Raw genomic sequence first — 115,343 nt, 5'->3', positions numbered from 1 at the left:
TCGGGTTGCGCACGATGGCGCGGCCGATGGCCACGCGTTGACGCTGGCCGCCCGACAGTTGCTTCGGCTTGCGCTCCAGCATCGGCCCGAGCTCAAGGATGCGCGCCGCCTCGCCGACTTTCTTCTCGACTTCGGCTTTCGGTACGCCGGCCAGATCGAGGGCAAACGACATGTTTTTGCGCACGCTCATGTGCGGGTACAGGGCGTAGGTCTGGAACACCATCGCCAGGTCACGCTTGGCCGGGCTGACTTCGGTGATATCGCGGCCGTCGAGTTCGATGCTGCCGCCGCTGACTTCTTCCAGGCCTGCGATCAGGCGCAGCAGGGTGGACTTGCCGCAGCCGGACGGACCGACGAAGACCACGAATTCCTTGTCGTTCACTTCCAGGTCGATGCCTTTGATGATGGAAAAGCCTTCGAAGCCTTTTTGCAGATTCTTGATTTTCAGGTTGGCCATGGTGATGGGCCTCCGCTTGTTTTTATTCGGGTTAAACCGGACAGGCTTTTCGTAGGAGCCAGGCTTGCCGGCGAAAGCGATCTCACGGACGCCTTCGCCGGCAAGCCGTGCTCCTACAGGGATCGGTTACCGGATTATTTCACCGCGCCAAACGACAGGCCGCGGACCAGTTGTTTCTGGCTGATCCAGCCGAAGATCAGGATCGGCGCGCAGGCCAGGGTCGACACCGCCGACAACTTGGCCCAGAACAACCCTTCGGGGCTTGAGTACGAAGCGATCAGCGCGGTCAGTGGCGCGGCTTTCGACGAGGTCAGGTTCAGCGACCAGAAGGCTTCGTTCCAGCACAGGATCAGCGACAGCAACACTGTGGAAGCCAAACCGCCCTTGGCAATCGGCAACAACACGCGAACCATTTCCTGCCACAGCGTGGCGCCGTCCAGACGCGCGGCTTCGAGGATGTCCTTGGGGATGTCCTTGAAGTAGGTGTAAATCATCCAGACCACGATGGGCAGGTTGATCAGCGTGTAGATCACGATCAGCGCGATGCGCGTGTCGAGCAGGCCAAAGCTCTTGGCCAGCAGGTAGATCGGCATCAGCACGCCCACCGGCGGCAGCATCTTGGTCGAGAGCATCCACAGCAGCGTGCCTTTGGTGCGCTGGGTTTCGTAGAACGCCATCGAGTAGGCCGCCGGCACCGCGATCAGCAGGCACAACGCCGTGGCGCTGAAGGAAATCACCACCGAGTTCCAGGCAAAACTGAAGTAATCGCTGCGCTCGTTGATGTGCAGGTAGTTCTCCAGCGTCGGTGTGAAGATGAATTGCGGCGGCGTGGCGAACGCGTCGATTTCGGTTTTGAAACTGGTCAGCACCATCCAGAAAATCGGGAAGAAGATCAGGATCGCGATGGCCCAGGCCAGTGTGCCGAGCAGCACACTTTGCAGACGACGGGATTGTTGAAGGGTCATGGCGCGGGCCTCAGGCTTTGTCTGTCAGGTTTTTGCCGATCATGCGCACCAGCACAATGGCCGCGATGTTGGCGATCACCACCGCAATCAAACCGCCGGCGGACGCCATGCCGACGTCGAACTGCACCAGCGCCTGGTTGTAGATCAGGTAGGCGAGGTTGGTCGAGGCGTAGCCGGGGCCGCCGTTGGTGGTGGTGAAGATTTCGGCGAACACCGAGAGCAGGAAGATCGTTTCGATCATCACCACGACGGCAATCGGTCGTGCCAGGTGCGGCAGGGTCAGGTGCCAGAAGATCGCAATCGGCCCGGCACCGTCGAGGCGCGCGGCTTCTTTCTGTTCCTGGTCGAGGGACTGCATGGCGGTCATCAGGATCAGGATCGCGAAGGGCAGCCATTGCCAGGACACAATGATGATGATCGACAGCAGCGGGTAGTGCGCCAGCCAGTCCACCGGTTGCGCGCCGAACAGTTTCCAGACGTAGGCGAGAATCCCCGACACCGGGTGGAAAATCAGGTTCTTCCAGATCAGCGCACCGACGGTGGGCATGATGAAAAACGGCGAGATCAACATCACCCGCACGACGCCGCGACCGAGAAAATCACTGGCCTCCAGCAACGCACTGATCAACACCCCGAGCACCACACTGATCAGCAATACGCTGCCGACCAGCAACAACGTGTTGGTGGCGCCGGGCATGAACCCGGAGTCCGTCAGGAAGTAGGTGAAGTTCTCAAGCCCCACGAACTCGTTCTCGCCCGGGTTGAGCAGGTTGTAGCGGATCATCGAGAAGTAAACAGTCATGCCCAGCGGCACGATCATCCACAGCAGCAGCAAGGCCACCGAGGGGCTGACCAGAAACCAGCCGGGGTTGGCCAACCGGCTTTTACGCACCGGCTGGGGAATGTCCATGTGAGCTTTGGCAGTTGAAATATTCATGGCGTTAAAACCGATTAGCGATAGGCGAACGAAGATCAACTGTAGGAGCGAGCGGTGCGGCGATCCGACTTGCCCGCGAAAGCGATGGTTCTGGCGAAAGATATTTGTCGGATGTACCGACGCTTTCGCGGGCAAGCCTCGCTCCTACAGGGGGCTTTGCGGGGTTACTTGGGGTAACCCGCGCGCTTCATCTCACGCTCTGTGGTTTGCTGGGCGGCGGTCAGGGCCTGGTCGACCGTGGTCTGACCGATCAGCGCCGCCGAGAACGATTTGCCTACCTGAGTGCCAATGCCCTGGAACTCGGGGATGGTCACCAACTGAATGCCGATGTAAGGCACAGGCTTGAGCGTCGGCTTGCTTGGGTCCGCCGTTTTCAGCGACTCGAGCGTGACCTTGGCAAATGGCGCGGCGCTCATGTACGCCTCGCTGTAAGTCGAGGCACGCGTGCCTGGCGGTACGTTGGCAATGCCGTCCTTTTCCGCGACCAGTACGCCGTATTCCTTGGAGGTTGCCCAGGCACTGAAGGTCTTCGCCGCGTCCTTGGCTTTGGAGCTGGTCGGAATCGCCAGCGCCCAGGAATAGAGCCAGGCCGAGCCTTTGTCGGTGGTCTGGTGCGGCGCGTAGGTGAAGCCGACGTGCTCGCTGACCTTGCTCTGGGTTTTGTCGGTGACGAACGAGCCGGCGACGCTGGCATCGACCCAGATCGCGCATTTACCGCTGTTGAACAGCGCCAGGTTTTCGTTGAAACCGTTGCTCGACGCGCCCGGTGGGCCTGACTTCTTCATGGTGTCGACGTAGAAATTCAGGGCGTTTTTCCACTCGGGGCCGGTGAATTCCGGTTGCCACTTCTCATCGAACCAGCGCGCGCCATAAGCATTGGCGACGGTGGTGATCAGCGCCATGTTCTCGCCCCAGCCGGCCTTGCCGCGCAGGCAGATGCCGTACTGCTCTTTATCCTTGTTGGTGAGTTTGCTGGCGAATTCGCCGATCTGTTCCCAGGTCGGATGTTCCGGCATGGTCAGCCCGGCGTCCTTGAACAGGTCGGTGCGGTAATAGGTGATGGAGCTTTCGGCGTAGAACGGCAAGGCATACAGCGAACCCTTGACTGACAGGCCTTCACGCACCGAAGGGAACACGTCGTCGAGGTCATAAGTGGCCGGCAAATCCTTCATCGGTTCCAGCCAGCCCTTGGCGCCCCAGAGTGCAGCTTCGTACATGCCGATGGTCAGCACGTCGAACTGCCCGCCTTGGGTGGCGATGTCAGTGGTCAGGCGCTGACGCAGGACGTTTTCTTCGAGCACCACCCAATTGAGCTTGATGTCCGGGTGCTCGGCTTCGAAGGTTTTCGAGAGCTTTTGCATGCGGATCATGTCGCTGTTGTTGACGGTGGCGATGGTCAGGGTCTGAGCGCCGAGGCTGACGCTGCTGAGGGTCATGCAGGTGAGGGCTAGCAGAGCTTTTACAGAAGGTTGCATCGTGCACTCCTTTTCTGCACCCGGTGGGGACAGAAGGACAGTTATTGTTTTTGTGTCTTCCGGGGCAGGAAGAATGTGCGCTGATTACAGCCTTCAATTGAGGATGAGACAAATCATCCATCGCACTTGAATTGATACTATTTTGCACTGCTGTCAGGGGTGGGGGATGCAGGGACAGGCGTCACAGCGGTGTGCGGGGATAGAATTTGTACAGGTTTTAGGGTGCCTTCGCGGGCAAGCCTCGCTCCTACAGGGGGTGCGCAATTCCTGTAGGAGCGAGGCTTGCCCGCGAAGGCGATCTGGAAATCAACACATTACCGCGACTTCAACCCAGATTCTGTTCGGTCAACCGCTGCACCGCCAACCGCCGATAATGCGATGGCGTCATGCCTTTCAACTGCTGAAAACGCCGATTGAAATTGGAGATATTGTTGAAGCCCGACTCGAAGCACACATCGGTCACCGGCTTGTCACCGTCGGCCAGCAGTTCACAGGATTTGCTGATGCGCAGCCGGTTGACGAACTCGATGAAGCAGCGCCCGGTGGCTTGCTTGAACACTCGACTGAAATAGGTCGGCTTCATGCCCAGGTGCTCGGCGACTTCCTCCAGCGGCAGTTCACGGGCGTAGTGGGCAAAGATGTAATCCACCGCGCGGTTGGTGCGATCGATATTGTGTTCATCCGCCAGTTGCGGCGTTGTGGCACCGGACAGCAGTTGGTAGTCGTCGGTGGCTGCGAGCAGCTCCAGCAAAATGAAAAAGTGCCCGAGGCGGGTCATGCCTTTGGTGTCGGCGATTCGCTGCATCAAGGTCATCGCCTGGCGGATGGTGTGCTTGCAGCGAAACTCGATGCCGTACTGCGCGCGCTCCAGCAAGGGCGCCAGTGTCTTGAGTTCGGCAAACACCTGGTGGCCGCTCTCGAACAGCTCGTCGGTGAAGTTGACCAGCATGTCCCGCTTGGGCACCACTTCGTCCTCGGCGACCTGGCTGATCCAGTTGTGGGGCAGGTTGGGGCCGGTGAGGAAGAGTGTTTCCGGATAGAAGTTGCCGATGTAGTCGCCAATGAACACCTTGCCGGAGCTGGCGACGATCAGGTGCAGTTCGTATTCCTTGTGAAAATGCCAGCGCACCAAGGGGCAGGGGAAACCGTGCTGGCGATAGATGATCGACAACCCGTTATGGTCGTCCATCAGTTCGTAGGAAGGATCGGTGACTCTTGCAGTCCGGGTCATATCAGGGCGCTTTTATTGTTATTGCGCCCTGATCATGCCTCTTTACCGGCCGACATTGCCAGCCTAGGGCATGTCGACCGACGTCATGCGCCCGGTTACGGATGCAGGGCGCTGCCATAAACCGCCTTCATGCTCGACGCGCTCCAGCAGTAACGCACGATGTCTGACTCATCGAAAAAGTCGGTGCTGACAATGCTGCATCGCGTCACCCAGTCCCGGGTCGGGTTGAACCAGGCGTTGATCTGGTTCTTGATGTCCTGAGGCCCGCCCAGAAAACCGTAGCTGGTGGCCGACAACGACCAGAGAAAGCTCTCGAACGGTGCGTCTTGCAGCTCGTTGGCAATGTGGCGCTCCAGTTCCGCCGTGTCGGTGAAGGTTTCGCCGCTCCATTTGTGCGGGATGCGCGGCCAGAAGTAATCATCGTCCAGCCCCCGCACAACGTGCGCTGCCAGCACCAGCCTGCGGCGGGTGCTCATGCGTTTGAGTTGACCCACCGTTTTCGACGCGTCATAGGACGGTATGACTCGGTGCCCGAGTCGACTCACCAGCAGGTCATTGAGTTTCTTGTGGTCAAAACGCTTGGCACCGTCGCCCATTTGGTGGAAGTCGAAGACGATGAACTCGTCCGGGTTTTGATCAAGGAACGCGGTTGTCGCGTCGATCAGCTCATCAAGGACACGATGAGACTGAAAGCCATTGTGATGAAAGTAGAAGATCGATTGATCGTGCCCCTCGGTGTAACCGAGACGGATATCAAATGCCCGTGCACCATTGGCCAGTTGCCACGCAAATGAATCGTTCTGACACGTGGTCCAGTTACCAATGACAACATCATAGTTGGGGGCTTTTTTGTCCATGCCGCTGTTGTGAGTGCCTGGCCAGATCAACTCGGTCAACTTCAGTCGGTCGATGTCGGGCACATTACTCATCCATTTATTTTTGTCGAGCGTACCTTGTAAAGATTGGGTCATTGTCATTCCTGATAGTGGCTTCAGCCCATCCGTGGGATGAAGTGGATATATGTGATTTCAAGCATAGAGGTGCGCTCCGACATTGCCAGTGACAGAAACATCTGCACAAATTAATGGTGTCAGGCGTTGGCTTTGATCAGATTGGCCATCCGGCAATGGCTGACCAGATTCGACGTTTCAAAAAAGTCCGCATTGATAATGCTGCACTTCAGAATCCACTCGCTGACGGCCGGGTCAAACCATTGATCAAGCTGCTCGCCGATGTTCACCGGGCCGCCCACGGCATGGTAACTGGTGGCGGAGAGCGACCATGGCATGTCGCTGGTTGGCGGGTATCGCATGACCTGCGTGATATGCGCGTTCAGCTCACTGATGCTGGTCGTCCCGATTCCGCTCCATTCGTGCGGGATGAAGCGACAAAACAAGGTGGCATCGAAGCTCGGGTGATATTCGGCGGCAACCAGCACACGCCGGGCATGACTGGCCCGTTTCAATTGACCGAGTGTCAGGCCCGCATTCCTGTAGGGAATTATCCGGTCACCCAAATGAGTCATCAGCAGGCGGTTGAACTCCCGATGGTCAAAGGCCTGGTTGCCTGCATTCAACTGATGAAAATCCAGCACGATGAACTCATCGGGGTTTTCCTGCAGAAACCGGATCACGCTCGTGATCAGGTCTTCCAGGGAGCGGGAGGAGCGAAACCCGTTGTGCTGGCACCAGAAGGTTCCGACGCCATTGCGACCGATTTCATACTCCAGCCTGACATCGAGCGCGCGGGCGCCTTGGGTCAATTGATAGTAGAACGTATGGGTCTGGCAAGCGGCCCAGTGACTGATGCCCGGCGCCGCATACGAGGCCTTTTTGTCCACGCCGGCATTATGCGCGCCAGGTAAAACAAGTTCCGCAAGCGAGAGTGAATCAATGACTGGAAGTTGGGTCATCCAGCGATGGGTTGTAAATGATTGGTTGTTGTAGAGGAAATCAAGATTAGTTGCTGTTAGATCGTTATTCATTGTGCGTCCTTGCACAGTAGGTTAATCGTCAGAGGAGACGATTCTAACGATCAAGTGTCATCTTTAGTTCGGTTTTTCGCTTCAATCCATTGCGCCATGTATTGAGTGCTTTTATGTTGGTGGTGGCGCAACATACTACCGGTAAAGTTGTCCCGTCTTAGTGTCGACAGGTGCTGTTGGCAATACTCGAGTTTTGCAATCAACGCCGGGCCGTGGGTGTGCAGCTGATAACGTTCGGCCAGCAGTTCCAGGCCAACAGCCTGGGCGTTCGACCATTGGGCCTGGTCTTTATAGAGTTGCACTGCGCTATCGGCAAACTCGCGTGCCGTGCGGGTCACGGCGCCCGGCCAGGGGCCTTGGCCATACATCGCTTCGGCACCGATCGGCGTGGTGACATTCGGCGTACCGCAAATCATCGCATCGACGATTTTGCCCTTGATGCCCGCACCGAAACGCAACGGCGCCAGGCACACGCGAGCGGCCGACATCACTTGCAACGCGTCTTCTGCCCAGTTCATTACATGGAAACCTTGCGCCGCATTGTGCAGCGCGGTCGCCTTGGGTGGCGTGTAGGCCCCGTAGATGAGCAAACGAGCGGTGGGCAATTGCTCGCGAATCAGTGGCCAAATGGTGGTTTTCATCCAGAGCACCGCATCCCAGTTGGGCGCGTGACGGAAGTTGCCGATACTGAGAAAGTCCGCGCGCTCCTCAAAACCCGACGGCGGCGCGCTCGGTAGGTCGACCATCAACGGACACCAGTGCAGCAGGCTGCGCGGCACCTTGAACTGCTCGACCAGCAACTCGATTTCCGTTTCGGAAATCATCAGGTTCAAGTCGCAGCGATACAACGCAGCGATTTCCCGTTTTGCGAGGTCGGTGTCGGCCATCAGTTCGAACTCTTCACGCAAGGCCGGTGCGAACAGCCCGCTGAAGTCATTGTCGTCGTCGCTGGCCTTCAACCGGTCCTTGAGCCGTTGATGCCGGGCATGGCGCAGGCTTTGCAAATCTTGCGTTCCGAGCACGCGCAAGGCATCGGGGCAGTGCTTTTCGACACGCCAGCCGAACTGTTCTTCCATCATGAATTGCTCGAACAACACGATGTCCGGCGCCAGTTCGCGGACAAACACATCGAAACTGCTGTTGTTCAGTTCGATCGGCACTTCACGAATGCCCAGCGCCGTCAGGTCTTCCTGATGTTCGCCAGCACCGGCCGGGCTGCTGAAGGTCACGTCCCAGCCTTGTTGCAGAAACGTCCCGAGCAGTTGCATCACATACCCACCGGCCGCGGAAGAGCGTGGCTCGGGCCAGACGTAGCCGATAACCAGGACTTTGGTGGCGCGGGGCAGACTCATGCGGGGAGATTCCTTGAAGCGGGCAGGGGAATAAAAGCGGGGCGCAATTAAACCACAGCGAGGACGATTCCTCAGCCCGCTCAACGAAGGCTAGGCATTGTCGAGAATGCCTTTGACCTTGTCGCGCAATTGATCAATGGAAAACGGTTTGCCGATCACATGCATTCCGGCGGGCACCTCAATATTTTCTGCGTAGCCGCTGGCAAACAGGACGGGCAGTTCCGGGCGTACCATGCGCGCCTGCGTGGCCAGTTCGCGGCCATCCATGACCGGCAAACCGACGTCGGTCATCATCAGATCGATGTATTGATCTTCATCATTGAGAAATGCCAGCGCCTGCTCGCATCCGTCAGCTTCCAGTACCTTGAATTCCAGCTCCTCCAGCACATCGACGATCAGCATGCGCACAATGTCGTCGTCTTCAACGACCAGGATGATGGATTGTTCAGCGGACATAATGGGGCTCTCGACAGTTGAGTTCGCAGTGACCGGTCCGATCAAAAACGCCGGGCGTTAGCATGAGTAAGTAACGGAACCCGACAAGTTCCCGACCCCGCTGGAAAAAGAATAGCCGTACCAGGGTGGACAAGGATAACCGCTCCTTTGCGCTGGGGCAGTTGAATGTAGGATTTCGCGCACAATCACGTCAGAAAATTGGATCAATGCGGCGGATTTGAGGCAGACTCCCTGGATTCCAACAGTTCGACAAGGCCCTCCCATGACCACTGCGTCTTCGGTTGACGAGCAACGATTTCGTAAACTCCTGAGCCGCAACGTCAGCCTGCCGTTGGGTGTCGGTGTGCTCAGCGCGGTGTTCTTTGTCTCGCTGATCACCTATCTGCTGTCGGTGATCCAGTGGGTCCAGCACACCGACCGGGTGATCAATAACGCCAATGAAGCGGTCAAGCTGACCGTCGATCTGGAGACCGGCATGCGCGGTTTCCTGCTCAGTGGCGACGAGAGATTTCTTGAACCCTACGAAACCGCCAAGCCGAGAGTCGCGGTAGCGGTCAAGACCTTGCTCGAACTGACGGCGGACAACCCGGTGCAAACCGACCGCCTGCAACGGCTCCAGGCCCTGCAGGATGAATGGGCGACTTACGCGCAGAACATGATCGACTTGCAGCATGCGGGCGGTGACTACCGCAGCGCCATCAAGGCCGGGCGCGGCAAACGCCTGACTGATGAAATCCGCAAGCAATTCGAAGACGTGATCGACATGGAGCAGCAGTTACGCGCCACGCGTAACGAAGAAGTGCGCCGCAGCACGATCTGGAGCATCAGCCTTTATCTGCTGTTCATTGTCGGCATCAGCGGGTTGCTCGCCTACATTGGCCGTCGGGATCTGCTCAACCTTTCGCAAAGCTACAGCGCCAACCTGGCCGCGCAGCAGGCCAGTGCCCATCGACTGGAACAGCAAGCCTGGCTGCGCAACGGCCAGACCGAGCTGGCCGAGCAAGTGTTGGGGCAACTGTCGCTCAATCTGCTAGGGCGCAACATTCTGCAGTTTTGCGCGCAATACCTCGGCACGGCGGTGGCGGCTATTTATGTACGTGAGGAGCATGGCGGCCTCAAGCGCATTGCCTCTTACGGTTTTTCCCGTGAGCAGGAAGCCCTTGAACAACAGATTTACAGCGACGAAGGGATTGTCGGGCAAGTGGCGCAACAGGCGAAGCTGATACGCCTCGACAACGTGCCAAGCAACTATTTCAAGGTCAGTTCCGGCCTTGGTGAAGGCTTGCCGCACAGCGTGCTGGTGGTGCCGACCAGCGATGACGATCGGGTCAACGGGGTCATCGAACTCGGCTTCCTGCGCCCGTTGAACGACCGCGACATCGAACTGCTCGAACTGATTGCCGGCAACATCGGCACTTCCATCGAGGCCGCGCGCTATCGTCAACGCTTGCAGGAAGTGCTGGCCGAAACCCAGCAACTCAACGAAGAACTGCAAGTTCAGCAAGAAGAGCTCAAGACCGCCAATGAAGAGCTTGAAGAGCAATCGAGGGTTCTCAAGGAATCCCAGGCGCACCTGGAAACCCAGCAGGTCGAACTGGAGCAGACCAACGAACAGCTTGCCGAACAGGCCCAGACTCTGGCCGAGCAACGCGATGCCATGGACCTGAAGAACACCGAACTCAATCAGGCCCAGGCCCAGCTCGAAGAGCGCGCAGAAGAGTTGCAGCGCTCTAGCAAGTACAAGTCCGAATTCCTCGCCAACATGTCCCACGAATTGCGCACGCCGCTGAACAGTTCGTTGATCCTGGCCAAGTTACTGGCGGAAAACCCGCAGGAAAACCTCAGCGCCGAACAGGTCAAATTCGCCGAGTCGATCTATTCAGCCGGTAACGATTTGCTGAACTTGATCAACGACATTCTCGACATCTCCAAGGTCGAGGCCGGCAAGCTGGATATGCGTCCGGAAAACACCAGCGTCGCCCGCCTGGTGGACGGTTTGCGCGGGATGTTCCAGCCACTGGCGACGGACAAGCAGCTGGATTTCCAGGTCGATGTGCAGCCCGGCGCACCGATGATGATTTTCACCGACCGCCAGCGTCTGGAGCAGGTGGTGAAGAATCTGCTGTCCAACGCGGTGAAATTCACCGAGAAAGGCACGGTCAGCCTGACCGTCGCCAGCCAGCCCGGCGACGGCATTGCCTTTATCGTCCGCGATTCCGGGATCGGTATCGCACAAGAGCAGCAGGAAAGCATTTTCGAAGCGTTCCGCCAGGCCGACGGCACGACCAATCGCCGTTACGGCGGCACCGGGCTGGGCCTGTCGATTTCCCGCGATCTGGCGGCACTGCTTGGCGGTTCCATCAGCGTCACCAGCGAACCGGGGCAGGGCAGTGTGTTCACCCTGGTCTTGCCGCAGCAATACGTTGAACCGGGCGAGACGCCGGTCGAGCCGATGCAGGCCTCACCGGTTGCGCTGGCGCCGAGAGCACCGGCGCCTGCCCTGGTGCCGCTGATCGCCGAAGTCGATATCCCGCGTTTCGACGATGATCGAGGCAAGGCACCTTTCACCACTCGCTGCATTCTGGTGGTGGAAGATGAGCCGAACTTCGCGCACATCCTCTACGATCTGGCCCACGAACTGGGTTATCAGTGCCTGGTGGCCCACGGCGCCGACGAAGGTTATGACCTGGCGAAGGAATACATTCCCGACGCCATCCTGCTGGACATGCGCCTGCCGGACCACTCTGGCCTGACCGTGTTGCAGCGCCTGAAGGAACACGCGGAAACCCGACACATCCCGGTGCATGTGATCTCGGTCGAAGACCGGGTCGAAGCGGCGATGCACATGGGCGCCATCGGTTACGCGGTCAAGCCGACCACCCGTGAAGAGCTCAAGGACGTGTTTGCCCGCCTCGAAGCCAAGCTGACCCAGAAGGTCAAGCGCGTGCTGTTGGTGGAAGACGACGACTTGCAGCGCGACAGCATTGCCCGGTTGATCGGCGACGATGACATTGAGATCACTGCGGTCGGCCTCGCGCAGGATGCACTGGACCTGCTGCGCACCACCGTTTTCGACTGCATGATCATCGACCTGAAACTGCCGGACATGTTGGGCAATGATCTGCTCAAGCGCATGTCCACCGAGGACATCTGTTCGTTCCCGCCGGTGATCGTCTACACCGGGCGCAACCTCACACGCGACGAAGAGACCGAACTGCGCAAGTATTCGCGCTCGATCATCATCAAGGGTGCACGCTCGCCGGAGCGTCTGCTGGATGAGGTCACACTCTTTTTGCACAAAGTCGAATCGCGGTTGTCCCATGAACGGCAAACGATGCTCAAGACCGCGCGCAGCCGCGACAAGGTCTTCGAGGGTCGCAAAGTGCTGTTGGTGGACGACGATGTGCGCAACATCTTCGCCCTCACCAGCGCGCTGGAGCAAAAGGGCGCAATCGTGGTCATCGGCCGGAACGGTCGTGAGGCGATTGAAAGACTGAATGAAGTGGAGGACATCGATCTGGTGTTGATGGACGTGATGATGCCGGAGATGGACGGTTTCGAGGCGACGAGCCTGATCCGTCAGGACCCGCGCTGGCGCAAGCTGCCGATCATTGCGGTGACGGCCAAGGCCATGAAGGACGATCAGGAGCGCTGCCTGCAGGCCGGCTCCAACGATTACCTGGCCAAGCCCATCGACCTGGATCGCCTGTTCTCGCTGATTCGCGTGTGGTTACCGAAGATGGAACGCATTTAGTGGAACGCAATTATTCAGTGGAGCGAAGTAGCGAAATCGAATTGCGGTTGTTGATCGAGGCGATTTACCTCAAATACAGCTACGACTTTCGTGATTATTCCGGCGCATCGATCAAACGCCGCGTCCAGCATGCGTTGAGCCAGTTCGAGTGCGCGACCATCTCGGCGTTGCAGGAAAAGGTGCTGCACGATCCAACCGCGTTCATGCAGTTGCTGCAATTGCTGACGATCCCGGTCAGCGAGATGTTCCGCGACCCTTCGCACTTCCTCGCCATTCGCCAGGAAGTGGTGCCGCTGCTCAAGACCTACCCCTCGATCAAGATCTGGATCGCCGGTTGCAGCACCGGAGAAGAGGTGTACTCGATGGCGATTCTGCTGCGCGAGGAAGGTTTGCTCGATCGCACCATCATCTATGCCACCGACATCAATCCGCGCTCGCTGGACAAGGCCAAGCAGGGGATTTTCTCCATGGAGAATGTCCGGGCCTACACTCATAACTACCAGCAGGCAGGTGGCCAGCGTTCATTCGCCGACTACTACACGGCGGCGTATGGCTACGCGATTTTCGACAAGAGTTTGTGTGAGAACGTGACCTTCGCCGACCACAGCCTGGCGACCGACAGTGTCTTTTCAGAAACTCAGTTAATTTCGTGCCGTAATGTTTTGATTTATTTCAATAAAAAACTTCAGGACAGGGCGTTCGGGTTGTTCCACGAATCCCTTTGTCATCGCGGTTTTCTGGTGCTGGGCAGCAAGGAAACCCCGGATTTTTCGGCCTTCGGCAACCAGTTCGAGCCGTTGGTCAAACAAGAACGGATTTACCGTAAATCATGAACAGTGCAGCGAAATTGCCTTCTGTGGAGGCTATCGTGATCGGGGCTTCGGCCGGTGGCGTGGAGGCGTTGCTGAGCATCCTCAGCCCTCTGCGCGAAGGCTTCGTGCTGCCGATCATCGTGGTGCTGCACCTGCCGGACGAGCGTCGCAGCCATCTCGCCGACGTGTTTTCCCGAAGAGTCGCCATGCGCGTTGTCGAGGCGCATGACAAGACGCTGATTGAAGCGGGCACGCTGTATTTCGCCACGCCGGGCTATCACTTGTCGGTGGAGCAGGACCGCAGCTTTTCCCTGAGCCTGGAGGACCGCGTGCATTATTCGCGGCCCGCCATCGACTTTCTGTTCTCGTCGGCGGCGGATGCCTACGGTCCCGCCCTGGCCGCCGTGCTGTTGACCGGCGCCAACCGCGATGGCGCCAGCGGTCTGGCCGAAGTCAAACAGCGAGGTGGTCTGACGATCGTCCAGGATCCGAAAGAAGCCCAAGTCGCGACCATGCCCCTGGCGGCGCTGGATGTTCACCAGCCAGACCATGTTCTCCCTATCAACGACATCGGCCGTCTGCTTGTCGAGCTGGAACGAATAGCATGCTAAGTAACATCCAGGCCAAACTGCTGATTGTCGACGATCTGCCGGAGAACCTGTTGGCGCTCGAAGCGCTGATCAAACGCGAAGACCGCATCGTCTACAAAGCCTTGTCCGCCGACGAAGCCTTGTCGCTGCTGCTGCAACACGAATTCGCCATGGCCATTCTCGACGTGCAGATGCCTGGCATGAACGGCTTCGAACTGGCCGAGTTGATGCGCGGCACGGAAAAAACCAAGAACATCCCGATTGTGTTCGTCAGCGCCGCCGGCCGTGAGCTGAACTATGCGTTCAAGGGCTACGAAAGCGGCGCCGTGGACTTCCTGCACAAGCCGCTGGATATCCACGCGGTCAAGAGCAAGGTCAACGTGTTCGTCGATCTGTTCCGCCAGAGCAAGGCCATGAAGCAACAGGTCGAAGCGCTGGAGCAGAGCCGCCGCGAGCAGGAAGCGCTGCTTAAACAGTTGCAGAGCACCCAGCTGGAACTGGAGCAGGCGGTGCGCATGCGCGATGACTTCATGTCCATCGTCGCCCACGAAGTGCGTACGCCGCTCAACGGCCTGATCCTCGAAACCCAGCTGCGCAAGATGCACCTGGCGCGCGACAACGCCGCAGCGTTCACCCTGGAAAAGATGCACGCGATGGTCGACCGCGACGAGCGGCAGATCAAAAGCCTGATTCGCCTGATCGAAGACATGCTCGATGTGTCGCGCATTCGCACTGGCAAGCTGTCGATCCGACCGACACGCTTCGATCTGTCGGCGCTGGTGCGCAACTTGTTACAAAATTTCGCCCCGCAGATCGATGCCGCCGAATCCTCGGTCACCCTGGACGCCGAGCATCCGGTGGAGGGCAATTGGGACGAATTTCGCATAGAACAGGTGATTTCCAACCTGCTGACCAACGCCTTGCGATACGGCGCGAAGAGCCCGATCACCGTGAAGGTGTACAGTGAGAGCGGTCAGGCGCGGGTGGACGTACGCGATCAGGGGATCGGCATTGGTGAAGAAAACCAGAAGCGTATTTTCCAGCAGTTCGAACGGGTTTCGGCCAAACACGCCGTCGCCGGGCTGGGCCTGGGGTTGTTTATTTCAGAACAGATTGTGACCGCCCATGGCGGTACCATTACCGTCGAGAGCCGGATTGGCGAAGGCGCCTTGTTTCGCGTTTGTCTGCCGCTGTAGGAAAACAGCCATTTAAACGCAACCTCTGATCGACCTCACGGTCGTATCAGCAGCTATTGACCGAACAAAGGCTACCCATGAGTGAAGATGCACAAGATGTCGTACTGATCGTCGAAGATGACCCCTCCATCCTGATGGTGCTGTCGGCCTACCTGTCGGGTGAGGGTTACCGGGTATTGCAGGCCGAAAACGGCGAGCAGGCCTTCGAGATTCTGGCGAGCAAGCCGCATCTGGACATGATGATCACCGACTTCCGACTGCCGGGCGGGATCTCCGGCGTGCAGATCGCCGAACCCGCCGTGAAACTGCGACCGGAGCTCAAGGTGATTTTCATCAGCGGCTACCCGCAGGAAATCCGCGAGACCGACAGTCCGATCACGCGCACGGCGCCGATTCTGGGTAAGCCGTTTGATCTGGATGTGTTGCAGGAAATAATGCAGGACATGCTGTCCTGAGTATGGCTCGACAGGTTGTCCCAGACCTGTAGGAGCCGGCTTGCTGGCGATGGCGTAAGTTCTGACACTGCGCGTTATCGTTCTTCGCGGGCGAGCCTCGCTCCTACAATGCTGCGTCGTGTTGCCCCGATCCTGTAGGAGCCTGCTTGCTGGCGATGGCGACCGCAAGATCAGCGATGATTTAAAGCCCTTGCTGCAGGGCGGGATCGTCCGGATTGAGCTGTTCGAGTTGCGCCAACAGAATTTGCACGTTTTGCAGTTGCCCGCTTTCTTTCCAGTAGTTGATCAACAACACCCGTGCCTTGCGGTCGGCCGGATGACGCTGGACGATTTCCTGCAACTGTTTCTGCGCCGCTTCCAGCTCTTGTTCGCCATGCAGCGTGGTGGCGAGGTCGTAGCGGTAATCCTTGTTGTCCGGTTCCAGCTCCACGGCTTTGGACAGGCCGAGCAGGGCGAACTCACTCTGCCCGTGATGCAGCAGCCAGAGCCCCAGGGCATGTTGCAGGTAGGCGGAGTCGGGTTGAGCCTTCAATTGTTTGGCCAATAGCAGCCGGGCGGCTTCGCCTTGGCCCTGTTTGTCCAGCACCTCGATCTGCATCACCAGTGCAGGCAGATTGTCAGGTGCAAGGCGCAACGTGTTCTCCAGCGCCTGTTGCGCCGCCTTGAATTCGCCGTTGTGCAGATGCAGCCGGGCCAATTGGTACTGGTTGTCCGCGCTGTCGGGCGCACTCGTGAGCACTTGCTCCCACGCGTCGATCGCCTGCTGCAACGGCCCAAAGTACAAGCCAAGGTCATCCGGCGAGAGCCCAAGCAATGCGTTCACGGCGGTAAACCGCACGCTTTGTTCGCTGTCATCGAGCAACGGGCCCAACAGCAGGCTGCGCTGCCCGCTGGGGACTAAACCGCTGATGCTTTTGATCGCAGCGATGCGCACTTCGGCCGCCGGGTGTTGCAGGTCTGCGTCCGCCAGTTTCAGGGCGAGCGGGCTGGGATAATTGGGCAGTTCGGCATGCAGCCAGACGCGGCGTTTGGGCGAAATGTCAGGGCGCCCCAATTGCTGGTACAAAACCCGCGCTGCGCCCGGTTGCCCGGCCCGCGCCTGGGCCAGCGCTTCGCTGAAGCCGCGCTTGATCGCCTCCGGCACCACGGGCGTTGTGCTGCGCAGCAACAGCCACGCAAGGCCGATGGCAAACAGGACACAGAGGCTGATGATCAGGTAGCGGCGGGACTGGGGCATGCAGGAATCCGGTAGCAGGCAAGCTTTTGCAAGGTTGCCAGCTTCGGTCAGGCCGGGCTGTGAGTCAAACCCTGAGGCCATTGCGCAGCGAATAGTCAGTATTTTTCCTACAAGTGCTGTCGACACTGAAACCCTGTCGAGCCGCCGAAGCAGTGACTACGCTTGCTGGAGATGACCCGATGAGCGTTCCCATGCAGCCGCTGCTCCAATACTTCAAGGCAATACTCAACCCTGGCCCAGGGGTGGTGTTGTTCGCCTTGAGAACCATTGCGGCCGGGCTGTTGACGCTGTACCTGGCGTTCCTGTTCGACCTCGACCAACCCAAGTGGTCGATCATGGCGGTGGTCATCGTCAGTCAACCATTGGGCGGAATGGCCCTGGCCCGCAGTTTCGGTCAGGTCATCGGTACCACACTCGGGGCCGTCGTCGCGGTGGTGATCATGGCGATCTTCCCCCAGGCGCCGTTGCCTTTCATCGTGACCCTGGCCTTGTGGCTGGCGTTGTGTACCGCCGGCGGCACCTTGTTGCGCTACACCAGTTCCCAGGCATTTGTCCTGAGCGGCTACACGGCGGTGGTCGTGGCACTGCTGGCAGTACCTGATCAGGACGGCACGTTCCTGTTGGCCGTGACCCGCGTCACCGAAACCTTGTTGGCGGTGGCCTGCGTGTGTGTGGTCAGCCTGCTCACCGCGCGCCCGGAAACCGTGGCCCGGGACTATTTCGCCAAAATCGATCAAGTCATCAAGCTGCTGGCAACCCATGCCGCGGCGGTCATTCGTACCGAAGAAAGCGAGGCTGACTTTCACCGTCGGCAGATGCAACTGTTGGGGGAAATCAGCGCCCTTGAAGGCGTGCGCCGGCATTTGTATTTCGACGCGCCACGGTTACGCAGCGCCAATGGTCTCGTGCAGTTACTGGGCAATCAGCTCGTGTTGCTGACCTCGCGCCTGACTGCGCTGCGTCACCAGCGAGAACTGCTGACCGAGCGTTGGCAAGGGGCATTACCCGAGGAAATCCAGCGTTTACGCGCCGAAGAGCTGGCCTTCCTCGATCAACTGGCCCTGCAAGGGCGCTCGCTGTCGAGCGAGGCGCGGCACCATTTCGCGGCGCTGCAACAGCGTTTCGATGATCAGGCTTATAAGGCCGAACAACTCACCGAAACAATGCCTGCCACGTTGCGCTCCCTGGCCTGGGCACTGCGCTGGGAACAGGCCCGGATGTTGGAGCAACTGGGGCAGATGCTGGAGCTGAGCGACGCAATCCAGGAAGAGCGGGCGGCCAGTAGCGTATTCCGCGGCCAGGAAAATCCTTTGCATCTGGACTATACGCTGGCGGCAATGAACGCAATCCGTGCCTTTACTGCATTGGTGGTGGCCGGGTTCATCTGGATCGAGACCGGTTGGGACGGGGCTCGGGGCGGGATGATTGTGGTGGGGATTCTCTGTTCGCTGATGGCGACTTTCCCTCGGCCATTACTGGCCAGCCAAAGCTTTGCCAGGGGGTTGGGTCTGTCGTTGGTGGTGTCGGCGCTCTATCTGTTCTTGCTGATTCCGATGATCAATAGCTTCGAGCTGCTGGCCTTGCTGCTCGCTCCGTTGCTGTATGCCGTCGCGGTGGGGCTGTCGAGCCCGCCAACCACGGGCACCGGCATCGGCCTCGGATTGACGACGATGCTGTTGCTGGGCCCGCAAAACGTCGGCGTCGGGCAAAACACCGCGATTCAGTGGTTCGAGTTTGCCGGTGCCTACATTAGTGCCACCGCACTCGCACTCAGTGTCTATGCCCTGATCTTCCCGTTCCGACCCGTTTTGCGGATGCGTCGGCTGTTCAATGAGAACTGCCAGCAGGTCTACGCTTTGCTGAAGACCCCGGCCACCGACGAGCAACAATTTGCGTTTGAAAGCCGCATGGTCGACCGTCTGACCATGATGTTGGGGTTGTTGCCGGCGATCAGTGACAAGCATTCCAGAGATCTGTTTGAAGTCAGCCTCGGGTGCATGGCACTGGGCGTGGCGTTGAATCAGCTCAGGCAACAGGCGCAAGACAACACGCTGCTCAGTACCGATCAATTGAACCGTTTGCTGGCGGCGGTCCGCGAAACAGGGCGATTGATTGCCGGGCGCGTCGGGATCGACCTTGAACGGTTGCTGGAGAACCTGCATGTCCTGGGTGATGAAATGGACGACTTGCATCTGGACGTTCATGAACACCTGTGGTCGGTCTTCAGGATGCGCGTGGCGCTATTGATTGTGGTGTCGTTTCTGGAGCGATACCGCGCCTGGTTTCAACCCGCCGGACAGGAAGGAGACCCCATCCTTGCCCATTGACCTGGAAGTAGGCGGCGTCTATTTGCCGCCGATCGCGCAGGCGCTGTTGCTGGCCTTGCCGATTTTCCTGCTACTGGACTGGACCTTGCGCCGCCTCGGTGTGTTGCGGTTCGTCTGGCACGAAGCCTTGTTCGAAGGTGCGTTGTACGCCTGCGTTTGCGCAACGCTGATTCTGGTGATGGGAGCCTGATGCCTTGAAGAAGATCCTTGCCCGGCTCACAACGGTGGCGGTGGTGCTGCTGGCCTTTGTGCTCGGCTGGTTCGCCTGGGAGCATTACACCCGCGCCCCCTGGACTCGCGATGCACGGGTGCGGGCTGATGTGGTGACCTTGTCCGCCGATGTCTCGGGGCGCATTGTCGCGCTGAGGGTTCAGGACAATCAGCATGTCGACAAGGGCCAGTTACTGCTGGAGATCGACCCGGCTCGCTACGTTCTCGCAGTGGAGCATGCCAAGCGTTCGGTGGAGGTTTCGAAGGCCACTCTCGGCCAATCCGAAGCAACGATTGTCGCCAGCGAAGCGCTGCTGCGCCAGCGTCAGAGTGAAGAGCGCCGACGGCGCACGCTCAAGCAACGCTTCGCGATTTCGGGCGAAGAATGGGAAAAGTCCAGCACAGAGGTGGCGGTAGCACAGGCCGAGTTGCTGCGTAACCAGGCCAACCTGGGGCTGGCGCAGGCCAATGTGCAATTGGCCGTCGCGGCCTTGACCCAGGCGGAACTGGATTTGCAGCGTACCCGTGTCGAAGCGCCCGTCAGCGGTTATGTCACCAATCTGCTTACCCGACAGGGCGACTATGCCGCGGCCGGGGGCGCATTGTTGGCGTTGGTGGACAGCGATTCGTTTTATGTCAGCGGCTATTTCGAAGAAACCAAGCTGCCGAGAATCGGGGAGGGCGATCGGGTCAGGATCGAATTGATGAGCGGCGAAACCTTCGGCGGCACGGTGCAAAGCATTGCCTTTGCCATCGCCGACCGCGAGAACCTGCCCGGCGGCCGCCTGCTGGCCAACATCAACCCCAGTTACACCTGGGTCAAACTGGCGCAACGGGTGCCGGTGCGGATAAAAATCGACGCCGACTATGCCGGCAAGGACAAACTGAGGGCGGGGACAACGGCCACCGTGACCGTGCAGGAAACCCGCACCTCCCAAAATCACCCCTGATCCCCCGTAGGAGCCGGCTTGCTGGCGATGGTCGTTAACGATAATGCGTACGGATTGTTTCACTGCGGCGCACTTGAGACCATCGCCAGCAAGCCGGCTCCTACAATGGACTGTGTTGAGGCTGAAAATGAAGTAATCCTTAAGACCCCCCAAAAAAAGCCCCGCGACCGAATGAGGCGCAGGGCTAAAAAATTGGTTGGTTGCGACCAGCCAAAAGAGCTCTATAACGTGTTACTTGCTGGCGACCGTCTCTGGTTGCCAACCGCCACCCAGGGCCTTGTAGATCGCGACGATACCGCGATACAGATCGACTTCGGCCTGGGCCTGAGTATCTTCCGCCGCCAAACGTTCGCGTTGGGCATCGAGCAGGACAAGGAAGTCCGCCGTGCCTTCGCGGTAGCGAATTTCAGCCAGGTCGGCTGCCGCGCGGCTTGATTCACTCTGACGAATCAGCGAAATCAGGCGTTGCTGGCGTTTGCCGTAATCGCTGAAAGCGTTTTCCGATTCTTCCAGGGCCAGCAGCACTTGTTGCTCGTAGGTCGCCAAGGCGCCTTCGGCATCCGCGTCGGCACCGCGGATACGGGCTCGAACACTGCCCAGGTCAAACGCCGCCCAAGTGATACTTGGGCCCAGTGCCCAGGCGTTGGCCGCCGAGGAACCGATCTGCGAACCACGTCCGGCGGTCCAGCCGAGGAAGCCGCTGAGGCTGACCCGCGGGAACAGATCCGCCTTGGCCACGCCAATACGCGCCGTGGCCGAAGCCAGTTTGCGCTCGGCGCTGAGAACGTCCGGGCGACGTTGCAGCAGTTCGCCCGGATTACCGATCGGCAGCGCCTTGGCAATCGCCGGCAAGTCTTTCGGGCTCAAGTCAACGGTCAGTTTGTCCGGACGCTCACCCAACAAGGTGGCGATACGGTTTTTCTGCCGAACCTGTTCGGCCTGCAATTGCGGCACGCTGGCTTCGACAGACGCCAGGCGTGCATCGGCGCGGACCACATCGAGCTGATCGCCGACGCCGGCATCGCGCAGGCTTTCGGTGATCTTGCGCGACTCCTGCTGGTTGTTCAGGTTGGCCAGGGCGATTTTTTCCCGCAGTTGCGCACCGCGCAGCTGACCGTAGGCGTCCACCAGTTCGGCAATCATCGTGACTTGCAGTTGGTACAGATCCGCTTCGGCCGCTTGCTGTTCGGCGTCGCTGGATTCCAGGTTGCGCTGGATGCGACCAAACAGGTCCAGTTCCCAGGCCATGTCCAGACCCAGGTCATAGCGTTCGCTATTGACCCGTTTGGTGGTCTCGCCCGGAATCTGGCCTTTGCCCAGATCACTGCTGACGCGGCTGGTGATGGTCGGCATGGCGTCATTGCTGACGTCATCGCGGATCGCCCGGGCCGCCTTCCAGCGAGCGAAGGCGACGCGCAAGTCACGGTTGCCTTGCAGCGATTGCGTCACCAACTGGTTGAGGGTCGGGTCTTCAAACTGCTGCCACCAGATGCCTTCGAAACGCGAGCGGTCGAAGTTTTTCTGACCGGCAGCGCCATCGGTGGCGGTGGTGATGTTCGCCGGTTCGGTGGCCGGGGTCTTGTAGTCCGGGCCGACGGCACAGGCACTCAGGGCCAGTACCAGCAGGCTCGGCAGGAAGGCTTTCAGGCTCATTGTTGCGCCTCCAGTTTCAGGGCCTTGGCCGCTTTGCGTTGTTCACCGCGCTCCACAAAGTTACGAATCAACACGTAGAACACTGGCGTCAGCAACAGACCGAAGAAGGTCACCCCGAGCATCCCGGAGAACACCGCCACACCCATGGCGTGACGCATCTCGGCACCGGCACCGCTGGAGAACACCAGTGGCACCACACCCATGATGAACGCGAAGGAGGTCATCAGGATCGGCCGCAGACGCAGGCGGCAAGCTTCAAGCACCGCAGCCAGCGGGTTCATGCCTTCTTCCTGTTTGTCCTTGGCAAACTCGACGATCAGAATCGCGTTCTTGCAGGCAAGCCCCACCAGTACGATCAAGCCGATCTGGGTGAAGATGTTGTTGTCGCCTCCCGAAGCAATCACACCGGTGATGGCCGACAGCAAGGTCATCGGTACGATCAGGATTACCGCCAGTGGCAGGCTCCAGCTTTCGTACTGCGCCGCGAGTACCAGGAACGCCAGCAATACGCAGAGCGGGAACACGAACAGTGCGGTGTTGCCGGACAGAATCTGCTGGTAGGTCAGGTCGGTCCATTCGTAGGTCATGCCGTTCGGAAGTTCTTCCTTGAGCAATTTCTCGATGGCTTTTTCGGCCTGGCCGGAGCTGTAGCCTGGGGCTGCCGCACCGTTGATTTCAGCGGTGATAAAGCCGTTGTAATGCATGACGCGGTCCGGGCCCGAGGTGTCGCTGACCTTGATGAAGGTCGCCAGCGGGATCATCTCGCCTTTGTTGTTACGTACTTTCAGCTGACCGATCTGGTCCGGTTCGAGGCGGAACTGCTGCTCGGCCTGGACGTTGACCTGATAGGTACGGCCGAAGCGGTTGAAGTCGTTGGCATACAGCGAACCCAGGTAGATCTGCAGGGTGTCGAAGATGTCGCTGACGGCCACGCCGTGAGTCTTGGCTTTTTCCCGGTCGATGGCGGCATCGACTTGTGGCACGTTCACCGTGTAGCTGGTGAACAGGCCTGCCAGTTCCGGCACACCGTGGCTCTTGGTGATGATGTTCATGGTTTCTTTGTACAGCTCGTCGTAGCCCAGGTTGCCCCGGTCTTCGATCTGCAGGCGGAAACCACCGATGGTGCCCAGGCCTTGTACCGGCGGCGGCGGGAAGATCGCCATGTAGGCTTCCTGAATCCCGGCGAACTGGCCGTTCAATGCACCGGCAATCGCACCGGCGGACATGCTCGGGTCTTTACGCTCGTCAAACGGTTTCAGGGTCACGAACACGATGCCGGCGTTAGGGCTGTTGGTGAAACCGTTGATGGACAGGCCCGGGAACGCTACCGCACTTTCCACGCCAGGCTGTTTCAGGGCCAGGTCGGACATGCGTTTGATCACGTCTTCGGTACGGTCCAGGCTGGAAGCGTCCGGCAATTGCGCGAAAGCCACTAGGTATTGCTTGTCCTGGCCGGGTACGAAACCGGTCGGGGTGTGGGCGAAACCGAAGAAGGTCAGCACCATCAGGCCTGCGTACAACAGCAGGGCAATACCGCTGCTGCGGATAACCCGGGCTACGGTGCCGACATAGCCATGGCTGGCGCGTTCGAAGAACCGGTTGAACGGACGGAACAGCCAGCCGCCCAATAGTTTATCAAGCACTTTGGTAAAGCGATCTTTCGGCGCACTGTGGCTCTTGAGCAGCACGGCGGCCAGGGCAGGGGACAGTGTCAGCGAGTTGAACGCCGAGATCACGGTCGAGATGGCAATGGTCAGGGCAAACTGTTTGTAGAACTGGCCGGTGAGTCCGGAAATGAACGCCGCCGGGATAAATACCGCACACAGCACCAGCGCCGTCGCGATGATCGGCCCGGTCACCTCTCGCATGGCTTTCTTAGTGGCTTCTACGGGCGTTTCTCCCAGCTCGATGTGCCTTTCCACGTTCTCCACCACCACGATGGCGTCGTCCACCACGATACCGATGGCCAATACCAGGCCGAACAGTGACAAGGCGTTCAGCGAGAAGCCGAACAAGTGCATCACCGCAAACGTACCGATCAACGAAACCGGAACCGCCACCAACGGAATGATCGAGGCACGCCAGGTTTGCAGGAACAGGATCACGACCAGAACCACGAGGATCAGTGCTTCGAAGAGGGTGTGAACCACCGCTTCGATGGAGCCGCGCACGAAGATCGTCGGGTCATAGACGATGCTGAAGTCCATGCCTTCCGGGAAGCTCTTCTTCAGCTCCGCCATCTTGTCGCGCACTTCGTTGGAGATTTCGATCGCGTTGGAACCAGGACGCTGGAAGATCGGGATCGCCACCGCCGGCTGGTTGTTCAGCAAGGAACGCAGGGCGTATTGGCTGGAACCCAGCTCGACGCGCGCGATGTCTTTCAGACGGGTGATTTCACCGTTGTCACCGGAGCGAATGATGATGTTTTCGAACTCTTCTTCGGAAACCAGACGACCCTGAGTGTTGACCGACAGCTGGAACGCGGTGGCATTCGGCGCAGGCGGGGCACCCAAGGCACCGGCAGCGACTTGACGGTTTTGTTCGCGGATCGCGGTTACCACGTCGGTCGCGGTCAGATTGCGCGAAGCGGTTTTGTTCGGATCGAGCCATACCCGCAACGAGTAGTCGCCCATACCAAACAGCTGCACATCACCGACACCGCCCAGGCGCGCCAGCTCATCCTTGATGTTGAGCAAGGCGTAGTTGGACAGGTAGAGCATGTCGTAGCGTTTGTCCGGCGAGGTCAAGTGCACGACCATCGTCAGGTCGGGCGATGCCTTGTCCACGGTGATACCGATGCGCGTCACTTCTTCTGGAAGTTTCGGCTCGGTCCGGGTCACGCGGTTCTGTACCTGCACCTGTGCGTTGTCCAGGTCGGTGCCCAGCGCGAAGGTGATGGTCAGGGTGATCTTGCCGTCAGCGGTGGACTGCGAGGACATGTACAGCATGTTCTCGACGCCGGTGATGGCTTGCTCCAGAGGAGCGGCCACGGTTTCACCGATGACTTTTGGGTTGGCACCCGGGAAGTTGGCACGGACCACAACGGTCGGTGGCACGACTTCCGGGTATTCGCTGATCGGCAACTGGAACAGCGAGATGGCACCGGCGATCAGGATCAGCAGCGATAGCACCGCTGCAAAGATCGGCCGTGAAATGAAGAATTGGGAAAAATTCATCGGAGTCGTTATCCCTTAACCGCGTGGGGTTGCAGCAGCCAGTTTCACAACCGAGCCCGGCGCGACCTTGGCAGGTGCGACTTGGGGCAGGTTGCTGGCTTCCAGCGCTTGTCGTTGTTGTGCGAGTGCCGCGAGGGTTTGCTCGCTGGCCATCGGGATCACTTCAGGGGTGACTGGCGAACCGGGACGTACCCGTTGCAGGCCCTTGACGATGATCGTGTCGTCCTTGTTCAAGCCGTTGCGCACGATGCGCAGCCCTTCGATTTTCGGACCCAGCTCGACCGCGCGGTAGGCGGTTTTGTTGTCGGCATCCATCACCAGCACGAATTTTTTACCGAGGTCGGTACCGACCGCTTCATCGTTGATCAACACGGCGGAGTAGGTGCCGCTGCCGACCAGTTTCAGACGCGCATAAAGGCCCGGGGTGTAAGCGCCGTCGCTGTTGTCGAACACTGCGCGGCCACGGATGGTGCCGGTTTTCGGGTTGACCTGGTTGTCGACGAAGTTCATCACGCCCTGGTGCGGGTTGCCGTCTTCGTTGGACAGGCCGAGGTAAACCGGAGTGGTTGCACCACGTTTGCCCTGGCGAGCGAGTTGGGTGTATTTGAGGAACACACGCTCGTCAGCGTCGAAGTAGGCGTAGACCTTGTCGGTCGACACGACGCTGGTCAGCGCGGTGGTATCGGCGGTCACCAGGTTGCCGGCGGTGATTTCGGCACGGCTGACACGGCCGCTGATCGGTGCGGTGACGCGGGTGAAGCTCAGGTTCAGTTTCGCCAGGTCCAGTTGTGCCTGAAGGGCACCGACTGCAGCGCGGGCTTCTTGTGCAGCACTCGTGCGCGAATCGGCCAGCTCGGCGGAAATCGCGTTGCTGGTACGCAGGCGCTCACCGCGCTGGGCTTCGTTTTCGCTGCGGGTCGCATTGGCGCGCGACTGAGCGACCAGCGCTTCGAGACGGCGGACTTCGGCCTGGAAGGGACGCGGATCGATCTGGAACAGCAAGTCGCCTTTCTTGACCAGCGCGCCTTCGGTGAAGGCAACGTCATCGATCTGACCGGAGACCCGTGGACGAATCTCTACCGTTTCCGGCGCTTCAAGGCGCCCGGTGAATTCGTCCCACTCATTGACCGGTTGTTCCAGCACCTTGGCGACGCTGACTTTCGCCGCAGGCATGGTCGCGGCAGACTCCGGAGCCTTGCCGCAAGCGCTCATCACCACTACGGCCAGCAGGGCCAACGGGAAGCGCAAATGTTTGAGTGACTGTTCCATGGATGCATCCGCCAATGTATTGAGATGGGCGGATGATGCTCGGCGGGTTGGTGTCGCACGAATCGAATGAAGCGAAGGTAACTATCATTCGGAATGATATAAGCGCCGGGCGAGCCCTCTAGCATGCACCTCGGGTTGGAACGCGATCAATGTGTTTGACGGCAATTCTGTGTTGCGGGGAATGCAAGGAATCGGCGTGAGACCGAGTCGCTCCCTTCGCGGGCAAGCCTCGCTCCTACAGTTGATCGCATACTCCTGTAGGAGCGAGGCTTGCCCGCGAAGAGGTCCTAAGCCCTGATACAAGATCAGGATCAGGCCAAACTGTCCGGATCCCCAAAAAACATCTGAATCCGCGACCTCAACCAACGCTCACCCGGGTCATTGTCCTGCGACCCACGCCAGGCCATGTGCAATTCAAAGCTGCGCACCGGCAACGGCGGATCTTCCGCCCGCACACCGCCTGCTGCCGTCAATGCGTCAGCCGTGTAATCCGGCACCGTCGCGACGATATCCGTCCCGCTGAGGAGCGTGCTGAGTCCGTTGAACTGCGGCACCGCGAGTACCACGTGACGTTTGCGCCCGAGTTTTTCCAGTTCTTCATCTATAAAGCCGCTCAAGTCACCGGCGAACGACACCAGCGCATGGGGGCGGGCGCAGAAATCATCCAGGCTCAACGGGCCCGGCACTGTATCGGCACGCAACAGTTTGGGCATGCTGCGGCGCAGCACTTTACGCTTGGCGTTGGCCGGCAGGTCGGCGGTGTAGCTGACGCCGATTGAAATCTCGCCCGAGGCCAGCAGGCTTGGCATCAGGATGTAGTTGGCCCGCCGCACCACCAGCACAATCCCGGGCGATTCGGCGCGCAGGCGCTTGAGCAGCATCGGCAACAAAGCGAACTCGACATCGTCCGACAGGCCGATGCGGAACACCGCCGTACTGGTCGCCGGGTCGAACTCTGCTGCGCGGCTGACAGCCGTGGAAATCGAATCCAGGGCCGGGGAGAGCAGGGCGAAGATCTCCACCGCCCGCGCGGACGGTTCCATGCTGCGCCCGGTTCGCACGAACAATGGATCATCGAACAGCCCGCGCAGGCGCGAGAGCGCCGCACTGATCGCCGGCTGGCCGAGGAACAATTTCTCCGCAGCGCGGGTCACACTGCGTTCGTGCATCAGTGTTTCGAAAACGATCAACAGGTTCAGGTCGACACGACGCAGGTCATTACGATTCATCTGGAGTCCTGGCAGAGTCATCAAGCTTGACGGGAGCAGCCATATGAGAACAATGGCCGGCATGAATATTACGGGGAAAGGCTGCTACTCTGCACCGAGTAATTCAGTTTTCCTACAAAGGCTGCTTCGGTTTCTTACGACATTTGAAGATGTCGCCGGCGCTGCGGAATCAATGACAGGCATGTCGACTATTAATAGCCACTGATAGTCTTGGGTAGAAAGCCCAGATAGAGTTCAGGGCATTAGAGGTTTCTTTGACGAGGTTTGCGATGTCCCGCACGATCCGTTTTCACAAGTTTGGTCCAGCCGAGGTGCTCAAATGCGAAGAGCATGCGGCCGCTCTCCCTGCACCGGGCGAAGTGCAGGTGCGCGTCGAGGCGATTGGCATCAGCTGGTACGACATACTCTGGCGCCAGAATCTGGCGTCCTCCCATGCTCGCTTGCCTTCAGGCCTTGGCCATGAAATGTCCGGCGTCGTGACGGCGGTTGGCGATGGCGTCGATGACCTGGCAGTTGGCGACAAGGTCGCCAGTTTCCCGGCTGAAAGTCCGAACGACTATCCCGTCTATGGCGAGCAAATCGTTCTGCCGCGCTCGGCACTGACCCGTTATCCGGACGTGCTGAGCCCGATTGAAGCGGCGGTGCATTACACGCCGCTGTTGATTGCTTACTTTGGTTATGCCGATCTGGCACGGGTCAAGCCTGGGCAATTTGCCCTGGTGACTGACGCGAGCCACTGCGCCGGGCCTTCATTCGTCCAATTGGGTAAAGCCTTGGGTGTACGGGTGATTGCCGCCACGAAAACGGCCGAAGAGCGTGAATACCTGCTGTCGCTGGGTGCCGAGAAAGTCATCGTCACCGAGGAAGAAGATCTGCTTATGCGGATCAACAAGATCACCGATAACCGCGGTGTCGATGTGGTGTTCGATGGCCTGGGCGGCCCGCAGATGTCGCTGCTCGGCGATGTGCTCGCGCCTCGCGGCAGCCTGGTGCTGTATGGCCTGCAAGGGGGTAACCAGACGCCATTCCCGGCCTGTGCAGCGTTCCAGAAGAACATTCAGTTCTTTGTACACTGCATCGGCAATTTCACCGGCAAGCCGGAGTTGGGCATCATTCAGGACCAGGTCGCACTGCAACGGGCCTTGCGCGACATCAACCAGATGACCGCCGATCGCGTGCTGCTGCCGCTCAAGACTCGGGTCTTCCCGTTTTCCGAGTTTGTCGAAGCACATCGCTACATGGACGAATGCCCATGCCGCGAGCGGGTCGCCCTTCAGGTCGAACCTGCGTAACAGCCCCTGAAAAAGTCCGTGCCTGCACGGACTTTTTTATTGCCCCTCGCAAAACATTGAGACGTCTCATCGATCTGTCGATGGGTCAGTTCAGCAACTGAACTGGTTTTTGCTCTCGATCTGTATCTTCTAATCAGCATCTAAGCCTTGATAATTGAATGATTACTTTCATCTCAAGGAATGAGTCATGTCTGGGTGTCAGGCTGATACTTTTCAACGCACATCGTTAATAGATATCCGACCAACAGTAGTTCTTTGCGCAGCTTTCAAAAAGACATGTGCGGCTTCTATCTTTATTTCTTGTACTACCTATATGTGGGACGTTGTCGGACATTTCCTAGGATGTTCTGTTAAGTCGCCAGATGCCGGTGGTACGGGGCTTTTGTGCCATCCGGCTTCGACGGATACAGCGTCGGCGATCAACTATTTCAAATAATTACCAAAAGTATAAGTGCTAGCCTTTGACAATAATGTCCAGCACTTCATCCGTGTCAGACAATCCGCTGTGCAGTGCATATCGCTGTTTATGCAGTACTGAACTTACGAGCATCAGGTAAATAAAGATGACCCATATCCATGATCAGGCGATGAACTATGTCTATCAGCAAATGCTGCAACGCTTGCTGAGTTTTTTCTCTCGGGCCGAACGCACGGCATTGCAACTGATGATCCAGCGTCTGGTGGTCGCCGCGGGGGGCATGGAGCGCATTGGCGATTACAAGGTGCTGGCCATCCAGTCCGGCTCGCGGGACAGTTGCTACACCCTGGCGCTGCTGCGCGCCGCACAACTGAGCATTGCCGGTCGGGCGCCTGCCACGTTCCAGTTGCGCGTGGCCTCCCTGCGAATGAACGGTGCCAGCTCGATGGCCCAGGAAAACATCCATCGCAGCTACAGTTCGTTGTTTCTCTACGACGATCCGCGGGTCGAAGTGCTGATGGTGGATAACCGCGAAGTGTTGCCGTTCAGCCACCCGGCACCGATCTCCGACGCCGGTCGAGAAGCCAATCGGCTAAATGTGCTGATGGTGGGCCACCGTCGAACCTGGAACGGGCCAATCGATCTGTGGGACGACGGCTATCTGGCGACCGGCGAGTTCTATGGGCAGATCGCGCGTTGGGACGGTGGCGTCGATGCCTTGGTCAGCAGTGACACGTCACGTCAGCAAAAGCAGTTTCTCGAAGGCTTGAAGCGGGCGGCGGCCAAGGCCGGGCTCAAGACCTCAAGTCCTGTTGAAACAGGCTTCGATGAACTGTTCGCCTTGCTCGATGAGATCGGCAGTGACTGCTATAGCGCGTTTTATGCCGAACAGGGGCAGGCGGCATGGCGGCCGGCCGAGCGCTTCGAGGCCTGTCGCCGTACCACGTTCATCGACATTCAAGACATGCTGGTCAGCAACCTCGAAGAGCGCTGGCCGCTGCTCACCGAGTTTCTCGGTTTTCAACCTGACGAACTGGCGGCTCAGATCAGCGACAACGAATTCGTCAGCCTTTCGATATCCGCACACGTGCGGGGGCTGCAAGCGTGCTTTGTGTACGGTCGCAGCTATGAGGCGGGTGTCGCCGAATACTTGCAACGGGCATTAGTGATGATGCGCCGCAAGCGACTCCCGGAGCGTTTGTGCGAGCAGGCAGTGGCGGTCTTCGGTAACCCGGCGAGGCTGTCCGAACAACGTGGGCTGGCTGCGGCCGAGGCGCAAAAAAGCCTCGGTTTGACCGAGGCTCAGCTGGTGTGCCTGCTCTTCGCACCCTTTGTCGAAAACGGTGCTGCCCTTGAGCGCTTTCTGCGTCAGTGTCATCCCGGAATGCTGGTGGCGATGCCTGATCTGCACCGGGCAATGCAGGGCAATCCGGTGTCGGAGCAGATTCTGCAATGGATGGTCGACGTCAGCGGGCTGCCCGTCGGCCTGCTCGGCACACTTTACCGGATGGGGCCTGTGCCAGGGGTCGAGGGCAGGGTGGTTGACCCGGATGCTGATGGTGTGGACCTGCCATCGGAAGGCGCCAACTTTGGCGATGATGCCGCGGTGGCGGGTGAAGGGTCAGCGGGACATTGAAAGGACCACGCGAGACCGACTTTGCTTATCAGGCGGTGTACCGATACCTGACGCACCTGATCAATGAGCCGGTCAGCGACACGCGCGTGCGCCTGCCGTCGTTGCGTCAGTTGGCGGATCGTTTGAGCGTGTCGATCTCGACGATTCAGTACGCGTATTCGTTGCTGGAGAAAGAAGGGCGCGTGTATTCGGTCGCCAAGTCCGGTTATTACGCGTTGCCGGTGTCCGCCATCAATGCGCCCGGCAATGGCAATGACCTGCTCGAAAGCGTTTATTTCAGTGCCAGGTGTCCAGGCATGCTGGTGTTGAGTGCCGATGAGCCGGCATTGTTGCAACCCCTCGACAGTCCGTTATTGCTGCTGGAACGGGAACTGCTGCGCCAGTATCCGCGCCAGCCGCAACCGCCTTCGCAGCCCTGCGGGGAACTGGAACTGCGTACCGCCCTGGCCGCGCGTTACACCACAACGCCGGTACGCTGCTGGCATGCCGATGACGTTTACATTGGCGCCGACTTGCGCGGCGTCCTGGAAATACTGATCGCCGTGTTGAGCCTCAAAGACGCCGCGGTGGTCCTTGAGTCTCCGTGTGACTGGGCGATTCTGCGCTTGCTCCAGGCCGCCGATGTCCAGGTGATCGAATTGCCGCTGCAAACCGATGGCGGGCTAGACGTCGAACAGCTCAAGAAGCTGCTGGAGACCCACCCGGTGCGGTTGGTCGTGCTGTCATCCGCTTTGAACATGCCGCAAGGCAGCCTTGCAGATGACGACAACCGACGAGCCATTGCGCAGCTCCTCGAACGGCATGGCAGCTGGGCGCTGGAAAACGATTGCTACGGCGAACTCGAATTCGAACCGGGCGGCTTGCGGTTTCGCGATCTGCTCGACCCTGAGCGGCTGATCGTGTTTTCCACGTTCGAGAAAATCATCGGCCCGGAAGCGCCCTACGGCTTTCTGTTGTCACGGCATTTCAGCGCCGAATTGCAGCGGCACTTTTTACTGCGTGCCTTTCGCCTGTCGCCGATTCGCCAGAAAGCCATTGCCCGTTTGTACGGTAACGGACGGATCGACCAGCACCTTCATGTGCTGCGCAGGTTGCTCAAGGACCGCAAGGTGCAGATGACGCAGTTGTTGCAGGAGCGCCTGGGCGACGCCTTGCATTTTGTCGAGCCTCAGGGTGGGGCAACGATTTGGGTGCGCTCCCTGCGACAGGTCGATGTTCGGCGGGTGTTTCAGCGCCTGCTCAAGCATCAGGTGGTGATTGCGCCGGGCGAGCTGTTCAGTTTGCAGGGCCTGCACACGCAACACTTTCGCCTCAGTCATAGCTTTGGCGGTGATCATGATCTGGCCGCTGCACTGAGCCTGCTCGGCGATGCCTTGCGCCTGGAATCGGTAGACTGAGCATGTTCGCAAAACATCCTTTGCGTCCGTGGATCGATCCCATCGCGTTGCGGTCAAACTGCCAGTAAACTGCGTCCCTATTCCTGAACCACTCTATTCAGAGGTTTTGCATGACACTCAGTCCTTTTGCGGGCAAACCGGCACCGGCAGAGTTGTTGGTCGACATCCCGCGACTGGTAACGGCTTATTACACCGGCCAGCCCGATGCCGCGATCTCCACCCAGCGTGTCGCGTTCGGCACGTCCGGGCACCGAGGTAGCTCGTTCGACTTGAGTTTCAACGAATGGCACGTTCTGGCGATCAGCCAGGCGATCTGCCTGTACCGCGAAGCCCAGGGCATCGATGGTCCGCTGTTCGTCGGCATCGACACCCACGCGCTGTCCACCCCGGCGGGCGCCAGCGCCCTTGAAGTGCTGGCCGCCAACGGCGTGACGGTGATGATTGCCGAGGGGGACGAGTACACCCCGACACCAGCGATTTCCCACGCGATTCTCTGCTACAACCGTGGCCGCACCTCGGGCCTGGCAGACGGCATCGTCATCACGCCGTCCCATAACCCGCCGCAAAGCGGTGGCTACAAATACAACCCCACCAACGGTGGCCCGGCCGACACCCACATCACCAAGTGGATCGAAGCCAAGGCCAACGAGCTGCTGGGCAACAAGCTCGCCGGCGTCAAGCGCATCAGCTACGAGCAGGCGCTGAAGGCCAGCACCACGCACCGTCACGATTACCTCAACTCCTATGTCGCCGACCTGATCAACGTGATCGACTTTGACGCCATTCGCGACGCCAAACTGCGTCTGGGCGTCGATCCGCTGGGCGGAGCAGGGGTGCGTTACTGGTCGGCGATTGCCGAGCACTACAAGCTGGATCTGGACGTGGTGAACACGCAGGTCGATCCGACCTTCCGCTTCATGACGGTCGACTGGGATGGCCAGATCCGCATGGACCCTTCGTCCAGCCACGCCATGCAAGGCCTGATCGGCCTGAAAGAGCGTTTTGACGTCGCGTTCGCCTGCGACCCGGATCACGATCGCCATGGCATCGTGACGCCGTCCGGTGGTTTGCTCGCGCCGAACAGCTACCTGGCAGTGTCCATCGACTACCTGTTCCAGAACCGCCCGCAATGGCGCGCCGATGCAGCCGTGGGTAAAACCGTGGTCAGCAGTGGTTTGATCGATCGCGTGGCCAAGCGTTTGGGCCGTCGTTTGTACGAAGTGCCGGTCGGTTTCAAATGGTTTGCGGACGGTCTGTTCGACGGCTCGCTGGGTTTTGGCGGCGAAGAAAGCGCCGGCGCCTCGTTCCTGCGCAAGGACGGTGGTGTGTGGAGCACAGACAAGGACGGCTTGATCCCGGCGCTGCTGGCCGCGGAAATGACCGCCCGCACCGGTCGCGACCCGAGCCAGGCGTATCGCGCACTGACCGATGAACTGGGCGAACCGTTCTCGGTGCGGGTCGATGCCAAGGCCAATCCGCAACAGAAAGCCTTGCTGAGCAAGTTGTCACCGGAGCAGGTCACCTCGACCCAGCTTGCGGGCGAAGCGATCCAGAGCATCCTCAGCCACGCGCCGGGTAATGACCAGGCGATCGGCGGTTTGAAAGTCATGACCGAAAACGGCTGGTTCGCGGCGCGTCCGTCGGGTACCGAAGACATCTACAAGATCTACGCCGAGAGTTTCGTCAGTGACGAGCATCTGAAGCAGTTGGTAGCTGAAGCTCAAACATTGGTGGATGGCGCTATTTCTGCGAAATAAATGAAGGGCCCCTTCGCGGGCAAGCCTCGCTCCTACAGGTTCTTGTAGGAGCGAGGCTTGCCCGCGAAGGCGTCAGTAAAGCCATCGGCAAAAAAAGGGGCGACTATGACAGTCGCCCCTTTTTTTGCCCGGCATTTACCCAATCAAGCCAGGTCCACCAAAACAATCTCACTGTCTTCAATGGCCGTCACGCGCAACACCTGCTCATCAGCCACCGCAACACCATCTCGAGCTTGTGCTCGCAAGCCATTGACTTCAATCACGCCCGTCGCCGGAACCAGGTAAGCACGGCGGCCATTGTCCAGACGATACTCCGCAGACTCGCCAGCCTTCAGGTTCGCCGCAACCAGGCGTGCATCCGCACGGATCCGCAGGCTTTGATCGTCGCCGGCCTTGCCGCTGGCCAGGGTCACAAAGCCTTCGCGCTGGCCTTTAGGGAACGGTTTTGCGCCCCAGGACGGTGCCAGGCCTGTTTCGTTCGGGATGATCCAGATCTGGAAGATCCTGGTTTCAGTCGCTTCCAGGTTGTACTCACTGTGAGCGATCCCGGTGCCGGCGCTCATGACTTGCACATCGCCTGCTTCGGTGCGGCCCTTGTTACCGAGGTTGTCCTCGTGGGTAATCGCACCTTCACGGACATACGTGATGATTTCCATGTCCCGGTGCGGGTGTTTCGGGAAACCGGTACCCGAGGCGATCACGTCGTCGTTCCACACCCGAAGGTTGCCCCAGTTCATACGTTTAGGGTCGTAGTATTCGGCGAACGAAAAGTGGTGATGAGCATCCAGCCAGCCATGGTGGGCGCCGCCCAGGGAGTTGAAGGGTCTGAGTTCGAGCATGATCGTCTCCTGAAAGGGGTGGTGAATGGCGAGCATCATCTATCAGGCACTGATCGATAAAAAGCGTAAAAAATGCCTCAATACAATCGAATAAACTGATATCAAGTCACCTCGAAACATTCTCATCCAGCCTTCACTTCATCGCATAAGCCAATGACCTGTAAGCATTTCACTAGAACTGAACGGCAAATGCAGACACCATAGCCCTCAACAGCCTCACACCCTGGAGTCAGCCCGCGTGCCGCAACACACCCCCGATCTTCCTCCTGAACTTCGTCCCCTGGCCGAGATGCCGCTGCTCAAGCGCCTGGCCGCCCGATTCTTTGGCCATGGGCTGACGCGTCTGCGTGCACAACATCGGGCGTCATGGTTGCATGGCCAGGCCGACGGTTTTCGCAGCGGTCACAGCGCCGGGGTGGATTACGGCTATAAGGAAGGCAAGCTCGAAGGGTTGGAGGAAGGTCGGCAGGTGTTGCTGATTCGTGACTCGCGCTCCACCGAACACCGGCCCCCCAACGTCGATGACAACCTGTTCGACGACTGGCGCCTGCCATTGAGCGCCGAGCTGAAGAAGCGCATGAAGGCCGATGTCGCTCGTTTGCTCGCGCCGCACGCGCAACCCAGCGCCGCGCAGTGGAAAATGATCTTCAGTGATACGCCATCGACGTCGGTCATCGCCGGCGCGGGGGCGGGCAAGTCGACCACCCTGGTGCTGCGTATTTTGCTGCTGACCCACTATCTGGGTTTCGAGCTGAGCTCAATGACCGTCGTGACCTTTACACGGGAGTCGCGCAAGGACTTCATCAACAAACTGATCGAGATGTTTGCGCTCTGGGGTCGGCCGCTCGGTTTCAAGGAGGCGCGGGACCTGGTGCGCACCTTCCATTCGCGAATCCTGCCCATGGTGCGCAGCCTGCCGGGCTTCGAGCGGCTGCAAGCGTTCGAAAACCTCAGCAACCGTGTGCAAGGTGCCGATGATGAGGCCGATAGCAATCCTTTCGATTTGCGCATCAACGACGCCCAGCGTCAGCAGCTCAACGCCTGCTATCACAACCTGCACACGCGTGATGAGCGCTTTCGCGAACTGATCAAACCTTTGTCGCGCCATGCCTTGCAGCTCAAGGAGCTGGAGCGCGATCACCCGGACGTGCAAAAGCGCATGGCCGTGACCGAACTGGCCGCCAAGCGTGATGAAGAACTGTGCGACTTGATTGAAGATTTGTGGTTTCGCGCGGGTGCCTGGCCCATCAAAGGCATCGAGCCCAATCGCCAGTCGTTTGATATCAACGGTTCGACCTTTCATTGCCATGGCTATATCCCGAGCCTGGACGCGTGGGTCGTGCTGGGTTTCGATCCTCGGGAAAACCCGCAGGTCAGCCGCCCGAATGCCAAGCTCAGCGTCCGCGCGGAATGGGCGGTAAAGCGAACCCTGTTTCAAGCTTTCTGTCGTAAGCCTTTGATATGGCTGGATAGTTATGAAGCTTCAAAGCGTGTTTTGGCCTCCCTTGCGGGCGATGCCAGCGCCGGGCCGGGGTTCGATTACAAGGTCAAGGGCGAGCTCGGTTCCGCGCCGTTGCTGGACTGTTTTGTCGCGGCGGCCGGGTTTATCGAAAACCTTGGCCTGGATGTTCCGAATGCCGTGGGCCAGATGAGCTTCGCCAAGGACGACCCGGACCGGTTTTTCTTCGAGGCCTTGAGCCTGTTCTGGCGAGCCCTGGAAGATCATCTGCTGGATCAGAAGCCCCCGGTGATGACCTACAACCGCATGTTCGCCTTGTTCAGCGAGCATTCCCCGGAAAACCAGAAGCTGTTGAGCGATGAACTGCTGCGGCCGCTGTCGCACCTGATGATCGACGAGTTTCAGGACGTATCGCCGCAGATTGTTTCCTGGATTCGCGCCAGCCTCGCCGAGATTCGCAGTCGCGGCCCGGCCATGCACGTGGGACGCGGCGCTCAGCGTTCGTCGTTGCTGTGCGTGGGCGATGACTGGCAGTCCATTTATGGATGGCGCGGCAGTTCGCCGACGTATTTCATGGAGTTCAACAAGGAGTTCCCTTCGCCGAGCACGACCAAGGTCATGCTCAGCGACAACTATCGCAGCCATCAACACATCATCGATGCCGCCGAACACATCGTGCGTGCCGCACCGGCCATCGCCGGCAAGAAGGCCAAGGCCAGTGGCGAGTCGAAAGCGCTGCTGCCAGTCAATGTGCTCGATCGGGATGATCAAGGCTTGGCCAAGCGGTTGATGGAACACTACAGACAGGGCGATACAATCTTGATGCTTTATCGAAAAAGCAGCGATAAGTCATTGATAGAAGAACATATTCAGCCTGTAGTTAATGTGGATTCTAGCTTGCCGTACGAGTCGCGACGGCTGAAGCAGTTGACCTATCACAGCGCCAAGGGCCTTCAGGCCGACGCGGTGTTTCTGCTGGGAGACTGCCAGCACCTGACCAGTTCGCCCTACAAGAATCAGGTCTACCGCATGGCGGGTCTGGGCAAGGCTGGCGACAACGAAGCTTACGATAACGCGCAAAAAGACGAGATTCTGCGGTTGGCCTATGTCGGCATCACCCGGGCGGTCAGCCATTGCTACTGGTATGTCGATGGCCAGGACACCCAAGCGGCGAACATGCCCAAGGCTTCCGACCGGATCGGCAAGGGCAAGGCTTTTTTTGCCGATCACCGGGGCAAGACATCGGCGTAAACCCGTACTCACAAAAAAGCCCACAAGATGTGGGCGTTTTTTAGGGCAGCTGCGCTTCAACCTTCAGGCATAACTCTTGAGGGCCACCGGAGGAATGAAAGACTCAAGCTCATCCTCCACCGCTTCGATGATTCGTTCTACGTCCGCTGCGTTCATGACAGTGGCGCATGGAATGCCGGCAATGGCGATCATGGTCTCGCCCGTGGCACGGTCAAAAAGGCGGGCAATCATGCTGCCCGGTGCGTCCATGCTCGCCTCAAAACCCATGGGATGAAAATGCCAGCGCATCAGCTGACAGGCGTTTGGAAAGGTGACTTTACTGAACCCTTTATTCATATGTTGCCCGCCTGATTCATCGAGCGCTTCCATTAGCTCATGTTAGGAGGGAAGAGCCTTCATTGGCTCAACCGTTGACTGTCTTTAAAAGTAGCATCCGCATGTGAAAATAATGTGGATTTTTCAGGCCGATTGGCAATTGGTTGCTTTTTTTTGATTCGGGTCAAAGCGCTGTGACCTTTCAGCAAAAGGCCGGTACTGCATGCTCATTGAAGCCGATGCGGAATTTCGGCAAGCTCGCCTTTTTCTCGTCGAGTCCTTTATGCATGCCGATGATGATGGTCCGCTGCAAACCCAGGCCACGAGCGAGACGGTCATGCGCTATCACCTGCGCTGGAAGCACCGCGACCTGGACGGTGTCATGGCGTTGTATCACCCGGACATCCAGTACAGCGACTTCTTCCAGAACCGCGTGATGGGGCTGGACGAATTGCGCGAGTACGTGCGCAGCAGCATGCCGCGCGATCCGGATGAAGCGCTGGAACACTCGGACCGCATCCGTCTGGACGGCAACACCGCGTTCATTCAGTACCGCATTACCCTGCGCGGCGGTGAAGGGTTGGTGTCATTTCGGGCCAGCGAGGCGATAACCGTGCGCGACGGTCTGATCTGGCGAGTCAACGAATACGCCTCGTTGGTGCATGAGCAACCCGTCAGCAAAACCACAAACAGTGCACGCCCGGCCGTCAGCCGGCTCGGGTTGTCGCCGCGTCAATTGAGTTTCATGGCGCAAGACCTGCAACAGTATTTCCAGCACCAGCAACCCTATCTGGACCCGGAGCTCGACCTGCAACGGGTGGCAAAGGCGTGCGGGTACAGCCGCAATCAGATGTCCTATCTGCTGAACCAGGTGCTGGGCCAGAGTTTCTACCGCTACGTTAACCAGGCGCGCTTGCAACATGTGCTCGCCGCGCTGGAAAACGCCGCGCCGCCACTGCGTATCGACGATCTGGCGTTTGCCGCCGGCTTCAATTCGCTCTCGGCGTTCTATAGCTGTTTCCGCCAGCACACCGGTCTGTCGCCCAAGGCCTACGTCAAACAAATTTCTTTGCGTGCACGCGCGCAAGACAGCCTCTGAGCCCACGCACTAGGATCAACGCCATCGAAGTTTGAGTGGCGGAGTCTTGCATGCCGGCGTGGCGCACTATCAGTTTGTGGATGGATCAACTCGACGAGCCGTTGCTGGCGCGTCCGGCGCTGGAACACGATCTTGACGTCGACGTCGCCATCATCGGCGCGGGGTACACCGGGCTCTGGACTGCGTACTACCTCAAGCGCCTGGCACCGGGCCTGAACATTGCCATCGTTGAAGCGCAAACCGCCGGTTTTGGCGCCTCCGGGCGTAATGGCGGCTGGTTGATGGGCAACCTCCTGGGTGAAGACCGCTTGCTCGCCGATTTACCGGCCGAGCGGCGGCGGGCGTCGTATGACCTGCTGCACAGCATTCCCGATGAAGTTGAAGTTGTCCTCGAACGTGAAGGCATCGACTGCGATTACCGTAAAGGCGGGGCGCTGTATTGCGCGGCGCGGTATCCGGAACAGGAAGCCAGCCTGCGACAGTATCTCGACAAACTGTATCGCCAGGGCCTGACGGAAAGCCATTACCGCTGGCTCAGCCCCGAGCAGTTGGCGCAACAGATCAGAATCGCCAAGCCTTATGGCGGTATCTATGCACCGCACGTGGCGACCCTGCACCCGGCAAAGTTGGTGCGAGGTCTGGCCCGGACGGTCGAACGCATGGGCGTCAGGATTTACGAAAACAGTCCGGTCACCCACTGGCAATCGGGCCGCCTGCGCACGGCGAAGGCCATGGTGCGCAGCCGCTGGATCGTTCCGGCGGTAGAAGGGTACGCGACCACGCTGCCTCCGCTGGGGCGCTATCTGTTGCCGGTGCAAAGCCTGATCGTCGCCACCGAACCGTTGTCCGCCGCCACTTGGGACGAAATCGGCCTGAGCCACGGGCAGGCGTTCGGCGAAAGCAGTCGCCAGGTGACTTACGGTCAGCGTACGGCGGACAACCGCCTGGTGTTCGGCGCGCGGGGCGGCTATCAGTTTGCCGGCAAGCTGCGCCATGACTTCGACCTGACCGCCAGTGAAGTCGAATTGCGGCGTTACCTGTTCGGCGAACTCTTCCCGCAACTCAAGAACGTACGTATTACCCATGGCTGGGGCGGCAACCTCGGCATGTCCCGGCGGTTCAAGCCGCACATGCTGTGCGATCAAGCGAGCGGCATTGCGATTTCCGGCGGTTATGGCGGGGAGGGCGTTGGTGCCAGCAACCTGGGTGGACGGACCTTGGCTGACTTGATCCTGCAACGCGATACCGAGCTGGTTCGCCAGCCATGGGTCATCCCTCAGGGCGGTCTCGATGCACTGAAGCCCTGGGAACCGGAACCCTGCCGCTGGCTCGGCTACAACGCGATCATCCGCAGCTTCGTCCATGAAGACCAGACCCTGGCCAACCCGGCTACCGCGCCTTGGCGACGCAAACTGGCCAGCGGGGTCGCCGGGTTTATGGAAGGTTTCATGCAGTAATCGGCGCTTTCTCCATAGACAGGTACTCCCATGGGCATCACGCAGTTCAAGAACACCGCAACCCTGAAGCTGGACGAATCAAACCCGGTCGCCGTGCCGTTGGGAACTCCCGTGGCGGTGGCGTCCACCACCAGCGTCGAACGCGACGACGGTGTCGAAACCGGCGTCTGGGAATGCACCCCCGGCCGTTGGCGTCGGCAGATCGTGGCCCAGGAATTCTGTCATTTCATCCAGGGACGCTGCACCTTCACTCCAGATGACGGTGAAGCCCTCCACATAGAAGCCGGCGACGCACTGATGTTGCCAGCCAACAGCCTCGGTATCTGGGACATCCAGGAAACCGTACGCAAGACCTACGTTTTGATTTTTTGATCCTCTGATTGCCTGCCAACAAAAACTCACACAGGAATCCACTCATGATCCGAAAGACCCTGGCACTCGCTCCCTTGGCGCTCTTCGTGAGCCTCAGTCACGCCGCCGACACCGTGAAGATCTACAACTGGTCGGACTACATCGCCCCGGACACCACCAAAGACTTCCAGAAAGAAACCGGCATCGGCTTCAGCTATGACGTGTACGACAGCAACGAAACCCTCGACGGCAAGTTGATGACCGGCAAATCCGGTTACGACGTGGTGTTCCCGTCCAACCACTTCATGGCCCGGCAGATCGAGGGTGGGGCGCTGAAGAAGCTCGACAAGAGCCAGTTGCCGAACTGGAAGAACCTCAACCCGGTACTGCTCAAAGCCCTGCAAACCAACGACCCGGGCAACGAGCATGGCTTCCCGTACCTGTGGGGCAGCACTGGCATCGGCTACAACATTGCCAAGGTCAAAGCGGTGCTGGGCGATAACGCGCCGGTGGATTCCTGGGACCTGATCTTCAAACCCGAAAACATGGCAAAACTGCAGAAGTGCGGCGTGGCCATCCTCGACAACGGGCCTGAACTGCTGCCGGCCGCGCTGAACTACCTGGGGTTGCCGCATCACAGCAAGAACCCGGAAGACTACAAGAAGGCTGAAGCGCTGCTGATGAAAGTCCGGCCTTACGTCAGCTATTTCCACTCGTCCAAGTACACCAGCGACCTCGCCAACGGTGACATCTGCGTGGCGGTTGGTTTCTCCGGCGACATCCTGCAGGCCGAAAATCGCGCCAGGGAAGCCAAGAACGGCGTAGACATCGGCTATGCGATTCCCAAGGAAGGTGCGGCCATCTGGTTCGACATGGTTGCCATGCCCGCCGACGCCCCGGACGAAAAAGCCGGCTACGCCTTCATGGACTACCTGTTGCGCCCGGCCGTCATGGCCAGCATCAGCAACTACGTGCACTACGCCAATGGCAACGAACAGGCTGACAGCCTGATCGACCCGGCAATCAAGAACGACACCAAGGTTTATCCGAGCCCGGAAATGATGGGAAAACTGTTCGCGCTGGAAGCGATGCCGCTGAACATCGACCGGATACGGACACGGGTGTGGAACAAGATTCGCACGGGCAGCTGACAGGTTGTACCAAGGCATCGGGACAGGACGTCCCGTTTCGCAATCAGCCGACCGGCTCGACCGTGCAACTCATTTGCCCCGAGCCGGGTATCTGGAACAAGGCATCGCTGCCGTTCTGCAAGAAGCTGTAGCTCCCCCGGTAATCCTTGCCGTTGAATTGGGTTGCGGAATCATTTGGCACCTGGATAAGGGTGGCAGAGGTATTCGCCCATTTCAGGTACACGACACGCGGCTCGACATTGAAGTAAGTGACGGCGATCAGCGCGTTGAGCCCGGTGCAACGAAAGGCTACCGGGCCGTCGGTGAGCCTGCTCGGATCCTTGGTTCGTGCAATCACCGAGCCCTGCCGAAGCTGATGCGCACGCTCGGCATAACTGCGGATCGTGCAGGCCTTGGGATCCGCCTCGGCAGAGCAGCGATTGCGGGCGTCCACCCAGAACCGTTGTTCGATCTCGACTTTGTCAGGCCGCGGCACGGAATGATCGTCTGTGAGCGCGAGGCGATAAAGGCGCGTCAGTTCAATGTCCATCTGCTTCAGTTGTGGGGTGCGGCAGATCAGCTTCTCGATGGCTGCGCTGGCCCTGGCGCAGTCGAAGCTGGTTGCCAGAACCGTAGAAGTCCCGGCATTCGCGCACAGGCTTGTTGCCGCACACGCACCGGCGGTAATGAGCCTGACCCACAAGGGCGTGACCCTTTTCATCTCGACTTCACCCGGATCATTTCATGAGGTCCGCGAAGAAAGTTAACCCGGTATTCAGTGTGGTCTCATTCTTCGAAAAGTCTAATTTTTACCCATGGAAGTGCGCGAATCAAAACGCCAATAGTCGGACGATTTTGATCCCGGCAACTTGCTTTTATTTAATATTTAAATTGTAGATTGTCCGACAATAACGCTGGCTCACTATTTTAAATACGCCGACTTCTAATCGCGCCTATTGTTTTCGGGCATATTCTGAAGTGCGCAAACTTGACGCCAAAAAAGTAGTGGACGATTGATTTCAAATTGTGTCAGTTTTCTTTCGCCTTCATTGGGCGAGTGATAGGACGATCTCGACAGAGATTGTTGCTATCTAAAAAAACTGTTCCATAGCAAAACAAGGAAGTGTGTTTATGTCGAAAATAAAAGACAGCGCTATTGATTCCGCTGAACAGGCATTCCAGCCATTTCAAGCCTTGGCGGCTCCCAGTTCTGCGTTCAACCAGATCAATAGTTTCAGCCATCAGTATGACCGTGGCGGCAATCTGACGGTCAATGGCAAACCCTCGTTTTCCGTCGATCAGGCAGCCACCCAATTGCTGCGCGACGGAGCTGCCTACCAGGACAAGGACGGCAGCGGCAAAATCGAACTGACCTACACGTTCCTGACCTCGGCCTCGTCGAGCACCATGAACAAGCACGGGATTACCGGGTTCAGTCAGTTCAGTGCCCAGCAGAAAGGCCAGACCGTGCTCGCCCTGCAATCCTGGGCCGACGTCGCCAATGTCACCTTCACGGAAAAGGCCACCGGCGGCGACGGTCACATGACCTTCGGCAACTACAGCGGCGGCCAGGACGGCGCAGCGGCATTCGCTTATTTGCCTGGCACGGGCGCAGGTTACGACGGGACTTCCTGGTACCTGATCAACAGCAGCTACACGCCCAACAAGACCCCGGACCTGAACAACTACGGCCGGCAAACCCTGACCCACGAAATCGGGCACACCCTTGGTCTGGCTCACCCCGGCGACTACAACGCCGGTGAAGGCGCACCGACCTACAATGACGCGTCCTACGGGCAAGACACCCGCGGCTACAGCGTCATGAGCTACTGGAGTGAAAGCAACACCAGCCAGAACTTCAGCAAGGGTGGCGTCGAAGCTTATGCGTCGGGCCCGTTGATCGACGATATCGCAGCCATCCAGAAACTCTACGGTGCCAACACCACCACCCGCACCGGTGACACCACTTACGGCTTCAACTCCAACACCGGTCGCGATTTCCTGAGCGCGTCTTCGTCAGCGGACAAGGTCGTGTTTTCGGTGTGGGATGCGGGCGGCAAGGACACCCTGGATTTCTCCGGGTTTACCCAAAACCAGAAGATCAACCTCAATGAGACCTCGTTCTCCGACGTTGGCGGCCTGGTGGGTAACGTGTCCATCGCCAAGGGCGTCACCGTCGAAAACGCCATTGGCGGTTCGGGCAATGATTTGCTGATCGGTAACGGCGTCTCCAACGAGCTGAAGGGCGGTGCCGGCAACGACATCCTTTACGGCGCGGGCGGTGCAGACAAGTTGTGGGGCGGTGCCGGTTCGGACACCTTCGTGTTCGCCGCCAGCAGCGACTCCAAACCGGGTGCAGTCGACCAGATCCTCGATTTTGTCAGCGGCCTCGACAAGATCGACCTGACCGGCATCACCAACGGTGCAGGCCTGCATTTCGTGAGCGCATTCACGGGTGCGGCGGGCGATGCCGTGCTGACGACCTCAGGTGGTAACAGCCTGCTGTCAGTGGACTTCTCCGGGCATGGCGTGGCGGACTTCCTGGTCAGCACCGTCGGCCAGGCGGCGTACTCGGACATCGTGGCCTGATTCAAGGCAAAGGAGGGCGCCGCCGATGCGCCGCCCTTTGTCACTTGAGCCACGACCCTGAGTGAAACGCCTATGATTTGTAACGCTTTTACCTGCAAAACAAACGTGTGGCTGTTAGCCGCGCTCATGATGTTTTTTGGAGATGTAGCCATGGCAAGCAGCCTGAAGTTGGCAGACCCGTCGGAGCTGGCGGGAAAATGGCGGGTGACGCAGCAAGACAAACCGTCGATCGTTTGCCCCCTCGAATTCAAAGCCAACCAGACGTTGGGCGACGGCACCGAGTGCCTCGTCGAATGGCTGGAGGAACAACCGATCGGCTGGTTCCCGGAGCCCGACGGCATCGCGCTCACCGGCAAGGAAGGGTCGAAGATTGTGTTTTTCAGTCGTCAGCGCGACGGGCTGTATCGAGGCACTTCAAAGTCCGGGCTGATCATAATACTTGAGCACCCGCTTGATTAATCGAGATGTGCCAAGTTGTTATTAAAGTGTAAGTAACGACCTCGTCAGGCAGGCGCGGGATAACACCTCAGGAAGAGCCCATGAAGATGGCGAATAACCCGGTTTCCACGCCGTTAATAAGGGCGCTGGGTGATTACAAGAGCATTCTGATCAGCGTCGGTTGTTTTACGGCGCTAATCAATATTCTGATGTTAGTGCCTTCTATTTATATGCTCCAGGTCTATGACCGGGTGCTGTCATCGCAAAATGAAACCACGCTGGCCATGTTGTCCCTGATGGTCGTGGGGTTCTTTGCGTTTATCGGCTTGCTGGAGATTATTCGCAGTTTTATCGTCATTCGTATCGGCAGCCAACTGGAACGCCGCTTCAACCTGCGGGTTTATCAGGCCGCTTTCGAGCGCAATCTGTTCAAAGGCGAAGGCAACGCCGGGCAGTCGCTGGGGGATTTGACTCACATTCGCCAGTTCGTGACCGGCCCGGCGCTGTTCGCCTTCTTCGATGCCCCCTGGTTCCCGGTGTACCTGCTCGTGATCTATCTGTTCAACGTCTGGCTCGGCGTGTTTGCCACGGCGGGCGCGGTAGTGCTGATCGGGCTGGCGTGTCTCAATGAGGCCATGACCAAAAAGCCTTTGGGAGACGCGGCGGTTTTCTCCCAGAAGTCCAGCCAGATGGCCACCAGTCACCTGCATAACGCTGAAACCATTCAAGCCATGGGCATGCTCGGCGCCTTGCGTCATCGCTGGTTCCAGGTGCATTCGCGTTTCCTCGGCCAGCAGAACAAGGCCAGCGACACTGGCGCGGTCATCAGTTCCCTGAGCAAAACCCTGCGTCTGTGCCTGCAATCCCTCGTATTGGGACTGGGCGCGCTGCTGGTGATCAAGGGCGACATGACCGCCGGGATGATGATTGCCGGTTCGATCTTGATGGGCCGCGTTCTGAGCCCCATCGATCAACTGATCGCGGTCTGGAAACAGTGGAGCGGCGCCAAGCTCGCTTACCGCCGTCTCGATGCGCTGCTGCAAGCCTTCCCGCCGAGCGACGACGTCATGGCGCTGCCGGCACCGAAGGGCCACATCCGTTTCGAACAGGTCAGCGCCGGTCCTCCGGGGCAGCGTGGTGCGACGTTGCACCTGGTCAATTTCAGTCTCGACGCCGGCGAAGTGCTCGGCGTGCTGGGCGCTTCCGGTTCCGGTAAATCGACCCTGGCCCGAGTGCTGGTCGGCGTCTGGCCGACCCTTGGTGGCACGGTGCGCCTCGACGGTGCCGATATCCATCGTTGGAATCGCGACGAACTCGGTCCCTACATCGGTTATCTGCCGCAAGACATCGAACTGTTCAGCGGCAGCATCGCGCAAAACATCGCCCGGTTCCGTGAGGCTGATCCGCAAACCGTCGTCGCCGCCGCGCAACAGGCGGGTGTGCATGAACTGATCCTGCGCATGCCTCTGGGTTACGACACGCTGCTCGGCGAGGACGGCAGTGGTTTGTCCGGCGGTCAGAAACAGCGCGTGGCACTGGCGCGTGCCTTGTACGGCAAGCCGAGCCTGGTGGTGCTGGACGAACCGAACTCTAACCTCGACACCGTCGGCGAAGCGGCGCTGGCCAGTGCCATCTCGCACATGAAGGCCCAGGGCACCAGCGTGATCCTGGTGACTCACCGCTCTTCGGCGCTGGCCCAGGCCGACAAGTTGCTGGTGCTCAACGACGGTCGTTTGCAAGCGTTCGGCCCGAGCCAGGACGTGCTCAAGGCGCTTTCCGGCGTCCAGGAACAAAAGCCTGCGCAGGCACCGGGTGGGTTGAGCATGAGCCGGCAGTATCAGCCCTCGACAAGGAGTTCGGGTGTATGAGCAACCTCAACGAAGCCAGCATGGAACACGACTACATCGCCGAACGCCCCGAGCGCGATGCGCGGTTTTTTGCGCGCATGGGCTGGATTCTGGCCATCGTCGGCGCCGGCAGTTTCTTCACCTGGGCCAGTCTGGCGCCGCTCGACCAAGGTATTCCGGTGCAAGGCACCGTGGTGGTCTCGGGCAAGCGCAAAGCGGTGCAATCGATGAGCAGCGGGGTGGTCAGCCGGATTCTGGTGCGCGAGGGGCAAGCGGTGAAGCAGGGGCAGCCGCTGTTTCAACTCGACCAGACCCAAGTCGCCGCCGACGTGCAATCCCTGCAAGCGCAATACCGCATGGCCTGGGCCAGCCTGGCGCGCTGGCAAAGCGAACGGGACAACCTCAAACAAGTGAGTTTTCCCGCCGAACTGAGTAACGATCCCGACCCGCGTCTGGCGCTGGTACTGGAAGGCCAGCGGCAGTTGTTCAGCAGTCGCCGTGAAGCGTTTTCCCGCGAGCAGGCTGCGTTGCGCGCCAGCATCGAAGGCGCTGGCGCGCAACTGGCCGGCATGCGCCGCGCACGCTCGGACTTGACCGCCCAGGCCAGTTCCCTGCAACAGCAACTGAGCAACCTTCAGCCGCTGGCGGACAACGGCTACATCCCGCGCAATCGGCTGATGGAGTACCAGCGCCAACTGTCGCAGGTGCAACAACAATTGGCAGAAAACACCGGCGAAAGCGGGCGGGTGGAGCAGGGCATCCTCGAATCGCGGCTGAAACTGCAACAACACATCGAGGAGTACCAGAAAGAAGTCCGCACTCAGCTGGCCGACGCACAGCTCAAAAGCGTGACGCTGGAGGAGCAACTGACCTCCGCCGGTTTCGACTTGCAGCACAGCGAAATCATCGCCACCGCCGACGGCATCGCGGTCAACCTCGGGGTGCATACCGAAGGTGCGGTGGTGCGCCAGGGCGAAACCCTGCTGGAAATCGTTCCGCAGGGCACTCGCCTGGAAGTCGAAGGGCATCTGCCGATCAACCTGATCGACAAGGTCGGTACGCACTTGCCGGTGGACATTTTGTTCACCGCGTTCAACCAGAGCCGCACACCACGGGTTCCTGGCGAAGTCAGCCTGATTTCCGCCGACCAGATGGTCGATGAGAAAACCGGCGCTCCGTATTACGTACTGCGCAGCAGCGTCAGCGAACACGCCATGGAAAAACTCAACGGCCTGGTGATCAAGCCCGGCATGCCCGCGGAAATGTTCGTGCGCACCGGTGAGCGTTCGCTCCTCAACTATCTGTTCAAGCCGCTGCTCGACCGGGCAGGTTCCGCGTTGACCGAGGAATAAGGATGTTGCGCTGTATGAATAAGCTGTCTGTGTTTGCGGCGAGCCTTGTGCTGCTGACCTGTAACCCGACCATGGCCATGGGACCGTTCGACCTTTACGAGCAAGCGTTGCGCAATGATCCGGTGTTCCTCGGCGCGATCAAGGAGCGCGACGCCGGCCTTGAAAACCGCGCGATCGGCCGCGCCGGGCTGCTGCCGAAACTGGGTTACAACTACAACAAGGGCCGCAACACCTCCAAGGTCACTTACCTCAACGAGCGCGGGCAAAACCAGAGCGATGACCGCAACTACAGCAGTTACGGTTCGTCGTTGACCCTGCAACAACCGTTGCTGGACTACGAGGCCTACGCGACGTACCGCAAAGGCGTGGCGCAGTCGCTGTTCGCCGATGAGAACTTTCGCGGCAAGAGCCAGCAATTGCTGGTGCGGGTGCTGGAGAACTACACCCAGGCGCTGTTCGCCCAGGACCAGATCGACATCGCCCAGGCGAGGAAAAAGCCTTCGAGCAACAGTTCCGGCAGAACGAGCAACTGTTCCGTCAGGGCGAGGGCACGCGCACCGACATCCTCGAAGCCGAGTCACGCTACGAGCTGGCAATCGCCGAAGAAATCGAAGCCCGCAACGAACAGGACGCGTCCCTGCGGGAACTGGGCGCGCTGATCGGCGTGCCGGCCGTCGATATCAGCGATCTCGCGCCGCTGGATCAACAGTTCCAGACCTTCACCCTGCAACCGGCCAATTACGACACCTGGCATGAGATGGCGGTCGCCAACAATCCGGCCCTGGCCTCGCAACGTCAGGCGCTGGAAGTGGCGCGCTACGAGGTGGAGCGCAATCGCGCCGGGCACCTGCCCAAAGTCAGCGCCTACGCAACGGTGCGCCAGAACGAATCGGAAAGCGGCAACACCTACAACCAGCGCTACGACACCAACACCATCGGCATCGAGGTCAACGTCCCGCTGTACGCCGGTGGCGGTGTCTCGGCGTCGACCCGTCAGGCCAGCCGCGCCATGGAACAGGCCGAATACGAACTGGACGGCAAGACGCGGGAAACCCTGATCGAGTTGCGTCGCCAGTTCAGCGCGTGCCTGTCGGGGGTGAACAAGCTGCGGGCCTATCAGAAAGCACTGACGTCCGCCGAAGCGCTGGTGGTGTCGACCCGGCAAAGCATTCTCGGTGGTGAGCGGGTCAACCTCGACGCGCTGAACGCCGAACAGCAGCTCTACACCACACGCCGCGATCTCGCGCAGAGCCGCTACGACTATTTGATGGCATGGACCAAGTTGCATTACTACGCCGGCACCTTGAACGAGCAAGACCTGGCCAAGGTTGACGAAGCATTTGGGCAAGGCCCGAAGGAACGCCGGAAAGATCTCTGACAATTCCAACAAAAGAGAGGCTTTACCATGGGTGTGTACGACTACAAAAACTTCGGCACAGCAGATTCAAAGGCGTTGTTCACCGACGCCATGGCAATCACGCTGTACTCCTATCACAACCTCGATAACGGCTTTGCCACCGGTTATCAGCACAATGGCTTCGGCCTGGGTTTGCCGGCGACGCTGGTGACTGCGTTGATTGGCGGTACTGACTCCCAGGGTGTGATTCCCGGCGTGCCGTGGAACCCGGATTCGGAAAAAGCCGCGCTGGCGGCGGTGCAGAAAGCCGGCTGGACGCCGATCACCGCTGCGCAGCTGGGTTACGACGGCAAGGTTGATGCACGCGGTACGTTCTTCGGCGAAAAGGCCGGGTACACCAGCGCCCAAGTGGAGATCCTCGGCAAGTACGATGCGCAGGGCCATCTCAGCGAAATCGGCGTGGCCTTTCGCGGCACCAGTGGACCTCGGGAAAGCCTGATCAGCGATTCGATCGCCGACGTGATCAACGACGTACTGGCAGCGTTGGGGCCCAAGGATTACGCGAAAAACTACGTGGGCGAGGCCTTCGGCGACTTGCTTGCCGATGTTGCCGCGTTTGCCCGGGCCAATGGCTTGTCGGGCAAGGACGTGCTGGTCAGTGGCCACAGCCTTGGCGGCCTGGCGGTCAATAGCCTGGCGGACCTGAGCAACGACAAGTGGGCCGGGTTCTACAAGGATGCCAACTACATTGCCTACGCCTCACCGACGCAAAGCAGCACCGATAAAGTGCTGAACGTCGGTTATGAGAATGACCCGGTGTTCCGCGCGCTCGACGGCTCGTCCTTCAACCTGTCGTCGCTGGGCGTGCACGATGCGCATCAGGACTCGGCGACCAACAACATTGTCAGCTTCAACGATCATTACGCCTCGACGGCGTGGAATGTGCTGCCGTATTCCATCCTCAATATTCCGACCTGGATTTCCCACCTGCCCACGGGGTATGGCGATGGCATGACGCGGGTGCCGGAGTCGAAGTTCTACGACCTCACCAGCAAGGACTCGACCGTCATTGTTGCCAACCTCTCTGACCCGGCGCGCAGCAGCACCTGGGTTCAGGACCTCAATCGCAACGCCGAAACCCACAAGGGCAGCACCTTCATCATTGGCAGCGACGGCAACGACCTGATCCAGGGCGGCAAGGGTAATGATTACCTGGAAGGCCGCGACGGCAACGACACCTTCCGCGACGGCGGCGGCTACAACATCGTGCTGGGTGGCAAGGGCAGTAACGTGCTGGATCTGCAGCAGTCAGTGAAAAACTTCGATTTCGCCAATGACGGCGCGGGGAACCTGTACATCCGCGATGCGCAGGGCGGCATCAGCATCACCCGCGACATCGGCAGCATTGTCACGAAGGAGCCGGGGTTTCTCTGGGGGCTGTTCAAGGATGACGTGACCCACAAGGTCACCGCCAACGGCCTTGCGGTGGGCAATGACCTGACGCAGTACGCGTCCACGCTGAAGGGCGGAGCGGGGGCTGATACGTTGAAGGCGCATCCCGGCGGTGATTGGTTGTTTGGTCTGGACGGCAACGACCATCTGGTGGGCGGCCAAGGTAACGACGTGTTGGTGGGCGGGGCAGGAAATGACCTGATGGAGGCGGGTGGCGGGATCGATACGTTCCTGTTCAGTGGCGCGTTTGGCCATGATCGGGTCGTGGGTTATCAGGCGAACGACAAACTGGTGTTTCTCGGGGTTCAGGGGGTGGCGCCGAATGATGACGTACGCGCCCATGCCACGGTTGTGGGGCAAGACACGGTGCTGACGTTTGGCGGTGATTCGGTGACGCTGGTCGGGGTTGGGCTGGATAGCCTGGCCAATGTCGTCATCGCCTGAAGGTGATGTGGCGCCGGTAAGGGCCTCTTCGCGAACAAGCCAGCTCCTACAAGATGCCTGTAGGAGCCGGCTTGCCGGCGATGAACGATAACGCGGTCTTCAGTCTTCCTTGCGAACCGTGGCCACGTCATTAACCTTGACCTTCACTTTCGCCCCGGAAATATCTTCGAACTCGTAAAAGCCTTCTTTGGTATTGGCTTTTGGCATGTCCTTGGTCAAATATTGAGTGCCGTTCTGCAGCGTCACCACCGTTGGCGTCGAGCAACCGGCCAGGGCCAGAAGGGCTGCCGCTACCAGTGGCAAACCCAGCGTCTTGATATTCATAACCACCTCTCATCCTCCAAAAATCAGCGCGACTGCTTCAAATCCTTCAATCGCCGCTGCACTTCTACCGCCGTTGGTGCGACGGATCCGCAGAAAGTTCGACGGCCACCCAAAAAAACCGGATGGCGCCGCCGCTTATCCTTTTCCGTTTGCACCGGACGGGTCGTAGCTGGTATCTGTACGCATAACCAGTACTCGTACGCCACGGCCCTGTTTTCCTGTGACCACAAATCCCCTCGACGATCCGTTCTATTACTTGAACAACTTCATGCAAGTGCTTGATTGGCTTGAACATCGTTATGCCGATGTATTGAGTGTCGAGGAGCAATGCTTCATCCGTGAGTTCAATCGACTGCCCAGGGAACCCCGTGCGCTCCTGGTCCGGATGGTCATGCGCAAGGGCGTTCACTTCCGGGCGAGCAAACTGCATTACGTCGAGATCGGCGACATTGCCATGGCCGCTGAGCCGCTGTTGGCCCAGGGCTGGATCGATGAGCAGGCGCCGCTGCCGCTCGACGTGGTGTTCGAGGCGTTGCTCAAGGCCGAAATCCTTCAATGTTTCGGCGCCGCCATCGATCAGCCCAAAGGGAAAAAGTCCGACTGGCTGCCTGCATTGAGCGAACGGTTTCCCGAGGTACAACCCTTCAATCAGTGGTGCGCGCCACTGAATGATCGGTTGTTCAGCCTGACTATCATGGGCTTGTGTGATCGCCTGCGCCTGATGTTTTTCGGCAACCTTTACCAGGACTGGTCGGAGTTCGTGCTTGCCGACCTTGGCATTTTTACCTATGAAAAAGTCGAGTTCTGCGCCGAATCCCGCGGCTTGCGCAGTCGCGAGGACGTGGACGCCTGCCTGTTTCTCCATGACTGTCAGCAGCAGTTCGAGGCCGGTGAAGCGGTGGAGGCGGTTGTCGAGCAGATCAACGGGCTGGCACTGAGCAATCCCTGGCTGCAAAAACGGCGCAGCAAATTGCTGTTCCAGATCGGTCAGCACTGCGAGCGCGTGGCGGATTTCGCCAATGCCCTGGGCATTTACCGCGAGTGCGCCTGGCTTGGCGCACGGTCGCGATTGATTCGTGTGCTGGAGCGCTGCGGCGAGTATCAGTTGGCCATGGACCTGGCCGTTGCTGCCGGGCAAACGCCGGAAAGCGCCGCCGAACAACAGCAATTACTGCGAGTGGTGCCCAGGCTGCGGCGCAAACTCGGCGGGCCGGCAGTGAAACGACCCTCTCCACGGGAAATGCAGCGTCTCGATCTGCAACTGCCCAGAACCGACCCGACGCTGTCGGTGGAGTTTTACGTTCAAGCGCATCTGGCGGAGGAATCGGCGCCGGTGCATTACGTCGAAAACAGCCTGATCAACTCGTTGTTCGGGTTGCTGTGCTGGCCGGCAATCTTTGCGCCGTTACCGGGGGCGTTTTTCCACCCGTTCCAGCGCGGGCCGGCGGATTTGCTCAATGAAGACTTCCAGGCGCGCCGGGCCGACCTGTTTCAGGCCTGCCTCGCCGAGCTGGATGACGGACGTTACCGCCAGACCATCCGTGAGCGGTATGTCGCCAAGTGGGGCGTGCAGTCGCCTTTCGTGTTCTGGGGCGCGTTGAGCGAACCACTGCTTGAGCAGGCCCTGGACTGCCTGCCCGCCGAGCACCTCAAACACTGGTTCAACCGCCTGCTGCTGGACATCAAGGCCAACCGCGCCGGCATGCCGGACCTGATCCAGTTCTGGCCGCAGCACAAGACCTACCGCATGATCGAAGTCAAAGGCCCCGGTGATCGCCTGCAGGACAACCAGTTGCGCTGGCTCGAGTTCTGCCATGAACACCAGATGCCGATTGCTGTTTGCTACGTGCAGTGGGCGGAGCAGGGCGCTTGAGCTACAGCATTGCGGTGCGGGCGTTGTGTGAATTCACCGCCAAGGTCGGGGACCTCGACCTGCGCTTCACGCCCTCGCCGACGGCACTGGAAGGGATCGTCGGCCACCGTACGGTGGCGTCCCGGCGTAGCGAGGGTTACCAGAGTGAGGTCGCGCTTGAAGGTCTGTACCAGACGTTGAAGGTCAAGGGCAGGGCGGACGGCTACGACCCGGCGCAAAACTGCCTGGAGGAAGTCAAAACCTATCGCGGGGACTTGAGCAAACAACCGGCCAACCATCGTCAACTGCATTGGGCGCAGGCCAAGGTCTATGGCTGGTTGATGTGCCAGAAACTGGGCCTGGCGCAGATCAACCTGGCGCTGGTGTATTTCGACATCGTCAGCGAAAAGGAAACCTGCCTGGTCGAGGCGTTCAGCGCAGGAGAATTGCAGGTGTTCTTCGAGCAGCATTGTCGACTGTTCCTGCATTGGGCCGAACAGGAAATGGCCCATCGCGAGGCGCGCAACGGCGCGGCGCAGCAACTGGCGTTTCCCCATGCCGGTTTTCGTCCGGGCCAACGGCATCTGGCCGAGTCGGTGTTCAAGGCGGTCAGCACTGGCCGGTGCCTGATGGCGCAGGCGCCGACCGGTATCGGCAAGACGCTCGGTACGCTGTTTCCGATGCTCAAGGCGCTGGCGCCGCAGCAACTGGACAAGGTGTTCTTCCTCACGGCAAAAACGCCGGGGCGCAAACTGGCGCTCGATGCTGCGCAGGTGATCCTCGACAGCGCTGATGCGCCGCCGCTGCGGGTTCTGGAGATGATCGCCCGGGACAAGGCCTGCGAACATCCGGACAAAGCCTGCCACGGCGAATCCTGCCCATTGGCCCAAGGCTTCTATGATCGCTTGCCGGCTGCGCGCCAGGCCGCCAGCGAGCTGTCAGTGTTGAACCAGAATGCCTTGCGCGAGGTGGCCGTGAAACATGCGGTGTGCCCGTATTACCTGAGCCAGGAAATGGCCCGTTGGTCAGACGTGGTGGTCGCCGACTACAACTATTATTTCGATTTCAGTGCGCTGCTGTTCGGGCTGGCCCAGGCCAATAACTGGAAAGTCGCGGTGCTGGTGGACGAAGCCCACAACCTGGTGGAGCGCGGCCGGCAGATGTACAGCGCCGGTCTCGACCAGTCGGCCCTCAACGGCGTGCGTAAAACCGCGCCCGAGCCGTTGAAAAAATCCCTGCAACGGGTCAATCGTGAGTGGAACGCCCTGCATAACCTGCAACTTGGTGCGTATCAGGCCTACGACAAGCCTCCGGAAAAACTGCTTCAGGCGCTGTCCTCGTGCAGTGCGAGCATCGGCGATTACCTCAACGATCATCCTCAGGGCCTGGACAGTGCATTGCAGACGTTTTATTTCGACATGCTGCAATTCTGCCGCGTTGCCGAACTCTTCGACGAACAGTTTCTGTTCGACATCAGCAAGCGGGACCTCGAGCGCAAAAAGCCGCTCTCGCAACTGTGCCTGCGCAACGTGGTGCCTGCCGGTTTCATCCGCCCGCGCCTGACGGCTGCACGCAGTACCGTGCTGTTTTCCGCGACGTTGAGCCCGCGTCATTACTATGGGGATCTCCTCGGGACGCCGGCGAACACGGTGTGGATCGATGTCGAATCACCGTTTCACGCTGACCAGTTGAAGGTCCATATCGTCAGTCAGATATCCACGCGGTTCGTTCATCGGCAATCGTCCCTGGCGCCGATCGTCGAGCTGATTGCCCGGCAGTTCAGTCAACGCCCCGGCAACTACCTGGCGTTTTTCAGCAGCTTCGATTACTTGCAGCAAGTGGCGCAGTTGCTGGCCGAAAAACACCCGCACATCACTGTGTGGGCGCAATCGCGGGGCATGGGAGAGGCCCGGCGACAGGATTTTCTCGATCAATTCACCGCGCACAGCCAGGGAGTCGGCTTCGCAGTGCTGGGCGGGGCATTTGGCGAAGGCATCGACTTGCCCGGCGCGCGGTTGATCGGTGCATTCATCGCCACCTTGGGCCTGGCGCAACTCAACCCGGTCAATGAACAGTTGAAACATCGCATGGCCGCGATTTTCGGTGCCGGTTATGACTACACCTACCTGTTTCCCGGCGTGCAGAAAGTGGTGCAGGCCGCAGGGCGAGTGATCCGCACCCAGCAGGATGAGGGGGTGGTGATGTTGATCGATGACCGGTTTGGCGACAGCAAGGTCAAGCAACTGCTGCCGCGCTGGTGGTCGGTTGCTTCGGCGATTTCGCTCTCGGCGGAGTAGGATTTTTTACCTTAAAAAACATCGACATACCTTGAAAAAATCAGGCATTTGAACAAGTGGCGAATGCCCGCTTTATTCATAGAGGCAATCATCACTTTCAAGCCAGTCTTTGATAAGGAAATCAAGGTATGTCAGCAGCACCGAACTATACGTACACCCAAGAGCAGGTCACGGCCGCATTCAATGAAATAAAAGCGACGTTGTTCAGTGGCATCACGGCCGAGGCAACCCCGAAAATGCTGATCGTTGCCGGCCTGCAGGGATCGGGCAAAACGTATCTGCTTGAAAAAAGTCTTCTGCCTTCGGGCCGCTACAAAAACTACGTGCGGCTATACCTGCCCGAATACCGGAAAAAACACCCTCACTACGCTGAGATGATCAAACTTGGCGTTCTGCATGCGTATGAGCATACAGAGGCGTTTGTACGTGAGGTCAGCGCGATGATCTTTACGCAGGCATTCGTCGGCAAATACAACATCGTCATGGAGTGCGCATTCGACAGCCTCGATTTCGCGGCTTTTCCGCCGACGGCAACAGCCGCCGGTTATCAATTCGAGACTCATATCGTTGGCTGCACCCAAGAGTTCGCTCATGTGTCGAGCATCAAGAGAGCACTCAACAGCCTCGAAAACCAGGAAATGGAAAGATTTCTGACGGGATCAACACTGGCTGCCAGCATGGGGTATGCACAAGCGATCATCCTGGCCATCGAGACGGCCTCGAAAGCGATCAGCGGTTCGCAAATCACTGTGTACGAACGCGGATTCGGCGTGTTGAAAGAGCGAGCGATACGGGCTCAGAGCACTTACACCCTGGATGCCGACGGCTCGCTGACCAAAACGACAACCCTGAGGCATTTTGAGCACATCGTTTACTCGCGGATTATTGATAACCCTGTTTTTGCGGTGAATGGTCACCACGAAATCATCAAGGAGTGCCATCTGGCGCTGCTCAAGATCGCGGGTCATACCCAGCAGGTTCCGAGTTTCGTATACAACGATCTGTATGCCTGCATTGTCAGATACGTAAACCGATAAGACTTTGCGTCGATCGGTGCATTTCGGCTTTCCAAACCCCAAGCTTGTCGCATACTCCTCAAAAAACAATCACGACGTGAGGGCTCAATGAACGAAGATCGAGGCAAAGCCAGCACCATCGAGGACGGGCGCTTTCGCCTGTTGATCGATGCGGTGATTGACTATGCGATCTACATGATTGATCCCGACGGCATCATTACCAGTTGGAATGCCGGCGCTCGACGCTTCAAAGGGTATGAGGAAGCGGAAATCCTCGGTCAGCATTTTTCGCGGTTCTACACCGAGGAGGACCGTCTCAAGGGGATGCCCCAACGAGCCCTGGACACCGCTATTCGGGAAGGGCGTTTCGAGGGGGAAGGCTGGCGGGTGCGCAAAGACGGTACGCATTTCTGGTGCCATGTGGTGATCGATCCGATCCTCGATTCGACGGGCAAGTTGCTGGGGTTTGCCAAGATCACCCGGGACCTGACCGACCGCAAAATGGCTGAAGAAGTGCTCAAGCAAAGCGAACAGCAGTTCCGGCTGCTGGTGCAAAGTGTCACGGACTACGCCATCTACATGCTCGACGCTGACGGACGGCTGACCAACTGGAACCCTGGTGCCCAGCGCATCAAGGGTTACTTGCCCGAAGAAGTGATCGGTCAGCATTTTTCGATGTTTTACACCCCGGAAGACCGCGCAGCCGGCGAACCGAAGCGCACGCTGGACATTGCCGTCTGTGAGGGGCGATTCGAGAACAAAGGCTGGCGAGTGCGCAAGGACGGCACGCGGTTCCTGGCGCATGTCGTGGTCGATCCGATCTGGGGCGATACCGGGACGTTGCTCGGTTTCGCCAAGATCACCCGGGATATCACTGAAGCGACCCGCGCTCAGCAGGCGCTCGAACAAACCCGTGAGGCGCTTTTCCAGGCGCAGAAAATGCAAGCCATCGGGCAATTGAGCGGGGGGATTGCCCATGACTTCAACAATTTGTTGACGGTGATCCTTGGCAATCTGGAAATCGTGCGCAAGCGAATCGGGGACGATTCGAAGATCACCCGATTGCTGGACAACGCCACTCAAGGCGCCTTGCGCGGAGTGGCGCTGACCCAGCGCATGCTGGCCTTTGCCAGGCGACAGGAACTGAAGACCGAGTCCGTCGAGATACCGACGTTGGTGGAGGGCATCACCGGCCTGTTGCGCAGTTCCCTCGGGCCTTCCGTAGTCCTCGAAACCCGTTTTACGGAAACGATCGAGCCTGTTTGGGCCGACAAAAACCAGCTCGAACTGGCAGTCCTGAACCTGGCGACCAATGCCCGCGACGCCATGCCCCATGGCGGCAAGCTCCTGATCAGCGCCCGGTCTGAAGACGCCGGCGATCATTCCTCGCTCAGGCCAATGACAGGTCGTTATGTTTGCCTGAGCATCAATGACACCGGGGAGGGCATGGACAACGCCACACTCGCCGTGGCGATGGACCCATTCTTCACCACCAAAGGGGTCGGCAAAGGTACGGGGCTGGGATTGTCGATGGTGCATGGCTTCATCGAACAATTGGGCGGGCGATTCATTCTAAAAAGCCAGAAGGGCAAGGGCACCACGGCCGAACTGTGGATTCCCGTCGCCACACAAGGCTCGATCGCCAAGCCTGCCCAGGAGGAAGCCGCACCGCCGGTGCCTCGTCTGTGCGTGCTGGTGGTGGATGACGACAGCCTGGTGCTGACCAGTACCTGTCTGTTGCTCGAAGATTTGGGCCATCAGGTGATCAGTGCAGTATCCGGGGCTCAAGCGCTGACAGTGCTCGACAGCGAACAGGTCATCGACCTGGTCATTACCGACATGGCCATGCCGCAAATGAACGGTGCGCAACTGGCGCAGGCGATCCGAAGCATCAGGCCCGACCTGCCGATCATCCTCGCCACGGGTTACGCCGAGCGGCTGGAAGGCTTTGCGACCAGGCTCCCACGCCTGTCCAAACCATTCACGCAACTCAACCTGGTGGAAATCATCGCCTCGACATTACGGTAACAAACCGTCCGGCTCTTCAAGCGTACGCGCTTATTCTCCCGCGCCCGTAGGAGCCGGCTTGCCGGCGATTGGCCCCTGAGCCCTGCAGTGACCTTGCGGACGCCATCGCCGGCAAGCCAGCTCCTACAAGGTACGAGGTGGCTGGCAGGGATGTGTGCCGCAACAAATTCCTGTAGGAGCCGGCTTGCCGGCGATTGGCCCCTGAGCCCTGCGCTGACCTTTCGGACGTCATCGCTAGCAAGCCAGCTCCTACAAGGTACGAGGTGACTGGCAGTGATTTGTGTCGCGACAAATTCCTGTAGGAGCCGGCTTGCTGGCGATTGGCCCCTGAGTCCTGCGCTGACCTTGCGGACGTCATCGCTAGCAAGCCAGCTCCTACAAGGTACGAGGTGGCTGGCAGGGATGTGTGCCGCAACAAATTCCTGTAGGAGCCGGCTTGCTGGCGATTGGCCCCTGAGTCCTGCGCTGACCTTGCGGACGTCATCGCTAGCAAGCCAGCTCCTACAAGGTACGAGGTGGCTGGCATGGATGTGTGCTGCGACAAATTCCTGTAGGAGCCGGCTTGCCGGCGATTGGCCCTTGAACCGTGCGGTGATCATGCGGACGTCATCGCCAGCAAGCCGGCTCCTACAAGGTGCGAGGTGGCTGGCAGGGATGTGTGCCGCGACAAATCCCTGTAGGAGCCGGCTTGCTGGCGATTGGCCCTTGAACCCTGCGGTGACCTTGCGGATGTCATCGCCGGCAAGGGGGGCTTGTTAGCGGTCGCGCAAACTGCGCTCCATCCTTGCGATGCCTTCCTCCAGCAACTCGCGCGGGCAGCCGAAGTTCAGGCGTACGAACTGTTGGCTGTCATCGCCGAAATCCAGGCCAGGGCTAAGCCCGACCTTCGCCTTTTCAAGGAAGAATTGCTGCGGGTTCTCCAACCCCAGCGCCGAGCAGTCGAGCCAGGCCAGGTAGGTACTCTGAGGCACATTCATGCTGATGCCGGGCAAGCGCGTGCGAACGGCTTCCACCAGATAATCGCGGTTACTTTGCAGGTAGTCCTTGAGCGCGGCCAGCCACGGCGCACCTTCGGTGTAGGCAACGCGTGTCGCTTCCATGCCCAGCGGATTGACGCTGTCGACCATGCCGCAGCGCGCATGGTTGACGCGCTCGCGCAGGGCGCGGTCCTGAATGATCATGAACGAAGTCTTCAGGCCAGCGATGTTGTAGGCCTTGCTCGCTGACATCAGTGTGATGGTGCGCCGGGCGATTTCCGGGCTCAACGAGGCGGTTGGAATGTGTTGGCGGCCATCGAAGCACAGTTCGGCATGGATTTCGTCGGAAATGATCCAGGCGCTCTGCGCCACGCAGATATCGGCCACCGCTTGCAGTTCTTCCCTTGGGAACGCCTTGCCCAACGGGTTGTGCGGGTTGCTCAGCAGCAACGCACCGCCGCCTTCCAGCGACTGGCGCAAGGCCTGAAGCGGCGTGGCGTACGTGCCATCAGCCATCGCCTCGAAATTCAGTTCAACCTTGTTCAGCCCCCAATGCCCCGGTGCATGACGCAGCGGTGGGTAGTTGGGCGTTTGCACCACGACATTCTGTTGCGGCTGGACCAGCGCATTCAGGGCCATGTTGAAACCCGATTCCACGCCCGGCAGGAAAACCAGCTCCTGCGGCTCGACGCGCCAGGCGTACTTGTTCCAGAGGTCGGTCACGATGGCATTGCGCAAGTCATCCTGCGCCACGCTGTAGCCGAGCAACGGGTGTTCCAGACGTTTTTGCAGGGCCTGGATGATCACCGGTGGCGCGGCAAAATCCATGTCGGCAACCCACATCGGCAATACGTCGGCCGGGTAGCGGCTCCACTTGGTACTGCCGGTGTTGTGGCGGTCGAACACCTGATCAAAATCGAAGGTCATGCTCAGTCTCATACAAGGCAGGGTTGTTTTCGGCGGTCATGATAAACGCCAACCCCTGTGGGAGCGAGCCTGCTTGAGAGTGCGAGCGCGCCGGCTGACGATTATCAGAAACGGCCGAAACTCAGCGGGTACTCGATAACGACATAAACCCTGTCGATATCATCGCCCGCCTGGGCGCTGTTGGCCCGGTGCGAGACATGGGACAGTTGCAGCGACAAGCCCTTGGCCGATCCAGACTGCACGATGTAGCGCAAGTCGATGTCTCGCTCCCAATGCCGTCCATCATTACCTTGCAGCGGCCTGTACGCACCGACCGACTCATCGAACGGGTTGTAGGCGCCGCCCTTGGGTGCGTGCGTACCGTCGATCTGGCTGCCTGTGACATAACGGGTCATGAATTTCAGCCCGGGAATGCCATAGAGGCCCAGATCAAGGTCGTAACGAGCTTGCCAGGACTGCTCGTGGGCACCGTTGAAGTCGGCGTATTTGATCGAGTTGGCGAGGTAGATCGAGTCGCCACCGACGAAATCGAACGGGGTATCGCCGTTGACCTTTTGATAGGCCAGCGTGAAGGCGTGGGCATCGACGGTGTATTTGCCTGACAGGCTGAACGCTGTGTTGTCGATAGCACCGGCCAACGCCTGGCCTGTGTCCTGCGTGCGATAGAGATTGGCGTCGAGGAACCAGCCGGACTGTTTCAGGTGCAGATTGGCGTAGTACTGATGCCAGGTGTCGGTCAGCTCTGAAGCATAGAGGGCCGCGCCGAACGGACTTTGGGTAAACAGGTCGGCACCCAGAATAGAAATGCCGCCCGCTTCAGTGTTGGCGCCGTAGCCGTAAAAGTTGTCCTTGCCCGAAGCACCGTCCTGATTCTTGAACGCCGTGAAGTGGCCGGCGACCAGATTCATCCCCTCAATCTCGTGGCTGTTCACCAGAAAACCGCTGCCGTACTCGGGTTGCAGGCGTTTATCCGCGGTGTCGAACACCGGGGTTTCGACCATCATTTCACCGAAGGCTAACGTGGTTTTCGAGGCCTTGATTTTCAACGCGCCGCCAGCACTGGAATAGTTGTCTTCGCTACGACCGTCGCTGTCCAGCGGCAATAACCCTGTCCCGGAATGGCCCTTGCCACCGTCCAGTTTCAATCCTAGAAACCCGTGGGCATCGAGTCCGAATCCGAGGGTGCCGGGGGTGAAACCGGATTCAAAAGAGCTGATAAAGCCCTGAGCCCACTCAGCTTTGTAGCTTTTGCCTGCCGGCGTCGGGGATCGATAGTCGTTGTTGAGATAGAAATTTCGGCTCAGCACTTCAAGCTTCGCGCCGGCCAGCAAGCCCTGCGATTCATCTGCCAGGACCATGCCTGATAACAGCGCCGGCAGACACAGGCACAACCCGCGACTGAGGTCTCGTGAGGAAAACGTCATCAATCAGTCCACCGCGAAGGGAAGCGGCTCCGGAACCCCGGAGCCGCGTTGTTACTTAATGACCTTCGGAGGCGCCGAACATGGTCTTGGCGTAGATCAGGCCCAGACCGTAAGAACCGCCGTTGGCGATCGAGGTTTTCACGGTTTCGTCGTAGGTCTCGGTACGTGCCCAATCGCGCTGCAATTCAAGCAGGTATTGCAACGAAGTCATCGGCCGCGCGCCGATCTGAATCATGCGCTGCATCGCCATTTCATGGGCTTCGGTGGTGACGTCGCCACAGGCGTCGGCAATCACGTACACCTCAAAACCCTGGTCGATGGCCGACAGCGCCGGGCCGACGATGCACACGGAGGTCCACAGGCCGGCGAGGACGATTTTCTGTTTGCCGAACTTATTCACTTCAACGGCAATGCGCTCGTCTTCCCAGGTGTTCATGCTGGTGCGGTCGATGACGTTGTGTTCCGGGAACACCGATTTGATTTCGTCGAAGATCGGGCCGGAGAAGCTTTTTTCGGCAACGGTGGTGAGGATGGTCGAGACCTTGAAGCCGCGTGCAGCCTTGGCCACCAGCGCGGCATTGTTGCGCAGGGTCACGGCGTCAATCGACTTGGTGGCAAAGGACATTTGCGACTGGTGATCGATCATGATCAGCGTGTGGTCGGTTGGGGTCAGCAGGGTTTTTCCGGGTACTGCTTTTGCGATAGCCATGGCGATGTCCTTACGGGGTGAGTGAGGAGGCCATGGTGGCGTAGAGTCGGGCGGGGATATTGAATCGATGTGCTGTGTTTTGACTTTCTTGCGGGGGAGGCTAGCCAGTTCCTACAGGATCGGGGTGTACGCCCCCCTGTAGGAGCCGGCTTGCTGGCGAATCGATGGTGGCCGTTATGCCGCCTTACCAGATCGGCAACGTGTAACTGACGATCAACCGGTTTTCATCCAGATCACTGCCAAAATTTGTCGAGCGCACTGTCGCATTGCGCCATTTCACTCCGACGTTTTTCAGCGGTCCGCTCTGCACGACATACCCGATATCGGTATCGCGCTCCCATTCCTTGCCTTCAGGGCGGTTGTTACCCAGGTCTATATCGGTACCGTTGATGTAGCGGGTCATGAACGTCAGGCCGGGAATGCCGAGGGCGGCAAAGTTGTAGTCGTAACGGGCCTGCCAGGATTTTTCGTCCTTGCTGGCAAAGTCGCCGATCTGTACGAAGTTCACCAGGAACGCATCGGTGCCATTGATGTAGGCATACCCGGTATCGCCGCTCATGCCTTGATAGCCCAGGCCGAATGCATGCCCACCGAGGTTGTAGGTGAACATGGCGCCAATTGCCTTGTTGTCGACATTACTGCCGCCATCATCGATGGAGCGTGCGAACCGCAGATCAGTCTTCAACGATTGACCGACGGTGACCGGCAACACGTAGGTCAGGTTGACCAGGTGCTGGCTGTAGAAATTGTCGAGGTGGCCGTAGCTATAACCAGTGGCGAGGTTACTGGTCCATTTGTAGTTCAGGCTGGCGAAATCGAAGCTGTCGCTGTCCAAATGGCGGCTGGTGATGCCCTTGGCGCCGGTTCGGGTGATGCCCATGTCCTCATAGTCCGAGGAGTCGCGCTGGTTGACCTGCGTCAGCCGTCCGGCATCCACGGTCAGGCCTTCGACTTCCAGCGAAGTCAGTTGGCCGCCCTTGAAGGTTTGCGGCAACAGCCGTGAATCGTTGGCCAATACCGTCGGCAGCTTGGGCAGCAATGTGCCCAGTTTCAATGTGCTTTTGGACGCACGCAGTTTGGCGGTCAGGCCCAGTTCACCGTATTCGTCCTGCGCGCCTTTGCGCGTGTCGCGATGGCGCTGGAGCACGCCGGAGCCGGCGCGATCCGGGCTGGAGTCGAGTTTGACGCCTACCAGGCCGATCGCATCGAAACCGACCCCGATCAGCCCCTCGGTAAAGCCGGATTCGTAGCGCAACAGGAAGCCCTGCGCCCATTCCTCCTGTTTCGATTGCGCCGCGTTGGTCTGACGATAGTCACGGTTGAAGTAGAAGTTGCGTAGCTCAAGGCTGGCCTTGCTGTCCTTGATAAAGTCAGCAGCGGCGGGGGCCGAGAGGCTGATGACGCCGCCGGCCAGCAACAGTCGGGTAGCGAGAGTGCGGGTGTTGCGATCCATGTGAAGCCCCTTTGTTTTTATTATGAAATGACGGCTTGCGCGACCCTCGCCAACCGGGCGAGGGCTTACCAAGAAAAAACGCGAGCGCCGAAAAGAGAGGAGCGTAGCGCCGCGTGCGGTTCAATCGTTAGAACTGTTCGGCGCTCAGGCCGAACAACGAGGCACTGCCGGCGCGAATCGATTGTTCGAGGCTCAAAATGCGCGGCAGCAGGCGATGGAAGTAGAAGTCGGCGGTGGCGATCTTCGCACCGTAAAAGCCTTCGTCGTCGGTTCGCTTTTGCTGGGCAACCTGCGCCATGCGCGCCCACAGCCAGGCGTAGGCCACATATCCGAACAGGTGCAAATACTCCACGGAAGCGGCGCCGACTTCGTTGCGGTTGGTCGCTGCCCGGTCCTGCAACCAGTCGCTCAGGTCTTCCAGGCGCTGCACGGCATCGAACAATTGCGCGCTGTAGGGCGCGTCAGGCTGGTGGGCGAAATGCCGAATCTGGCCGGTGAACTGACGCAACGCGAAACCGTTATCGGCCAGCACTTTGCGCCCGAGCAGGTCCAGCGCCTGGATGCCGTTGGTGCCTTCGTAGATCTGCGCGATGCGCACGTCGCGGACCAATTGTTCCTGGCCCCATTCGCGGATGTAGCCATGGCCGCCGAACACTTGCTGGCCGTTGATGCAGCTCTCCAGACCGGTGTCGGTGAAGAAGGCCTTGGCAATCGGCGTCAGCAGCGCGACCAGGCTCTGGGCGCACTCGCGTTCTTGCGCATCGTCGGAAAACTTCGCCAGATCGAGCTGCTGCCCGACATAACTGGCGAACGCGCGGCCACCTTCAGTCATGGCTTTCATGCTGAGCAGCATGCGGCGCACATCGGGATGGACGATGATCGGATCGGCGACTTTGTCCGGGGCCACGGTGCCGGTCGGGGCGCGGCTCTGAATGCGTTCACGGGCGTAGGCCACCGCACTCTGATAGGACGCTTCGGCGCAGCCAATGCCCTGAATACCGATGGACAGGCGTTCGTAGTTCATCATGGTGAACATCGCTGCGAGGCCTTTGTTGGCTTCGCCCACCAGCCAGCCGCTGGCACCGTCGAAATTCATCACGCAGGTGGCCGAGGCCTTGATGCCCATCTTGTGTTCGATCGAACCGCAACTTACGGCGTTGGCCTCGCCAAGGGAGCCGTCGGCATTGACCAGCACTTTGGGCACCACAAACAGCGAGATGCCTCTTGGTCCGGCCGGCGCGTCGGGCAGTTTTGCCAACACCAGATGGACGATGTTTTCGGTCAGGTCCTGATCGCCACCGGTGATGAATATCTTGCTGCCGGTGATGCTGAAACTGCCATCCGCCCGAGGTTCTGCGCGGGTGCGGATGATCCCCAGGTCGGTGCCGGCATGGGCTTCGGTCAGGCACATGGAGCCGGCCCAGCGACCTTCATACATCGGCGGCAGGTACAGGTCTTTCAAGGTGTCGCTGGCGTGAGCATCCAGTGCCAGGCACGCACCGGAACTCAATGCCGAATACAGTGCGAAACTGGAATTGGCGCCGTAGAGCATTTCTTCAAACTGCACGGCGAGCATTTTCGGCATGCCCATGCCGCCGTACTCGGGATTACCGGACAGGCCAACCCAGCCACCCTCGATGTACGTGGCATATGCCTGTTTGAAGCCGATGGGCGTGGTCACCTGACCTTCATGCCACTGTGCGCCTTCTTCGTCGCCGCTGCGGTTCAAGGGTGCGATCAGGTGCGCGGTGACTTTCCCTGCTTCCTCAAGGATCGCGTCGGCGATGCCGGCATCGATGTTGTCAGCCAGGGCAGGCAGGCGTGCCCACAGGGCCGGGGCGTCGAACACCTCATGCAGGACGAAGCGCAGATCGCGCAGGGGGGCTTTGAATTCGGGCATAACGTGAACCTCGACAGGACGGTTGTGCACGGCGCCGCAACCGGGCGCCGTGCCTTTCAATCAATGACTGGAAGCGCTGGCAGCACCGAGACCGGTCTGGGCGCGCACGAACTGGTCGGCGTAGGCGTCACGTTCCTTGTCGGCCCGCACACTACGGTCGAGTCGGGACACGACGACAATCACCAGGAACGCCAGCGGCATGGAAAACAGCGCCGGGTGGTCGTACGGGAAGATGGCGTGAGCATGACCGAGCACGGTCACCCACACGGCCGGGGACAGGATCACTAGCACCAGCGCGCAGATCAGGCCGGCAAAACCGCCGATGATCGCGCCTTTGGTGGTCAGGCCTTTCCAGTACATGGCCATGATCAGTACCGGGAAGTTGGTCGAGGCGGCGATGCCGAAGGTCAGGCCGACCAGGAACGCGACGTTCATCTTCTCGAACAGAATGCCCAGCAGAATCGCGATGATGCCCAGGCCCACGGTGGCCATGCGGGTGACGCGCATTTCCTGTTTTTGGGTGGCGTTGCCTTTCTTGAAGACGGTGGCGTAGAGGTCGTGGGAAATCGCCGACGCACCGGCCAGTGCCAGCCCGGAGACCACCGCAAGGATGGTGGCGAACGCCACGGCCGAGAGGAACCCGAGGAACAGGTTGCCGCCTACCGCTTTGGCCAAGTGCATCGCGACCATGTTGCCGCCGCCAATCAAGGCGCCGCCCACTTCACCTTTGACGTAGTACTGCGGATCGGTGCCGATGATCACCATCGCGGCGAAGCCCAGGGTGCAGACCACGAGGAAGAAGAAACCGATGAAACCGGTGGCGTAGAACACCGATTTACGCGCTTCCCTGGCGTTGGGTACGGTGAAGAAGCGCATCAGAATGTGCGGCAGACCGGCAATGCCGAATACCAGGCCGAGAGACATTGACGCGGTGTTGATCGGGTCGGCGAGCATGGAGCCGGGGCCCATGATATTCCAGCCGCTGGCATGCGCTTCGACCGCTTTGGTGGCCAGGGTTTCGTAGCTGAAACCGAACTGCGACATGGCCATGCCCGCGAGAGTCGTGCCGCCGGCCAGCAGCAACACCGCCTTGATGATTTGCACCCAGGTCGTTGCGATCATGCCGCCGAAGATCACATACACCAGCATCAACGCGCCGACGATCACCACCGCTACCGGGTAGTCGAGGCCGAACAGCAATTTGATCAACTGGCCGGCACCGACCATCTGCACGATCAGGTAGCAACACACCACCGTCAACGAACCGAACGCAGCGAAGATCCGCACTTTGTTCTGGTCCAGCCGGTAGGAGACGATGTCGGCAAAGGTGTAGCGCCCCAGATTGCGCAGGCGCTCGGCCATCAGGAAGGTGATGATCGGCCAACCGACAAAGAAGCCGATGGTGTAGATGAAACCGTCGTAACCCTTGGCGAACACCAGGCTGGACAACCCCAGCAACGTAGCCGCGGACATGTAGTCGCCGGCAATCGCCAAGCCGTTCTGAAACCCGGTGATGCCACCGCCGGCGGTGTAGAAGTCCGAGGTGGATTTGGTCTGGCGCGCGGCCCACCAGGTGATGGCCAATGTGCCGAGAACGAACACGAAGAACATGCCGATCGCATGCAGGTTCAGCGGTTGTTTTTCGATGGTTCCCAACGCGGGTGCAGCGAATACAACGGAGGCCGGCAACAGGCAGGCTGCGGCGAGGATGAGTTTACGCATCACTTGCTCTCCTCAAGAATGGCCGCACCCAGCGCATCGAAGCGCGTGTTGGCGCTGTAGACGTACCAACCGGTCAGCAACCAGGAAAAAACAATGATCGCCGCGCCAACCGGCATGCCCAGGGTCAACATCCGGTGCTCGCCGAGCGGCGTGTGCAGCCATTGCGGGGCAAACGCCACGACGAACATGAACAGGTAATAAGTGCCCAGCACCGCAGCACTCAACGACCAGGCCAGGCGCGAGCGACTGCTGACCAGTTGCAGGAATTTCGGGTTGGTCCGAATACGTTCACAGCGTTGGGTATCGGTTGCATGGATGTCGATCATGATGCGCTCCACATTGTTGTTGTTATCGGTGTGTGGGGGCTCGTGCAGGCCGAATTCGGCCTGCACGAGCCCGAGGCGGCAGGTAAGACACCTGCCGCCTGATAGGTGAAACGTCGGTGAGGGTTAGAGGGCCTTGGCCCTGTCGCGCAGCACGTACTTCTGGATCTTGCCGGTGGATGTCTTCGGCAGCAGGGTGAAAATCACCGTGCGCGGGACTTTGAAACCGGCCAGATGCTCGCGGCAGAAACTGATGATGTCGGCCTCGCGAACGTCCTGGTGATCAGCCTTCAAGGTGATGAAGGCGCAGGGCGTTTCGCCCCATTTTTCATCGGGGCGGGCGACCACGGCGGCTTCCATCACCCCCGGATGGCGATAGAGCACGCCTTCGAGTTCGATGGTGGAAATGTTCTCGCCACCGGAAATGATGATGTCTTTGAGGCGGTCTTTGATCTCGACATAACCGTCGGGGTGACACACCGCCAGGTCGCCAGTGTGAAACCAGCCACCCTCGAATGCTTCGGCGGTGGCCGTCGGGTTTTTCAGGTAGCCCTTCATCACGGTGTTGCCGCGCATGAACACTTCACCGATGGTCTGGCCATCGCGCGGGGTCGGTTCCAGCGTCTTCGAATCGCCGACCATCACACCTTCGAGCGTCGGGTAGCGCACGCCCTGACGGGATTTGATCTGCGCCCGTTCTTCCAGCGGCAGTTCGTCCCATTCGGCATGCCAGGCGCAGAGGGTCACCGGACCATAGGTTTCCGTCAGGCCGTAGACGTGGGTGACCTTGATGCCCATTTCCTCCACGGCGCCGATGACTTTGGCCGGCGGCGCAGCACCGGCGACCATGGCGTTGACCGGGTGATCGATGGCCGCCTTCGCCGATTCCGGCATGTTGACCAGCGCGTTGAGCACGATCGGCGCGCCGCACAGGTGCGTGACCTGATGTTCGCGAATCAGCGTGAGGATTTTCTGCGGATCGACCCGGCGCAGGAACACGTGAACGCCGGCGAGCGCGGTGATGGTCCACGGGTAGCACCAGCCGTTGCAATGGAACATCGGCAGGGTCCAGAGGTACACCGGATGGTTGCCCATGGCCCAGGTCATCTGGTTGCCCAAGGCATTCAAATAAGCGCCGCGGTGGTGATAGACCACGCCTTTCGGATTGCCGGTGGTGCCGGAGGTGTAGTTCAGCGAGATGGCTTGCCACTCGTTGGCTGGCCATTGCCAGGCGAACGCCGGGTCGCCTTCGGCCAGCAACGCTTCATAGTCCAGATCGCTGACGGCCTGGCCTTCACCGTATTCCGGGTCGTTGACGTCGATGACCAGAGGCGGGTGATCAAGCATGCCGATAGCGGCGTGAATTACGTTATGGAACTCGCGGTCGGTGATCAGCACCTTGGCCTCGCCATGCTGGAGCATGAACGCAATGGCTTCAGCATCCAGGCGCACGTTGAGCGGGTTGAGCACGGCGCCGATCATCGGCACGCCAAAATGCACTTCCAGCATTTCCGGGATATTGGGCAGCATCACCGCCACGGTGTCGTCTTTGCCGATGCCGCGACCAGCCAGCGCCGAGGCCAGGCGTCGGCAACGGGTGTAGGTCTGCGCCCAGGTACGGCGAATCGAGCCGTGGATGACGGCGGGGTAGTCGGGGTAAACATTGGCCGTGCGCTCAAGGAAGCTGAGCGGAGACAAGGCGATGTGATTGACAGCCGAAGGGACTAGCCCTTGTTCATAGATCGACATGTGCGGTACTCGGTGGCTGATTGTTAGCTCTATCGGTGGCCTTTCAGCGTCGCCGCTGAGGTCACCTTTATATGTCCGGTGTGCTTTATATAACAATCCTCCATCGATATGGAAGTACAACCTATGGCGTATGGTATATGTACTATATTTGATTCTTTCTGATCTAAATGACTACCGTTAAATCGCCAAGGCCGGTATATCCTTGGCTTCCCCAACGAAGCGGATCCGTGATGACCCTGACTCCCGTTCGATTGCACAGCTGGTTGCGCCTGCAGCGTGAGGCCGTGCCTCTGGCCGCCCGGGCCGATGCGTTGTGCCGGGCCTTGCAGGATTGCCCTGAGGTGCGTCGCGCGGTTTACCTGAGCTGGCAACCCCAGGCGCGAATCTACAGCCATGAAGGTGCCGCCCAGCATTTTCCCCCGGGCCAGGGCGATCCTTCGCTGGCCAGCGATCAGTTGCTGTTCGAGCGTTTGCTGGAAGCCGGGCGCCTCGATCTGGCGCAAGTGCGGCAACTGGATTGCTGGTTGGCCGGTCGACTGCGCCGCGCCGCCATCAGCCATGGCCAAGTGTTCGATCTGGCGTTGACGCCTGGGCAGGCCGGGTTGTTGCTGGTGGAAGTCTGCGAAGGCGTCAGTTTCGACTGGCTGGGGTGGGTGCAGGATTTGCTCACGACTTTGCTCAGCAGCGTCAACGGCATGCTGCGTGGCTCGCCACTGTTGGGCCACGATCCGCAACCGAGCCTGTTGCTCGACGCGCAGGGACGGCCGCAGGAATTCAACGCGGCGTTGCTGGCGTTGCTGGCGGAAAAGCCGCTGAGCGACGTATTCGGTTTTCTGCCGGTCAACCATCGGGTACTGGTGCGCGCTTGCCTGGACCAGCAGCGCGCCATTGAAGGGGTCGAAGCCCAGCTCGAAACGCAGATTCTGATCTGGACATTCATTCCCGATCCCCAGGACAACCGTGTGCTCGCCCGTTGCCGCGACGCCACCGCGCAAGTGCTGGCCGAGCGCGAAGCGGCCCAGGCGCGGCGGTTGTACCGGCTGATCATCGAGAACACCACCGACTTGATTTCCCGTCACACACCCGACGGCTGTTTTCTCGATGCCTCCCCCGCGTCATGGACGTTGCTCGGCTATTGGCCGGAAGAACTGCGCGGGCAAATGGCCCAGGGCCTGTTCCATGGCCAGGACCTGGCCAGTCTGGTGCAGCGTGCCCGCGATGCGCTGGAGCAGGACGGTTATCACACCATGACGTATCGCATTCGTCATCGGAACGGGCATTACCTGTGGTTCGAAACCGCCAGTCGGGCGATTCGTGAAACCTATACCGGCACGGTGGTCGAGGTGGTCAGCGTCTCCCGGGACATTACTGCCAGAGTGCAGGCCGAAGAGAACAAGCGGCGCCTGGCCGAAGTCGTCGAGGTCAACACCGATCCGGTGCTGTTCATCGACCCCGAGGGGCAAGTCACTTACCTCAACCCGGCGGCACGCCGCATCCTCGGCATAGGCGAGCAACAGCCGATGCCGGTCCTGGCACAACTGTTCGCCAGCGCAGACCTGACGCGTCTGCAACGTGACGGCTGGAGCGGCGCCGAACGCGACGGCGTCTGGAGCACCGATGCGCGCTTGCAACCACCGGGCGGTGGCGCATCGGTGCCGGTGTCGCTGGTGCTGTTGGCGCATCGTTCGGCCGGTGGCGAGCGCTACTATTCACTGGTGGCGCGGGACATGACTGAGCGTGAACTGCGCGAAGTTCAGCAGCGCCGCCATCAGGATGAACTGGCGCACACCGCGCGCCTGGTCACCCTCGGTGAACTGGCCTCGGGCATCGCCCACGAAATCAATCAGCCGCTGGCCGCGGTGGTCAATTACGCCAACGCCAGCCAGCGTTATTTGCAGACCGTGGATTCCAACCCCCAGGCGGCCGCCCGGGTTGCGCAAGGGCTGGAACGCATCACCCATCACGCCACGCACGCCTCGGAAGTGATCCGCCGTTTGCGTGCGTTTCTGCGTAAAGGCCAGCGCCGCATGCAGGCGCTGAACGTCACCGATGTCGCCCGCGAAGCCGTGCGTTTGTGTGCCTGGGAAGCGAGTAATTGCCAAGTGACAATCGAGGATCGTCTGCCGGATAATCTGCCGCCCGTTTATGCCGATCGAGTGTTGCTGGAACAAGTCCTGCTCAATCTGTTGCGCAATGCCATCGATGCCAACCGCGAACAACATCCCGGCCAGACCTCGCTGATTATGATGACCGCCGGGCAGGGCAGTGCCGCCACCGTGGACATCACGGTGCAGGACCAGGGGCCCGGCGTGAGCGAGCCCGAACTGGAGCAGATTTTTACCCCGTTCTATACCAGCAAGGCCGATGGCCTGGGGCTCGGTTTGTCCATGAGCCGCAGCATCATCGAAGGTTTCGGCGGCGAATTGCAGGCCCGCCGCCAACCGGTCGGGCTGCTGATGTGCTGTCGCTTGCCGCTTGCCGGTCCAACAAAACAACAACAGGAATAATGCAATGGCGGGTGTGACGGAGCACGTGGTGTATGTGGTCGATGACGATCAAGGCATGCTCGATTCAACGGTCTGGTTACTGGAATCAGTCGGCCTCAAGGCGTTGCCGTTTACCAGCGGTGTTGAGTTCCTCAATGCCTGCGATGCCAGCCTGGCAGCCTGTGTGCTGCTGGATGTACGCATGCCCGGCATGGGCGGCTTGAACGTGCAGGAAGAAATGCGATTGCGCGAACTGAACCTGCCAATCATCTTCGTCAGCGGTCACGCCGATGTGCCGATCGTGGTGCGTGCGTTCAAGGCCGGCGCTCACGACTTCATTGAAAAGCCCTACAACGAACAACTGCTGCTGGACAGCGTGCAACAGGCCCTGAGCACTTGCGCGACCCACCGTTCGGGTAATCAGGGGCATGAAGCGTTGCAGGCGCGTTTGCTCACGCTGACCCCACGGGAACGCGACGTCTTGTTGCCGCTGGTGCAGGGTTACACCACCCGCGAAATCGCCGAGCAACTGGGGGTGAGCGCAAAAACCGTCGACCTCTACCGCTCACGCGTAATGAAACGCATGCAGGCCAATACCCTGCCGGACCTGGTCGGCATGGCCATTGCCGCCGGAATGGTTGATCCATTGAAGTTGCGTTGAGTCCACGCGTTTTCCGCCGAACGACTATGCTGGGCTAACCGATCCCGTACCGTTGCAGTGATCAGGAGGCCTCCATGGAGCCCACTTCGTTCTCCGAAAAAACGCTGACGCGCACGCTGCTCGATGTCCTTATCCGGGCTGGGTTGATCGCGGTTCTGGTGCTGTTCTGCTTTGAAATCTTCAGCCCGTTCCGTGACCTGATGCTGTGGTCGCTGATCCTGGCGATTACCCTTTACCCGTTGCAGGCGCGTCTGAAAGGGCCCTTGGGACAGAATGACGGGCGCATTGCGACGCTGATTATCCTGATCGCCATCGTCATCCTGGTGTTGCCGATTTACTTTCTGGGCACCTCGATAGCCGACTCGGTCGACCGTGTGATGGAAGTGGTCAAGGGCGGCGACTTTCACCTGCCACCCCCCGCCGAATCCATTGCCAGTTGGCCATTGGTGGGGCAGCCGCTGTTTGACTTGTGGCTTGAAGCCTCAACCAATCTTCCCGACCTGACCGCCAAATACCTCCCGCAGATCAAGCACTTCAGCCTGTCCCTTTTGAGCAAATTGGCCGGCGTCGGCATGGGCTTCCTGACCTTCATTTTCGCCTTGATCATCGCCGGTATTTTCATGGCCTATGGCGAGAGCGGCAGTCGCAGCGCGGTGCAGATTGCCTCGCGGGTCAGCGACCCGGCCAAAGGACCGAAAATTGCAGCGCTGTGCACCGCAACGATCCGTGCGGTCGCGCTGGGCGTGGTCGGGATCGCGTTCATCCAGATGCTGCTGGTGGGGCTCGGGTTTGTCTTCAAGGGCATTCCCGGCGCCGGTTTGCTGGCCCTTGGGGTGCTGTTGCTCGGCATCATGCAATTGCCGGCGACGCTGATCACGGTTCCGGTGATTGCCTTTGTGTTCGCCACCGAAGGCGCCAACACCGTGACGATCGTGTTCGCCATCTTCGTCTTCGTTGCCGGCCTGGTGGACAACGTGCTCAAACCGCTGCTGCTGGGGCGCGGTGTCGATGTGCCGATGCCGGTGGTGCTGATCGGCGCGCTTGGCGGGATGGTCACCAGCGGCATCATCGGGTTGTTCATCGGTCCGGTGGTGCTGGCGGTCGGGTATCAATTATTCTGGCAATGGGTTCGGGATCAGCCTTCGGAGGGAGGAGGGCCGCCACTATGAATGCACCGGGTGATGAACTGCTCAATTGCGTACTGATCGCCCATGGTGGTCTGGAGCGCTGGAGCAGTTTCAACCAGGTACGCGCCACTATCGTGACCGGGGGCTCGCTCTGGGCCATGAAAGGGCTGACCCAGGACAGCGCGCCACGGCAGATGACCGTCTGGCTGCATGAGCAGCGGGCCTCGGTGACGCCCTTTGGTGGGGCCGACCAATTCACCGCCTACACTCCGAATCGAATCGCCATCGAAAATACCGCCGGCAAGGTAATCGCCGAGCGATCGAAACCCAGAGAATCCTTTCGCGACCATGGGGAAAACAGTCCCTGGGATGCCTTGCACCGAGCGTACTTCAACGGTTACGCGCTTTGGTCGTACCTGACCATGCCTTTCCAGTTCACCTGGCCGGGTGTCGTGACCGAGGAAGTCGAGCCCTGGCACGAGGGCTCGGAGCGCTGGCGTCGTTTGCGGGTGACCTTCCCCGAGACAATCGCCACGCACTGCGCGGTGCAGGATTTCTACTTCGGTGCAGACTTTCTGTTACGTCGTCACGACTACAACGTGGATGTCAGCGGTGGCCTGGCTGCCGCGCAGTACGTTCATGGCTATGTTGAAACCGACGGCTTGCGCATGCCTGGCAAGCGGCGCGCCTATCGACGCAAGGCCGACGGCCAGGCGGATGAGCACGCCTTGCTGGTGGCGATCGATCTCAGCGACATCGGCTATTCGTAATGCACTGCGGAGGAATGAATCATGACCCTGCATGCCTGGGAAAAACTCTACCTCGATGACCTGAGTCTGGGTCAGGAGTTTGAAAGCGACCCTGTTCGCGTCCATCAAGAAGCGATGTTGGCGTTTGCTCGTGAATACGACCCGCAACCTTTCCATTTGAGTGCCGAAGAGGCCGAGTTGAGTCTGTTCGGCGGTCTGGCGGCCAGCGGCTGGAACACTGCGGCCCTGACCATGAAGATGCTGGTGGCCAGCGTCCCCCTGGCGGACGGCATCATTGGCCTGGGCATCGAGCTGAGCTGGCCGACACCGACTTATCCGGATGACGTGTTACGCCTGTTCAGCAAGGTGCAGGCCATCGAACCGTCGGCCTCCAAACCGGATCGGGGCGTGGTGACGCTGTTCATGGAAACGCTGAATCAGAATGACAAGGTGGTGCAGCGTGCAACCGGGAAGCTGCTGGTATTCAGGAAACCCCCAGAGGATTGAAGCGCTGCCGGCGTTCGCCATTTCTCGACGTCGCTGACGACAGATCCCCAAACAAGCTGCCCGGGGGCCGCGGTCCGGCGAAGAAACCGCGGCGACCGATCAATCAGGCGGCAGGCAGCAGGCCTTTCTGTTTGGCGACATGAGTCGCCATTGCGTCCATCAAATCCGGGGACAGGCAGTCATAGGGTTCCAGGCCGATAGAGCGCAGGCGCTCACGGATGGCTTTCATTTGCGCTGGCGGTGTGCCGGTTTCGATGATGGAAGACACGAACGCCGCGAAGCCTGGCGCAGCCCATCCTCGTTGGGGAGAGAGCTCGGTGTGGACGAAGTCCAGGCCATAAAACGGATGGTCCTTGTTCTCGATGCGCCCAAAGAGATGGGCGTGGCACTGCTTGCAGGCATGGCGCTGGATGGTGGCTTTTTCGTCGACAATGGCCAGTTTTTCGCCGTGGGCAGTGACGCTGACCTTGTCCCGAGGCACCACGGCAATGACGGCGAATATCGCGTTTTGCGGTTTCCAGCATTTGCTGCAGCCGCACGCGTGGTTATGCAGGGTTTGCGCGTCGATCCGGACCTCGACTTTGTCGGTCGCACACAGGCATTGCAGGGTGCCACCGGTGAAATTCGCGTCGGCGGGTTGGATACCATTGTCCAGGGCAGGATGAAGTTTCAAGGTACTCACGTTGGCGTCTCCCTTTGAGTGGGCCAGACAAACAGCGGCAGGGTGTGAGTGACGAAAGCTCGCCATTTAAATCCTAGACCATCTTCGGTAACCGGGGGCGCCCCCGTCATAACCTTCAAACTGGCGTTGACTGGTTTGACGGGGGCCAGGCCTTTTAGAAGCTGAACCGCTGCAGCATGACGCCCAGTCCGTCGGACATTGCCTTGAGTTCCTGGGTCGTGCGCACGATCCCGCTTTGGGCGGTGGCGTTCTCTTCCACACTTTGCGCTACTTTCTCGACGTTGCAGGCGACCTGTTCACTGGCGGCGCGTTGTTCCTGGAGCGACACCGAAATGAAACTGACGGCCGCAAGGGATTCGTCCAGTACACCCTTGATCCTGCCCATGGAAAGGCCCGCGCTTTCGACCAGTTTCTGACCATGAGTCACGCGCTCACAGCCGGCGGCCATGCTGTCTTTGGCTTTGACCATGCCGCTTTGTATGGCATTGACCAAGGCAACGATTTCCGTGGTGGATTGGGCCGTGCGGGCGGCCAGGCTGCGCACTTCATCGGCGACCACGGCGAAGCCGCGACCTTGCTCGCCCGCGCGTGCCGCTTCAATGGCGGCATTGAGGGCCAGGAGATTGGTCTGTTCGGCGATGCCGCGAATCACACCGACAATCAGGCTGATGTCGTTGGACTGAATCGCCAGTTGATCGATGTCCGATGAGCTTTGTGTCACCAGATCGGCAATCTGGCCCATTTCCTGGATGGAGGCCTGCATGACCTCCATGCCTTCGCTGGTGATTTCGCCTGCTTTCTGTGCGGTGCTCTGAGCCTGTCGAGCATTGTCGGCGATGTGAGTGATGCTGACGGAAAGCTCTTCTACCGTGGCCGCCATGGAGGAGGCTGTCTCGCTTTGCAGTGCGGCGCTGCTCAATCCTTGTTCAGAGGACGCAGACAATTGCAGCGTGGCCCCTTCGATCTGCCCGGAGGCCTGACTGATCTTGCCGATCATCTCGCTCAGGCTGTGGCGCATCGCCTGGACGGAGTGCAGCACCCCCGTCGACTGTTGCTGATCAAACTGTGTAGCGGCGAGTTTCCCCAGGGCGATGTTCGAACTGATGGCCGCCAGTTCTGCCGGTTCGGCACCGAGCTGGCGGCTCAACAGGCGGGAGAACAAGACCGTGTAGGCCACGCCCGCGATCAGGGCCAATGCCAGAATCAACAGGCTGAGCTGGAGACTGGAGGTATAGGCGCTCTGGTTCTGTTCGAACTGGTTCTTGGCCTCCACCAGTTGAACTTCGATCAACTCGGAAAACTTGGCTGACAAGGGATCGATCAGTGGATACAGCTGATCTGTCGCGAAACGCGCGAGACCGGCGGCGTCGCTTTGGCGCAGAAGGCCCTGCAAGTTTTGCAATGGACCGTGGGTGGCTTCCATCAGCGGGTCGATTTGCGCGATCAAACGGGTTTCTGCAGGAATCAGCTCTGTTGATTTGTACGCGCGCCACGTCTGATCGATTTCCCTCTGCGCTTGCTCTATCCGGGTCAATGATTCGGCGTTGGTGAAATTGCCATTGCGTGCCTTGTGGGTGGCATCGACGATGTCCACGGCGTACAGGTCGGCGATTTTTTTCAAGTCCCGCAGCGGCACGACCCGATCGAGGTACACGGTCTCCAGACTGCGTACCGCAGATTGCATTCCCAAGAGTCCAAGCCCGCCGACACACAACAAACCCAGGAGCAAAGTGCTGGTAAGCACAAGCAGATGAGTCCTGATTTTCCAGCTTCCCATAGTCCGTAATTCCTGAGTCAGCTAATAGATGGCGATCAAGAGGTCAGCGTAAGGTGCAATAAAGGCACATTGGCATCATTGGCTGAGACCCAGGAGAAAAAACATCGTGTGATCGGCGAGAATTTATGAATTTGCGACACTGGGAGGCACGCTATTGGAGTCGGTGCGGTCGACGATGAGTGTGCCGGTTGCCTGGTCCATCGTTGAATTTTTCACTCACTACTGAGCAAGATCGCAGACTTGACCCAGAATGAATCTACCGCACGCTGTTTGTTATCCCTGAGGGCTAAAGTCCCATGAGCGATTCGGATGCTCCGCCACCCGTTCCCGAACCGGGCCGGATTACGCACAGGCATACTGGCGATCAAACCCACTTGAGCCGTTGGCTGCCGGGGCTGCGGACGTTGAGCCGCTACAAGATGGCATGGTTGCGGCGCGATATTGTGGCCGGACTCGTGCTCACCACCATGCTGGTGCCCGTCGGCATCGCCTACGCGGTGGCGTCGGGGGTGCCCGGCATTTATGGCCTTTACGCGACCATCGTTCCATTGCTCGCTTATGCGTTGTTCGGCCCCAGCCGAATCCTGGTGCTGGGGCCGGACTCCTCATTGGCAGCCATCATTCTCGCCGTCGTTTTGCCGCTGTCCGGCGGTGATCCGCATCGGGCGATCGCCCTTGCCGGCATGATGGCGATTGTCTCGGGGGGGGTGTGCATCCTGGCGGGTGTCGCGCGGTTGGGTTTTGTCACCGAGTTGCTATCCAAACCGATCCGCTATGGCTACATGAACGGCATCGCACTGACGGTATTGATCAGTCAACTACCCAAGTTTTTCGGCTTTTCGATTGAGTCCGACGGACCGCTGCGCAACCTGTGGGCCATTACCACCTCGGTGATGGATGGAAAAACCAACTGGACCACCTTCATGATCGGTGCGGCCACCGTGGCGGTCATCTTGTTGCTCAAGGACAAAAAGCGCGTGCCGGGGATTCTGATCGCCGTGGCAGGCGCCACCGTCGCCGTTGGCGTGCTGGACCTTACAACCCACAATGTCGCGGTCCTCGGTTCGCTGCCCCAAGGCTTGCCGGCGTTTGCCATCCCTTGGATCAGTCGCGCCGATATCGTTCCTGTAGTGATCGGAGGTTGCGCCGTTGCGCTTGTCTCGTTCGCCGATACCAGTGTGCTCTCGCGCGTTTATGCGGCGCGGACCAAGACCTATGTCGACCCAAACCAGGAGATGGTAGGGCTCGGCATCGCCAACCTTGCCGGCGGTTTGTTCCAGGGGTTTCCAATCAGCAGCAGTTCGTCACGCACGCCTGTGGCCGAGGCGGCGGGGGCCCAAACCCAACTTGCCGGCGTGGTTGGAGCGCTGTCTGTTGCCTTATTGCTGGTGTATGCCCCGGATTTGCTGAAAAACCTGCCCACCAGCGCACTGGCGGCGGTGGTCATCGCTTCGGCTATCGGCCTGATCGAGGTCGCCGACCTGCGACGGATTTATCGTATTCAGCGCTGGGAATTCTGGTTATCGATCGTTTGTACGCTCGGTGTGGCCGTCTTCGGCGCCATCGAGGGCATTGGCCTGGCCATCGTTGTCGCGGTGATCGAGTTTCTATGGGATGGCTGGCGGCCGTATTCTGCGGTGTTGGGTCGCGCCAAAGGCGTCCAGGGCTATCACGACATCACGCGTTATCCGGATGCGCGCCTTATTCCCGGCCTGGTGCTGTTTCGCTGGGATGCGCCGTTGTTTTTTGCCAACGCAGAACTGTTCCATGACCGAGTGCTGGACGCCGTGGCGACATCACCCACGCCGGTTCGTTGGCTGGTGGTAGCAGCCGAACCGGTCACCAGCGTGGACGTGACTTCCGCCGACATGCTGGCCGAACTGGACCAAACCTTGAACGAGGCTGGCATCACGTTGTGCGTGGCTGAGATGAAGGACCCTGTCAAAGACAAGTTGAAGCGCTTCGGACTATTCGAGCGGTTTGGCGAAGCTGCGTTTTTTCCGACTTTAGGCGTCGCCGTCAGCAGCTATCTCAAGGTCCATCCCGAGGAATGGAGGGAAGGGCAGGATGAGGATCGCGATTAGACAATAGTGCGGGCTCGCTATCGGGGTCGGCGCGGTAGCCGACCCCGATCCCGGTTACTTGCGCACGTTCTGGTACAGCATCAACCTGGACGTTTCATGCATGCCGCGGGTCAGTTGCACCAGGCGCTTGAACTCTTCAGGGTTTTGCCCGGCCACGTTGTCCAGCGGCGTCGCGGAGGCCAGGTCGTGCAGCGTCGGCGAACTGCCGTCGTGCTCCATCTGCACCATGTAGTGTTGAGTGACGCCCGCAATCAACGGGAACGTGCCTTCACGCAACACCAACGGCACTACGCGTTCACCCTCGGGCGCAGGCTGCTGAATATCACGCCCCAGGCCGCTGTTGCGAAACTCAAGGCCGGCCATGCCCGCCACGGTTGGCAGCAAGTCCACCAGACCGACAGCTTCCTTGACGGTTCGTGTGCCGAGCAGACCCGGTGCATGGATGATCATGGGCACCGCGTTACTTTCCAGACCCAGTTGCTCATAAGCCGGTGCCAGGAACGGGATCTGGGCGATACGGGTGTTGTGGTCGCCAAACAGCACGAAAATGGTGTTGTCGTAGTAACCGCCTGCTTTGGCAATTTCCATCAAGCGTCCGATGTTGAAGTCCAGCAGGCGCACGGCGTTGTACTGCTCGACACTGCGCGATCCCGCAGCCTGAACTTCGGCCAGGGTAGGGTGCTTGACCTCGAATCCGTCATTGCTCTTGGGAATCGTGAAGGGACGATGGTTACCGGCCGTCTGCACATAGGCAAAGAACGGTTTGTCCTTGGGCAGCGCTTGCAGGATCTTGTCGGTTTCCTTGAACAGATCCAGATCTGAAATCCCCCAGACATCCACCACCGGGGATTTCCAGTCCCGCTCTTCGAACAAACGAACCCCGTCGATACTTTGCCGGATCAAGGCATTCATGTTGGCCCAACCGGAGTTGCCGCCAATGGTGTAGATCTTCTCGTAACCGGTGAAGGCATTGATCAATGTGTGCTGCTTGGTGATCAGCGGATTACGCGTCGCGGTTTCCTGTCGAGTGACGTCTGGAACCCCGCTAATGCTGGCCCAAACGGTTTTTGCGGTCCCGGTGACCGGAACATAGAAGTGCTCGAAGAACCAGCTCTGTGTGGCCAGGCGATCGATGTTGGGTGTCGGATTGATCGGGTTGCCATAGGCGCCGACGGCACTGGTACCCAGCGACTCGAGCATGACAAACATCACGTTCGGCGCCCGTGTGCTCGATACTTTGTAGGGTTGTGGCGCCTGGTGACGGACGAAGTTCAGGGTTTGCGGATCGGGCTGGTCCACGCCCAGGTACTTGGCAATCACGGCATAGTGTTCACGCACTTGCGCTTCGTCATAGCGCGACTGGCCGACCTTGACCGTGTCGTAGAGGAAAATCACCGGGTTCAAGCCCAGCGCAGCGACCTGGTTATTGCCGGAGAAGAACGCATCGCTCCAGCGCAATGGGACAGGGTTTTCCAGGTTCATGTTCTCGACACGGCCCAAAATACCCAACAGCACCAACACGACCATCAACGCGCTACCCCATGTAACGGAGAGCGGGTGAATGGCTTTACGGGGGCGGTCCAGCGTCACGCGTTCCAGGCGCACCAGGGCCAACGTCACCAGGGCGACCGTTGCCAGCCACCCCAGTGAAATCCAGATAACCGGGTAGGTTTGCCAAACCATGTCACGGGATATTTGCGCGTCGTCTATGAAGCGCAGCACGGTGGCATTGATCCGTACGCCCAGATAGGCGTAGTGGCCAAAATCGACGATATAGATCAGCAGCAGGGCGCCCAGGGCGGCTGACAGATACACGCGTGCCAATCGGCGAAGCAGGCGGCTGCTGACAAGATTCCAACGGGGAATCCAGGCCAGCAACGCCAGTGGCAACATCACCAGGATGGCCAGACGCAGATCGAAACGAAAGCCGATGCCCAGGGTTTCCAGGACGGCATGATCGTCGCTCAATGCTCGGGCGTCGAAACCGGAGAAGCCGAAAAAGAACACCACCCGCAGCAATGCAAACAGCACAAACACAATCGCTGTCGCGCCTAGCCAATAATGCAAACGTCTCGATTGCAGCCAACCCATCCCTGTACCCCTGTTAAAAATGTCGTTGAATCTCAAATGGATCCGGAGTCTTTCACTGAGCCAAACCGCGTGTTCAGCCAACCGTACGTCCAGCGCGCCGCGAACATCAGCAGTGCCGCGCAGCAATACAGCCCCAGCAGCGGATCAACCAGGTAATCCCAATAGTTATGCGAAGGTTTTACCCCGGCGATGAAGGCCAGGGTCGCGCTGGCCAGCATCACGACGGCCAGGTAGCTGCGCAGGTAAAACAGACCTGCGGTGAGCAGAGCGAAGAAGATCAGCATCGGGCGCGGGCTGAAGCCAAACCGGTAAGGGTCCAGATGACTCAACCCCAGCGTTGCCGGATACAACGCCAGTGCCAGCGCAGCGAAGATAATCAACACGCGGGTTTTATCCTGCTGAGCAGCCGGCAGGAAACCCAGTCGACGCAAACAGCCCCACGCCATGAACACCAAGGTCGTCATCGCAAGGTCATCAATGTGGCTGCGCAGGTAAGCCGCCAAGGACAAGCCGTCCAGCGGTATAAAACTAGCGGCCAGCAATGCAACCAGCAGCACGATCTGCGCGGCTCGCTTTAAGCCGAAAGAAGGCAGCAACAGAAAGATGATCATTGTGAAACTGAGATGTGCTTGCCAAAGGTTGATCATTTGGCACGCTCCGACAGCCATGCATCGTTGAAGGTGACGTGCTTGATGAAGGTGTTGTTCCAGGAATAAACCAGGTGATACATACCGTCGGGACTGCGGATGAAGTACGGGTATTCATATTCGAAACTGCAGGCTTGTTCCTTGCAGACCCGGCTGTCCAGGTTGTTCAGGAACTGCGCTTCCAGCGGTTGGCGAAGTGCGCCACTGGATCCGCGAAACTCTCTGCCGATGATTTCCTTGTAGGCCTCGGGTGAAAACGTATCGCCCTCTGGATCAGGCGATTTGTCGAGGTCGCGCAGCGAGCGCCAATCGTCCATTTTTGCGTCGGTGCCATAAAGACTCAGTTTGAAGCGCCCCTCTTGCAGGTCATTGAGTGCCACCAGCAGCCCATGTTCGGGCGTCGCTATGGCCGCCAACGAAGAATTGGGGTTCGAGGGATCGAGCGGATAAGGCTCGCTCCAGGTTTGCCCGGCGTCTTCAGTTCGGGTCGCCAGTACTCGATGGTGGGTGTTGCCGGCATAACGCAGCAAGGCGATGCCGCGCTGTCCATCCAGCGGAACGACCGTGGGTTGCAATGAGTTATTGCCATGGCTGATGCGGAATTTATCGATCACCTCACCGTCTGCGCTCAAGTACAGGTACTCGGAAAACTTGCCCAGAAATTCGTGGTAGACCGGTAAGCCGATGGAACCGTCGGCGTGAAACACCGGGGCCGACCGTACCAGGGTGCTGATATTCAAGAAGGGCGAGGTGATCAATTGGCGCGGCGCCGACCATTGGCGTCCATAGTCTTCAGAGACCATTACATTGACCGCACTACCGGCCCAGCCCCCCATGGACACGGACACGTAGAACAACCAGAGCCGGTTGTCCGGTGCGAGCGCAACGACCGGGTTACCCAGTTTTCGAATGTATTTACCAGTGCCCAGTTGGGTCGACTGTCGAGTCGCCAATACCTGTTCCGCACCCCATTCGCCGGTTTGCGCGTCGAAGCGGGCAGAGCGCACCTGCACATCGGCTGCGCCTTCGCGAGTGCCGGCGAACCAGACTGTCATCAGGCTACCGTCAGGCAAGGCGGTTACCGCCGAGGAATGCACGAAGTCCACCAACCCGGACGAGGCAAAACGGCTGGTATAAATGGGTTTGGCCACTTGCTCAGCCACAGCCCTCACCGGGTTCATCAGGGCAAAGGAAGAGTGCACAGGGGCAGGGTGGGTGAACCATGCGGCCGCAAACAGGCAGGAAAGGGCAACATAAGCCAAGAAGGCAGGGAGGGAGGGGAGGTGGATGCGCATAATCGAGGCTGTGCATCTTATGGCCGATTCAGGCAGCTCAACCTATCACTTGTAGTAGCAGACTCGAGCTTTAGCGAGCTGCTGCTTTGTAAGCAAATGTTTGTAGCGCGATATTTGGACCTGGAATTTATAGAAATACGTTATTTATCAATTGCTTAAAGATGCTGGTGGGCGCCAGGCCGTTAATCGAAAAACTGCTCTCGAAGGCGGAAGAATAGACTGAAATGCACAAAAACCCATTCAGCGGGCCGAGCGTCGCGGCCTGTTCGGCCGCCAACGCTGCCTTCGCGCACTAAAAGCGGATCCGTTATTGATCTACCTGCGCCTTAATTGCCAAAACATTGCAGGGCACCTTATACAACACGTGCTCTGTAGTACTGCCAATCAGCTTGTGCAGCCCTTTACGGTGCGTATCGCCCATGATGATCACATCGGCTCGGGTGTGGGCTGCGAAGTCGGACATCACTTTGGTGGGCGGCCCTTCAATGAAGTGTTGTCGTTCAGAGGGCACGCGGTAGTTTTCAGCCAGCGTAATGAAGGACTTGTTCAGTGACCGGCGTACATCGGTACTGAAGCCCGGCATCGTCACGGCGCCGGCACCGGCGTCAGAGATATGTGTCAGCGATGGGTCGAAGGCGTGCAGCAGGTGCAGCTCTGCATCGCACTGCATGGCCATCCGCTGCGCAGCCACGATGATCCGGTCATTGAGGTCGTTAATCTGATGCTCTGGATGCGACAAATCCACTGCCGCCACAATCACCCGCGGAAGTGGACACCTGACTTCGCTGACCAGATGAACAGCAACCGGGCAATCGCGCAGCAGATGCCAATCCAGAGGCGTGACGAATACGCGTTTGAGTGCTGATTCGTGGTGTACGTCCTTGATAACCAGGTCCGGTTGCAAGTCTTTCACATGCTGAAGGATTTCTTGAAGTACGTCCCGAGCCAATACAACTTCGGTGGTCACCGCAATGCCATTGCCACGTATCAGTTGGGCTTCATCTTGCAGCCACTTCTGGTTCTCTTGCTGACAGATCTCGCGAAATTGCTCATTCCCGCTCATCAACCCCAAGATGTCGACGTCTTCAATGAACACCGCGATATGCAGCACTGCGTCAGTGGCTTTGGCAAGTGCGACTGCCCGCTCCATCGCCGGCGTGTGACGCATGGTTGGACCGACAATCAGAAAGAGGCGTTGATATTGGCTCATGTCGCACCTCCAGCATTCCGGGTTATCCGTTGGTTTTTGCCAGCACTTTCGTCCGCCATACCATTGGCGACCTCTACGGCCTCAACTTCCTGGGTCGCCAATACCAATATACGCCTGCATTCAGTGAGCGCGCGCGGGACGAGTTGCCCTATGCACTTATTAAAGCAGGCAGGACGAGAGGGGTCATTGCTCCCACTGTTCCAGCAGTATCGAGACGAATTTTTCCGCTGCCGGAGAGAGTGAGGCGCCTCTTCGGTAAACCAGTCCCAGCGATCGGTTCACGACAGGCTCTATCAAGGGGACGCTCACCAAGGTTGGATGATCCACCGCCGGCATTGCGAGGCTCGGCATTGCCGAAACGCCTAGGCCAGCTTCTACCAGGCCCAGCGATGTAGACAGGTGTTGCACCTCATAGAACCACTGTGGACGCCAGCTCAAGCCCGACAACGCGTGGTCCAGCAACATGCGGTTGCCGCTCAGGCGACCGACCCCGATAAGGCGGTAATTGCTCAGTTCAGACCAGGTGACCGAACTGCGCCCGGCCAGCTCATGATCGCGTCGACACGCCAAAACAAAAGGCTCGTTGACCAACGGCACAAACTCAATGTCGGGGTGCTGGCCGCTCATCATGTTGATGCCAAAGTCGGCTTCGCCACGCAGAACAGCCTCCAGTCCTTCGTTCGCACTGAGATCAAGCAAACGAATGCGGATTTGCGGATAGCGCTCGTTGTAGAGGCGGATGACCGAAGGGAGGAAGTAGAAGGCTGCGGTGGGGATGCAGGCGAGGGTCACACGGCCGCTCTGCCGCTCCGCCAGCTCGCGGATGTTAAGTATCGAGTCGTCGAAGTCATCCAGTAAGCGTCGTGCCTTGGGCAGGAAGTCTCGCCCAACGCTGGTGAGGCTTACCCTTCTTGTCGTGCGATCAAGAAGCGCTGTTCCCAATCCCTCTTCAAGCTTTTTCATTCTCCGACTCAACGCGGGTTGAGAAAGATGCAAGGCATCGGCAGCTTCGTGGAAGCTTCCAAGTTCCGCGATCTTCACGAAAGATCGGATGTCATTGAGCTCATAATTCACTTTTTTTCTCTCGGCAGACGAGCGTTATTCAGCCAGTTCATCCTAGATTCATCATGCGTCAAACGCAATAATCAGGCTGATATTTGCATTGGAAACAATTTTTAAAGCCTGCGACTCTTGCTCACAAGACATCAATAACCCCTATTGATCAACAAGAGTCAGTATTCATGCAACGAATTCCCTGTGTGCTAATGCGCGGTGGTACTTCCAAGGGCCCGGTATTTCTCGCCTGGGATCTACCTGTTGCGATCGAAGACCGTGATGAGCTGCTGCTCAACCTTATGGGTTCTGGCCATGAGCTGGAAATTGACGGCATCGGTGGCGGTAGTCCACAAACCAGCAAGGTGGCGATCGTCAGCCCGTCGCTGCATCCTGACGCGGATGTCGACTACCTGTTCGTTCAAGTCATGGTCTCCCAGCGTCGAGTCGACACTGCGCCCAATTGCGGCAACATGCTTTGCGCCGTTGGCCCGTTCGCCATCGAACAGGGGCTGGTAAAAGGCACCAAAGACCTGACCCGTGTGCGTATTCGCAACCTCAACACGGGGACTTTTGTGAACGCCGAGGTACAGACCCCGGGTGGCAAGGTCAGCTATGAAGGCGACACCGCCATCGACGGTGTGCCGGGTACCGCCGCTCCTGTGCAACTGACCTTCCTGGATGCGGCGGGCAGCAAGACGGGCAAGCTTTTCCCGACTGGGCAAACGCAGGATCTGATCGACGGTATTGCAGTGACCTGCATCGACATGGCGATGCCGATGATGATCGTCGAAGCCGGCCAGCTGGGTAAGCGCGGTGATGAAAGTCCTGCTGAGCTGGATGCCGACAAAGAGTTCCTGCGTCGCCTGGAGGCCTTGCGACTGCAAGCTGGCCTGGCAATGGGCCTGGGTGATGTCAGCGACAAAGTGATCCCCAAGCCAGTACTGGTTTCACCGGCCAAGGCAGGCGGCACGATCCAGGTGCGCTACTTCATGCCACACAATTGCCACCGGGCCTTGGCGATCACCGGCTCCATCGGCCTGGCCACTGCTTGTGTCACTGAAGGCAGTGTGGTCGCGCAATTGCTCGGCGGGGTTAGCGAGCCGCGCTTGCAGCAAGTACGCATTGAACACCCAAGTGGTGGAATAGATGTCGTATTGTCCTACACCGGCGCTCAGGGTGAGACCATTCGTGCTTCGGTAGTGCGTACATCGCGCAGGCTGTTCTCCGGTTTTGTCTACGCCGCGGCTTCCCAACGACTCGCCGGATAACGTCCCCTAGTCATTGCCGTTTTTGCATCAGCACAATTCTAAAAATGGGTGATGCCATGAAAGTTGTAAAATCGCTCTACTTTCAGATTCTCTGCGCCGTGCTGTTGGGCGTACTGGTCGGACATTTTTGGTCGCAGCAGGCCATCGCCTTGAAGCCGCTGGGTGATGCCTTCATCAAACTGATCAAGATGATGATCGCTCCGGTGGTGTTCTGCACCATCGTCACGGGTATCGCGGGTATGAGCGATAAACGCTCCCTCGGACGCCTGTTGAGCAAGACCATGCTGCTGTTCCTGGCGTTGACCGTGATCAGCCTGATTATTGGCTTGGTGTCGGTCTACCTGTTCAAACCCGGTGTGGGCATGAACATCGACCCCACCCAGTTGAGCACCAAGGGCTTGTCGCAGTACACCGATTCGGCCGCGAAGCTGGGAGTGGTCGAGTTTTTCATGCACATCATCCCCGACACGTTCATCGGTGCCTTCAATAAAGGTGAAGTACTGCCGGTGTTGTTCATCGCGGTGCTTTGCGGTTTTGCGCTGTCGGCCATAGGCGAGCGTGGCAAGCCGGTGCTGGATGTACTGGAATCCGCCTCGCATATGGTGTTCAAGATCTTCTCCTACCTGATGCGCTTCGCTCCGATCGGTGCCTTTGGCGCCTTGGCGTTCACCGTGGGCCAGTACGGTATTACATCGCTGGGCTCGTTGGCCAAGCTGATCATGACGCTGTACGTCGCCTGCGCCTTCTTCGTCTTTGTGGTGCTGGGGAGCATCTGCCGGGCGAATGGTTTCAGTCTGTGGAAGTTGCTGCGCTACTTCCGCGAAGAATTTCTGGTGGTGCTCGGGACTTCTTCCACCGAGCCGGTGATGCCGCGGATGCTGGAAAAGCTGCAAGCCCTGGGTTGCAAGAAAGGCGTGGTGGGGCTGGTGTTGCCAACGGGGTACTCGTTCAACCTCGACGGTACGGCCATCTACCTCTCGCTGGCAGCGGTGTTCATTGCTCAGGCCTGCAACATCGAACTGAGCCTGACACAGACCGTGACCATGCTGGCAATCATGCTGTTGTCCTCCAAGGGTGCCGCGGGCGTCACCGGTGCCGGTTTTGTCGCGCTGGCTTCTACGCTGACAGTGATCCATGACATTCCCTTGGCCGGCCTTGCCTTGCTGATCGGTATCGACCGTTTCATGTCGGAAGCCCGGGCTTTGACCAGTCTGGCAAGCAACGCCGTGGCTACCGTGGTGATGTCCATCTCGGAGAACGCCTGTGATCGCGAAACACTGATGCGGACTCTGGACGGTAAACCTTCGCCCGCCGCACCCCCAGCCCAAGTCCAGAACCCCGACTGGGATGGCCTGAAGGTCACCGAACACGCTTGACCGTTCGCGGCTGAATCCAGCCCCCTTAAATACCTCAATGAATAACTCCCGCCAGGCACCGTTGATCGTGCCGTCTGGCGGGGACGGGGTCGCGCGCCTGTGCGTCGGCCACGCTACTCATAAGAACAAGAGAACTGACCTATGCTCGCATTGCTTGGATTGGCCATGGTGGTGGTCTTCACCGTCCTGATAATGACCAAACGGTTATCGCCGATTGTCGCGCTGACGGTGGTGCCGATTGTGTTTGCCGTCATTGGCGGTTTCGGTGGCACTACTGGCAAGATGATGCTCGACGGCTTGAAAATGGTCGCTCCTTCGGCCGCGCTCCTGCTGTTCGCGATCTTGTTTTTCGGCTTGATGATCGACGCCGGTCTGTTTGACCCGCTGATTCGCAAGATCCTCAAACGCGTCAACGGCGACCCGATGAAAATCGCTGTCGGCACAGCGTTGCTGTCGCTGCTGGTGGCCCTGGACGGTGATGGCACCACCACCTACATGATCACCTGTGCGGCAATGCTGCCCCTATACAAACGTATCGGGATGAATCCGATGATTCTGGCGACCATCGCCATGCTTTCTCTGAGCATCATGAGTGGCATGACGCCTTGGGGAGGGCCGGCGACCCGAGCGATCGCGGCGCTGGGCCTGGATGCCGGTGAATACTTCGTACCGTTGCTGCCGACCATGATTGGCGGCGCCATGTGGGTGGTGTTCACCGCGTTTCTGCTGGGCCGTGCCGAGCGCAAACGGATCGGCAATATCCAGTTGGAAAGCGGCGGGGGAGATTGCTACATCAAGGCGATTCTTGAAGACACTCCGCACAAGCGACCGAAACTGGCCTACGTCAATCTGCTGTTGGTGATCGCGGTGATGGTCGCACTGGTGATGGGGATCATGCATTCCGCGATCCTGTTCCTGATCGGGTTCGTACTGGCGCTGATGATCAACTATCCGCAACTGGATATTCAGAAGGAACGCATCCTCGCCCATTCGGGCAACGCCATGACCGTCGTACTGTTGGTGTTTGCCGCCGGCATCTTTGCCGGGATTTTCTCCGGCACCAAGATGGTCGACTCCCTGGCGCAAACCCTGGTTGACTGGATTCCGCCGTCCTGGGGGCATCTGTTCCCGCTGGTGGTGGCGATTACCAGCATGCCGCTAACGTTCGTCCTGTCCAACGATGCTTATTACTTTGGCGTGGTGCCCATTCTGGCGAATGCCGCTGCGGCGTATGGCATTGATCCGGTGGAAATCGCCCGCGCGTCGATTCTCGGGCAGCCAGTACACCTGATGAGTCCGCTGGTCGCCTCAACCCTGTTGCTGGTGGGGATGGTCGATCGCGATATCGGCGACTTCCAGAAAGCCACCGTCAAATGGGCGGTGCTCACTTCACTGGTCATCACCGCGCTAGCCCTGCTGACCGGGGCGATCAGTCTCTTCACCTGATTCACCCAAGCCACCTGTTTTCTCCCAAGGCGCCTCGCCAGCGAGGCGCGCGCTGTTCTGCACCCCAAATAACAACAATGAGTAGTTTTCCATGACCACTTTGCATACCCAACGGGCGCTGTTTTCACTTCTTGGTTTGTTGCCGCTGGCCAGTGCCAGCGCAGAAGGATTTATCGATGACAGCAAGCTCAAACTGCAATTGCGCAACGTCTATTTCAATGAAAACTTCCGCGACGAGCATGGCTTGAGTGCCAAGTCGGCAAGGACGGCGAAGAGCGAACGAACCGAATGGGCCCAGGGATTTCTGTTGGATTACCAGTCGGGATTTACCCCCGGCACCCTCGGGTTTGGTGTTGATGCCCTTGGCCTGGTCGGGGTCAAGCTCGACTCCGGCCGTGGCCGCAGCGGTACGGGTTTGCTGCCCGTCCATGATGACGGTCGTGCGGCAGACGAGTTTGCAAGCCTGGGGATGACTGCCAAGGCCCAACTGGCCAAGACCACAGTCAAATACGGCACCTTGTTACCCAAGACTCCGGTGCTGATCTACAACGATGCGCGTCTGTTGCCGCAAACGTACCAAGGCACGCAGATCAGTAGTATCGACATCGAAAACCTCACCCTCACCGGGGGCTACCTGGATCGATTCAAACTGCGCGATTCCACCGACAGCATGCCGATTGTGCCCGACGGTTACGGCGGAGATAAATCAGGGGACTTCAGCTATGCAGGGGCCGAATACAAGCTGGGGAAGAGCGTTCGTTTGAGTTACTTCTACGGTGAGCTGGAAAACTTTTACCGTCAGAATTTTGCAGGTATCCAGCACGATCTACCCTTGGGCGGCGGCGTGCTGACCAGTGACTTGCGCTACTTCAACAGTGTCGATACCGGCTCGGCCTACGGTGGCAAGATCGACAACAACATGCTGAGCGGGCAACTGTCCTACGCCATTTCCGGCCATACATTCGGCGGCGGCTACCAGACCCTCAGTGGTGATGCCGGATTGCCCTTTATCAGTGGCGCAACGGTTTATTCGTTCAGCAACGCCGGGATAGGCAAGTTCATCGAGGAGGATGAAAAAACCTGGATGCTTAATTACGGCTATAACTTTGCCGCCCTCGGCGTGCCGGGCCTGACGTTCTCTACTCGCTATCTGAGCGGCAACGACGGTAAGTCCAACACCACGGTAAAAGAGTGGGAACGTGACGCCGAACTGGCTTATGTCGTGCAACAAGGCACCTTCAAGGGCTTGGGTGTGCGGTTGCGCAACTATGTTTATCGCTCTGATTATTCCCGTGGCCGAGACAGCAACCGGATCTACTTTACCTACGACATCGCGCTCTGGTGATTCCCTGATCGCGGCCTCGCGATATTCGCAGGCCGCCTTTTCAGCCTCGGCCTCACAGGATTGGGTGAAGGATTTCAACGATGTCGTTTAAAACCAAAATACTGTTGCTGACCCTGTTTCCGGTAATGCTGTTTGCCCTGGTGTCAGGTTTGAGCACCCGCGGCACTTTGCAGTCCCAGGCCGAGCAAGAAGTCGCTCAGACCCGCGAGCGACTGCTTGAAGAGAGCCGCACTCGGCTCAAGGATTACGCGAGCATTGCTCGCACTTCCATAGCCGGACTTTATGATCGGGCTGCTGCCGGGGATCCGTCCAGCCGAGCCTTGGCGATCAGCCGCTTGTCGAAAATGAAGTATGGCGATGACGGCTATTTCATCGGTTATGACAGCCAGGTTGTACGCCTGTTTCGCGGTGACAGCAGCGAAGGCGTCGGCACCAACATGAGTGATCGCAAAGACATCAACGGGAAATACTTGAACCGCGAAATGGTCGCTGCGGCAAAAAATGAGACTCACTTCGTCACCTATTCAGGTGGGCTGGTCAACACCGATAAGGTGGTGGCGAAGCTCGCGTACAGTTTTTATTTGCCCAAGTGGGACATGGTCGTGGTCACGGCGATCAATCTGGACAGTATCGACGTTCAGGTCGCCAAGGTGCGGGCTGATGTTGATGCGCGGGTGCACAGCTTGATGTTCAGCATCGCCATCATTGCTTGTGTGCTGGTTGGCATTATCGGTGTGTTGGCTTTACTGCTGGTCAAGCGCAGTTTGCGTCCCTTGACCCTGATCCGGGCCCACCTTGATGAAATCGCTGCGGGCGAGGGCGATCTGACGCGGCGTCTGCCGGTGGTCAGTCGAGATGAGCTTGGGCAACTTGCCGGTTCGTTCAACGCGTTTATCGATCAGATTCACAGCCTCGTCAGCCAGATCGTCGCCATGAGCGAGCAGTTGAATGGATCTGTGAGCCATGTGGCCGAGCAGAGCAGACATATTGACCGTGCCATGGATAAGCAGCGCCAGGAAACCGACCAGGTGGCTGCGGCGATAAATGAGATGTCATCGGCGGCGCAAGAAGTATCGGTCAGCGCGCAAAACGCTGCCGACGCAGCCGTCGAAACTGACAGACAGTCCCGGCACGCGAGGCAAATAGTCAATGGCAGCATGACTCGAATTCAGGCACTCACCGTGGAGCTTGATGAGAGTGGTATATCCATGAAGAGCCTTCAAAACGATGTGACTTCTATCGTCACCGTGCTGGATGTGATCCGCTCGATTGCCGAGCAGACCAATCTCCTGGCACTCAATGCGGCTATCGAAGCCGCTCGTGCCGGTGCTGCCGGGCGAGGGTTTGCGGTGGTTGCCGATGAAGTGCGCGCGTTGGCCAGTCGTACTCAGCGCAGCACCCAGGAAATCCAGGCGATGGTTGAGCGTCTCAAGGGCACGACTGATGGCGTGGTCAGTGCGATGCATCAATCCACCAAAGCGGCTCAAGGCGCTAACGCTCAGGCCGATCAGGCGGGTGAGTTCCTGGGCAACACTGTCGAACTGATCGCGACCATCAACGCGATGAACGCACAAATCGCGAGCGCTGCGGAGGAACAGACTTCGGTGGCTGAAGAAATCAACCGCGGGGTGCATCAGATCGCGCGGGCCATTGATTCCGTTGCCAACCAGACCAAGAGCGGGGTCAAGACCGTCGATGAGCTGTATATGATTGGTAATCGTCTGCAAAGCTTGCTCGGACAGTTCAAAATTTGATGCCGAGGGAGCAGGGTGGTTCTACAGGTCATTCACATCACTCAATGCTCATGGGCATGCGAATGGAGGGTCAGGGCACCCGGTACCTTGGTGCGCTCGAGCCCCCCACGTTCCAGCCACCGAAGGGTCTGCACATAGGCACGCTGCAGCAAAGACTCGGTCTGGTCAAAGTTGAACACCGAGACATCCACAGGGCACAAGGGCGGGACGATGTGCAAGCTGGTGACAGCGCGGAAGTGTTCGATGTCGCTCACCAGTTGACGCATGCTCATCAGGTTGACGGTGTGCAGGGCCAAGGCGACGAGGCCCCGGGGCGGTTGTGTCAGGGCGCAACTCACGCCGGTGGGGATGACCACGACGTTGGTGGCTCCCAAGGCTACGGCCGTCGAAATAGGTGTATTGCTTGCCACGCCGCCATCAACCAGGAACTGATCGGCGATTTGCACGCAGGGAAACACCAGCGGGATGGCCGCGCTGGCCAGCAACGCCTGCTCGAGGTCGCCACTGGACAGAACCGTCTCGGCACCACTGAGCAGGTCGGTGGTGACAATGTGCAGAGGCAGCGTCGCTTCTTCGATGCGATGAATGGGAAGTGCCTGTCCCAGCAATCGGTGTAACGCCGACGGCTGCAATAAAAAGCCACGCCGCTTGATCAGTCCTTTGCAGGTGTCGATCCAGGAGAGGGGAAAGATGTCAGTTTTACTCAGCCCACGCCAAAATCCGGCGAGCGCCTCGACGCCCTCGGAATCGGGCCTTGCGGCAAAATAGGCACCGTTGATAGCGCCTACCGAAGCGCCGACGACTATGTCGAATCGAACATCGGCCTCGACCAGGGCCCGCAACATTCCCACCTGCACCGCACCCAAACTGCCGCCGCCAGCGAATACGATTGCGGTTTTGGTGACCATGGTCGAAGTCTCTGTGCGGAGATGTATCGAATGAGTGTAGCTGACGGGGTGGCGCTGAATTCCGTGAAGGCAGACTACGGAGTCATCCTCTCCAACCGATGCGCCTGCACCGGTTGGATGGAACGTGCCTATAAAAGAGGGATCAGCTGTTGGCTACCTTCGTCGAGGTAGTAAACCGGTAATGGATTGTCACGCTGGCGCATGTCGATATCAGACTCACAGGTGGCGCGCTCGGGCTACTTGCGTTGAACACTGGACGCGTAAGGTGGCGCGTCATTTAATGGCTGTGCAGTCACGATGACTGATGGGAAATGCTCAGAAGCGTTGAGGTTCGCCGCTTTCGATAAGGGGCAACAGGAAGAAATGATGATCGCCTGACCCTCAGTCAGCACGCTCTAACGTCGATCACCAGAGAACAAAAAAAAACAATGAATAGCCTGAACTCTAAAGATTCGAACGGTCAGTTGGCACAGGGTTTCAAGCCGCGCCACGTCACTATGCTTTCCATCGCGGGGATTATCGGAGCAGGTTTGTTTGTCGGGTCGGGACATGCCATCGCTGCCGCCGGTCCGGCGGTATTGCTGGCGTATCTGTTCTCCGGCCTTTTAGTCGTTCTGGTCATGCGCATGCTGGGCGAAATGGCGGTTGCCAACCCGGACACCGGATCCTTTTCCACCTATGCAGACCAGGCAATCGGGCGTTGGGCGGGCTTCACCATCGGCTGGCTGTATTGGTGGTTCTGGGTGCTGGTGATCCCCATCGAGGCGCTCGCGGCCGGGCATGTATTGAACCAATGGTTCCCACAGATCGATACCTGGTTGTTTGCCTTGCTGTCGATCATCCTGCTGGTCGTGACCAATCTCTTCAGCGTGTCCAAATACGGCGAGTTCGAATTCTGGTTTGCGATGGCCAAGGTCGTGGCGATCATCGGGTTTATCGGCCTTGGTTTTGCGGTGCTGATGGGGTGGATTCCCGAGCGGGAAGCCAGCGGGTTGACTCGACTCATGGACGAATATGGCGGGTTTGCGCCCAACGGTTTGTCAGCGGTCGTCGGCGCATTCATCACCATCATGTTCAGCTTCATCGGTACGGAAGCGGTGACCATTGCGGCCGCCGAATCCAGCAACCCTGCTCAGAACATCGCCAAAGCCACACGCTCGGTGATCTGGCGGATCGGGGTGTTCTACTTGCTGTCCATTTTCGTGGTCATTTCCGTGGTGCCCTGGAATGATCCGTTGTTGGCGTCTGTCGGCTCTTACCAGCGGGCACTGGAGCTGATGAACATTCCCCATGCCAAGTTGCTGGTGGATGTGGTGGTGTTGATTGCCGTGGCCAGCTGCATGAACTCGTCGATCTATATTTCCTCGCGCATGCTGTTTTCGCTGGGCAAGCGCGGTGATGCACCGAAACCATTGAAGGTGACATCGTCGGCGGGTGTGCCGAGGGCTGCGGTAATCGCCAGCACTGTGCTGGGTGCCGGGGTGACCTTGTTCAGCTACTTCATGCCTGCCGGTTTATTCCAGTTTCTGCTCGCCAGCTCGGGCGCCATTGCGTTGCTGGTGTACCTGGTTATCGCCGTGTCGCAATTGCGCATGCGCAGGATTCTGCGTCGGCAGAACGTCACGCTGACCTTCAAGATGTGGTTGTTTCCCTGGCTCACTTGGTTCGTCATCGCCTTCATCAGCGCAGCGTTGGCGGTGATGATGGTGACGCCCGAACACCGTATGGAGGTTTCTTCGACCATCGTCCTGGCGCTGGTGATTTCCTTTATCGGCCTTGTGACCACGCGTCACCACGGTCAGCCGCAGAGGGTGGCGGCGGCGGAAAGTGCATAGCCGCTTCAGCGTAAACCTGCTTGCGATCTTATAAGTACGCGAGCAGTGGCGGGGCGGTAAAACCGCCCGCCACGGGCCATTACCGCTCACTGGGAGAATAATCTTCGATGGCATATGACACCCCCAGGGCCGTTTCTCCCCAAACCATTGGTTTTTTGCTGCTGGACCAATTCACGTTGATTTCTCTGGCCTCTGCTGTAGAGCCGCTACGAATGGCCAACCAGCTGACCGGTCAAGAGCTGTATCGTTGGCACACTTTCAGTTTGGGAGGCGAGCAGGTGTGGGCAAGCGACGGCATGCCGATCACTCCGGATGCGTCGATCAATAATGCACCGATGCTTGATACCGTGATTGTCTGCGGAGGCATCGGCATTCAAAGCGCCGTGACCCGGGAGCACGTTGCCTGGTTGCGAGCCCAGGCGCGACGCTCGAAGCGGATCGGGGGCGTATGCACAGGCAGTTGGGCCTTGGCCCAGGCAGGCTTGCTCGACGGGTTCGATTGCAGCGTGCACTGGGAATTTCTGGCCGCCATGCAGGAAGCTTTTCCGCGCGTGAACCTCAGCTCCAGTTTATTCACTCTCGACCGGGACCGCTTCACCAGCTCCGGTGGAACCGCGCCAATGGACATGATGCTGCACCTGATCAGTCGCGATCATGGTCATGAACTGTCAGCGGCCATCTCCGAGATGTTTGTCTACGAGCGGATCCGCACCGAGCAGGATCACCAACGAGTGCCCCTCAAGCACATGCTCGGCACCCATCAACCGAAGTTGCAGGAAATCGTCGCCTTGATGGAGGCCAATCTGGAAGAGCCGATCGAGCTCGACGAACTGGCGAGTTATGTTGGCTTGTCCCGTCGACAGCTCGAGCGGTTGTTTCAGAAATATCTACATTCCTCGCCGTCGCGGTATTACCTCAAATTGCGCCTGATCCGCGCACGTCAGTTGCTCAAGCAAACGCCGATCTCCATCGTAGAGTTGTCGGTGGTGTGCGGCTTTGTGTCCACCCCCCATTTCTCAAAGTGCTATCGCGAGTGTTTCGGCATTCCACCCAGCGATGAGCGCCTGGTGGCGCAACCGCAAGTGGCAGCAAGTCCGACTCTGCAAGTATTTTCGCCGGCAAGGCCGATGAATTTGCTGGATCAGGCGCGTGATGAGTCAACGTTCGCAAGTATCAAGATTATGAAACCCTGAACAAGCGAGCTGGCGTCATTCCAGACACCCGCAAATTAAATACCTCCCATTTCCTTAAGCACAGTGGGGCGGGCTGTGGAGCATCGTACTTTGTATGGTGCTGTACACGGGCGTCACCGGGTTGCTCGGAGCCAATTGCACGGCAAGCCTGATGAGCATGTTCCCGAGGCAGGCGGGGGCGAGTGTCGCCCTGGGTATTTCGGTGCAATTCGCCACCGGGGCGCTGGCCAGTCTGTGGGTCAGTCACCTGGCTGATGGCACTTCATGGCCCATGTGCCTGGTGGTGGGAAGCTGCGGGGTTGGCTGCCTGATTGCGTATGGCATCTCGATCCACGCGCCTGTCAATCAGGACGCCCATGCCGACACGCTAGAACAACATTAGAGAACAAATTCTGGCTGCCTTCTTCATGTATAGGCGTTTTTCCAACGCCTATACATGAACCCGAGAAACCGGTTACTGAAGGGTGTTGCTGATGGCGTCAAAGGCGACCATGTCGTCGATAACCTCACCACCGGTGGGTTTGGTCTGTGCTTGCCACACTACAATCACCACATTTTTGGTCGGGTTGATGTAGAGGTACTGACCAAAAGTGCCTGCAGCAGTAAAGGCTTTATCGGCCTTGGATGCATCGGTCCAGCCTGGCCACCACATGTTGGCAAAGTCACCGTAGGCCACATCTGTGCCAGTGGTCGCGCTGGCGAAGCTCATCCAGTCTTCAGGTAGCACTTGCTGTGCACCGGCCTTGCCGCCGCTGAGGAAAAACTGGCCAAAACGCCCGTAATCTTCAAGGGTTGCACTTATGCCGCTGCCGCCCACTTCATTGCCATTGGGGCCGTCGAGCCACCATTTGGCATCGGTTTGCATGCCATAGGGAACCCAGATCTTTTCGCTCAGGTATTGCGTCAGTGGCTTGCCCACGGCGGCGCTGACCAGTTGTCCCAAGACTTGCGTTTCACCGGTGCTGTAGTTGGTGCGAGTGCCAGGAGGTGCAGCGGTAGGCAGGCTTGCCATGAACCTGAGGAGCGATCCAGGCACTTGTTCGATTCGCAGCTTGATCAACTGTCGTTCGTCTGATGTTGGATCAGTGTATTTCTCGTTCCATTTGATTCCGGAGCGCATGGACAGAATTTGACGTACGGTGACCTGGTCGTATCCGCTACCGGCCAGCGCGGGTAAATAGTGGGTGACTTTGTCATCAAGGCTTTTGATGGCGCCGTCCTGCAATGCAGCGCCCACGAGGGTAGAGGTGATAGATTTCGCCACCGACATCGACATCCAGCGGGTGTCGGCGGTATTACCTTTTTCGTATCGCTCAGTCACGATTTTACCGTCCTTGAGCACCAACAGGCCTGTTACCCGATTCAGCGCAACGTAGTCATCGAGACTGTAGCGCTTGCCTTTATAGTCAAAGGCAACCGGGCCGAGTGGCGTGCCGCTGCGCGGTAACGGGAAAGGGTGGCTGCCCGCCTTGATGGCCCGCACAGGAAACAAACGATCAGTATTGCGAAAGGTAGTGACGGCCAGGTCCTCGCTGAGATTGCCGTCATAAATGGCCTGGACTTCGCCAATCGGCTCCAGCGCAGGTTGTTGGTAGGACTTCGTGGGACCAGGAGTGGCTGCCCAGGCGGTCAACGATAGCGCGAGTGTCGAAACACACACCACCACTTGAAGATGGCTGCGCTTAATGAGCGATGGATGGCGAGGGAGCATTGGCATAAACACCTTCCTATTGTTTCTTGTTGTTTTGTCAGGGGGAAGTTTGCAAGGTGGAAATTTTTTGGGCGCGTGGGATCGGGCCTGATCCCGCGCGGAATCGGGCCATGGATAAGAGGCAAGCTTCGACATTGGCTCCCAGGCCGCAGTCGCGCTGAGGAATGTGCCACCTCAACGCGAGAGCTTTCATGGTTGATTGATTGGCCTGGTGAGAAAGCGCTCTAACGCACTGCCGCCACCAGTTCCAACTCCAGCAATCCGCTGCCTGGAAGCCCGGCGACGCCCAGCGCAGAGCGCGCGTGTTGCCCGCACTCGCCAAACAACTCGATCAGCAAACGCGAAGCTTCGTCGAGAATTTTTGAGTATTCCTGGTAACCGTCCTCGGCATAGACAAATCCGCGTACGAACAGAATCCGCTCGACGCATTCCAGATCACCGATCGCTTGTTCCAGCGCACTCAAAGCCCGCAACACACAGGTGCGAGCAGCCAGGTTCAAGGTTTCTGCAGGCATGTCTGCCCGAGCCGGACCTTTGATTACACTGTCGACCAGGCGACACACCTGCCCGCTGACATAGGCCACACCACTGTGGATCACCACCGGCACGTAGTCACCCTTGGGGGCAGGGGCATCGGGCAATTGCAGGCCCAACAGCTTCAGTCTCTCTCGAATGCTCATGGGTTCACCTGCGCAAAACTCACCGGCCCGCCGAGCCACAATCCCTGGATCTGCTCCTGAGCATCCCGGCGAAAGCGCAACGATATCTCCGAAGGGCGGCCCATAGCCCGGCCCTGACGAACACGCACCGGGCGCTCATCAGCACTCACCAGGCCGTTTTCCAGCAACCCAAAGGCCAAGGCAGCGGCCGCAATACCGGTGGCCGCATCTTCGGGATAGCCGGAGGATTTTGGAAACTGTCGTGCGTCGAATTGTCGAGTGGCGAGGTCCAGTGCTGCGTAGGGGTACAAACCGGTTGAGCCGATGCGCTCGCACAATTGCTCAACCCGTCGGAAGTCGGGTTTCAGTCCATCCAGCACCGCTACGCTCTTGAGCGGGATCAGGGTTTTCACCCGGCTGGTGGCCGCGTTCTGGATGGGGAGCGGAGCCAACTCATTGGAGCTGATGCCCAGCACCGAGAGGATTTCCGCTTCGATGTCCGGGGACGAGAGCGTTTCGACCTGACCTATGGGCTGGGTGATTTCGATCTGTACGCCACCATTTCTATCGCGCGTGACCCGCGCCTCCACGCGTCCACTCAAGGTCCAGATCGACAGTTGATCCTTAGGCAACATCCCCAGTCGGTCCAGCAGCCAGACGGCGCCGACCGAGGCATGTCCACACATCTCCATTTCGTGGTTCGGCACCCAGAAACGGAAGCTGAAGTCATAGTCGGTTCCAGTCGGTGGCGAACAGACGAAGCCGCATTCATGCCCATAAGCCTGGGCCACAGCCTGCATGTCTGCAGCGCTCATGCCGTCGGCGCGAGCGACGGTTGGTGCCGGGTTGCCGCCGTTTTCCGCAGCAGGGAATACATTGATCAGATGAACTTGCGGGGTCATTTCTGCGCTCCTTGAGCGTCCGATAAAACGGGTGCAACTGCATCGACGATGGCATTGGTAAATACTGTGTGCGGATCAAGGCTGACCGGTTCCGCTTCAACCGCGTTCATGAAACTGATGTTCTTCTGGACGCCCGACAACTCGACCCTCGGTGTGGCCGGGTAAGAGGGCAGCGACGCTGTCCATGCCGAATCGAAAATCGGCGCGGCGGTGTGAGCGAAGTACGGCCGCACGGCTTCCCGAGCCTTGTCCGGATCGGTGGCGATCAGTTGCTCGGCGCGCCACAGGGCCTTCACCATTTTTCGTGCGGTGTCGGTGTTACTGGCCAGCCAGTCTTCCCGGGCAATCATCGCTGTAAAGAGGAAACCGTTGAGCGGCGGATATTCACCCTTGGCCAGGTCCATCAGCACAAATCCCCCTTGCTGTTCGGCGGTGGTGATAGTCGGTGGTGACAGCGAAAAACCATTGATGCTGCCCTGAGAAAACGCCGCCAGCATGTTCGGCGCGCCGCCAATCGGCATGATGGTCAGGTCTTTGTCCGGACTCAGGCCTGCGTCCTTGGCCAGATATCGAACCAGCATATCGGTGGTGCTGCCGGGACCGGTGACACCGATTTTCAATCCTTTCAAGGCTTGTGCCCGGGCAGTCAGCGGTGACGCCGCGGATACGCCCGCATTCTTGGCGGATGCCGCATCGATCACCACCGTGCTGCCGAACTGGGTTTGCACTGAGGCGAATGCCTGGACATTCTGGCCCTTGGTGCGGGCACGAATCGCCACGGCAGGCAGGCCGACATAGGCGTCGGCATCACGTCCGAGCACAGCGGTAAGCGCCGCAGAACCGCCTTTTTGGAAGACGATGACTTCGATGTCGAGCCCTTCTTCGGCGAAATAGCCAAGCTTCTGCGCGACATAGATCGGCACATACAAGAAGCCTTCACTGGGAAACGCCAGTTTGACCTTGGTCAACTCGGCGGCCTGAGTCGCGAACCCACAGAGCAATACGCTGGCGAACGCGGTCGCCGTTACTAGACGTTTGAACATGATGGAACTCCGGATAATCAAATCGTAGGTGTGCTCAAACCGCCACTTCACGTTCGGCGTCGTTGGCTTTCCACGGCATCAAACGGCGTTCGGCCAGCTTGACCGCGGTATTGAGGATCAGCGCCAGGGCAATGATGCCCACCAGCGCGGCGAACACACCGGCGGTGTCAAACTGCGAAGCCGCGTCGGAGAGCAAGTAGCCGAGCCCGCGATTGGCAGCGATGATTTCACCCACCAGTGCGCCGATCAGTGCGTACGGCACCGACAGGCGCAATCCGGTAAACACCCAGGTGAACGCGGAGGGGATGACCACCATGCTCAACAAATCACGTTCGCGGGCGCCCATCAGGCGCAGGATGGTCAACTGCTCGCGGGACACGTTGCGCACACCGCTGTAGGTATTGAGGAACACCAGGAAGAACACCACTGCTGCGGTCAGTATGACTTTCATTGGCAAGCCGATGCCGAACCAGAGGATAAACAATGGCGCGAGAGCGACCTTCGGCAAGCTGTAGAACGCGGTGAGGAAGGGGTCGAGGATGTCGGCCAGGACTTTGGCCCGTCCTAACAGCAAGCCAGCAGCGAGACCGGCGACCGAGCCGAAGAAGAATCCGAGTACGGCTTCCAGCGTGGTAATCCCTGCGTGGTAGAAAAACACGCCGTTGAGCAGGATCTTCCACAAACTGGCCGCCACGGCAGAAGGCCGGCTGATGAAAAACTCGACGCCGAACCAACGGGAAATGCCTTCCCACAGCACCAGCAGAAACACCAGGAACAGCAAGCGATAGACCTGAATCATAGGGCCTCCAGAGAGTGAGCCAGCGAGGAAGGATCGGCGGCACCGGCGATGTCTGGGGCCAGGCGCTGCCAAAGGGCGGCGCAGAGTTCGACGTAGTGCGGATCGGAACGCAGTTGCACCAGATTGCGTGGCTGCGCCAGTGACACCTCAAGGATGTGATCGATGGTGCCGGGACGTCCGGCAAAGACCACGCAGCGATCGGCGAGGGCGATGGCTTCGTCAACATCGTGGGTGACGAACAGCACGGTTTTTTTCAGTTTCTTGCACAGTCGCAACAGTTCGGTTTGCAGCGTGAGGCGCATCTGCGCGTCGAGGGCTCCAAACGGTTCGTCCATCAGCAAGGTCTCAGGATCGCTGGCCAGCAATCGGGCCATCGCAGCACGTTTTCGCATGCCACCGGACAGTTGGTTCGGGTAGCTGGCACCGAAACCGGTCAGCCCGACCAGCGCCAACAGTTCCTCGACTCGCACGTCGATTTCACGCTTGCCCAGGCGCCGGATCTGCAACGGTACGGCGATGTTGCCGGCGACTGTGCGCCACGGCAGCAAGTGGTCAGCCTGGGTCATGTAGCCGACGCGGGTGTTGACGCCTTTGACTTCGGCGCCGTCGTAATGAACCCGACCTTCGGTAGGACCGAACAGCCCCGCGGTCATGTTCAACAATGTCGATTTGCCGCACCCGGACGGGCCGACCAACGTAATGATTTCGCCGCGCTGGATCTCAAGCGATACATTGCGCACAGCCACAAACTGGCGCCCATCGACCTTAAAACTCTTCTGCACATCAGCGAAACTGATAAAGGGTTCTTGCCTCACGGCCCCATCCTCTTGTTGTTTTATCAGGGCTCAGGATGCCGGGCGGAGGAATTCAGGGCGCACGGGATCGGGCCTCATCATGCGCGAGATCGGGCCATGGATAATCGGGATGGTTTACCGGTTGGTGTTACGGCGAAACTCGTCAGGCGAGCAGCCCTGCGCGCGTCGGAAAACATGGGCCAGGTGGGAAGGGGACTCGTAGCCGACACTGTTGGCAATCTCCAGCACCGACATGCGCGTGTGCTGCAGCAGGTTCTTCACTCGCTCCAGGCGCATGCGCTGAACGCAGGCCAACACGGATTCGCCAGTGTGTTGGGCAAACAAGCGGGTGAGGTGGCGTCGTGAAACATGAAAGGCTTCAGCGATCTCGTCCAGTCCCGGAGACTGTTCAAGGTTGCCATCCAGATAGCGCTGAACATCACGCACCAATGCCGCACCATGACGTTCGGTCGAAGAACGTTGCAGGCTTGGCTGGCTCAGGGAAATCGCCAGGCATTCCAGGAGCAGCAAGTGGTCGGTCTGGGTGATTTGCCGACGCCGATCCACGTAGCGGTCCGGTTGGCTGAAGGCCTTTTTCGCCAGCAACAGATGATGAAACGGTGCCGAGGCGTGCCAGATACCCAACGTCGGTACTCGCAACAAACGATTGGCATCACCGGACAGATCACGCAGGGCATAGCTCATGTAATCCGGGTCGACATAGAACGCAACGTGCCCCTGGCTCACTGTCATTGACGATGAGGAATGGCTCCACTGGGGTGGGACCAATACGAACTGTCGGTCAACTATCGACGTCGAGCGGCCGCTTTGTTCGTCCTTGAATCGCAACAAACCATGCTCCGGCACCATGATCATGAATTCATCATGCTCATGGGCAGCGGTTTCATAGGCTCCATTGGAGTTGAAGACGCTGTAGATTTCACGCATTGGCCGCACCGGATCGCGTCAGTCAGGTGCAAATACTAATACGCTGCGGAGGGAGAAATCTCAAGATTGGATAAAACCAGCAATTACTACCCGCCCGTCTCAGAAGGATTTGCGATCCCCTGCAACGAAGAGGTCGCGGTCTTCCATGCTTTCTCACTCGTGGCGCTGTGCAACATCCCCGCCCGTCACCCCCAACAACCCGGCCCGCACTAACCCGAGGTTGCGTTGTCAGTATTTCACGCCTAGCGACGAGGATCGTCTCTGATTAGCGGCACGTCAGACTACGTCTATTTTTTTCCAATGCCTGAGGGCAAAAAGCTCGCGATGGATTGCGTCTTGGACCGACTATTCCTTTTGCGGGCGACACTCTATGGGTTTGCTTCTCGATCCACGGCATGACATTGATGCCGCGTTATTAAGCTATCGCCGTGTGTTCTGGTCGTTGGCGCTGTTCAGTGGTGTGATCAACCTGCTGGTGCTGGTGCCGTCGCTCTACATGATGCAGGTGTACGACCGGGTCCTGACCAGTCGCAACGAAACCACCTTATTCATGCTCACCTTGATCGCCCTGGGACTGTTCATGTTCAGCGCCCTGATCGAGTGGGCACGCGGCGAGGTGATGATTCGCATGAGCGCCGGGCTGGACGAAGCCCTGGGCGAGCGGATTTTCGATGCCGCCTTCGCCCGCAGCCTGCGTGAACACAACGCGAACCCGGCGCAGGTGCTCACTGATCTGGCGACGCTACGGCAGTTAATCACCGGCCAGGGCCTGATCGCCTTGCTGGATGCACCGTGGTTGCCCATCTTCGTGCTGGTGGCGTTCATCTTTCATCCTTGGTTCGGCGTGCTGACGCTGGTTCTCGCGCTGGTACTGATCGGCCTGGCGCTGTGGGGCGAGTTAGCGACTCGCACACGCCTGGACGAAGCCAATCGCCTGGGCGTGCAGTCGTCGATCTATGTAAACAGCACGCTACAAAATGCCGAAGTCATCCGGGCTCTGGGCATGCTCGGGCCGTTGCGCCAGCGCTGGAGCCTGCTGCAGCAACGCATCATTGCCGCCCAGTCCCATGCCAGCGACCGCGGCGCGCGTATCACCGCGACGACCCGCTTCGTGCGCATCTCCGGACAGTCGCTGGCCCTGGGCCTGGGGGCGCTGCTGGTACTGGAAGGCCAATTGTCTGCGGGCATGATGATTGCGATGTCGCTGCTGCTGGGGCGTGCCCTGGCTCCCGTGGAAATCGCCATTGGTTCGTGGAAGCAATTCAACTCTGGACGCCAGAGTTACCAGCGCCTGAGCCAACTGCTTGCTCAGCAACCGCGCGAGCGCCTGCGCATGCCGTTGCCACCGCCCACCGGCGCGCTGCGCCTGGATCAGGTGTATGTCGGCCCGCCCGGCGCCTCGCAACCGATCCTGAGGGGCATCAATTTCAGCCTGACCAAAGGTGATGTGCTCGCCGTCGTTGGCCCCAGCGCCAGTGGTAAATCAACGCTGGCCAAGGCGCTGATCGGGGTATGGCCGGCCATGGGCGGGTCAGTGCGCCTGGACGACGCCGAGATCAGTCAATGGTCCCACGACGCCCTGGGCCCGCACCTTGGATACCTGCCGCAGGACATCGAGCTGTTCGACGGCAGTGTGGCCGACAACATTGCCCGCTTCGGCGAGCAGGACGCCAACAAGATCATCGCCGCAGGGTGTCACGCCGGCATTCACGAGATGATCCTCAAATTCCCCAAGGGTTACGATACGCCGCTGGGCCCCGGAGGGCTTGGCTTGTCCGGTGGACAAAAGCAACGCCTCGGCCTGGCTCGCGCGCTCTATGGGCACCCTTCGCTGATCGTGCTCGATGAACCCAACTCCAATCTCGATGAAGCCGGAGAGGTGGCGCTGGTGCAGGCCATCAATGCGCTCAAGGCTACTGGCAGCACCGTGGTGCTGATTACCCACCGGCCAAATGTGCTGGCAGTGGTTGATCACATCCTGGTGCTCAAGGACGGTACTCAACATGCATTCGGTCCAAGGGATCGGTTGCTCAAGGCATTGAGACCGGGGCCAAGACCGGCCGCGGTCAGGGAGGCTGGCGGAGATGCGTGATCTGACCCCAGAGGCACAAACGTACAGTGAGCATGGGCTGAGTGCGCGTGGCACCACAGTGCAGCCACGCGCCAGCACCGACGCCGGGGGCGCGGCACGCTATGGTGTGGGTTTCCTGGTCCTGACACTGGGCGGTTTCCTGCTCTGGGCCTGTCTGGCGCCACTCGACCAGGGTGTCGTGGGCAGCGGCACCGTGGTGGTGGCGGGCGAACGCAAGGCTGTGCAGTCGTTGGTCGGTGGGGTGGTAGAAAAGCTACTGGTCAGCGAAGGCGAACGCGTCACCCAGGGACAGTTGCTGGTCCAGCTCAATACGGTGCAGGCGCAGGCACAACGGGATGTGACTTTGGGCAAGTTGCTCAATGATCGTAGCGTCGAGGCGCGGTTGATCGCCGAGCGCCTGGGTTCAGCCGAGATCCAATGGCCCGTTGAACTGCTGGAGCGTGCCGACGAGCCGCGGGTCAAGGCCGCCATGGCCTTACAGAGCCAGCTGTTTCTGACCCGCCGTGCAGAACTGGGCAGCCGTTTGCAGATCATCGAACACGAAGCCGCGGCCTTGCAGCAGCAATTGCTCGGCTACGAGGGCGTCAAGCGCAACTACGACGCGCAGATGCACTTCCAGCAGCAGGAGCTGGAAGGCCTGCGCAATCTTGCCCGTGAGGGTTACATTCCGCGTAACAAACTGCTCGAGGCCGAGCGCAATGCAGCCCAATTGGCTGGACAGATTTCCTCCGGAGTGGGCGATGTTGGCAGGACCCGCCAGGCGATCAGCGAAAGCCGGCTCAAGGCCTTGCAGGTGCAGCAGGAATTTCGCCGCGATGCCGAAACGCAGCTCAGCGAAGTCTCTGCCGAGGCGGCCGGTTATGCCGATCAGATTCATGCCTTGCAGTTTGAAGTCGACAACGGCGCGATCCGTGCGCCGGTATCCGGACAGGTCATGGACGTGAGCATTCACACGGTCGGGGGCGTTGCGCAGGCTGGCCAAACCCTGATGCAGGTGGTACCGCTGGATGCGCCGATGGCGATCACCGCGCGTTTCGAGCCGCTGATGGCCAATAAGCTACGCCCGGGTTTGCCGGTGCATGTGCATTTCACTGCCCTGCAACAGGTGGATACGCCGACGGTCACCGGCACTGTAACTACGGTGTCGGCGGACCAGTTGATCAATGAACAGACGCACCAGCCGTACTTTTCCGTCAAGGTTGAAATTCCCGTCGACACCGTCGCCTCGCTGCAGGCCGCTGGTCTGCTGGTGCGCCCCGGCATGCTCGCCGATGTCACGGTGGTGACGGGGGAACGCACCTTGATGAATTACCTGATGAAACCTTTGCGTGAGCGCTTGCTTGCGGCCTTCAAAGAGGAATGAGCGTGAAGCCAGTCCTGCGCTGGCAGCGCGACTGGCCGCGGTGAATTGTGGCGAGGGGATAAATCCCCTCGCCACATCAGTCTGTGTTGGTCTTTGATTTTCAGGCACCAAAAAAACCCTGCGGGAGCGAGCCTGCTCGCGATGACGGCGGTACGTTCAGCATGGAAGCTGATTGACCGACCGCTATCGCGAGCAGGCTCCCTCACATCAGGTCAGGCTGTGAAATCGCTGGCCTGCAGCTCCTTGACGCCCACCATCTCGAATTCGAACTCGGGGGTGACGTCGGCGTTGACGCTGCCGGAGAGGATGCCGTCGGCAAAGCGTAGTTGGCCAGTGGCGTTGGTGGGGTCGAAGGCGTTGCTGCCAATGAACATGAATGCGTCGACGGTGGCGGTCAGCGGGTTGGCGTCCAGGCTGGTGAAATCCAGATGATCACCCTCAGAGGTCTTGAAACCGCTAATCACATCGCGTAAAGCCCCGACGCCCATGTCCGACAGCGCTCCAAACGCGTAGGTGTCCGCGCCAGTGCCGCCGGTGAGGTTGTCGGTGCCTGCGCCGCCGATCAGTCGGTCATCGCCCGAACCACCCACCAGCGTGTCGTTACCGGCACCACCGTTCAGGATATTCGCGGCGCTGTTGCCCGACAGACTGTCGGCGTTGGCGCTTCCCGTCACGTTTTCGAGGAATTTCAAGGTGTCGAGCCCCGACCCCGCGGTGTTTTGTTGTGCGGACGTCGATAGGTTTACAGTAACGCCTGCCAGGGCCCGCTCGAAGGACACTGTGTCGTTGCCATCGCGTCCGTCCAGCACATTGTTGCCGGCGCCGGCGAACAGCGTGTTGTCCAGCGCATTGCCTGTCCCATTGGCGGCTCCAGCGCTATCGACATACAGATTCTCGACGTTGCTGCCGAGGGTATATGCCGCCAGGCTGCTGTGTACGTTGTCGACTCCTCCAGGCACCGCATTGCTGTTGGTCTCGATCGCGGTGTCGTCGACATTGTCGACATAGTAGGTGTCGTCACCATCGCCACCGCTCATGCTGTCGGCCCCTGCGGCACCATCGAGCACGTTGTCGGCAGCATTGCCGGTGATGAAGTTACGCCGCTCATTGCCGGTGCCGTCGATTTCCGACACGCCGGTGAGCACCAGATTCTCGAGATTGGCGCCCAGCGTCCAGCTGACCGAGGCCTGCACGGTATCAATCTGCGCGGTCGAGGTGTTGGTTTCCTCCACACTGTCGAACGCGTTATCGACCACGTAGATGTCGTTGCCATCGCCACCGGTCATTGTGTCGGCGCCCAAGTCGCCATCCAGTGTGTCGTTGCCCGAGCTGCCCACCAAGGTATCCGCTTGATCAGTGCCGGCAATCATCCCGCCCTGGTTCTGAGCGTTGTCGAAAATGGCCTGCACGCTGTTGTTGTCGGTGGGATTGCCCTGGAAGCCCAGGTCATTGGCAATGTAATCGGCCAGGCGTTGGCCAACGATTTCCGCTGATTCCTCGTGCAGGTGCCAGACGTCATCGGGATAGACCAGCGGATCGACTTCGTAGCGCAAGGGCAGGTCGGTGTAGTCCACTGCCAGCTTGACGTCGGCGCGCTCGGCGGCGATGGCCTCCTGGGTGGCGCGGACATAGCCAACCCCCGTAACGATTGAGGCAATCTTCTCTTCCGAATAACCACGGGCACGCGCAGCGTCCTGCTCGTAGTGACCGGTTTCCATCATGTACACGCTGAAGTTGCCGAACTGGGCATGCAGGTAATCAAACACATTCAGGGTCGCGGCCTTGTAGGCCGATGCTGCTGCGGCTTTATCCGTGGAGCGGCCAATTTCCTGAGCGGCTTCCTCGCCCTGGCCCCAGATGATGCCCATGGTGACGTTATCGATGGATTTGAGTTCGGTGAGCTGGTCCTGCAGCAACGCCACGGCACGCAACAGTGCAGGCCCGGGTTGGTTAGTGTCGGTCAGCCACCAGCACAACTTGAGTTCCTCGGCGCCCAAGGTCGACAGGCCATTGACCGTGCTGCCACCCACCGCGATGTCAATGCCATTGCCATCGGCGTCGGTGAACTGGCTGCGCACGTCATAGGGGGTGTAGCGGTCCAGGTCTTTTACCAGCATCGAGGTGCCGGATTGATCGTCGTCCTCCGTCATGCGCAAAAGGCGCGCATTGGATTGGCCGAGAGTGGGCAGGTAGAGGATGTCTTGCTGGGCGCGCTCGCCGAACACGAAATCACTGGCGGTCAGGGTGCCGAGGTAGTTGCCGTTGAGGGCGATTTCAAAGCGATTGCCATCGGCGTCGGCCTCGGCGGATTTGATGTAGGTCTTGTCGCCGGCCGCGTTGAGAGTCATGTACAGCGTGCCATTGCTGCCATCGCCGAGGCCGAGAATACCCAGCGCTGAAACGTCGATCTTGTCGACGCCCGAGGTGAAGTCGTAGACCGTGTCGGTCGCCGTGACACCACCGGCGTCGTAGTCGCGGTAACTGTCGAGTACGTCGGTGTAGCGGAACGCGTCGGCCCCGTCGCCGCCGTACAGCGAATCGCGTCCGCCGCCGCCGTCGACGATGTCCGCGCCAGTGCCGGCCTTGATGGTGTCGTTGCCACCGAGGCCGAGGATCAGGTCGGCGCCCGCCGTGCCGTTGAGGCTTTCGGCGTTGTTGCTGCCAGTGATGGTGTTGGCGGGCGCATCGGCCACCACCAGGGCGAAGCTGTCGCTGACCGACGCACCAGAAGGATCGGTGGCCTTGACCAGGACGTTGTAATTGCCCGACGCCGTGCTGATCGGCGTGCCGGAGAACGCCAGGCTGGTGGCGTTGAAACTCAGCCAAGCGGGCAGGGCGCTGCCGTCGGCGAGGGTCGCAGTGTAGGTCAGCACATCCTGGTTGGCGTCGGTGAAACTGTCGTGGGTTACGGTGTAGTTGAACGGCGAACTTTCGGTGGCGTTCTGGTCGAGAAGGGGGATGGCCACCACCGGCGCAACATTGCTGGGAGTGTTCTGGTCCGCGAAGACAAAATGATTGGCCGTCAGGCTGTTCACCAGGTTGCCCGCCAGCGACACTTCGAAACGGTTGCCATTGGCGTCGGCGGTGAGATCCTTGAGGTAGGTGCGATTGCTCGAAGCGCTGTAGGTCACCTGCAGCGTGCCGTTCAGGCCATTGCCCAAGGCCGTGTAGCCGAGCGCCGAGACATCGATTTTGTCGGCGGTCACGTCGAAATCGAGGACCTGGTCACTGGCGCTGGTGGAAGCGGTGCGGTAGCTGTCGAGTTTTGAGGTGTAGCGGAATACATCGGCGCCCGCGCCGCCGGTGAGTTTGTCCGCGCCGGCGCCGCCGACCAGGATATCGTTGCCGGCGCCGCCATTAAGGGTGTCGTTACCAGCGCCACCGAACAGTTGTTCGTTGGCAGCGGTGCCCGTCAGCGTGTCGTTGTTCGGAGTGCCATTGATCACAGTGGGTGCGGCGGGTACGTCCTGTACAGCCAGCGTAAAACTGTCGCTGACGGTTGCGTTGCTGCCATCGGATGCAGTGACCTTGATGGAGTAATTGCCCGATGCCGTGTCGTTGGGCGTGCCGGTGAAACTACGGGTAGCGGTGTCGAAGGTCAGCCAACCGGGCAGGGCGCTGCCATCGGCCAGTTGGGCGGTGTAGCTGAGGCTGTCGTTATCCGCATCGGTAAAACTGGTGGCCGGCACGACGTAGCTGAACGGGGTGTTTTCGGTGGCGTTCTGATCCAGCAATGCCGTTGCCACCACCGGCGCGTGGTTGACCGTTGGCGAAGTGGCAAAGACAAAATTGGCGCTGGTCAGCTTGTCGAGATAATTGCCGTCCAGCGCTACCTCGAAACGGTTGCCATTGGCGTCGGCGGTCAGGGTTTTGATGTAAGTCTTGGTACCGGCAGTGTTGAGCACCAGGTACACGGTGTTGTTTTTGCCGTCACCCAGGCCGGTGAAACCCAAGGCCGAGAGATCGATCTTATCGGCGGCGATATTGAAGTCAGTGATCAGGTCACCAAGGTTGGCGCCGCCGGTGTTGTAGTTACGGTAACTGTCCAGGCGGTTGGAGAACACAAAGGTGTCCGACCCGGCGCCACCGGTAAGGGTATCCATGCCGGCGCCGCCGTCAATTTTGTCGTCGCCTGCACCGCCGCTGAGGCTGTCGTTGCCCGCCAGACCGAGCAGGGTGTCGGCCGAATCGCTACCCAACAGTGAATCGCTGCCGCTGGTTCCGGTGACCACCCGATTGAAAATGAAGTTGCTGGCGGTAAGGGTGCTCGCCAGGTTGCCCGACAGAATCAACTCGAAGCGATTGCCGCTGACGTCGGCATCGTAGTCCTTGATGTAGGTGCGGTCGTTGCCGGCGCTGTAGCTGACCTGCAAGGTGCCGCCACGGCCATTGCCCAGGCCGGTGAAACCGAGGCCGGCGAGGTCGATCTTGTCCTGGGTGACGTCGAAGTCGGTGATGGTGTCATCGAAGCTTGCGGTTGCGTTGCGGTAACTGTCGGACTGGGCGACGAAACGAAACGTATCGGCACCCGTGCCGCCGGTGAGTTTGTCGATGCCCGCACCGCCCACTAGAATGTCGCCACCGGCCCCGCCATTGATAGTGTCGTTGCCTGCTGCACCATAGAAAATTTCGCTGGCCGCGCTGCCCAGCAGAGTGTCGTTGCCAGCCGTGCCTTGCACGGTAGTCATGGGCACCGTGGCGCTGACGTAACTGCCGTCACCATAGACCAGTGTGGCGCCTTTGCTGGTATGGCTGATGGTGTTGCCGATGATGGCGTTGCGATCGGTGCCGTCTTCATTGCGCTCTGCAACACCGTAGGTCGACAGGTTGCTGCCGCTGATGATATTGCCCTGGATTGTGTTGTCGCTGCCGTTGAAGTACTTGCCGGACACGCCCAGCGTGTCGTCGTAGGACTGGATGATGATTTCCGGTACGGGGGCGCCCAGAGAGTTGTTGTTGAGTGTGTTGTCGATGATCTCGACATGGTTACTGCCGTAGATGCGGATCCCGGCGCTGGCGTTGTCGTGAATATCGACACCACTGACGGTTACATCGCTGGACAGCTTGACCAGCACGCCTTCAGCGCCGTTGCCGTACACCTCACCACCGGTGATGGTGATGTTGCTGGGGGAGGGGATGTCCTCGCTGCCGCGCTGCACCACGATGCCACTTCCGCCATTGTTGTAGGCAACGTTGTTGCTGAGGGTAAAGTCGTGGGTGCTGGTGACGACGTTGAAACCGTGGCGGTCATTGTCGTAGGCGACGTTGTTTTCGAAGGTGCTGTCGCTGAGAAAGTCCGCAACGAAGCCGTCCAGGCCATTGCCGTGGGACACACTGTTCTTGATGACCATGTTGACGGTCTGCTCGTGGGGGTCGAAACCGTACCCGGAGCAATCCTTGATCTCGACGCTGTCGAGGATGACGTTGGAGTCGTAACCTTCCTGACCGGGAATGTAGCCATTGAACCAGCCGTCGATCTTGCCGGTGGTGTTGTCGCGGTTACCGTCGATAGTGAGGTTGCTGACGCCAAAGTCATGGGTTTCTTCGCCATAGGCCGAGCGGATGACCCCCGTGATTTTGGTGTCGGAGCCGTCAGCCACCTTAACGGTCGTATCGCCCATGCCGTCGCCGTACAGATAGACGTTGCTCTTGAGCATCAGGCAGCCGTCGGAGGGTTCCTCACCTCCCGAAACAATATATGTCCCGGTCGGCATATACACCTGCCCACCGCCTGCAGCGGCGGCCGCATCAATCGCACTTTGTATCGCTGCCGTGTCGTCTGTGATGCCATCTCCTTTGGCGCCATAATTTTGCACATTGAAAATCATTAGCTTATCTCCGTATCGGGTAAGAACCTCGCTAGACGCCAATATTCCATCGACGACCACCGTGTTAGGACCCAGCGGAGTGCAAAAGTTGTGACCGCATATCGGGAGAGTGTCAAAAATCAGGTTTTACTGATCTACGGTTGTGAAGTGTTTCAAAAAAGTAACGCTTTGTTGACGCTTGCACAGATTGCGAGCGATGCCTTTTGGGAGCGACTTGCTTGCGGTGTTCATAAGCGGCTGGCCCCCTGGATTCTGAGACCCGTTAGCCGGAAACCGGGTTAAAGTGTTCATCAATCTCTGTTCATAAGGACCCTCCACTCGATTTGCGTAGTCGCGCCAAGCGGTTCCAGCGAACGAACCGGGCCAAAAAACCGTATATCAATCGTTATGTGAAAAATGAATCGTTCGCTATTTGTTTCTCTAGATGGGCCCAAGGGAACCGGCAAAACCACACTGTTGGAGGCCGTTACGAAAGTACTGAGGGCAGACAACAAGAAGGTGATCCGACTTTGCGAGAAAAAAGCGATCCCTTCAGGGGTGAAACAATGACCCTCGTTAACAAACTCGCCAGAAATCCCAGCAGGGATTTGGAGTTGGCGGTTTGTGAGCGCTTTGCTGATAGCCGTACCTGGATTACCCGGCACGTGCTGACTAAACAGCCACCAGGCAGCATCATCTTGATCGATCGCTGGTACCCGTCAGATGCCGCGTTTCGCCGGACAGTCCCGTTTGCAGAGATTCTACAGTTGAACATTGATCGAAACGTGCAAGTGCCAGACCTGCATGTCGGGGTTGTCACCGCGCCTGATATTTCATGGGCGAGAGCAGCGGCACGACAGCGTGGGCTGAGCAGTACTGTGATCCATAAGCTGGAAGAACATGCCGCTTGTACCAAATCGTTCGAGCGAGCAATTGCAGATCACGGCTGGGTTTTATGCCGTAATGAAGGAACGATCGAAGACGCAACGATGCAGGTAGTTTCTGAGATCTATAGAGTCCTTCGATGCCCGTAGGCGAAGTTCGCTGAAAGGCCCTTGGAAGAAGTTCCACCCAGACACATCATTTAACATAATATACATTACACGTAACAATATGTTTCGGGATCAGCCCGGTTGCACGCAGATTTTGAAGCGCTGATTCCCCCTCGATCCTCAATCTCTCGTCAGTTGCTCAATCAACCCTCCATGCTCTGGAAATTCTTCGCTGAGCTTTTTCCTGTCGCCCATTTCCATGTCCGCAAAATGGAACTCAGGGGTTACCGCTTCACTGATCAAACCGAATCCCGTCGATCCCTTCATCAACCGCGAAGCTTTCCAGATGCCGCCTGGTACATGCAGCTGCAAACATTCTCCGGCCAAAACGTCGCTGCCCATCACGACAGTTTTTAATGTGCCGTCCGGGAAAATCAGGC

85 protein-coding genes and 2 pseudogenes (2 of these 87 only partly in view) are annotated in these 115,343 nt (G+C 59.1%); 44 read left to right on the top strand and 43 right to left on the bottom strand.

What is annotated here, in order from left to right; all coding sequences use genetic code 11:
• The 9 genes from K5R88_RS05860 to K5R88_RS05820 form a co-directional block, all read right to left on the bottom strand.
• Window positions 1-457, bottom strand: partial view of an ABC transporter ATP-binding protein gene (locus K5R88_RS05860; protein ID WP_207284362.1) — the 5' portion only. Its footprint begins 647 nt before the window's first position; 457 of the gene's 1,104 nt are visible here — the first part of the coding sequence; the start codon lies at window positions 455-457; the stop codon falls past the left edge of the window.
• Window positions 458-591: 134 nt separating this feature from the next.
• Window positions 592-1,422: a carbohydrate ABC transporter permease gene (locus K5R88_RS05855; protein ID WP_008026557.1), complete on the bottom strand. Its 831-nt coding sequence runs from the start codon at window positions 1,420-1,422 to the stop codon at window positions 592-594.
• 10 nt (window positions 1,423-1,432) lie between these two features.
• Window positions 1,433-2,359 (bottom strand): carbohydrate ABC transporter permease, encoded by a 927-nt coding sequence (locus K5R88_RS05850; protein ID WP_032828623.1) that lies wholly within the window; start codon window positions 2,357-2,359, stop codon window positions 1,433-1,435.
• Window positions 2,360-2,523: 164 nt separating this feature from the next.
• Window positions 2,524-3,834 carry an ABC transporter substrate-binding protein gene (locus K5R88_RS05845; RefSeq protein WP_226299419.1) on the bottom strand — a complete coding sequence of 437 codons (1,311 nt, stop codon included), beginning with the start codon at window positions 3,832-3,834 and terminating at the stop codon, window positions 2,524-2,526.
• Window positions 3,835-4,159: 325 nt separating this feature from the next.
• The gene (locus K5R88_RS05840; protein ID WP_008026553.1) at window positions 4,160-5,065 is read right to left on the bottom strand and encodes an AraC family transcriptional regulator; all 906 of its coding nucleotides are present in this window, start codon (window positions 5,063-5,065) and stop codon (window positions 4,160-4,162) included.
• A gap of 95 nt (window positions 5,066-5,160) precedes the next feature.
• Window positions 5,161-6,036 carry a phospholipase gene (locus K5R88_RS05835; protein ID WP_226299418.1) on the bottom strand — a complete coding sequence of 292 codons (876 nt, stop codon included), beginning with the start codon at window positions 6,034-6,036 and terminating at the stop codon, window positions 5,161-5,163.
• A 119-nt stretch (window positions 6,037-6,155) separates the two neighbouring features.
• Window positions 6,156-7,049 (bottom strand): phospholipase, encoded by an 894-nt coding sequence (locus K5R88_RS05830; protein WP_226299417.1) that lies wholly within the window; start codon window positions 7,047-7,049, stop codon window positions 6,156-6,158.
• A 50-nt stretch (window positions 7,050-7,099) separates the two neighbouring features.
• On the bottom strand, window positions 7,100-8,401 hold the full coding sequence (locus K5R88_RS05825; RefSeq protein ID WP_226299416.1) for a glycosyltransferase: 1,302 nt from the start codon (window positions 8,399-8,401) through the stop codon (window positions 7,100-7,102).
• Between the two features lie 90 nt (window positions 8,402-8,491).
• The gene (locus K5R88_RS05820) at window positions 8,492-8,857 is read right to left on the bottom strand and encodes a response regulator (protein WP_223451563.1); all 366 of its coding nucleotides are present in this window, start codon (window positions 8,855-8,857) and stop codon (window positions 8,492-8,494) included.
• 262 nt (window positions 8,858-9,119) lie between these two features.
• Here K5R88_RS05820 and K5R88_RS05815 point away from each other — a divergent pair, with 262 nt between their 5' ends.
• The 5 genes from K5R88_RS05815 (at window position 9,120) to K5R88_RS05795 (ending at window position 15,664) form a co-directional block, all read left to right on the top strand.
• Window positions 9,120-12,611, top strand: a complete 3,492-nt coding sequence (locus K5R88_RS05815; protein ID WP_226299415.1) for a response regulator — start codon at window positions 9,120-9,122, stop codon at window positions 12,609-12,611.
• Entirely contained in the window at window positions 12,611-13,444 is an 834-nt protein-coding gene (locus tag K5R88_RS05810; RefSeq protein WP_008044275.1) for a CheR family methyltransferase, read from the top strand. Before K5R88_RS05815 ends, K5R88_RS05810 begins: the two co-directional genes overlap by 1 nt.
• Complete coding sequence (locus K5R88_RS05805) at window positions 13,441-14,034, top strand: chemotaxis protein CheB (protein ID WP_008026546.1); 594 nt, start codon at window positions 13,441-13,443, stop codon at window positions 14,032-14,034. The genes K5R88_RS05810 and K5R88_RS05805 overlap by 4 nt, the downstream gene beginning before the upstream one ends.
• Window positions 14,028-15,209: a hybrid sensor histidine kinase/response regulator gene (locus K5R88_RS05800; RefSeq protein ID WP_008026544.1), complete on the top strand. Its 1,182-nt coding sequence runs from the start codon at window positions 14,028-14,030 to the stop codon at window positions 15,207-15,209. The genes K5R88_RS05805 and K5R88_RS05800 overlap by 7 nt, the downstream gene beginning before the upstream one ends.
• 77 nt (window positions 15,210-15,286) lie before the next feature.
• Window positions 15,287-15,664, top strand: coding sequence for a response regulator (locus K5R88_RS05795; RefSeq protein WP_008026542.1), 378 nt, complete (start codon window positions 15,287-15,289; stop codon window positions 15,662-15,664).
• Window positions 15,665-15,845: 181 nt separating this feature from the next.
• On the opposite strand, the gene K5R88_RS05790 is transcribed toward K5R88_RS05795, so the two are convergent.
• Window positions 15,846-16,901 (bottom strand): tetratricopeptide repeat protein, encoded by a 1,056-nt coding sequence (locus K5R88_RS05790; RefSeq protein WP_223451559.1) that lies wholly within the window; start codon window positions 16,899-16,901, stop codon window positions 15,846-15,848.
• 179 nt (window positions 16,902-17,080) lie between these two features.
• Between K5R88_RS05790 and K5R88_RS05785 the strand changes: the two genes are divergently transcribed.
• Genes K5R88_RS05785 through K5R88_RS05775 form a run of 3 tightly spaced genes read left to right on the top strand, consistent with a single transcriptional unit; the run spans window position 17,081 to window position 20,388 of the window.
• Window positions 17,081-19,228 (top strand): FUSC family protein, encoded by a 2,148-nt coding sequence (locus tag K5R88_RS05785; protein ID WP_226299414.1) that lies wholly within the window; start codon window positions 17,081-17,083, stop codon window positions 19,226-19,228.
• Window positions 19,218-19,418, top strand: coding sequence for a DUF1656 domain-containing protein (locus tag K5R88_RS05780; RefSeq protein ID WP_008026537.1), 201 nt, complete (start codon window positions 19,218-19,220; stop codon window positions 19,416-19,418). The genes K5R88_RS05785 and K5R88_RS05780 overlap by 11 nt, the downstream gene beginning before the upstream one ends.
• Before the next feature lie 4 nt (window positions 19,419-19,422).
• Entirely contained in the window at window positions 19,423-20,388 is a 966-nt protein-coding gene (locus tag K5R88_RS05775) for an HlyD family efflux transporter periplasmic adaptor subunit (RefSeq protein ID WP_008044282.1), read from the top strand.
• 231 nt (window positions 20,389-20,619) lie between these two features.
• Here the strand turns inward: K5R88_RS05775 and K5R88_RS05770 are convergent, their stop codons facing one another.
• The 4 genes from K5R88_RS05770 to K5R88_RS05755 form a co-directional block, all read right to left on the bottom strand.
• On the bottom strand, window positions 20,620-22,041 hold the full coding sequence (locus K5R88_RS05770) for an efflux transporter outer membrane subunit (RefSeq protein ID WP_207284355.1): 1,422 nt from the start codon (window positions 22,039-22,041) through the stop codon (window positions 20,620-20,622).
• Window positions 22,038-25,217 (bottom strand): efflux RND transporter permease subunit, encoded by a 3,180-nt coding sequence (locus tag K5R88_RS05765; protein WP_008044286.1) that lies wholly within the window; start codon window positions 25,215-25,217, stop codon window positions 22,038-22,040. The genes K5R88_RS05770 and K5R88_RS05765 overlap by 4 nt, the downstream gene beginning before the upstream one ends.
• A gap of 15 nt (window positions 25,218-25,232) precedes the next feature.
• Complete coding sequence (gene mexE / locus K5R88_RS05760; RefSeq protein ID WP_008026285.1) at window positions 25,233-26,486, bottom strand: multidrug efflux RND transporter periplasmic adaptor subunit MexE; 1,254 nt, start codon at window positions 26,484-26,486, stop codon at window positions 25,233-25,235.
• A 311-nt stretch (window positions 26,487-26,797) separates the two neighbouring features.
• Window positions 26,798-27,715, bottom strand: coding sequence for a LysR family transcriptional regulator (locus K5R88_RS05755; protein ID WP_008026287.1), 918 nt, complete (start codon window positions 27,713-27,715; stop codon window positions 26,798-26,800).
• A 269-nt stretch (window positions 27,716-27,984) separates the two neighbouring features.
• On the opposite strand from K5R88_RS05755, the gene K5R88_RS05750 reads away from it, so the two are divergent.
• The 4 genes from K5R88_RS05750 to pgm all read left to right on the top strand — a co-directional run bounded on the left by K5R88_RS05750 (window position 27,985) and on the right by pgm (window position 34,215).
• Entirely contained in the window at window positions 27,985-29,007 is a 1,023-nt protein-coding gene (locus tag K5R88_RS05750; RefSeq protein WP_008044290.1) for a zinc-dependent alcohol dehydrogenase family protein, read from the top strand.
• A 563-nt stretch (window positions 29,008-29,570) separates the two neighbouring features.
• Window positions 29,571-31,061, top strand: coding sequence for a hypothetical protein (locus tag K5R88_RS05745; RefSeq protein WP_226299413.1), 1,491 nt, complete (start codon window positions 29,571-29,573; stop codon window positions 31,059-31,061).
• A complete protein-coding gene (locus tag K5R88_RS05740; RefSeq protein WP_226299412.1) occupies window positions 31,058-32,458 on the top strand; it encodes an aminotransferase-like domain-containing protein in 1,401 nt (466 codons plus the stop codon). Before K5R88_RS05745 ends, K5R88_RS05740 begins: the two co-directional genes overlap by 4 nt.
• A gap of 110 nt (window positions 32,459-32,568) precedes the next feature.
• The gene (gene pgm / locus K5R88_RS05735) at window positions 32,569-34,215 is read left to right on the top strand and encodes a phosphoglucomutase (alpha-D-glucose-1,6-bisphosphate-dependent) (protein WP_226299411.1); all 1,647 of its coding nucleotides are present in this window, start codon (window positions 32,569-32,571) and stop codon (window positions 34,213-34,215) included.
• A 143-nt stretch (window positions 34,216-34,358) separates the two neighbouring features.
• Here pgm and K5R88_RS05730 read toward each other — a convergent pair whose 3' ends face one another.
• The gene (locus K5R88_RS05730) at window positions 34,359-35,054 is read right to left on the bottom strand and encodes a pirin family protein (protein WP_008044296.1); all 696 of its coding nucleotides are present in this window, start codon (window positions 35,052-35,054) and stop codon (window positions 34,359-34,361) included.
• Window positions 35,055-35,292: 238 nt separating this feature from the next.
• On the opposite strand from K5R88_RS05730, the gene K5R88_RS05725 reads away from it, so the two are divergent.
• Window positions 35,293-37,764 carry a UvrD-helicase domain-containing protein gene (locus K5R88_RS05725; protein ID WP_226299410.1) on the top strand — a complete coding sequence of 824 codons (2,472 nt, stop codon included), beginning with the start codon at window positions 35,293-35,295 and terminating at the stop codon, window positions 37,762-37,764.
• Window positions 37,765-37,827: 63 nt separating this feature from the next.
• Here K5R88_RS05725 and K5R88_RS05720 read toward each other — a convergent pair whose 3' ends face one another.
• On the bottom strand, window positions 37,828-38,100 hold the full coding sequence (locus K5R88_RS05720; RefSeq protein ID WP_192227150.1) for a DUF1652 domain-containing protein: 273 nt from the start codon (window positions 38,098-38,100) through the stop codon (window positions 37,828-37,830).
• 262 nt (window positions 38,101-38,362) lie between these two features.
• On the opposite strand from K5R88_RS05720, the gene K5R88_RS05715 reads away from it, so the two are divergent.
• Genes K5R88_RS05715 through K5R88_RS05700 form a run of 4 tightly spaced genes read left to right on the top strand, consistent with a single transcriptional unit; the run spans window position 38,363 to window position 42,137 of the window.
• A complete protein-coding gene (locus K5R88_RS05715) occupies window positions 38,363-39,178 on the top strand; it encodes a helix-turn-helix transcriptional regulator (RefSeq protein WP_223434327.1) in 816 nt (271 codons plus the stop codon).
• 50 nt (window positions 39,179-39,228) lie between these two features.
• Window positions 39,229-40,635: an NAD(P)/FAD-dependent oxidoreductase gene (locus tag K5R88_RS05710; protein WP_226299409.1), complete on the top strand. Its 1,407-nt coding sequence runs from the start codon at window positions 39,229-39,231 to the stop codon at window positions 40,633-40,635.
• 30 nt (window positions 40,636-40,665) lie between these two features.
• Window positions 40,666-41,007 (top strand): cupin domain-containing protein, encoded by a 342-nt coding sequence (locus K5R88_RS05705; RefSeq protein WP_226299408.1) that lies wholly within the window; start codon window positions 40,666-40,668, stop codon window positions 41,005-41,007.
• A 44-nt stretch (window positions 41,008-41,051) separates the two neighbouring features.
• Window positions 41,052-42,137, top strand: a complete 1,086-nt coding sequence (locus K5R88_RS05700; protein ID WP_192227154.1) for a polyamine ABC transporter substrate-binding protein — start codon at window positions 41,052-41,054, stop codon at window positions 42,135-42,137.
• Window positions 42,138-42,180: 43 nt separating this feature from the next.
• Here K5R88_RS05700 and K5R88_RS05695 read toward each other — a convergent pair whose 3' ends face one another.
• Window positions 42,181-42,837, bottom strand: a complete 657-nt coding sequence (locus K5R88_RS05695) for a lysozyme inhibitor LprI family protein (RefSeq protein ID WP_226299407.1) — start codon at window positions 42,835-42,837, stop codon at window positions 42,181-42,183.
• 410 nt (window positions 42,838-43,247) lie between these two features.
• Between K5R88_RS05695 and K5R88_RS05690 the strand changes: the two genes are divergently transcribed.
• The 6 genes and pseudogenes from K5R88_RS05690 to K5R88_RS05665 all read left to right on the top strand — a co-directional run bounded on the left by K5R88_RS05690 (window position 43,248) and on the right by K5R88_RS05665 (window position 51,595).
• The gene (locus K5R88_RS05690; protein WP_226299406.1) at window positions 43,248-44,705 is read left to right on the top strand and encodes a serralysin family metalloprotease; all 1,458 of its coding nucleotides are present in this window, start codon (window positions 43,248-43,250) and stop codon (window positions 44,703-44,705) included.
• A 72-nt stretch (window positions 44,706-44,777) separates the two neighbouring features.
• On the top strand, window positions 44,778-45,164 hold the full coding sequence (locus K5R88_RS05685) for an AprI/Inh family metalloprotease inhibitor (protein WP_226299405.1): 387 nt from the start codon (window positions 44,778-44,780) through the stop codon (window positions 45,162-45,164).
• Window positions 45,165-45,244: 80 nt separating this feature from the next.
• Entirely contained in the window at window positions 45,245-47,011 is a 1,767-nt protein-coding gene (locus K5R88_RS05680) for a type I secretion system permease/ATPase (protein WP_226299404.1), read from the top strand.
• Window positions 47,008-48,342, top strand: coding sequence for an HlyD family type I secretion periplasmic adaptor subunit (locus K5R88_RS05675; RefSeq protein ID WP_226299403.1), 1,335 nt, complete (start codon window positions 47,008-47,010; stop codon window positions 48,340-48,342). Before K5R88_RS05680 ends, K5R88_RS05675 begins: the two co-directional genes overlap by 4 nt.
• Window positions 48,343-48,344: 2 nt before the next feature.
• Window positions 48,345-49,720: pseudogene (locus K5R88_RS05670) on the top strand (TolC family outer membrane protein).
• A 27-nt stretch (window positions 49,721-49,747) separates the two neighbouring features.
• Window positions 49,748-51,595: a polyurethane esterase gene (locus K5R88_RS05665; protein WP_226299402.1), complete on the top strand. Its 1,848-nt coding sequence runs from the start codon at window positions 49,748-49,750 to the stop codon at window positions 51,593-51,595.
• A gap of 99 nt (window positions 51,596-51,694) precedes the next feature.
• Here K5R88_RS05665 and K5R88_RS05660 read toward each other — a convergent pair whose 3' ends face one another.
• Window positions 51,695-51,919 (bottom strand): YgdI/YgdR family lipoprotein, encoded by a 225-nt coding sequence (locus K5R88_RS05660; protein WP_008026328.1) that lies wholly within the window; start codon window positions 51,917-51,919, stop codon window positions 51,695-51,697.
• A gap of 220 nt (window positions 51,920-52,139) precedes the next feature.
• On the opposite strand from K5R88_RS05660, the gene K5R88_RS05655 reads away from it, so the two are divergent.
• The 4 genes from K5R88_RS05655 (at window position 52,140) to K5R88_RS05640 (ending at window position 59,112) form a co-directional block, all read left to right on the top strand.
• Window positions 52,140-53,792, top strand: coding sequence for a VRR-NUC domain-containing protein (locus K5R88_RS05655; RefSeq protein ID WP_329959894.1), 1,653 nt, complete (start codon window positions 52,140-52,142; stop codon window positions 53,790-53,792).
• Entirely contained in the window at window positions 53,789-56,068 is a 2,280-nt protein-coding gene (locus K5R88_RS05650; RefSeq protein ID WP_226299401.1) for an ATP-dependent DNA helicase, read from the top strand. The genes K5R88_RS05655 and K5R88_RS05650 overlap by 4 nt, the downstream gene beginning before the upstream one ends.
• 128 nt (window positions 56,069-56,196) lie before the next feature.
• The gene (locus K5R88_RS05645; RefSeq protein ID WP_226299400.1) at window positions 56,197-57,105 is read left to right on the top strand and encodes a zeta toxin family protein; all 909 of its coding nucleotides are present in this window, start codon (window positions 56,197-56,199) and stop codon (window positions 57,103-57,105) included.
• A gap of 87 nt (window positions 57,106-57,192) precedes the next feature.
• On the top strand, window positions 57,193-59,112 hold the full coding sequence (locus K5R88_RS05640; RefSeq protein ID WP_226299399.1) for a hybrid sensor histidine kinase/response regulator: 1,920 nt from the start codon (window positions 57,193-57,195) through the stop codon (window positions 59,110-59,112).
• Between the two features lie 755 nt (window positions 59,113-59,867).
• Here K5R88_RS05640 and K5R88_RS05635 read toward each other — a convergent pair.
• The 8 genes from K5R88_RS05635 to K5R88_RS05600 form a co-directional block, all read right to left on the bottom strand.
• On the bottom strand, window positions 59,868-61,016 hold the full coding sequence (locus K5R88_RS05635; protein WP_226299398.1) for a MalY/PatB family protein: 1,149 nt from the start codon (window positions 61,014-61,016) through the stop codon (window positions 59,868-59,870).
• 104 nt (window positions 61,017-61,120) lie between these two features.
• Window positions 61,121-62,440, bottom strand: a complete 1,320-nt coding sequence (locus K5R88_RS05630) for an OprD family porin (protein ID WP_226299397.1) — start codon at window positions 62,438-62,440, stop codon at window positions 61,121-61,123.
• Window positions 62,441-62,495: 55 nt separating this feature from the next.
• Complete coding sequence (locus tag K5R88_RS05625) at window positions 62,496-63,149, bottom strand: hydrolase (protein ID WP_008041483.1); 654 nt, start codon at window positions 63,147-63,149, stop codon at window positions 62,496-62,498.
• A gap of 184 nt (window positions 63,150-63,333) precedes the next feature.
• Window positions 63,334-64,602: an OprD family porin gene (locus tag K5R88_RS05620; RefSeq protein WP_226299396.1), complete on the bottom strand. Its 1,269-nt coding sequence runs from the start codon at window positions 64,600-64,602 to the stop codon at window positions 63,334-63,336.
• 127 nt (window positions 64,603-64,729) lie between these two features.
• Window positions 64,730-66,502, bottom strand: a complete 1,773-nt coding sequence (locus K5R88_RS05615) for an acyl-CoA dehydrogenase C-terminal domain-containing protein (protein WP_226299395.1) — start codon at window positions 66,500-66,502, stop codon at window positions 64,730-64,732.
• Between the two features lie 60 nt (window positions 66,503-66,562).
• Window positions 66,563-68,224: a cation acetate symporter gene (locus tag K5R88_RS05610; RefSeq protein WP_226299394.1), complete on the bottom strand. Its 1,662-nt coding sequence runs from the start codon at window positions 68,222-68,224 to the stop codon at window positions 66,563-66,565.
• On the bottom strand, window positions 68,224-68,550 hold the full coding sequence (locus tag K5R88_RS05605; protein WP_223414344.1) for a DUF485 domain-containing protein: 327 nt from the start codon (window positions 68,548-68,550) through the stop codon (window positions 68,224-68,226). Before K5R88_RS05605 ends, K5R88_RS05610 begins: the two co-directional genes overlap by 1 nt.
• Window positions 68,551-68,673: 123 nt before the next feature.
• The gene (locus tag K5R88_RS05600; protein WP_223451464.1) at window positions 68,674-70,296 is read right to left on the bottom strand and encodes an acyl-CoA synthetase; all 1,623 of its coding nucleotides are present in this window, start codon (window positions 70,294-70,296) and stop codon (window positions 68,674-68,676) included.
• 230 nt (window positions 70,297-70,526) lie between these two features.
• On the opposite strand from K5R88_RS05600, the gene K5R88_RS05595 reads away from it, so the two are divergent.
• The 5 genes from K5R88_RS05595 to K5R88_RS05575 all read left to right on the top strand — a co-directional run bounded on the left by K5R88_RS05595 (window position 70,527) and on the right by K5R88_RS05575 (window position 75,826).
• Entirely contained in the window at window positions 70,527-72,803 is a 2,277-nt protein-coding gene (locus K5R88_RS05595) for a PAS domain-containing sensor histidine kinase (protein WP_226299393.1), read from the top strand.
• A 4-nt stretch (window positions 72,804-72,807) separates the two neighbouring features.
• A complete protein-coding gene (locus K5R88_RS05590; RefSeq protein ID WP_008026356.1) occupies window positions 72,808-73,443 on the top strand; it encodes a response regulator transcription factor in 636 nt (211 codons plus the stop codon).
• Window positions 73,444-73,517: 74 nt separating this feature from the next.
• On the top strand, window positions 73,518-74,612 hold the full coding sequence (locus K5R88_RS05585) for an AI-2E family transporter (RefSeq protein ID WP_008041498.1): 1,095 nt from the start codon (window positions 73,518-73,520) through the stop codon (window positions 74,610-74,612).
• Complete coding sequence (locus K5R88_RS05580) at window positions 74,609-75,340, top strand: hypothetical protein (RefSeq protein ID WP_226299392.1); 732 nt, start codon at window positions 74,609-74,611, stop codon at window positions 75,338-75,340. Before K5R88_RS05585 ends, K5R88_RS05580 begins: the two co-directional genes overlap by 4 nt.
• A 21-nt stretch (window positions 75,341-75,361) precedes the next feature.
• Window positions 75,362-75,826 (top strand): MaoC family dehydratase, encoded by a 465-nt coding sequence (locus K5R88_RS05575; protein ID WP_008026361.1) that lies wholly within the window; start codon window positions 75,362-75,364, stop codon window positions 75,824-75,826.
• 103 nt (window positions 75,827-75,929) lie between these two features.
• Here the strand turns inward: K5R88_RS05575 and gfa are convergent, their stop codons facing one another.
• Together gfa and K5R88_RS05565 are read right to left on the bottom strand one after the other, a co-directional pair.
• On the bottom strand, window positions 75,930-76,508 hold the full coding sequence (gene gfa / locus K5R88_RS05570; RefSeq protein WP_008026381.1) for an S-(hydroxymethyl)glutathione synthase: 579 nt from the start codon (window positions 76,506-76,508) through the stop codon (window positions 75,930-75,932).
• 154 nt (window positions 76,509-76,662) lie between these two features.
• Complete coding sequence (locus K5R88_RS05565; RefSeq protein WP_226299391.1) at window positions 76,663-78,285, bottom strand: methyl-accepting chemotaxis protein; 1,623 nt, start codon at window positions 78,283-78,285, stop codon at window positions 76,663-76,665.
• Between the two features lie 296 nt (window positions 78,286-78,581).
• Here K5R88_RS05565 and K5R88_RS05560 point away from each other — a divergent pair, with 296 nt between their 5' ends.
• Window positions 78,582-80,369 (top strand): SulP family inorganic anion transporter, encoded by a 1,788-nt coding sequence (locus K5R88_RS05560; RefSeq protein WP_226299390.1) that lies wholly within the window; start codon window positions 78,582-78,584, stop codon window positions 80,367-80,369.
• Between the two features lie 54 nt (window positions 80,370-80,423).
• On the opposite strand, the gene K5R88_RS05555 is transcribed toward K5R88_RS05560, so the two are convergent.
• The 5 genes from K5R88_RS05555 to K5R88_RS05535 all read right to left on the bottom strand — a co-directional run bounded on the left by K5R88_RS05555 (window position 80,424) and on the right by K5R88_RS05535 (window position 86,686).
• On the bottom strand, window positions 80,424-82,460 hold the full coding sequence (locus K5R88_RS05555) for an LTA synthase family protein (RefSeq protein ID WP_226299389.1): 2,037 nt from the start codon (window positions 82,458-82,460) through the stop codon (window positions 80,424-80,426).
• 32 nt (window positions 82,461-82,492) lie between these two features.
• Entirely contained in the window at window positions 82,493-83,107 is a 615-nt protein-coding gene (locus K5R88_RS05550) for a hypothetical protein (protein WP_226299388.1), read from the bottom strand.
• Entirely contained in the window at window positions 83,104-84,402 is a 1,299-nt protein-coding gene (locus K5R88_RS05545) for a sialidase family protein (RefSeq protein WP_008041507.1), read from the bottom strand. Before K5R88_RS05545 ends, K5R88_RS05550 begins: the two co-directional genes overlap by 4 nt.
• Before the next feature lie 307 nt (window positions 84,403-84,709).
• Window positions 84,710-85,612: a universal stress protein gene (locus K5R88_RS05540; protein ID WP_192227180.1), complete on the bottom strand. Its 903-nt coding sequence runs from the start codon at window positions 85,610-85,612 to the stop codon at window positions 84,710-84,712.
• A 183-nt stretch (window positions 85,613-85,795) separates the two neighbouring features.
• Window positions 85,796-86,686 (bottom strand): LysR family transcriptional regulator, encoded by an 891-nt coding sequence (locus tag K5R88_RS05535; protein ID WP_032832639.1) that lies wholly within the window; start codon window positions 86,684-86,686, stop codon window positions 85,796-85,798.
• A 167-nt stretch (window positions 86,687-86,853) separates the two neighbouring features.
• Here K5R88_RS05535 and K5R88_RS05530 point away from each other — a divergent pair, with 167 nt between their 5' ends.
• The 5 genes from K5R88_RS05530 (at window position 86,854) to K5R88_RS05510 (ending at window position 93,857) form a co-directional block, all read left to right on the top strand.
• Window positions 86,854-87,936 carry a 4-oxalomesaconate tautomerase gene (locus tag K5R88_RS05530; protein WP_008026398.1) on the top strand — a complete coding sequence of 361 codons (1,083 nt, stop codon included), beginning with the start codon at window positions 86,854-86,856 and terminating at the stop codon, window positions 87,934-87,936.
• A 44-nt stretch (window positions 87,937-87,980) separates the two neighbouring features.
• Window positions 87,981-89,312 (top strand): dicarboxylate/amino acid:cation symporter, encoded by a 1,332-nt coding sequence (locus K5R88_RS05525; protein WP_192227181.1) that lies wholly within the window; start codon window positions 87,981-87,983, stop codon window positions 89,310-89,312.
• Between the two features lie 141 nt (window positions 89,313-89,453).
• Window positions 89,454-90,758, top strand: coding sequence for a CitMHS family transporter (locus K5R88_RS05520; protein WP_008041516.1), 1,305 nt, complete (start codon window positions 89,454-89,456; stop codon window positions 90,756-90,758).
• A gap of 91 nt (window positions 90,759-90,849) precedes the next feature.
• Entirely contained in the window at window positions 90,850-92,103 is a 1,254-nt protein-coding gene (locus K5R88_RS05515; protein ID WP_226299387.1) for an OprD family porin, read from the top strand.
• 80 nt (window positions 92,104-92,183) lie between these two features.
• Window positions 92,184-93,857 (top strand): methyl-accepting chemotaxis protein, encoded by a 1,674-nt coding sequence (locus tag K5R88_RS05510; protein WP_226299386.1) that lies wholly within the window; start codon window positions 92,184-92,186, stop codon window positions 93,855-93,857.
• Between the two features lie 41 nt (window positions 93,858-93,898).
• Here K5R88_RS05510 and K5R88_RS05505 read toward each other — a convergent pair whose 3' ends face one another.
• A complete protein-coding gene (locus K5R88_RS05505) occupies window positions 93,899-94,765 on the bottom strand; it encodes a patatin-like phospholipase family protein (protein WP_226299385.1) in 867 nt (288 codons plus the stop codon).
• Between the two features lie 428 nt (window positions 94,766-95,193).
• Between K5R88_RS05505 and gabP the strand changes: the two genes are divergently transcribed.
• The 3 genes from gabP to K5R88_RS05490 all read left to right on the top strand — a co-directional run bounded on the left by gabP (window position 95,194) and on the right by K5R88_RS05490 (window position 98,175).
• Window positions 95,194-96,600 carry a GABA permease gene (gene gabP, locus K5R88_RS05500; RefSeq protein ID WP_226299384.1) on the top strand — a complete coding sequence of 469 codons (1,407 nt, stop codon included), beginning with the start codon at window positions 95,194-95,196 and terminating at the stop codon, window positions 96,598-96,600.
• A gap of 107 nt (window positions 96,601-96,707) precedes the next feature.
• The gene (locus K5R88_RS05495; RefSeq protein ID WP_226299383.1) at window positions 96,708-97,793 is read left to right on the top strand and encodes a GlxA family transcriptional regulator; all 1,086 of its coding nucleotides are present in this window, start codon (window positions 96,708-96,710) and stop codon (window positions 97,791-97,793) included.
• 94 nt (window positions 97,794-97,887) lie between these two features.
• The gene (locus K5R88_RS05490) at window positions 97,888-98,175 is read left to right on the top strand and encodes a hypothetical protein (RefSeq protein WP_226299382.1); all 288 of its coding nucleotides are present in this window, start codon (window positions 97,888-97,890) and stop codon (window positions 98,173-98,175) included.
• A gap of 72 nt (window positions 98,176-98,247) precedes the next feature.
• Here the strand turns inward: K5R88_RS05490 and K5R88_RS05485 are convergent, their stop codons facing one another.
• From K5R88_RS05485 to K5R88_RS05455, 7 genes are all read right to left on the bottom strand, one after another.
• The gene (locus K5R88_RS05485; protein ID WP_226299381.1) at window positions 98,248-99,510 is read right to left on the bottom strand and encodes a serine hydrolase domain-containing protein; all 1,263 of its coding nucleotides are present in this window, start codon (window positions 99,508-99,510) and stop codon (window positions 98,248-98,250) included.
• A gap of 218 nt (window positions 99,511-99,728) precedes the next feature.
• Window positions 99,729-100,184: a RidA family protein gene (locus K5R88_RS05480; RefSeq protein ID WP_226299380.1), complete on the bottom strand. Its 456-nt coding sequence runs from the start codon at window positions 100,182-100,184 to the stop codon at window positions 99,729-99,731.
• On the bottom strand, window positions 100,181-101,065 hold the full coding sequence (locus K5R88_RS05475; protein WP_226299379.1) for a PhzF family phenazine biosynthesis protein: 885 nt from the start codon (window positions 101,063-101,065) through the stop codon (window positions 100,181-100,183). Before K5R88_RS05475 ends, K5R88_RS05480 begins: the two co-directional genes overlap by 4 nt.
• Window positions 101,062-102,108: an ABC transporter substrate-binding protein gene (locus tag K5R88_RS05470; RefSeq protein WP_008041533.1), complete on the bottom strand. Its 1,047-nt coding sequence runs from the start codon at window positions 102,106-102,108 to the stop codon at window positions 101,062-101,064. The genes K5R88_RS05475 and K5R88_RS05470 overlap by 4 nt, the downstream gene beginning before the upstream one ends.
• A gap of 34 nt (window positions 102,109-102,142) precedes the next feature.
• Entirely contained in the window at window positions 102,143-102,907 is a 765-nt protein-coding gene (locus K5R88_RS05465; protein ID WP_008041534.1) for an ABC transporter permease, read from the bottom strand.
• Window positions 102,904-103,722, bottom strand: coding sequence for an ABC transporter ATP-binding protein (locus K5R88_RS05460; protein ID WP_008041535.1), 819 nt, complete (start codon window positions 103,720-103,722; stop codon window positions 102,904-102,906). Before K5R88_RS05460 ends, K5R88_RS05465 begins: the two co-directional genes overlap by 4 nt.
• Before the next feature lie 114 nt (window positions 103,723-103,836).
• On the bottom strand, window positions 103,837-104,649 hold the full coding sequence (locus tag K5R88_RS05455) for an AraC family transcriptional regulator (RefSeq protein WP_226299378.1): 813 nt from the start codon (window positions 104,647-104,649) through the stop codon (window positions 103,837-103,839).
• 370 nt (window positions 104,650-105,019) lie between these two features.
• Here K5R88_RS05455 and K5R88_RS05450 point away from each other — a divergent pair, with 370 nt between their 5' ends.
• Complete coding sequence (locus tag K5R88_RS05450) at window positions 105,020-106,741, top strand: type I secretion system permease/ATPase (protein ID WP_226299377.1); 1,722 nt, start codon at window positions 105,020-105,022, stop codon at window positions 106,739-106,741.
• Complete coding sequence (locus K5R88_RS05445) at window positions 106,734-108,104, top strand: HlyD family type I secretion periplasmic adaptor subunit (RefSeq protein WP_226299376.1); 1,371 nt, start codon at window positions 106,734-106,736, stop codon at window positions 108,102-108,104. Before K5R88_RS05450 ends, K5R88_RS05445 begins: the two co-directional genes overlap by 8 nt.
• A gap of 212 nt (window positions 108,105-108,316) precedes the next feature.
• On the opposite strand, the gene K5R88_RS05440 is transcribed toward K5R88_RS05445, so the two are convergent.
• Window positions 108,317-113,932, bottom strand: coding sequence for a putative Ig domain-containing protein (locus tag K5R88_RS05440; RefSeq protein ID WP_226299375.1), 5,616 nt, complete (start codon window positions 113,930-113,932; stop codon window positions 108,317-108,319).
• A gap of 396 nt (window positions 113,933-114,328) precedes the next feature.
• On the opposite strand from K5R88_RS05440, the pseudogene K5R88_RS05435 reads away from it, so the two are divergent.
• Window positions 114,329-114,945, top strand: a pseudogene (locus K5R88_RS05435) (dTMP kinase).
• 138 nt (window positions 114,946-115,083) lie between these two features.
• Here the strand turns inward: K5R88_RS05435 and K5R88_RS05430 are convergent.
• Window positions 115,084-115,343, bottom strand: the 3' portion of a protein-coding gene (locus tag K5R88_RS05430; protein ID WP_207284313.1) for a cupin domain-containing protein. The gene runs 241 nt beyond the window's last position; only the last 260 of its 501 coding nucleotides appear in the window; its start codon lies off the right edge, out of view; its stop codon occupies window positions 115,084-115,086.

The organism is Pseudomonas sp. MM213, from assembly GCF_020423045.1.
Lineage (GTDB): Bacteria > Pseudomonadota > Gammaproteobacteria > Pseudomonadales > Pseudomonadaceae > Aquipseudomonas > Aquipseudomonas migulae.
The sequence above is the reverse complement of the archived record's forward strand: the minus strand, read 5'-3'. Positions and strand labels throughout refer to the sequence as shown.

Bases quoted from the DNA above. Each gene is read 5' to 3' on its own strand.
- K5R88_RS05855 (WP_008026557.1), bottom strand. From the start codon at position 1,422: ATGACCCTTCAACAATCCCGTCGTCTGCAAAGTGTGCTGCTCGGCACA.
- K5R88_RS05850 (WP_032828623.1), bottom strand. From the start codon at position 2,359: ATGAATATTTCAACTGCCAAAGCTCACATGGACATTCCCCAGCCGGTG.
- K5R88_RS05845 (WP_226299419.1), bottom strand. From the start codon at position 3,834: ATGCAACCTTCTGTAAAAGCTCTGCTAGCCCTCACCTGCATGACCCTC.
- K5R88_RS05840 (WP_008026553.1), bottom strand. From the start codon at position 5,065: ATGACCCGGACTGCAAGAGTCACCGATCCTTCCTACGAACTGATGGAC.
- K5R88_RS05835 (WP_226299418.1), bottom strand. From the start codon at position 6,036: ATGACCCAATCTTTACAAGGTACGCTCGACAAAAATAAATGGATGAGT.
- K5R88_RS05830 (WP_226299417.1), bottom strand. From the start codon at position 7,049: ATGAATAACGATCTAACAGCAACTAATCTTGATTTCCTCTACAACAAC.
- K5R88_RS05825 (WP_226299416.1), bottom strand. From the start codon at position 8,401: ATGAGTCTGCCCCGCGCCACCAAAGTCCTGGTTATCGGCTACGTCTGG.
- K5R88_RS05820 (WP_223451563.1), bottom strand. From the start codon at position 8,857: ATGTCCGCTGAACAATCCATCATCCTGGTCGTTGAAGACGACGACATT.
- K5R88_RS05815 (WP_226299415.1), top strand. From the start codon at position 9,120: ATGACCACTGCGTCTTCGGTTGACGAGCAACGATTTCGTAAACTCCTG.
- K5R88_RS05805 (WP_008026546.1), top strand. From the start codon at position 13,441: ATGAACAGTGCAGCGAAATTGCCTTCTGTGGAGGCTATCGTGATCGGG.
- K5R88_RS05800 (WP_008026544.1), top strand. From the start codon at position 14,028: ATGCTAAGTAACATCCAGGCCAAACTGCTGATTGTCGACGATCTGCCG.
- K5R88_RS05795 (WP_008026542.1), top strand. From the start codon at position 15,287: ATGAGTGAAGATGCACAAGATGTCGTACTGATCGTCGAAGATGACCCC.
- K5R88_RS05790 (WP_223451559.1), bottom strand. From the start codon at position 16,901: ATGCCCCAGTCCCGCCGCTACCTGATCATCAGCCTCTGTGTCCTGTTT.
- K5R88_RS05785 (WP_226299414.1), top strand. From the start codon at position 17,081: ATGAGCGTTCCCATGCAGCCGCTGCTCCAATACTTCAAGGCAATACTC.
- K5R88_RS05770 (WP_207284355.1), bottom strand. From the start codon at position 22,041: ATGAGCCTGAAAGCCTTCCTGCCGAGCCTGCTGGTACTGGCCCTGAGT.
- K5R88_RS05765 (WP_008044286.1), bottom strand. From the start codon at position 25,217: ATGAATTTTTCCCAATTCTTCATTTCACGGCCGATCTTTGCAGCGGTG.
- mexE (WP_008026285.1), bottom strand. From the start codon at position 26,486: ATGGAACAGTCACTCAAACATTTGCGCTTCCCGTTGGCCCTGCTGGCC.
- K5R88_RS05755 (WP_008026287.1), bottom strand. From the start codon at position 27,715: ATGAATCGTAATGACCTGCGTCGTGTCGACCTGAACCTGTTGATCGTT.
- K5R88_RS05750 (WP_008044290.1), top strand. From the start codon at position 27,985: ATGTCCCGCACGATCCGTTTTCACAAGTTTGGTCCAGCCGAGGTGCTC.
- K5R88_RS05745 (WP_226299413.1), top strand. From the start codon at position 29,571: ATGACCCATATCCATGATCAGGCGATGAACTATGTCTATCAGCAAATG.
- pgm (WP_226299411.1), top strand. From the start codon at position 32,569: ATGACACTCAGTCCTTTTGCGGGCAAACCGGCACCGGCAGAGTTGTTG.
- K5R88_RS05730 (WP_008044296.1), bottom strand. From the start codon at position 35,054: ATGCTCGAACTCAGACCCTTCAACTCCCTGGGCGGCGCCCACCATGGC.
- K5R88_RS05720 (WP_192227150.1), bottom strand. From the start codon at position 38,100: ATGAATAAAGGGTTCAGTAAAGTCACCTTTCCAAACGCCTGTCAGCTG.
- K5R88_RS05715 (WP_223434327.1), top strand. From the start codon at position 38,363: ATGCATGCCGATGATGATGGTCCGCTGCAAACCCAGGCCACGAGCGAG.
- K5R88_RS05710 (WP_226299409.1), top strand. From the start codon at position 39,229: ATGCCGGCGTGGCGCACTATCAGTTTGTGGATGGATCAACTCGACGAG.
- K5R88_RS05705 (WP_226299408.1), top strand. From the start codon at position 40,666: ATGGGCATCACGCAGTTCAAGAACACCGCAACCCTGAAGCTGGACGAA.
- K5R88_RS05700 (WP_192227154.1), top strand. From the start codon at position 41,052: ATGATCCGAAAGACCCTGGCACTCGCTCCCTTGGCGCTCTTCGTGAGC.
- K5R88_RS05695 (WP_226299407.1), bottom strand. From the start codon at position 42,837: ATGAAAAGGGTCACGCCCTTGTGGGTCAGGCTCATTACCGCCGGTGCG.
- K5R88_RS05690 (WP_226299406.1), top strand. From the start codon at position 43,248: ATGTCGAAAATAAAAGACAGCGCTATTGATTCCGCTGAACAGGCATTC.
- K5R88_RS05685 (WP_226299405.1), top strand. From the start codon at position 44,778: ATGATTTGTAACGCTTTTACCTGCAAAACAAACGTGTGGCTGTTAGCC.
- K5R88_RS05680 (WP_226299404.1), top strand. From the start codon at position 45,245: ATGAAGATGGCGAATAACCCGGTTTCCACGCCGTTAATAAGGGCGCTG.
- K5R88_RS05675 (WP_226299403.1), top strand. From the start codon at position 47,008: ATGAGCAACCTCAACGAAGCCAGCATGGAACACGACTACATCGCCGAA.
- K5R88_RS05665 (WP_226299402.1), top strand. From the start codon at position 49,748: ATGGGTGTGTACGACTACAAAAACTTCGGCACAGCAGATTCAAAGGCG.
- K5R88_RS05660 (WP_008026328.1), bottom strand. From the start codon at position 51,919: ATGAATATCAAGACGCTGGGTTTGCCACTGGTAGCGGCAGCCCTTCTG.
- K5R88_RS05645 (WP_226299400.1), top strand. From the start codon at position 56,197: ATGTCAGCAGCACCGAACTATACGTACACCCAAGAGCAGGTCACGGCC.
- K5R88_RS05640 (WP_226299399.1), top strand. From the start codon at position 57,193: ATGAACGAAGATCGAGGCAAAGCCAGCACCATCGAGGACGGGCGCTTT.
- K5R88_RS05635 (WP_226299398.1), bottom strand. From the start codon at position 61,016: ATGACCTTCGATTTTGATCAGGTGTTCGACCGCCACAACACCGGCAGT.
- K5R88_RS05630 (WP_226299397.1), bottom strand. From the start codon at position 62,440: ATGACGTTTTCCTCACGAGACCTCAGTCGCGGGTTGTGCCTGTGTCTG.
- K5R88_RS05625 (WP_008041483.1), bottom strand. From the start codon at position 63,149: ATGGCTATCGCAAAAGCAGTACCCGGAAAAACCCTGCTGACCCCAACC.
- K5R88_RS05620 (WP_226299396.1), bottom strand. From the start codon at position 64,602: ATGGATCGCAACACCCGCACTCTCGCTACCCGACTGTTGCTGGCCGGC.
- K5R88_RS05615 (WP_226299395.1), bottom strand. From the start codon at position 66,502: ATGCCCGAATTCAAAGCCCCCCTGCGCGATCTGCGCTTCGTCCTGCAT.
- K5R88_RS05610 (WP_226299394.1), bottom strand. From the start codon at position 68,224: ATGCGTAAACTCATCCTCGCCGCAGCCTGCCTGTTGCCGGCCTCCGTT.
- K5R88_RS05605 (WP_223414344.1), bottom strand. From the start codon at position 68,550: ATGATCGACATCCATGCAACCGATACCCAACGCTGTGAACGTATTCGG.
- K5R88_RS05600 (WP_223451464.1), bottom strand. From the start codon at position 70,296: ATGTCGATCTATGAACAAGGGCTAGTCCCTTCGGCTGTCAATCACATC.
- K5R88_RS05595 (WP_226299393.1), top strand. From the start codon at position 70,527: ATGACCCTGACTCCCGTTCGATTGCACAGCTGGTTGCGCCTGCAGCGT.
- K5R88_RS05590 (WP_008026356.1), top strand. From the start codon at position 72,808: ATGGCGGGTGTGACGGAGCACGTGGTGTATGTGGTCGATGACGATCAA.
- K5R88_RS05585 (WP_008041498.1), top strand. From the start codon at position 73,518: ATGGAGCCCACTTCGTTCTCCGAAAAAACGCTGACGCGCACGCTGCTC.
- K5R88_RS05580 (WP_226299392.1), top strand. From the start codon at position 74,609: ATGAATGCACCGGGTGATGAACTGCTCAATTGCGTACTGATCGCCCAT.
- K5R88_RS05575 (WP_008026361.1), top strand. From the start codon at position 75,362: ATGACCCTGCATGCCTGGGAAAAACTCTACCTCGATGACCTGAGTCTG.
- K5R88_RS05565 (WP_226299391.1), bottom strand. From the start codon at position 78,285: ATGGGAAGCTGGAAAATCAGGACTCATCTGCTTGTGCTTACCAGCACT.
- K5R88_RS05560 (WP_226299390.1), top strand. From the start codon at position 78,582: ATGAGCGATTCGGATGCTCCGCCACCCGTTCCCGAACCGGGCCGGATT.
- K5R88_RS05555 (WP_226299389.1), bottom strand. From the start codon at position 82,460: ATGGGTTGGCTGCAATCGAGACGTTTGCATTATTGGCTAGGCGCGACA.
- K5R88_RS05550 (WP_226299388.1), bottom strand. From the start codon at position 83,107: ATGATCAACCTTTGGCAAGCACATCTCAGTTTCACAATGATCATCTTT.
- K5R88_RS05545 (WP_008041507.1), bottom strand. From the start codon at position 84,402: ATGCGCATCCACCTCCCCTCCCTCCCTGCCTTCTTGGCTTATGTTGCC.
- K5R88_RS05540 (WP_192227180.1), bottom strand. From the start codon at position 85,612: ATGAGCCAATATCAACGCCTCTTTCTGATTGTCGGTCCAACCATGCGT.
- K5R88_RS05530 (WP_008026398.1), top strand. From the start codon at position 86,854: ATGCAACGAATTCCCTGTGTGCTAATGCGCGGTGGTACTTCCAAGGGC.
- K5R88_RS05525 (WP_192227181.1), top strand. From the start codon at position 87,981: ATGGGTGATGCCATGAAAGTTGTAAAATCGCTCTACTTTCAGATTCTC.
- K5R88_RS05520 (WP_008041516.1), top strand. From the start codon at position 89,454: ATGCTCGCATTGCTTGGATTGGCCATGGTGGTGGTCTTCACCGTCCTG.
- K5R88_RS05515 (WP_226299387.1), top strand. From the start codon at position 90,850: ATGACCACTTTGCATACCCAACGGGCGCTGTTTTCACTTCTTGGTTTG.
- K5R88_RS05510 (WP_226299386.1), top strand. From the start codon at position 92,184: ATGTCGTTTAAAACCAAAATACTGTTGCTGACCCTGTTTCCGGTAATG.
- K5R88_RS05505 (WP_226299385.1), bottom strand. From the start codon at position 94,765: ATGGTCACCAAAACCGCAATCGTATTCGCTGGCGGCGGCAGTTTGGGT.
- gabP (WP_226299384.1), top strand. From the start codon at position 95,194: ATGAATAGCCTGAACTCTAAAGATTCGAACGGTCAGTTGGCACAGGGT.
- K5R88_RS05495 (WP_226299383.1), top strand. From the start codon at position 96,708: ATGGCATATGACACCCCCAGGGCCGTTTCTCCCCAAACCATTGGTTTT.
- K5R88_RS05490 (WP_226299382.1), top strand. From the start codon at position 97,888: ATGGTGCTGTACACGGGCGTCACCGGGTTGCTCGGAGCCAATTGCACG.
- K5R88_RS05485 (WP_226299381.1), bottom strand. From the start codon at position 99,510: ATGCCAATGCTCCCTCGCCATCCATCGCTCATTAAGCGCAGCCATCTT.
- K5R88_RS05480 (WP_226299380.1), bottom strand. From the start codon at position 100,184: ATGAGCATTCGAGAGAGACTGAAGCTGTTGGGCCTGCAATTGCCCGAT.
- K5R88_RS05475 (WP_226299379.1), bottom strand. From the start codon at position 101,065: ATGACCCCGCAAGTTCATCTGATCAATGTATTCCCTGCTGCGGAAAAC.
- K5R88_RS05470 (WP_008041533.1), bottom strand. From the start codon at position 102,108: ATGTTCAAACGTCTAGTAACGGCGACCGCGTTCGCCAGCGTATTGCTC.
- K5R88_RS05465 (WP_008041534.1), bottom strand. From the start codon at position 102,907: ATGATTCAGGTCTATCGCTTGCTGTTCCTGGTGTTTCTGCTGGTGCTG.
- K5R88_RS05455 (WP_226299378.1), bottom strand. From the start codon at position 104,649: ATGCGTGAAATCTACAGCGTCTTCAACTCCAATGGAGCCTATGAAACC.
- K5R88_RS05450 (WP_226299377.1), top strand. From the start codon at position 105,020: ATGGGTTTGCTTCTCGATCCACGGCATGACATTGATGCCGCGTTATTA.
- K5R88_RS05445 (WP_226299376.1), top strand. From the start codon at position 106,734: ATGCGTGATCTGACCCCAGAGGCACAAACGTACAGTGAGCATGGGCTG.
- K5R88_RS05440 (WP_226299375.1), bottom strand. From the start codon at position 113,932: ATGATTTTCAATGTGCAAAATTATGGCGCCAAAGGAGATGGCATCACA.